The organism is Burkholderia aenigmatica (assembly GCF_902499175.1).
Taxonomy (GTDB): domain Bacteria; phylum Pseudomonadota; class Gammaproteobacteria; order Burkholderiales; family Burkholderiaceae; genus Burkholderia; species Burkholderia aenigmatica.
The window spans coordinates 1-114684 of the sequence record NZ_CABVQC010000016.1 but is presented as its reverse complement, the minus strand read 5'-3'; the positions used below and the strand labels follow the sequence as shown (position 1 = coordinate 114684).

Genomic DNA, 114684 nt, shown 5'->3' with positions numbered 1-114684 from the left:
CCGCACGAGGCTGCCCTCCCCGATCTCCTCCTCGATCATGTTCAGGTCGACCACCGCGAGCCCCGCGCCCTTGCGCGCCGCGCGGATCGCCTGTTCGAGCGTCGAAAACTCGATACCGTCGCCGATCCGCGCCGGCGGCACGCCCGCCTGCTCGCACCAGTCGGCCCACAGCGTCAGGCGCTTGCCTTCGTGCAGCACATGCAGCGACGGCAGCCGGCCGAGCAGCACGTCGAGCGCATCGCCGCGATAACGCGGCGCGCCGACGAGCGCATGCCGCTCCATCATCAGTAGTTCCGACTGCATCCCTGCCCTCGCCGCGCGCCCGAAGCGGATGTGGCAATGGCAATCGTCGGCCGGCTCCGTGCGGATCGACAGCTCGACGTCGGGCAGCGCCTCCGCGAGCGTGCCGAGCCGCGGCGAAAACCACTGCGTCGCGAACGTCGGCGGCAGCGACACCGTCAGCCGCCGCTTCGCACCCGGCCGTGTGGCAGCGATTTCGCCGACGCCACGCTCGATCGTGTCGAACGCCTGCCCGACGAACGGCAGCAACCGCTGACCGGCATCGGTCAGGCGCACGCCCTTGTGATCGCGCTCGAACAGCCGCGCGCCGAGCGCTTCCTCGAGCAGCCGGATCTGCCGGCTCACCGCCCCCTGCGTCACGCACAGCGAAACCGCCGCACGGTTGAAGCTCAGGTGACGCGCGGTCTCCTCGAAAAATCGCAGTGCGATCAACGATGGCAGGCGTCGCATGATGTGTGTCCCTTTCGTTCGTATCGTTCGTGTCGTTGCCGGCCGGCACCGCCGGCCCTCCTGCGGGCAGCCTTGTCGCAACAAGGCGCACCCACTGCCATGCCGTAAAACCCCGCGCCCTCCGTCGCCGCCATTCATCGTCCCCGCGCCCGCGGCCACCCGCCTACAATAAGCATCCCGCACCAAACACGACACCGCCCCGTGAGACGCAAGATGCCGGCGCTGAATGCGCTGAAAGCCTTCGAGATGGCCGGCCGCACCGGCAGCTTCACGCGCGCGGCCGAGCTGCTCAACGTGACGCAGAGCGCGGTGAGCCGCCAGGTTCGCCAGCTCGAGGGCCAGCTCGGCGAAACCCTGCTCGAGCGCCGCCATCACCAGCTCGAACTGACGGCGGCCGGCCGCGTGCTGCTGCGCGCGCTGCAGCAATCGTTCGACAAGATCGAGCTGACCGTGCGCAGCCTGCAGGAAAAAACCCACCTGAACCGCCTGCGCGCGAACGTGCCGCCCACCTTCGCCGCGCGCTGGCTGATGCCGCGCCTCGGCCGGCTGCGCGACGCGCATCCCGAATTCGAGCTGAGCCTCACGACCCGCATCCACGACAGCCTCGGCGAATCGCGCGTGCTCGACTGCGCGATCCGGTTCGGCGACGGCGAATGGGACGGCTTCGACAACGCACTGCTGATGCAGGAGCAGCATATCGCCGTCTGCGCGCCCGCGCTGTATGCGCGGCTGCGTCAGGACGGCGCGCCGATCGACCTGAACCGCTTCACGCTGCTGCACGTGCTCGCCACCGACGACCAGCGCTACCTGACCTGGCAGCACTGGCTGAAAGCGGCCGGCATCGCCGACGTCGACACGCGCGGCGGCTACGAATTCGACCTGCTCGACCATGCGATCCGCGCGGCGATCGACGGTCTCGGCATCACGATCGCCGACCGCCACATGGTCGCGCGCGAACTCGCGACCGGGCAACTGATGCAGGTGCTCAACGTGCACGTCGACGGCCACCAGTCGTACTGGTTCGTCACGCGGCCCGAGCAGACGAACCTGCCGCACATCGTCCAGTTCCGCGACTGGCTGCAGCAGGAAGTGTGGCTCGCGAAGCGCCATCTCGAACCGTCGTCGCCGCTGCCTCAGGTGCCGCTGACCTAGGGCGCGCCCCGACTCGGCCGCCCTCGACCGCCGGCCGCGGGCGACACCTTACCGGCTTCCATCCCCGTCCGCACTCGGACCAGTCGGAAAATACGACAGCCCGCCGCCCGCCCCGCCCCCGGCCCGCGCCGCCGCAGCCTTGCCGGACGGGCGATTCCGGCCGACCCACCGAGTAACGTGCGTTTTTCTCATGCCCGACGCGAAAATAAGTCGTTTGTCGTGCGCTAAACGCATGAACAGAATGGCCTCTATCCCGCGCCGCGCGTGTCGCCACTCGAAGCGATCCGCCAGCATTCATCGGAGGAGTCACTTCATGCGCACCGAACGCAATTACGTGAACGGCCGTTTCGTCGCCCCGGAAAGCGACACGTTCATCGTCGTCCACAATCCCGCCACCGAAGCGCCGTTCGCGCGCGTGCCGGCCGCGACGCCGGCCGACGCGCTCGCCGCCGTCGACGCCGCAGCCGCCGCGCAGAAGGCGTGGCGCAAGCTGCCGAGCGCCGAGCGCGCCGCGTACCTGCACCGCTTCGCCGACGCGCTGACCGCGCGTGCGCCGGACATCGGCACGGCGCTCGCGCAGGAATCCGGCAAGAGCGTCGAGGACGCGTCGAACGAAGCCGTCTACGCGGGCCAGATCACGCGCTACCACGCCGAGTGGGCACGCCGGATCGAGGGCGAGATCATCCCGAGCGACACGCCCGACGAGAACCTGTTCCTGCAGCGCGAGCCGATCGGCGTCGTCGCGTGCCTGATCCCGTTCAACTATCCCGTCTACACGCTGCTGCGCAAGGTCGCGCCCGCGCTGATCGCCGGCAACACCGTGGTCGTGCGGCCGAGCAACCACACGCCGGTGTCCGCGTTCGAGATCGCAAAGGCGGCCGACGACGCGGGGTTCCCGGCCGGCGTCATCAACATCCTGACGATGGACCACGCGACGGCCGAAGCGCTGTGCACGCATCCGGCAGTCGGGATGATCACGCTGACCGGCAGCGTGAACGCGGGCCGCAAGGTGCTCGACTACTGCAAGGCGAACATCGCGAAGCCGTCGCTCGAACTCGGCGGCAAGACACCCGCGATCATCGAGCCCGACGCCGACCTCGAACGCGCGGCTGCCGCACTCGTCGCGTCGAAGACGACGCACTGCGGCCAGCTCTGCACGGCGATCGAACGCGTGTACGTGCACGACAGCGTGCATGACCGCTTCGTCGCGCTGCTGAAGGAGAAGATGGCAGCCGTGCGCATCGGCGACCGTGCAGAAGATGCGACGCGGATGGGCCCGCTCGTCAGCGCATCGGCACGCGCGCACATCCACGGGATGGTCGAACGCGCGATCGCGGCCGGCGCGACACTCGAAACCGGTGGCGCGATTCCCGCCGGCCCCGGCTTCTTCTATCCGGCCACGCTGCTGACGAACTGCCGGCAAGACATGGAGATCGTGCGGGAGGAAACCTTCGGCCCGATCATGCCCGTGCTGCGCTACACGACGATCGACGAAGCGATCGCGCAGGCGAACGACCACCAGTTCGGCCTGTCGTCGGTGCTCTACACCGAGCGCTACCGCACCGCGATGACCGTCGCGAACGCGATCGAAGCCGGCGAGCTGTACGTGAATCGCACGCCGGCCGACCCGTACCAGGGCTTTCACGCGGGCTGGAAGCGCTCGGGCCTCGGCGGCGACGACGGCAAGCACGGGATGCTCGAATTCACGCAGACGCGCCTCGTCGTCATGAAGTACTGACGCCGCCACGCCGACGCCCCGTTTCCGGCGCGCGCCACGACACCACGCCGCGCGCGCCGCCCCTGATCCGATCGAACACATAAAAAATCTGCAGACCTCCGCATGACGGAAGTCTGATGGAGGAAGACATCATGCCGACCCAACCGTCGACGCACGCCGCGTCGCTCGCGTTGCAAGACGACGCACATGCGTCGCAAAGCTCGCGCACGCAACGCTACCTGCAGTTGCTGCTGCTCGTGATTGCCGCGGGCGCGATCTACCCGATGCTGTATCTGCGGCAGGTGTACCAGCCGACGATGCTGCAGTTCTTCCATATCGACGACGTACAGCTCGGCTACCTGTATTCGTCGCTCGGCACGATCTTCCTCATCAGCTACCTGCCGAGCGGCTGGCTCGCCGACCGCCTGTCGCCGCGCTGGTTGATCTGCTTCTCGCTGCTCGCGACGGGTGCGCTCGGGCTCGTCTATGCGACCGGGCCGTCGTTCGACATGCTCGTGCTGATCTTCGGCGGCTGGGGGCTGACCACCGGCCTCACGTTCTGGGCCGCCGTGATCAAGCGCGTGAACATGATCGCGGGCCCCGACGAACAGGGCCGCTTCTTCGGGCTGCTCGACGGCGGCCGCGGGCTCGTCGAGGCGCTGCTCGCGACGATCGCGATCACGCTGTTCGCGTACGTGACGCAGGCGCACGGCGGCACCGATGCAGCCGGCTTCAAGCTCGTCGTGCATCTGTACGCGTTCTTCTGCATCGCGCTCGGCGTGCTGCTCGCGCTGGTGAAAGATTCGTCGCGCACCGGCGATCGTGCGGCGGCCACGAAGCGCCGGCACGGTAGCGACCGCCGAGGCAACGTGCTGACCGACCTGAAGACACTCGCGTCGATCCCCGAGCTGTGGCTCGTCGCGGCAATCGTGTTCTGCGGTTACCAGGTGTTCTGGGCGACCTACAGCTTCTCCGCGTATCTGCACGAAGGCAATTTCGGGCTCAGTGCGACGGCGGCCGGCTTCATCACGACGCTCAAGCTGTGGATGCGCCCCGTCGGCGGCATCGGCGGCGGCTTCCTCGGTGATCGCGTATCGAAGGTGTCCGTGCTGTTCTGGGCGCTGGTGCTCGCCGCGCTGTCGCTCGTCGGGCTGATCGCGGCGCCCGCGCACAGCCCGCAGGCGATGCTCGTCGTGCTCGTGCTGTTCATCGGCATCCTCACCTACACGATCCGCGGCCTGTACTGGTCGCTGCTCGACGACTGCAAGGTACCGACGCATTGCGCGGGCCTCGCGATCGGCCTGATCTCGGTGCTCGGCTATTCGCCCGACGTGTTCGTGCCGCTGATCAACGGCTACGTGACGCAGACCTACCCGGGCGCGCACGGCTACCAGCTCTATTTCGGCTATATCGCGGCCATCGCGCTGTGCGGCGCGGGCGCCGCCGCGTTCCTCAAATTCCGCCTCAACCGCCTCCAGGAGTCCGCATGAAGATCGTTTCGCTCGAAACCCATATCGTCGCCGTGCCGCCGCCGCATGTCGGCGGGATGTACTGGATCTTCGTGAAGCTGAAGACCGACGACGGCATCGAAGGCGTCGGCGAGATCTACTCGGCGACGTTCGGCCCGAAGGCAATGGGCCCGATCATCGACGACGTGTTCGAACGCCATCTGCTGAACCGCGACCCGCATCACGTCGAACGGCTGTTCCGCCAGGCCTATTCGAGCGGCTTCACGCAGCGCCCGGATCTCACGATGATGGGCGTCGTCAGCGGCCTCGAAATGGCGTGCTGGGACATCATCGGCAAGGCTGCGGCCAAGCCCGTGTATGAACTGCTCGGCGGGAAGATCCACGAGCGGCTGCGCTCGTACACGTACCTGTACCCGAAGAACGCGAAGGGCGAATACGATTACGACGATCCCGATCTCGCCGCCGAATGCGCGGCCGAGAACGTGAAGCTCGGCTTCACCGCCGTCAAGTTCGACCCGGCCGGCCCGTACACGGCTTACTCGGGCCACCAGCTGTCGCTGGAAGTGCTCGACCGCTGCGAACTGTTCTGCCGCCGCGTACGCGAAGCCGTCGGCAGCAAGGCCGACCTGCTGTTCGGTACGCACGGGCAGATGGTGCCGTCGTCGGCGATCCGGCTCGCGAAGCGGCTCGAGAAGTACGACCCGCTGTGGTTCGAGGAGCCGGTTCCCCCCGGCCAGGAAGAAGCGATCGCGCAAGTCGCGAAGCACACGTCGATTCCGATCGCGACCGGCGAACGCCTGACGACCAAGTACGAATTCCACAAGCTGCTGCAAGCCGGCGGCGCATCGATCCTGCAACTGAACGTCGCGCGCGTGGGCGGCCTGCTCGAAGCGAAGAAGATCGCGACGCTCGCCGAAGTGCACTACGCGCAGATCGCGCCGCACCTGTACAACGGGCCGGTGGGCGCCGCCGCGAGCATCCAGCTCGCGACCTGCACGCCGAACTTCCTGATCCAGGAAAGCATCATGACATGGGGCGGTTTCCACGCGGAGGTCGTGAAGACGCCGATCCGCTGGGAAGACGGTTACATCATCCCGTCGAACGAGCCGGGCCTCGGCATCGAGCTCGACATGGACGTCGTGAAGCGCCACACGCCGTACACCGGCGAACGGCTGCACCTGCAGATGGGCGAACACCCCGTCGACGTGAAGGATCTCGCCCCCGCGAAGGGCTGAGCGCAAAGGACAGACATGAGCTACGACTACATCATCGTCGGCGCGGGCTCGGCCGGCTGCATCCTCGCGAACCGCCTGAGCGAATCGGGCCGGCATTCGGTGCTGCTGCTCGAAGCGGGCGAGCGCGACGCGTCGTTCTGGTTCAAGGTGCCGGTCGGCTTCACGAAGACCTACTACAACCGCCGCTACAACTGGATGTACTACAGCGAGCCCGAGGCGCAGCTCGCCGAGCGCAAGCTGTACTGCCCGCGCGGCAAGGTGGTTGGCGGGTCGGGCTCGATCAACGCGATGGTCTACGTGCGCGGCCAGCGCAGCGACTACGACGACTGGGCGAAGGCCGGCAATCCGGGCTGGGCGTACGACGACGTGCTGCCATACTTCCGCAAGCTCGAAACGCATGCGGCAGGCACGACCGATCCGCAGCATCACGGCGCGGCCGGGCCGATCCACATCACGTCGATGAAGGCCGACGTGCATCCGATCGTCCACGAGTTCCTGAAGGGCTGCAGTCAACTGAACCTGCCGCGCACCGACGATTTCAACGGCGCGCAATTCGAAGGCGCCGGCATCTACGACCTGAACACGAAGAACGGCGAACGCTGTTCGAGCAGCTTCGCGTACCTGCGGCCCGCGCTGGGCCGCTCGAACCTCACGCTGCGCTCGGGCGTGCTCGTGCGGCGCGTGACGTTCGAGGGTACACGTGCGACCGGCGTGGTCGTCGCGGGCGAGCAAGGCGACGAAACGCTCGTCGCCGCGCGCGAAGTGATTCTCGCGGCCGGCGCGGTCGATACGCCGAAGCTGCTGCAACTGTCGGGCGTCGGCGATCCGGCGCTGCTCGCGCGCCACCGCGTGCCGCTCGTGCATGCGCTGCCGGCCGTCGGCCGCAACCTGCAGGACCACCTGTGCGTGAGCTTCTACTTCAAGGCGAACCGGCCGACGCTGAACGACGAGATGGGTACGCTTATCGGCAAGATGAAGATCGGCTTGCGCTACCTGCTGACGAAGCGCGGCCCGCTCGCGATGAGCGTGAACCAGGCCGGCGGCTTCTTCCGCGGCACGGACGATACGCAGGAACCGAACATCCAGCTGTACTTCAACCCGCTGTCGTACCGGATCCCGAAGAGCGATCGCGCGAGCATCAAGCCCGAGCCGTATTCCGGTTTCCTGATCGCGTTCAACCCGTGCCGGCCGACGAGCCGCGGCACGATCGAGATCGCGTCGAACCGCGCGGAAGACGCCGCGAAGATCCACATCAACGCGCTGACCACACAGAAGGATCTCGACGAGGCCGTGCAGGGCAGCAAGGTGATCCGTGCGCTGATGCGCGCGCCCGCACTGAAATCGATGACCGTCGAGGAAATCTCGCCGGGGCCGCAGGTCGATTCAGACGAGGCGATGCTGCAGTATTTCCGCGAGCAGTCGGGTTCGATCTACCACCTGTGCGGCTCGTGCACGATGGGGCCCGACGCGGCGACGTCGGTGGTCGATGCATCGCTGCGCGTGCACGGGTTGCAAGCGCTGCGGATCGTCGATGCGTCGGTGTTCCCGAACATCACGTCGGGCAACATCAACGCGCCGACGATGATGCTCGCGGAGAAAGGTGCGGATCTGATTCTGGCGGATGCGTTGACGGCGGAGATGGCCGGCGTGCAATCGACGCAACGGGAGACGGTCGTACAGTGACGCGTTCCCGGCAGGTTCGACGGTCGCCACCGCCAATCATCAGCGGTTCGTGGCGTCCACGATCTGTCGGCACACGTTCACGATCAGGTCCCGCAGCCCGGCATGCACCGCGTCGCGCTCGAAGCAGGGAGTCTCGTCTGCGACCTGCTGGATCGTTCGGCCTTGTCGGCCGCCAGACGGCGCCTGCTCATCGTGCTCGCGGAGAAAAGCCATGCGCTCCGGCTTCAGGAAGGCGACGAGGCGGACCGGGAGAAGTCCGCGTTTCGGCTGATGCAGAGCTATCAGAAATGCAGGATGCCTGATAATTATAGAAGCGGGCGCTATCCGCGGTATGGGTCGATCGAGCCGTAGCCGCACCTGGCCACGGCCGACCGTCGGTCATAATGCGAGGATCATTCCGATCAGACGCGGCAGGCTCCCGTTCCGATGGCCACCCAGCAAACCACGAAAAAAGACATCAAGCGATGGCACGCGATTGCCTTCATGGCAATGGCCCTGGTGCCGATGTTGACGGCGTTCGTTACGCTGCCGCTGACGTGGCACTGCACGGTCGGCGACTGGCCCGGCGCAAGCCGTATCCGCATCGCGTCGGCCATTGCCTTTGCCCTGCTCGGGGTGCATATCACCCGCGATCTCAGAACGAAGCGTTCGATCAAGGAGCTGTTGATCGCCGTCGTCATGTTCGGCGGGCTCGGCATGATAAGCGGTTCACTCTCGCTCTTGCTGCTGGTCAGGGCAACTGCGCATTCGCCGCAGTCCTTCAACGCCGCGTTCGTGCCGGGCGCCCACCAGACGAAAGGCTGCGGGTACCGCATCACCTTCGCCGACCCCGGCCTCGGCTCACCTGCGCTCGTCTGCAATCGCGACCTCGACCTTCCCGACGGCGCGGTGTCGGGCGTCGTTCGGGTCAACGAGCTGGTCGGCCCTTTTGGCGTGCGACATCTCGACATGACCGTCGTCGAGTCGACCGTGACCGGCAGCGGCAAGTAATGCCGCTTCGCGCCGGTCCGGGCTCGCTGACCGTCGATGCCTCAGTGGGCCCCGACATCACGTCAGACAACGTCAACGCGCCGGCGATGACCGTCTCGAAGAAGGGCACTGACCTGATTCCGGCGAATGTGTTGCGGGGCGAGAGGGTCGTTCGGCGAGGTGCCCGGCATCGCGCACGCGCGTATCATCGTGCGCGTGCGCGGGCGCTCCCCGCCGGCCATCTCACGCCCGACGAGGTCACCGATGATCGTTACCGTTCACCTGTTCATTTCCAGCGGCCGATTCCGCTCGTTCGCAGAGATGCGCTCATTCATCGACGAGCGGTACACCGAGGACGGCGACGGTATTCCCTCCGCGTTCATGACGGAAGTCGGGCTGCGCGACTACGAGCCGGGATGCATCGAGGCCATTCATCGGGGCGATCCCGTTCCTGTCCAGCAATTGCTGCGCGGCGCTTCCTGGGAATCGGCATGGGTACATGCCGTTCCGGCCGACCTCGTCGCCGACAGTGCAATCGGCGTGTACTCGCCCAACGTCGTCACGACGCCGAAAAACGCTTCGCTCGACTACGTGGGCGCCTATGAATTCGATACGCGCACCGGCCCGGCGTCGGCCCGGCCCGCATGAACGAACAAGGGCGGCACCCTGTGCCGCCCTTGTTCGTTTCGCTTCCCGCCTCAATTCACACTCGACCGCTTCTCCACGAACCGCCGCACATAATCATCCGCCGGCCGAGACAGAATATCGTCCGGCGTCCCGACCTGCACGAGCGTACCGTCACGCAGAATCGCGATGCGATCACCGATCCGCAGCGCTTCGTCGAGATCGTGCGTGATGAACACGATCGTCTTCGACAGCGTCGCCTGCAGTTCGAGCAACTGATCCTGCATTTCGGTACGGATCAGCGGATCGAGCGCGGAGAACGCCTCGTCCATCAGCAGCACATCGGTATCGGCCGCCAGCGCGCGCGCCAGCCCGACGCGCTGACGCATCCCGCCCGACAGCTCGTCCGGATAATGATCGCCATAACCGTCGAGCCCGACCTTCGTCAGCCAGTTGCGCGCTGCCTCGGCCGCATCGTGCCGCTTCTCGCCGCGCGTGCGCAGCGCATACGCGGCGTTGTCGAGCACGGTCTGGTGCGGCAGCAATCCGAAGTTCTGGAACACCATGCTGACCTTGAAGCGGCGCAGTTCGCGCAGCCCGTGCGCGTCGAGCTTGATCACGTCGCTGCCGTCGATCACGATCTCGCCGGCCGTCGGCTCGATCAGCCGGTTGAAGTGCCGCACGAGCGTCGATTTACCGGAACCCGACAGCCCCATGATCACGAAGATCTCGCCCGACTCGATGCCGAGGCTCACGTCGTTGAGCCCGACGTTGCAGCCCGTTTCGGCCAGCACGTCGGCCTTGCGCTTGCCCGAGCGCAGCAGGTCGAGCACGCGCGCATGCGCCGCCTGCGGCCCGAACAGCTTGTACACGTGTTTGACGTCGATGGTCGCCATGTCTGTCTCCGTTCCTATGCACGCGACGATTGCGTCGCCTGATTCGAATCGACGCTCGCCGACTGCGCCTTGCGCGGCAGCCGGTACGGCACGCGCGACGCGCCCTTCTGCCGGCGCTGCTGCGCAAGCCGCCGCCGGGCGCGCCGTTCCTGGCCGAAGCCCTGGCTGATCCGGTCGATCACGATCGCGAGGATCACGATCGCAAGACCGGCCTGCGTGCCCTTGCCGACGTCGAGCGTCTGGATGCCCGCGAGCACGTCCTCGCCGAGCCCGCGCGAGCCGATCATCGACGCGATCACGACCATCGACAGCGCCATCATCGTCGTCTGGTTGATGCCGGCCATGATGCTCGGCCGCGCGAGCGGCAACTGCACGTTGACGAGCAGTTGCCAGCGCGTCGTGCCGAATGCGCGCGCGGCTTCCGTCACGTCCGGATCGACCTGGCGAATGCCGAGATCGGTCAGGCGGATCAGCGGCGGCAGCGCGTAGATGATCGTCGCGAGGATCGCGGGCACCTTGCCGAGCCCGAACAGCATCAGCACCGGGATCAGGTACACGAAGCTCGGCAGCGTCTGCATCACGTCGAGTACCGGCAGCAGCATCCGGCGCAGCCAGGCGCTGCGCGACGCGAGGATGCCGACCGGCACGCCGATCGCGACCGACAGCACCGTCGAGACGAGCATCAGCGCGAGCGTCTGCATCAGCTTGTCCCACAGGCCGAAGCAGCCGATCGCGTAGAGCAGCAGCATGAAGAGCACACCGAGGCCGATGCGGCGCGTCGCGTTCCACGCGATCGCGCCGACGACCAGCAGCACGAGCCACGGCGGCGCCACGCGCAGTGCGCCTTCGAGCGGCACGAGCAGGTAGCGCAGCACCAGCACGCTGAAGTGATGGAAGCCGTCGCCGTATTGCGCGACGAACGTCTCGAGCGCGCTGTTCACCCAGTCGGCGATCGACAGGTGCAGAAAGAAGCCGTTCATGTTGATTCTCCGTCGCGCCGCGAAGGCGCGTGACGGCGGCGGCGGGCGCTGGCCCGCCGCCGCGCGCAGGTTACGCGCCCTTCAGGCTGCCGGCGATCTTCTGCGCGACGTCGGCCGGCACCCACTGCTTCCACATGTCCTGGCGGGTCTTCAGGAACTGCGTGGCCATCGCCGCGCCGTCGATCTTCTTCGTCGTCATCTCGAGGATCGTCTGGTTCAGGAAGTCCATCGGAAAGCGCACCTTGCCGAATACGCCGACGAGATCGGGGTTCGCATCGGCGAACGGCTTCGACACGCCGACCGTCAGTCGCGACACCATGTACGACGACGCGCACTGGTGCGTGCTGCTCTCGTCGCGCAACGTCTTCCAGCATGCTTCGTTATAGGCCGGCATCTTCAGCGCGGTGAACTTGTATTTCGCCATCAGCGCGGCCGGGCCCCAGTAATAGAACACGATCGGTGCGCCGCGCTGGTACGCGGATGCGATCGCCGCATCGAGTGCCGCGCCCGTGCCCGGATGGAAATTCGTATACGACTGGTCGAGCTTCAGCACGCGCAGCAGGCGCGTGTTCACGCGCTCGCAGTCCCAGCCCGTCGGACAGTTCAGGAAGCGGCCCTTGTCCGGTTCCTCCTCGTCGGCGAACACCTGCTTGTACTTCGGCAGATCGTCGACCGACACGAGCCCCGGTGCGACCGGCTTGATGTTGCGCGCCGGATCGCCCTTCACCACGTAGTCGGGAACGAACCAGCCTTCCGTCGTGCCGCCCGGCAGCGTGTCGCCGATCAGCTTCACGGCGCCCGACGAGACGGCCTTCGCGGTGATCTCGCTGCGGCCCGTCCACTGCTCGGCCCAGATCTGCAGGTCGTTGCGCGCGAGCGCCGTTTCGGTGGCGGCCGTGCTGCCCGGCACGACGTCCGTCTTGCAGCCGTAGCCCTTCTCCATGATCTGCCGCAGCACCTCGGTCGCGAACGACCCGCTCTCCCACGTGATGCCCGCGAAATGGACCGTCTTGCCGTCGGCGCACGCGCCGCCGGCCGCGTGGGCCGCGGGCGCGGACAGGATCGCCGCGGCGGCGAGAAGGACCGTTTTCAGTCGTCGAATCTGCATGGTGGGTCGTCTCCAAATCGAATCTGTTGTTTGTGCGTCGCGGCATGCGCGGCGACCGGCGAATCGTGAATCCAGCCACGTCCGGTCAGTCTGCATGTTTCAGCCGCCAATATGTTTAGGGAAACGAGTAATTCCGATCATTGCAATCGGCGGCGCCAATCGATCCCCGGATGTGCTGTCAGGCACGCCGGACGGGCTTCCCGGCCGGATTCACGAGGCGGGACACGGCCCGGCGCGGGCGGCCTCGCGACCGTGTTCGGCCATTGTCCGGCCGGGGTTGAACGGCGGTGCCGCACTCACCGTTTCGGCTGTCGAAACGGCCTGTCGCGCCCCCATTGGCGAACCCGATCCCATCCATCGAAATTACTCGCTTTCGATTCCTTTTCGGCTTGGGAAGAATGCGCGGAGTCATCGGAGGAGACACGACCCGACGCTGCCGGTTGCCGCGCCGCCGCGCCTTGCGCGATCCGGCGCCGCGCACGCTGCGCCGGGTCGCCCCGGATGACGGGGCGCGCCTCGCCGGACGCGCTCACGACAACCGATACAAGCTGGATATCCCGGAGATCTCATCAATGAAAAAGACCCTGACGGCGCTCGCCGTAACGGCAACCTTCGCGGCCCCCGTGTTCGCGCAAAGCAGCGTCACGCTGTACGGCGTGATCGACGAAGGCCTGAACTACACGAACAACGTCGGCACCGGACACGTCTACGAAATGGCGAGCGGCTACGCGCAGGGCAGCCGCTGGGGCCTGAAGGGCAGCGAGGATCTTGGCGGCGGCATGAAGGCGATCTTCCAGCTCGAAAACGGCTTCGACGTGAACACCGGCCGGCTCAACCAGGGCGGCCGCATGTTCGGCCGCCAGGCGTACGTCGGCCTGAGCCAGACGCAGTACGGCACGCTGACGTTCGGCCGCCAGTACGACTCCGTGGTCGACTATCTCGCGCCAACCACGGCCAACGGCAACTGGGGCGGCTACCTGCTCGCGCACCCGTTCGACAACGACAACACCGACAACTCGTTCCGCCTCGACAACACGGTGAAGTACGCGAGCCCGAACTTCGGCGGCTTCACGTTCGGCGGCGCATACAGCTTCAGCAACAGCACGAACTTCTCGGACAACCGCGCGTACAGCTTCGGCGCGCAGTACCAGAACAACGGCCTGCTGATCGGCGCCGCGTACCTGCAGGCGAACCATCCGGGCGACGGCTCGGCCGGCGCGATCACCGCGAACGACGCGAGCTACATCGCCGAGCGCATGCGCGTGTTCGGCGCGGGCATCAACTACACGTTCGGGCCCGCGACGGTCGGCTTCGCGTACACGAACTCGAACTACAAGAACCCGACCGGCAACGGCTACCTCGGCAACCCGGGCGCGATCATCGCGCCTGGCGCGACGGTCAGCGCGATCAAGTACCAGAACTTCGAGGTGAACGGTTCGTATCAGATCACGCCGGCGTTCATGGTGGGCGCGCAGTACGTGCTGTCGCTCGAGAAGTACGACGCATCGACCGGCAATGCGAAGCCGAAGATCCACTCGGCCGGGCTGATGGCCGACTACAACCTGTCGAAGCGCACCGACGTGTACGTGCAGGCCGCGTACCAGCACATCGCCGGCGACAAGACGAACTCGATCCTCGACAACGCGTTCATCCCCGGTACCGACGCGCCGTCGTCGACGTCGAACCAGGTGGCCGTGCGCCTCGCGCTGCGCCACAAGTTCTGACGCAACCCGGTTCTCCGTTCTTCACGCGACACCCGCGCGGGTCTGCCCGAGGTGTCTTTGCCCGCCCGCAGGCGCAAGCCTGCCGGCGGGCTTTTTCATGGTTCCTCGCCAATTTTCGGCACGCGTGCGCGTCAGCGGCTACCGCGTCGAACCGGACACACGCGTTCGACGGCCTCACGAAAATCCCCGACAATCGTTGCCAGCCTTTCAAGTCCGCTGGGGCCCGTCTCGATCCCGCGCCCGGCCGATACGCGCGCAGCACGTGCGCTGCCCGTCCGGCAGCGCACGCCTCGCCGCGTTCGGGTCGATCGCCGATCAGCCGCAGGCGGCATGAAGCCCGTTCACGCTTGCACATTGCTCACAATAGTTTGCAATTTTGCGGCAAGCCGGTCGATATGATCTGCCTGTCACGATCGGATCGGTGTCGGCATAGGCAATCCTGCGGCCACGCGCCGCAAAGAGCCCAAACGGCTCGACGAACATAACGCATCGGGGGCGACGGCAATGGAGCGCAATGAAGACCAACAATCACACGGCGCCGCCGGCTTCTGGCGACGCACCGCCGCCTTTTCGATCGATTCGATTCTGCTCGGACTGATCGGGCTGGCAATCGCAATCCCGTTCTTCGATGCCCTTTCGACGATTGGCGAATGGGGAAGGCTGATCGGCTTCCTGATCGGTTCCCTTTACTTTGGCCTGCTTGAGGGCGGAAATCGGCACCAGTCGCTCGGCAAGCGGGTGATGAAGATCCGCGTTGCCGATAGCGCCGCCCCTGACGGATCCTCCGGTCCCGGGTACGTTCGCGCCTGGGCACGGTACGCGCTGATCGCCGTTCCGCTGATACTCGGCGGCATCGGCTTTATCGACCTGCCCGCGCTTCGCGATCCGGGCATGGAATGGCTCGCCACCGCGAACGGCGCGGTCGTGTTCTTCTGGTGCCTGGCATTGCTGTATCTGTTCGTTTTCAACAGGCCGAGCCGCCAGTCCGTACAGGATCTGCTCACCGCCAGCAGGGTCGTGCATGTCGCGGCCCCAGTCGACGATACCGCTCCGGTTGGCCGGAAGCACTGGGCGATCCTGGCCGTCCTTGGCCTGCTTATGTTCGCCGGCAGTCGTTTTGCGGCAACGCGGTTGATCGATGACGATCGCATGGCCGATATCCGTCAGATCCAGCGTGCAACGTCCACCGTTCCGGGCGTGATCCAGAGCGGCGTCTGGATCGGCACCATGCGGGTGGGCGGCCCGGCGGGCCAGACGCAGAAGGCGATCGCCACCATCACCGTGCTCACGAGCACGCCGACCCTGCTGAACAAGGCCGGGGCGACCGCTGTCGCGCACGCAGCGCTTTCCGCATCGGCCTGGCTGCGAAAGCAGGATCTCGTCAACGTGGTGAGCGTCCGCTCGGTCAATCTCGGCATTGCGACGTGGCGAAACCAGTTCTTCATGGGGCGCTCGCCTGCCGAATGGGCCACGATGGTCGGCACCGGGTCGACGTGACGAAGCAGGAATGAGCGACATCGGCATCGACCTGCCGCGCGGGTCTGCCCGAGGTGTCTTTGCCCGCCCGCAAGCGCAAGCCTGCCGGCGGGCTTTTTCATGCGCATCGTCACGCGTGGCCGGCCGGCGCCGCCGGAGCGGATGAAACCGCGCGATTGCCCCGTCAACCGTGACAGGTCAGCGAACGCTGATCCGTCGATACACTGTGAGCCTCCGCAACGGTCGCCATCCGTCTTTCTCGATGCCGGCCGTCGCCTTCATTGCGCACGGCCTGCACCCCTTCCCCCGCACCGCGCGCCTGCCGCACATCCCCGAGGAGTGTCACTTGAAACACTGGCGCCGCGCGCTGTTCACCTTCGCCACCGGCCTTCTGGCCGCCGCGACTTCCCAGGCCCACCCCGTCTGCACCGTCGTCGCCGACGCCGCCACCGGCCAGGTGCTCGTACAGCAAGGCGACTGCGCGACCCGCGTGACGCCGGCGTCGACGTTCAAGGTTGCCATCAGCCTGATGGGCTTCGATGCGGGCGTTTTGAAAGACGAGCACACACCGACGCTCGACTTCCACGCCGGCTACCCCGACTGGGGCGGCGAGCCGTGGCGCGAGCCGACCGATCCGGCGCGCTGGATGAAGCTGTCGGTGTTCTGGTACTCGCAGCAGGTCGCGCAGGCGCTCGGCCAGGCGCGCTTCCAGCAGTACACGAATGCATTCGGCTACGGTAACGCGGACGCCACCAGTCAGGCGGGCGAGCTGAACGGCGTGATGGGCGCATGGGTCAACGCATCGCTGCGCATCTCGCCGCTCGAACAGGTCGCCTTCATGCGCAAGATCACGAACCGGACGCTGCCCGTCAGCGCGCACGCGTACGACATGACCGAGCGCATCACGCTGATCGACACGCAACCCGGCGGGTGGATCGTGCACGGCAAGACGGGCACCGGGTCGCCGGGGCGCAAGTACGATGCGTCGCACGCGTATGGCTGGTTCGTCGGCTGGGCGGCCAAAGGGCCGCGCAAGCTCGTGTTCGCGTACCTGATGCAGGACGACAAGCGTCAGACGCCGAATGCCGGCCTGCGTGCACGCGATACGTTCCTGGCGACGCTGCCGGCCCTCGCCGAACCGGGCAGGCCGCAGTGACCACCGGGCCGCGCAACGCGCGGATCGACCTGCTGCGCGGCGTGTCGATCGTGCTCGTCCTGCTGCATCACTTCAACATCCCTTACTCGCTGCGCGACACGTCGCTCGCTCGCGCGTTCGGCTGGGATGCGGTGCATGCGGTGGCGCGCAACGGCAACTACGGCGTGACGATGTTCTTCGTGATCTCCGGCTACCTGATCACGTCGAATGCGCGGCGCCGCTGGGGCAGCCTCGGCGCGGTCGACGTGCGTTCATTCTATGTATCGCGCGTCGCGCGCATCGTCCCGTGCCTGCTCCTGCTGCTCGCACTCGTCAACGGCCTCGCGGCGGCCGGCGTGCCGATCTTCCAGAACCATGCGCCGGAGGGCATCGCCGTGTCGTTCTGGCTCGTGAATTTCGCGTCGCTGACGTTCTGGATGAACGTGCTGATCGGTGCCTACGGGTGGGTCAACTACGCGCTCGGCGTGCTGTGGTCGCTGTCGGTCGAAGAGGTGTTCTACCTGTCGTTCCCGCTGCTGTGCGTCGCGCTGCGCCGCGATGCACGGCTGGTCGCATTCTGGGTGATCATCGCCGCGCTCGGGCCCGTGTACCGCTTCACGCACGCCGGTGAAGAAGGCGGGTTCCTCTATGCGTACTTCGCGTCGTTCGACGGGATCGCGATCGGCTGCTGCACTGCGCTGCTGGCCGAACGCGCAAACTGGCAGCGGCTGGCCGCGCCGTTCGTGCAGTGGCCCGTCGCGACGGCGATGGCCGCGCTTTATCTGGCCTGGCCGATCGCGGAAAGCCACGTCGCCGGCGTCACCGCGATGGCGCTCGGCACGGCCGTGCTGCTGATCGGCGCACACGTCAACGGCGAGCGCGTGCAGGGCCGCCTGCTCGCGCCGTTGTGCCGGGCCGGCAAGTTGAGCTACGAGCTGTACCTGTTCCACCTGATCGTGCTCGGCGGATTGCGCACGTTCTGGCCGCCGTCGGCCACGCATGGCGACACGAAGCTGCTGTTGCTGACGGCGTATCTGGCGTTGTCGGCGGCGCTGAGCGCGGCGATCGGGCGCGGCTATGCGACACCGCTCGACCGCTTCATCAAGCGGGTCGCGTCGCGGCCTTCCGCGCGCGTGCCGGACGGCGCGCGCTTCTAGCCCGCATCGGCGATCGCTGCGGCGCCACGAGAAGAAAGAAAAAATCGGCCAGGGCCCGGCCGTATCGCTTGACGATACCGGCCGGCCTGACCGCAAGCCCCGCGTACAGATGGTCGAAATCGTCGATCAGTCGAGATAATCCGCGTATTCCTTGCGCGTATAGCTGGCGAGCGTCTGCCACGGCAACGTCTCCCGCCGCGCGGCCGGCGTCGGCGTGAGCGTCAGCTTGCGCACGACACGGCCGTCGGCGCTCCGGTACTCGACCGACAGCGGCGCCTGCCACTTCTCGCTCCACAGGATCCGGTTCACGCCGCGCGCGCCGGGTGTGTCGACCGCCTGCTCGTACCAGCGGGTGCCGGGCGCGTCGCCGCGCTTCGCCACCGCGAGCCGCTTCAACTGCGACGGCGGCGTGACGTAGTACGCGTTGTCCCACGAGCCGTCGAAGCCCGTGGTTTCGTACTCGGCCGGCGGCACGCTGACGACCGTCCGGTTCGCCGCATCCACATACTCGATGCGCGTCGTCTTGCCGTCGGACGTCACGTGCCGCGCGGCCGCCTGGAAGTTGAAGTGCTTGTGGCCGGCGTGCGCGGCGGCCGGCTGCACACCGGCGCGCGGTGGCGTCTCGCGTACACCGCCCGCGTCGTGGTCATGGTCGTGATCGTCGCCGTGCCCCCCTGCCGCCGCGACGGGCAGCACGCGTTCGACCCACACGTGCCCGTCGCGCCGCACCATCCGTTCGCGATACAGCGTCGTGCGCGTCACACCGTCGGCCGACACCGTGCGGCTCTCGTGCAGCAGCACGGCGTCGAAATCGGCCGCTGCAAGGGCCGGTAGCGCAACCCACCCGCAAGCGAGCGCGCAGAGAAGCTGACGTTTCATCGGGCGTTCCCGTTCCTCATGAGATCAACGGACTCAGAAACCGAACGCCGAGCGCACGAGACCGAACACCTTCGTGTTGTCGATCGTGCCCTTGAACGCCTTCGCGTCCGCGCCGTCGGCGAACAGCATCACGTCGCCGCCGCCGTGCGTCTCCGAGCCCGCGCTGCCCATCCGCACACCGACTTCCTGCAGATACGCCTCGTTCGTCGCCGTGGCCGAATCGACCGACGCGCGCACGTTCGGCCGGTTCGCGCCGTTGCCGAACACCAGCGTCGTGTAGGTGTTGCCGTCGGCGTCCTTGCTCGGCTGGCCGTCGCGATAGTTGCGGCTGATATCGAGAATCGGGTTGCCGCGCTTCGAATAGCCGTTGATCGTCATCGTGTGGTCGTGGTCGGCCGTCACGACGATCAGCGTGTTCGACAGGTCGACCTTCGACAGCGCGACGCGGATCGCTTCGTCGAATGCCACCGTGTCTTCGAGCGCGCGCTTCGCGTTGGTGCCGTGCAGCGCGTGATCGATCCGGCCGCCCTCGACCATCAGGAAGTAGCCGTTCGAATTCTTCGACAGCACGTCGATCGCCTTCGACGTCATCTCGGCGAGGCTCGGCTGCGACGGCCCTTCGCCCTTGCCGGCCACGCGGTCGAGTTCGTATTCGAGATGGCTCGTCGAACTGAACAGGCCGATCAGCTTGCCGTTGCCGGCCTGTGCGAGCTGATCCCTGGTCGCGACGACGGTGTAGCCCTTCGCCTTCATCTCGTTGAGCAGGTTGCGCCCGTCCGCGCGGCCGCGCTTGTTGGCCACCGGATCGAACGGCGTCCAGTGATTGCGGCCGCCGCCCATCAGCACGTCGACGCCGTCGCCGAGTGCCGCGTTGTAGCCCGCGCCGCCCGGTGCCGCCTGCGCGGCGATGTCGTACTGCGCATCGCGATGGCAGATGTGCGAATAGGTCGCGGCCGGCGTCGCGTGCGTGAGTTCGGTCGTCGTGATCGAGCCGACCGCCTTGCCGCGCGCCTTCGCCAGCTCCAGCAGCGTCGCAACCGGCTGGCCGTTGCCCGGCGCGCAGTTGTTGACGGTCTTGTTGCCGTTGGCGTCGTTGCCCGGCGCGACCGCGCGCGTGTCGGACGACATCGACAGCACTTCGTTGTTCATCTTCACGCCGGTCATGTACGCGGCCATCGACGGCGCGCTGTCGGTCGTCTGCGCGTCGTTCGAGAAGGTCTTGACGCGCGCGGTGCGGGCCAGCTTCTCCATCGTCAGTTGTCCCGACTCACCGACCTTGTAGATCCGGCTCGCCGTCACGGTCGTCGGCCCCATGCCGTCGCCGAGAAAGAAAATCACGTTCTTCGCCTGGCCGGCGGCTTGCGCCGCGCCGCATGCGAAACCCGCGACGGCCAGCGCCGCCGCGATGTACTTGATGGTCGACATCCTGTATTCCCCTGTACCCGTATGGTCGGCGCTCACAGCTGCACCGCGTTGCGCACCAGCTCGAAGACCTTGTTGTTCTCGATCACGCCGTGGAACGCATCCGCGCCGCGGCCGATCGCACCGAGAAACACATCGGTGCCGCCGTGCGTCTCGTTGCCCTTGTCCATCCGCACGACCGCCTCCTGGCGATAGTCGTCGGCGCCCGTCACCGCATCGGTGAGCGCGGTGCCCGCGCGGCTGCCCTGCACGCGGTTCTCGCCGTTGCCGAAGCCGATGATCGTGTACGGCGCGCCGTCCGCGTCCTTCGCGACCGTCCCCGTCTGGTAGTTGCGCAGCACGCCCAGCACGCCGGGCTTGCCTGCTTCGGTCTTGCCGGTGCGCGCCGCATAGCCGTTCAGCACCAGCGTATGGTCGTGGTCTGCGGTGACGACGATCAGCGTGTTCTTCAGGTCGGGATCGGTCTTGCGCACCTTGTCGATCGTGGCCTTGATCGCGTTGTCGAACGCCACCGTGTCCTGCAGCGCGCGCTTCGCATTGGTGTCGTGCAGCGCGTGGTCGATCCGGCCGCCCTCGACCATCAGGAAATAGCCGTTCGGGTTCTGCTGCAGCACGTCGAGCGCGCGCGTCGCCATGTCGCTGAGGCTCGGCTCCTTGGTCGCGCCGCGGTCGAGGTCGTAGCTCATGTGGCTCGACGAGAACAGGCCGACCAGCTTGCCGCTCTTCGTCGCATCGGCGGCCAGCAGGTCGTCGCGGTTCTGCGCGAACGCATAGCCCTTCGCCTTCAGCTCGTTGACCAGGTTGCGGCCGTCGGTGCGCTTGCCGCCACCATCCTTCGGCACGAAGAATTGCGTGCCGCCGCCGAGCACGACGTCGACGCCGTTGCCCAGTGCGCCGTTGTAGCCCGCGCCGCCCGGCACGAGCTGCGCGGCGATGTCGTTCTCGGCGTCGCGATGGCACACGTGCGCGTACGTCGCGGCCGGCGTCGCATGCGTGACACGCGTGGTCGTCACGACACCGGTGGCCAGCCCCTGCGCCTTCGCGATCTCGAGCAGCGTCGTCGCCGATTTGCCGTTGTTGGTGCCGCAGTTGCCGGTGAGGCTCGCGGTCGGCTCGATCGCCTTCGTGTCGGGCGACATCGAGATCACTTCGTTGTTGGTCTTGACGCCGGTCATGTATGCCGACATCGACGGTGCGCTGTCCGTCACCTGCGCATCGTTGGAGTAGGTCTTCACGAACGCGGTTTCGGGCAGCGAGTCGATCGTCAGCGCGCCGTCTTCACCGACCGCATAGATGCGCGCGGCCGTCATCGTCGTGATCCCCATGCCATCGCCGAGGAAAAAGATCACGTTGCGCGCGGCGAGCGGCGTCGTGGGGCCGGGCGCCGTGCTGGTCGGGTCGTCGTCGCTGCCGCATCCGGCCAGTGCAAAGGCGCTCGCACACAGCAGCGCCGCCATTTTGATTCGATTCATGTTGCCGGTTCTCCCCGCCGTTGATGCTTTCGAAATGAAAGGCGATGGTAGGAACCTGATGTGACGGCAATATGAATGCTAATTGGAAGGATTGGAAGGATTTATGAAAGGTGACGGCGAGGCGCCACGGTCGGGCGCCTCGCGTGCAGCGGCGTCATTCCGCATGTTCGGCTGTGACGTTGCGCACGGTCACGATGCGCGCAGGCGGAATGTTTGCCCAGACGATCCGGCTGCCACTGGCAACAAATGCCGAATCGCCCAGCGGATGACGGCCGGGCGGCCGCAGGTCGTACGTGAACTGAATCATCACGCCATCGGCCGACAGCACGCGATGGCACTGATCGATGATCGCCGTCACGTCCTGACGCGGCAGCGTGCGCAACGGCAGGCACGACACGATCGCGTCGACGCGCGCATCGGGCGGCAGCAGCCGCTCGAGCTGACGCGCGTCGCCCGACACGATCGAGATGCCCGGAAAGCGTCGCCGCAGATGCTGGACGAACGCCGGCGAACGCTCGACCACGACGAGGCGCCGTGGCGCGACGCCGCGTTCGAGCAAAGCCGCGGTGATCGCACCGGTGCCGCCGCCGAGCTCGACGACCAGCCCGTCGCCGTCCGGCACCGCGTCGGCCATCTCGCGTGCCAGCTGCCGCGAACTCGGGCACAACGCGCCCACCGAGGCCGGACGGCCAACCCACTCGCGCACGAACAGTGCCGAGACACGCCACGCGTTCGGCCACATCATGGGCAGCCCTTGAGCGGTTGCGCTGTCGGCCGCGACGTGCCGATGGCTTCGTTGAACAGGGCTACGGCGACACGGGGCTTTGGCATGCGCATCCTCCTGGACGAATCGGTCCGTCGCAGGAAGAGCGACGTTCAAATCGATTCTAGGAAACACAAACTTAAGACGACGTGAAGATTGTCCCTGATTCCGCTGATCAATTCGTGCCCGATCGTCCGCCGGATGCCGGATCAGCGATCGATACGCTGCTGGAAGTGCGCGGGATAGCGTTCGCCGACGATCCTGATCTGCTGCAGCGCGGTTTCGATCGCGGCGAGATCGTCGGCCGTCAGCACGACGGCGGCCGCGCCCACGTTCTCGTCGAGCCGGTGCAGCTTCGTCGTGCCCGGGATCGGCACGATCCACGGGTGGCGGGCCAGCAGCCAGGCGAGCGCGATCTGCGCGCGCGTCGCGCCCTTGTCGGTCGCGATCCGGCCGAGCAGATCGACGAGGCCCGCGTTCGCCTTGCGGTTTTCCTCGGAGAAACGCGGCACGACATTGCGGAAATCGTTCTCCGCGAACGTCGTATTCGCGTCGATCGCGCCGGTCAGGAAACCTTTACCGAGCGGACTGAACGGCACGAAGCCGATCCCGAGTTCCTCGAGCGTCGGCAGGATCCGCGCCTCCGGCTCGCGCCACCACAGCGAATACTCGCTTTGCAGCGCGGCGACCGGCTGCACCGCGTGCGCGCGGCGAATCGTCTGCTCACCGGCTTCCGACAGCCCGAAATGCGCGACCTTGCCTTCTTGGATCAGGTCCTTGACCGTGCCGGCCACGTCCTCGATCGGCACGTTCGGATCGACGCGATGCTGGTAGAACAGGTCGATACGATCGACCTTCAGCCGCTTCAACGCCGCATCGGCCACGTCGCGGATATGCGACGGCCGGCTGTCGACGCCCTTCATCGCCTGACCGTCCTCGAAACCGAACTTGGTGGCGATCACGACCTGGTCGCGAAACGGCGCGACCGCCTCGCCGACCAGTTCCTCGTTGATGAACGGGCCATACGCTTCCGCCGTATCGAAGAATGTCACGCCGCGCTCGAACGCGGCGCGGATCAGTGCGATGCCGCTCGCGGTGTCGGTGGCGGGGCCGTAGCCGTAACTCAATCCCATGCAGCCGAGCCCGATTGACGAGACTTCGAGGCCGCTCTTACCCAGCATGCGCTTTTGCATGACGTTCTCCTGCTGAAGATGAAAAGGATCGACGGGATGCCGAGGAAGCCAGTGTAGGTTGATGGATACTGCTCAACAATCGGCGTACCCTTTCATACGTTACTGAGGAAAATTCACAAATGCTCCGCACCGGTATCGGCGAACTGACGACCTTCATCACGATCGCGGAGCAGCGCAGCTTCAGCGGCGCGGCGCGCATCCTGGGCGTGTCACCGTCGGCGCTGAGCCATGCGGTGCGCCACCTCGAGGCGCGGCTCGGCGTGCGCCTCTTCAACCGCACCACGCGCTCCGTTGCGCTGACGGAGGCCGGCGAGCAGTTGCTGCTGCGCGTGCGGCCCGCGGTGGCCGATCTCGAAGATGCATTGAACGACGCGGCCACCGCCCGCAACCGCCCGTCCGGCCAGATCCGGATCAGCGCGTCGGAAGCGGCGGCGCGCCCGCTGATCCGGCATGTGCTGCCCGCGTTCGTCGCCCGCTATCCGGACATCCACGTCGAGTTCGTCACCGATTCGCGGCTGATCGACATCGTCGAGCACGGCTTCGACGCCGGCATCCGCGTTCATGAAGACGTACCGCGCGACATGATCGCGGTGAAATTCGGCGACACGATCCGCTTCGTCGCGGTGGCGTCGCCCGACTACCTGTCGCGGCACGCACCGCCGGCGCGCCCGCAGGATCTCGTGCAGCACCGGTGCATCCGCTACCGGTTCGAAAGCGGCGCGCTCTATCGATGGGATCTGATCCGCAAGGGCAAGCGGGTCAGCGTGGATGTCGACGGGCCGATGACGCTCGGCAACCAGGGGCTGATGATCGAGGCCGCGCTGGCCGGTATCGGCATCGCGTGGGTGACGCAGTCGCGCGTGGCCGATCACGTCGCCGCCGGGCGGCTCGTGCCGGTTCTGCCGGAATGGAGCCAGGATTTCGGCGCGCCATGCCTCTACTATCCGGCGAACCGGCATCCGCCGGCGGCGCTGCGGCTGTTCGTCGAGGCCGTGCGCGAGTGGGTGGCTACCGGGCGCGAAGCGGCACCGGACTGAGCGCAGCACGCGCACCGGAACATCCCCACAGCCGATGCCGCGCCACGCGGCACCTGCCCGCACGCTTAACGCGTGGCACGCATCAGGATATTCGCGAACGGCAAGCCCTCATCGTCCTCGTCGCGCCGCGAAATGTCCTCGAAGCCGAGCCGCGCGTAAAACGCATGGGCATCGCGATTATCGGCGTACACCTCGAGATCGAGCGTGCCCTTGAGCGCGAGCGCATGCTCGACCAGCGCGCGGCCGATCCCGTGGCCCTGCATCGACGGCGCGACGAACAATCCGCCGATCGTCCCGTCAAGCAGGCCGATGAAGCCGACCGGCTCGCCGGCACGACACGCGACCCAGGTTTCCGCGTTGGGGAGATAGATCGCTTCGATCAGCGTGCGCTGCTCGCGCAGCCGCGCCTCGCCGAGAAACGGATGTGCGAGCAGCGATGCGTCGAACCAGATGGCCGACAGCGTGTGCAGGTCGGATGCCTCGTAAGCGCGAATCTCGATTGCCATGTTTTCGTGTTGTTCAATTCGTCCTGCGGGGACGAACGCACCCCGCTGCGTTCGTCGATGCGGTACGCCGCGCACGCTGCCCAAAGCAGCGCTGCGCGGCGCCGTTTCACCGCAAGTTGGTTCTGGCGAGCTCGACGATCTCGTCGCCGCGCCCGCTGAGGATCGCACGCAGCATGAACAGGCTGAAGCCCTTCGCATGCGCGAGTTCGATCTTCGGCGGCATCGCGAGCTCGTACTTCGACGTGACGACGTCGACCACCGCCGGCCCGTCGTGCGCGAACGCCATGCGCAGCGCCTCTTCGACGTTCTCAGAATGCTCGACGCGCACGCTGAAGATGCCCGCGCCCTTCGCGATCGCCGCGAAATCGGTCGGACTCAGGTCGACGTTCGTATCGAGATAGCCGGCCGCCTTCAGTTCCATCGACACGAAGCCGAGCAGGCTGTTGTTGTACACGACGATCTTGATCGGCAGCTTGAGCTGCCGCGCGGTGAGCAGATCGCCGAGCAGCATCGACAGCCCGCCGTCGCCGGACAGCGACACCACCTGCCGCCCCGGATGCGCGCCCTGCGCACCGAGCGCCTGCGGCATCGCGTTCGCCATCGAGCCGTGATTGAACGAGCCGTGCAGTTGCCGCTTGCCGTTCATCGTCAGGTAGCGCGCGGCCCACAGCGTCGGCGTGCCGACGTCGGCCGTGAAGATCGCGTCTTCCGCCGCGACTTCGTCGACGATCTTCGTCAGATACTGCGGATGAATCGCGCGGCCCGGCGGCTCGGCCACCGCGAGATCGTCGAGCCCCTTGCGGGCGGCCGCGTAGTGCTTCAGCGCATTCTCGAGGAAGCGCCGCTGCGTCTTGCGCGTGAGGCGCGGCAACAGCGCCGCGATCGTTTCCTTCACGGTGCCGACGAGGCCGAGCGCGAGCGGCGCGCGATGGCCGAGTTGCGAGCCCTTCCAGTCGATCTGCGCGACCTTCGCGTTCGTCGGATAGAACGGCCGGTACGGAAAATCCGTGCCGAGCATCAGCAGCGTGTCGCACGATTCCATTGCGTGATAGCCGGAGCTGAAACCGATCAGCCCCGTCATCCCGACGTCGAACGGGTTGTCCCATTCGACGAACTGTTTGCCGCGCAGCGCATGTACGACCGGCGCGCCGAGCGTGTCGGCCAGCGCGACCACTTCGTCGTGCGCGCCTTGCGTGCCGCTGCCGCACAGCAGCGTGACCGCATCGGACGCATTGAGCAGCGCCGCGAGCCGGTCGAGATCGGCGTCGGCCGGCAGAATCGACGGCGGTGACGACTCGCTCCACGCAGGCAGCTCTTCCGGGCCGTCGCCGAGCGCGATATCGCCCGGCAGCACGATCACCGCGACGCCGCGCTCGTCGATCGCGGTGCGCATCGCCCGTGCGAGCACGCGCGGAAACTGCGACGCGTTCGTCACGAGTTCCGCGAAGTGGCTGCACTCGCGGAACAGTTCCTGCGGATGGGTTTCCTGGAAGTAGCCGAGGCCGATCTCGGTCGACGGAATGTGCGCGGCGATCGCGAGCACCGGCTGGTGATTGCGGTGGCAGTCGTACAACCCGTTGATCAGGTGCAGGTTGCCGGGGCCGCAGCTGCCCGCGCACACCGCGAGCCGCCCGGTCGACGCCGCGTCGGCGCCGGCCGCGAACGCGGCGCTTTCCTCGTGCCGCGTATGCATCCAGCGGATCGAGCCGATCTGGCTCAGGCTGAACGACAGGCCGTTCAGGCTGTCGCCCGTCACGCCCCAGATGCGCTCGACGCCCGCTGCCGCCAGCGTCTTCGCCAGGTATTCCGCCATCGTCTGTCTTGCCATGATGCCCTCATTCGTTGATTGACCGAGACATGCATGAACCGTCCGCGCATCCGCACGCGCCGCCGCCCGGACGAGCATACGCGCGTTGCCCGCTCGACGTCGTGGCCGTGCGAACGATCCGACTGACGTATGAGGGGCGTTCGCGCGATTCGTTCGATGCGAGGTGCACGGTGCGCGTACGTTCGCGCGTCATCGATTCGTCACCGCGGCGTCAGCCGATGGACAGCTCGACGGCCGGCGCGCTCAGCTCCAGTCGGACGCCGCTTCGTCCGGATCGACGAGCGTGAGCCCCGCCGCCGGCAGCGGCAGCGCGGTCTTGTAGCGCACCTGCTTCAGCGCGAAGCTCGACCGGATGTTCGACACGCCGGGAATCGTCGTGAGCCGCTCGATGATGAAACGTTCGAGCGTGCGCATGTCGGGCATCACGACGCGCAGCAGGTAATCGGCGTCGCCCGACATCAGGTAGCACTCCATCACCTCCGGCCGCTGCGAGATCGCTTCCTCGAAACGCTGCAGCGCATCCTCGACCTGCTTTTCCAGGCTGACCTGGATGAACACGTTGATCCGCAGCCCGAGCGGCTCGGGATCGAGCAGCGTGACCTGCTGCCGGAACAGCCCGAGCTTCTCCAGCGCGCGCACGCGGTTGAAGCACGGCGTGACCGACAGGTTCACCGCCTTCGCGAGTTCCGCGTTCGTGATCCGTGCGTTCTGCTGAAGCTGGTTCAGGATGCCGATGTCGATGCGGTCGAGCCGCCGCGGGTTCGCGCTCATGGTCGAAATATTCCAGAAGAGTGGCTGTAACCAGAATATTTACACTATCCAGACTGGAATTCACAATGAAATCAGACGCATATTTTGCGGATCGGCGGGTAGCATGATCCGACCGATTGCCACTGATTGCGCGCCGCCCCGACCCGGCGCGCGGGAGACCTGCGATGACGGACCTGTCGAACGGAATCGACGCCACGCGGCGCGCGGGCCTCGCGCACGCCGATGCCGACCCTGAAGAAACTGCCGAATGGCTGGAAGCGCTCGACGCGGTCGCCGCGCACGTCGGCAAGGATCGCGCGCAGTTCCTGCTCGACCGGCTCGGCGCCCATGCGCACATCCGCGGGCTTGCGGCGTCGCGTGGGGCCGTCACGCCGTACGTGAACACGATCGCCGCACACGAGCAGCCGCCGTATCCGGGCGATGCCGATCTCGAAGAGCGGCTGTCGGCCGCGCTGCGCTGGAATGCGCTCGCGATGGTCGTCCGCGCGAACCGCGCGTACGGCGAACTCGGCGGACACATCGCAAGCTATGCATCGGCGTCCGACCTGTTCGAAGTCGGCTTCAACCATTTCTTCCGCGCGGCAACGCGTGAAGGCAGCACGGGCGGCGACCTCGTCTACTTCCAGCCGCATTCGTCGCCGGGCGTCTACGCACGCGCGTATCTCGAAGGCTTCCTCGACGAGGAACACCTGAAGCACTACCGCCGCGAAATTGCCGGTCCCGGCCTGTGTTCGTATCCGCACCCGTGGCTGATGCCCGACTTCTGGCAGTTCCCGACCGGCTCGATGGGCATCGGCCCGATCAACGCGATCTACCAGGCGCGCTTCATGCGCTACCTGCAGCATCGCGGCCTCGCGAACACCGCGAACCGCACCGTGTGGGGTTTCTTCGGCGACGGCGAAATGGACGAGCCCGAATCGCTCGGCGCGCTGTCGCTCGCCGCACGCGAGGGCCTCGACAACCTCGTGTTCGTGATCAACTGCAACCTGCAGCGGCTCGACGGCCCGGTGCGCGGCAACGGCCGCGTGATCGACGAACTCGAAGCGCTGTTCGCCGGCGCCGGCTGGAACGTGATCAAGGTGTTGTGGGGTTCCGACTGGGATCCGCTGTTCGCGCGCGATCACGCGGGCGCACTTGCCCGTGCGTTCGCCGACACCGTCGACGGCCAGTTCCAGACCTTCTCCGCGAACGACGGCGCATACAACCGCGCACGCTTCTTCAGCCGCGACCCGGCGCTCGACGCGCTCGCCGCGCAGCTCACCGACGCGGAGATCGACCGCCTGCGCCGCGGCGGCCACGACGCGCGCAAGCTGCACGCCGCCTATGCACGTGCGCTCGCCCATCGCGGCCAGCCGACCGTGGTCCTCGCGAAGACGATGAAGGGTTACGGGATGGGCGCGGCCGGCCAGGGGCGGATGACGACCCACCAGCAGAAGAAGCTCGACGTCGACGACCTGAAAGCATTCCGCGACCGTTTCCGGCTGCCGCTGTCGGATCTCGACGTCGAGCAGCTCACGTTCTACAAACCGGCCGAAGACAGCCGCGAGATGCGTTACCTGCATGCTCGCCGGGCTGCCCTGGGCGGCTATCTGCCCAGAAGGCGGATGGCGGCATCGCAGGGGCTGACCGTCCCGCCGATGCCGGCCTGGGGTGCGTTCGCGCTGGACGCGGCGAATCGCGAGATGTCGACGACCATGGCGCTCGTGCGCATGCTGGCCGCGCTGCTGAAGGATCCGGCGCTCGGCCCGCGCGTCGTACCGATCGTCGCGGACGAAGCGCGCACGTTCGGGATGGCGAGCCTGTTCCGGCAGGTCGGCATCTACTCGCCGCTCGGGCAGCGCTACGAGCCCGAGGATCTCGGCTCGATGCTGTACTACCGCGAGGACACGCGCGGCCAGATTCTCGAGGAAGGGATTTCGGAAGCTGGCGCGGTATCGTCGTGGATCGCTGCCGCGACCGCGTACAGCGTGCACGACCTGCCGATGCTGCCGTTCTACATCTACTACTCGATGTTCGGCTTCCAGCGCATCGGCGACCTGATCTGGGCCGCCGCCGATCAGCGCTCGCGCGGCTTCCTCGTCGGCGCGACGTCGGGCCGCACGACGCTCGGCGGCGAGGGCCTGCAGCACCAGGACGGCAGCAGCCATCTCGCGGCTTCGACGATCCCGAACTGCCGCGCGTACGATCCGGCGTTCGCGTACGAAGTCGCAACGATCGTCGATGCAGGCATGCGCGAGATGGTCGAGCAGCAGCGCGACGTCTTCTATTACGTGACCGTCACGAACGAGAACTACGCGCAGCCGTCGATGCCCGACGACGATCCGGCCGCCCGGCGCGACGGCATCCTGAAGGGCATGCACCGGCTGCCGTCCTGTTCGAACGCAACGGCACGCGTGCAATTGCTCGGCGCGGGCGCGATCCTCGGCGAGGTACTCGCCGCGCAGCGGATGCTGACGGATGAATGGGGCATCGATGCAGACGTGTGGAGCGTAACGAGTTTCAGTGAACTGCAGCGCGACGGGATGGAGGCCGAGCGATTGTCACGACTTGGTGCAGTGGCGAACGAGCCGTATGTCACGCGGATGCTTGAATCGACGCAAGGCCCGGTGATCGCCGCGACCGACTACGTGCGCGCGGTGCCCGAGCTGATCCGCGCGTACGTGCCGCGCCGCTACGTGACGCTCGGCACCGACGGGTTCGGCCGCAGCGACACGCGTGAAGCACTGCGCACGTTCTTCGAAGTCGATCGCGCGAGTATCGTGCTCGCCGCGCTGAAGGCGCTGGCCGATGAAGGCGAGATCGATGCGGCAGTGGTCCAGGCGGCACGCGAGCGGCTCGGCAAGATTGCGCCATCGCCCGATGGTGCGGCGCCCTGGCAGCGCTGAGCGCACCCGCATTCGCCATCACGACACGCTGCCCCTTTCGGCAGCGCCATCCCTCCCTTTTCCGCCGGGTGTGCCGCCGTAACGCAGCGCACCCGGCCGGCCAAGCGTCACGCATGCCGCGCTACAGCGGCAACGCATGCGTCGACAGGATCTCCTTGAGCACCATGAACGAGCGAACCTGCCGCACACCGGGCAGGTAAAGCAGCTGCTCGGCATGCAGCCGGTTGAAGCTGTCGTTGTCGCGTGTGCGCACCAGCATGAAGTAGTCGAATTCGCCGGTCACGACGTGGCACTCGACGCACCCCGACACTTTCTGCGCGGCCTTCTCGAACGCGGCGAACGCTTCCGGCGTCGAGCGATCGAGCACGAAGCCGATCACGACCAGCATCCCGGCGCCGAGCGGCTTCGGGTCGAGCAACGCGACGATGCCGCGGATCAACCCCATTTCCTTCAGCCGCTCGACGCGCCGCAGGCAGGCGGGTGCGCTCAGCTTCACCTTCGCTGCGAGGCTCACGTTCGAGATCGACGCGTCCTGCTGTAGTTGCCGCAGGATCGCGCGGTCGATGCGATCGAGCACCGGTGCGGCATCGGCCGGCGTTGCGCTACCGCGATCTAATTTCATTGCGCCATCCTCCATTTCAGCGAACCGAAATTGTTTATTTCTCACTCATCTCGTCGATAACGTAGGTCACCGCAATTTATTTCGCAAGCCCATTTCTCGCGCTTCTGCCTATCATTTTTCTCATCGGAACACGGCCATCCGGCCGCGACCGATCGATCCGATTTCCCGCCCTGTCCACCGCTTTCCGGAGCCCGCCGATGAACCTGCAACGCTTCCCCCGTTATCCGCTGACGTTCGGCCCGACGCCCATCCAGCCGCTCAAGCGCCTGAGCGCGCATCTCGGCGGCAAGGTCGAGCTGTATGCGAAGCGCGAGGACTGCAACAGCGGCCTCGCATTCGGCGGCAACAAGACGCGCAAGCTCGAATATCTCGTTCCCGACGCGCTCGCGCAGGGGGCGGACACGCTCGTGTCGATCGGCGGCGTGCAGTCGAACCAGACGCGCCAGGTCGCGGCCGTCGCCGCGCATCTCGGGATGAAGTGCGTGCTCGTGCAGGAGCACTGGGTCAACTATGAAGATCCGGTGTACGACCGCGTCGGCAATATCCAGTTGTCGCGGATGATGGGCGCCGACGTGCGACTCGTATCCGACGGTTTCGACATCGGCATTCGGCGCAGCTGGGAAGACGCGATGGAAAGCGTGCGGCAGGCCGGCGGCAAGCCGTATCCGATTCCCGCCGGCTGTTCCGAGCATCCGCTCGGCGGCCTCGGGTTCGTCGGTTTCGCGGAGGAAGTGCGCGCGCAGGAAGCGCAGCTCGGGTTCAAGTTCGATTACATCGTGGTCTGCTCGGTCACCGGCAGCACGCAAGCGGGGATGGTCGTCGGCTTCGCGGCCGACGGACGCGCGGATCGCGTAATCGGGATCGATGCGTCGGCGAAGCCGGAACAAACTCGCGAACAGATCACGCGCATCGCGCGGCACACGGCCGAACTCGTCGGCCTCGGCCGCGATATCGCCGAGCAGGATGTCGTGCTCGACACGCGCTATGCGGGGCCCGAGTACGGGCTGCCGAACGACGGCACGCTGGACGCGATTCGGCTGTGCGCACGGCTGGAAGGCATGCTGACCGATCCCGTCTACGAAGGGAAATCGATGCACGGGATGATCGACAAGGTGCGGCTCGGCGAATTCGAACCGGGGTCGAAGGTGCTGTATGCGCATCTCGGGGGAGTGCCGGCGCTGAGCGCCTACGCGGAAATCTTCCGCAACGGGTGAGGTGCATCCCGTGTCGATCAGGCGCACGACTGCTTGCGTCATGAGATAGCGACGGCCCGAGCGGAGATTGTCCGCCTCGGGCCGCGATCGTTTTGAGATCTTGCGCAATCCGCTTCCCGCGCCGCCGCCCCCTCCTGCGCAACGCCTTGCGCTCCCTCGAGTCGTCCGAACGCCCCGTCGATCCTGATGCCTGCTCGCATCACCCCGCACGCCCCCTCAATAATGACAATGCGGGCCCATCTCAAATCATTCGTACTTGTACCAACTCATCAACTACCAATTTGGTAGAAGTTCTATTTAAATCAGTACCCCAGTTCCCGAAAATTGACCCCGTCGGTCCGATCGCAACATTTCGCAAACATTCACGCAATGCGAACGCGAATCCGGAAGCACCGGCGCAATGCGCGCTACCGACAGCAAGTCAAGCAGCGCCCCCGTCCATCGATTGCCCACTCCGCGCAATGAAGCCGCCTCCGGCATCCGCCGAATGCGACGTCTTGCGTGCGGGATCGCGGTGGCACCCGGCGCAGGGTCAAACAGAACGGTTGCAACAGGGTATATGGATATGTTTTTCGAAGCACGACGCGGGCATGCGTCGCGGCACCCCGTGGGGGCGCTCGCCAGAGCTTCCGACGTCGTGCTGATTTCGGCCGGCGCGCTTGTCGCAACGCTGGTTTTCCCCGCCTCCGAAAGCGGCGGCGCAGCGGAACTCGCGAACGTCACCTGTGCGGCAACGTTCGCACTGCTGCTGTTCCCTGCATTCCCCCTGTACCCCGCGCCGTGCGGCCGGTCGAAATACCGCGCCGCCGCGGTCACCGCCTTCGCATGGCTGCTTGCCCAGGCCTGCGCCACACTCGTGATGCTGGCCCTCCCTCCCGCACTGAACGTTTCGCCCTCCTGGCATTTGCTGTGGACAGCCGTGAGCGGCGTCGTACTCGTCGCGTCGCGACTGGTCGCGCGCACGACGCTCGACCGCATCGCGCGCACCCAGGACGGCGACCGCCTCGTCGCCATCGTCGGGGCGGGCACGCATCGCGACGCACTGCTCGACCGTATTGGCCGATTGCCCTCGGCCGGCTTTCGCGCGGCGGCAACCCTCGACTTCGGCGTCACGACGCGCGGCGACCGCGTCGATGCGCCGTCCTTCCGCTCGCTCGATGCCTTCGCACGACACGTCCGGGCGCACGCGATTCCCGAAATCTGGCTCGCATTGCCGATCGACGAGGCCCGCACCGTGATGGCCGTGCTCGATGCGTTCCGCGACGATCTCGTCAACATCCGGCTCGTGCCGGACGTCAGCAGGCTCGCGATGTTCGACGGTGAAATGATCGATCTCGTCGGCGCGCCCGCGATCAACCTCGTCGCGTCGCCGCTGTCGTCCCGCGCGCTGCTGCAGAAGGCCGTCTTCGACCGGCTGTTCGCGGCCGCCGTCCTGACCTGCACCGCCCCGCTGCTGCTCGTCATCGCGCTGACGATCCGGTTTTCGTCGAAGGGGCCGGCCCTGTTCCGGCAGCAGCGCAAGGGGGCCAACGGCAAGGCGTTCACGATCATCAAGTTCCGCACGATGCGGCTCCACGACGACCGCCACGTCGTGCGCCAGGCGACGCGCGACGATCCGCGCGTCACGCGGATCGGGGCCTTCCTGCGCCGCACCAGCCTCGACGAGATGCCGCAGTTCATCAACGTGCTGCGCGGCGAGATGTCCGTCGTCGGGCCGCGTCCGCATGCGCTCGAACACGACGACCTGTACCGGAAGATCGTCGACGGCTACATCCATCGCTATCGCGTCAAGCCGGGCATCACCGGCTGGGCGCAGATCAACGGCCTGCGCGGCGAGACCGATCGCGTCGAGAAGATGCAGCGCCGTGTCGAAGCCGATCTCTACTACCTGCGCAACTGGTCCTTCGCACTCGACATGCGCATCGTCATGGCCACCGTCCTGCGCGGCTGGACCCACAGCAACGCGTACTGACACGCACGCGGCACCTGCTTTCACGGTCGCCGCCACACGATAAGGATTGCAAATGAAAACCGCACTGAACGCGCGAAGCGGCGCCGCGCATCCGGCCGTCGCCCGCGGGCTGCTGACCGTGACGCTATGCATCGCGTTGTCGGCCTGCGCACTGGCGCCCGGCATGCGCATGAGCACGACGCCCGACCCGACCGGCAAGACGGCCACGGACGGCGCGCCGCCATTCCGGATGACGCGGATCGACGCCGGCCTGATTCGCCAGCTCGACGCGCAGGCCGCGCGCAGGCAGGACAGCCAGTCCGGGCGGCTGGCCGCACCGGCCGGCCCGTACCGGATCGGTGCCGGCGACGTGCTGCAGGTCACCGTCTGGGACCACCCCGAACTGGCCGCCGCGCAAGGCGCCGCGCCGCCGGGCCCGCCGCGCGCGGCCGACCCCGTCGCCGGTTTCGTCGTCGATCCGCACGGCAACCTGTCGTTTCCGTTCGCGGGCAACGTGCCGGTCGCCGGCCTGACCGCCGACGCGGCCCAGGCCCGGATTGCCGGCGCGCTGGCACGCGTCTATCGCAATCCACAGGTGACGCTGCGCGTCGCGTCGTTTCGCTCGCAGCAGGTCTACATCGATGGCGAGGTTCGCACGCCGGGCGCACAGCCCGTCAACGACGTGCCGATGACACTCTACGAAGCGCTCGGTCGCGCGGGGGGCCTGAGCCAGGCGGCCGACCAGAGCCGCATGACGCTCGTGCGCGACGGCGAAACCTATCCGCTCGACCTGAGCCGGATGATGCGTCACGGCTACAACCCGGCCGATGTCGTGCTCGCCGCCGGCGATCTGCTGCACGTGCCGGCTCGCAGCGACTACGGCGTGTACGTGATGGGCGAAGTCAACAAGCCGGCGCTCGCGGTGCCGCTGCGCGACGGTCGCCTCACGCTCTCCGATGCGCTGTCGCAAGCCGGCAGCATCAACGCCGGTACGGCCGACGCCGCCCAGATGTTCGTGATCCGCGGCTCCGGCACGGACAGCCCGCAGGTGTTCCATCTCGACGCGCGCTCGCCGGTGTCGATGGTGCTCGCCAACGAGTTCGAGCTGCAGCCGAAGGACGTCGTCTATGTCGACGGCAACGGTCTCGTGCGCTTCGGTCGCGTGCTCAGCCTGCTGCTGCCGGGCGTCAGTACCGGCGCGGCCGCCGCGCTCGCCGTCAAATGAGCCCCGTCGCCACCCTGCTCGTCGTGTGCATCGGCAACCTCTGCCGCAGCCCGATGGCCGAGGCGCTCTTTCGTGCGCGGCTGCCGGGCGTCGACGTGCAGTCGGCCGGCATCGGCGCGCGCGACGGTCAGCCGGCCGATCCGCACGCCGTTCAGCTGATGCGCGCGCACGGCCTCGACATCGCCGCGCATCGCGCGCGCCGCCTGCCGCCGGCGCTCGGGGCATCCGCCGATCTGATCCTGACGATGGACCTCGCGCAGAAACGATGGCTCGAGCAGCGTCTACCGGCGCTGCGCGGCCGCGTGTTCAGACTCGGGCTGCCCGATCTTGCGGCCGGCCTCCCGTCCGGCTTCGACGTACCCGACCCATATCTCGGCCCGCGCACGTCGTTCGAGCACAGCCTGCGGCTCATCGAGCGCGGCGTCGACGCGTGGTCCGCGCGCATCGCGGCGCTGCCTTCCCCCACCTCTCCGCTTTCCGGATCGAACCGATGACCTCCACACCTACTCATGAGCGTCCGCGCGACCGCGACGCAGAGCTCGATCTCGCCGGCGCGATCGACGTGCTCGTTTCCCGGCGCGGATTGATCGCCGTCGTGACCGCCGCCTGCGTCGGCGTCGGCGCGTTGTACGCATTCCTGGCGCATCGCCAATACCAGGCCGACATCATGGTGCAGGTCGAGGACAGCGGCGACACCTCCGCCGCCAGGAGCGCGCTCGGCGACGTGTCGTCGTTGTTCGACATCAAGTCGAGCGCGTCGGCCGAAGCGCAAATTCTCGCGTCGCGACTCGTCGTCACGCGTGCGGTCGACGAATTGCGCAGCTACATCGTCGTGCAGCCGAAGCGCTTCCCCGTCGTCGGAGAACTGGCATCGCGCTTCGAGCCGGGCATTGCGCGCCCCGGCGTGTTCGGTGTGGGCGGGTACGCGTGGGGGCGCGAGTCGGCCGAACTCACGCGTTTCGACGTGCCGAAGTCGTTCGAAGGCGATCGCTTCGAGTTGTCGATGCTCGACGCGGGCCGCTACCGGCTGGCCGGTGCCGCGCTGTCCGCGCCCGTGACCGGCACGATCGGCCGCCCGCAGGCATTCGACACGCCCGACGGCCCGATCGCGATCGACGTCGCGCACATCGATGCCCTTCCGGGCACGCGCTTCACGCTCGTGCGCGAATCGCGCGCCGAAACGATCGACGCGCTGCGTCGCGGCCTCGACGTCCAGGAAAAGATCAAGCAGTCCGGCGTGATCGTCGCGACGCTGCGCGGGACCGATCCGCAGCACGTGCAGGCACAGCTGCAGGCAGTCGCGAACCATTACATCCGCCAGCATATCGAGCGCAAGTCCGCCGATGCCGCGCAGTCGCTGTCATTCCTGAACGCGCAGTTGCCGGTGCTCAAGAAGCAGCTTCAGGAAGCCGAGCAGCGCTATACCGACTTGCGCAACGCAAACGGCACGCTCGATCTCGACGCCGAAGCCAGACTGCTCCTGCAGCAATCGGCCGACACGGCGGTACGCCGGCTCGAATTGCAGCAAAAACGCGACGAGATGGCGTCGCGCTTCGCATCGGGCCATCCCGACATGATCGCGCTCGATGCACAGATCGCCACGCTCATGCGCGAACAGCAGGCGTTCGAACACCGCGTGCGCAGCCTGCCCGACCTGCAGCAGGAAACCGTGCGGCTGATGCTCGACGTGAAGGTCGATACCGACCTCTATACGGCGCTGCTCGCCAATGCGCAGCAGCTCGAACTGGTCAGGGCCGGCAAGACCGGCAGCGTGCGGATCGTCGACATGCCGATCGTGCCGGAGAATGCCGTCCGTCCGAACCGGCCCGTCGTGATCGCCGCGGCCGCACTGGTCGGCCTCGTGCTCGGCGTCGCGCTGGCGTTCGTCCGCGACTACCTGTTCGGCGGCGTGCGCGATGCCGACGAGATCGAGCGGCATCTCGGCATCGACGTCTACGCAACCGTTCCCGATTCGGCCGGCCAGCGGCGCGTCGCAAGGCGCATCGCACAACGCCTGCCCGCGCCGCACCTGTTGAGCGCGCTCGATCCGCACGACCCCGCGGTCGAAAGCCTGCGCAGCCTGCACACCGCGCTGCGCTTCGCGATGCAGGGCGCGCGCAACAACGTACTGCTGATGACGGGGCCCGTGCCTGGTGCGGGCAAGTCGTTCGTCGCGGCGAATTTCGCGGCGCTGCTGGCCGCTGGCGGCGAGCGCGTGCTGCTCGTCGACGGCGATCTCCGCAAGGGTTATCTGCACGAATCGCTGGGCGTCCCGCGCGAATCGGGGTTCGCCGAACTGCTGTCCGGCGACGTGACTCCGGCGAACGCGATCCACCGCAACGTGCTCCCGAATCTCGATTTCATCGCGACCGGCACGCTGCCCGAGCATCCGGCGCAATGGCTCGACGACGATCGCGTCGCCGCGCTGCTCGACGCGCTGTCGGCGCGTTACGACCGCGTCGTGATCGACGCGGCGCCGATTCTTGCCGTCAGCGACGCAGTCACGCTCGGCCGGCACGCGGGTACCGTACTGCTCGCCGCCCGCGCGGCCTCGACGCGCATCGCCGAACTCGGCGAAGCCGCGCGGCGTCTCGCGCATAACGGCGTCGCGGCCGGCGGCGTCGTGCTCAACGCCGTCGATCCGCGCACGGGCCGCTACGGTTCGCGCTACGGCGCGTATCGCTACGCGCAGTACCGCTATGCACCGTCGCGCAACAGCGCCGCAGGGCCCAGCCGGCGCGTGCTGCAAGCCGTCGTTTCCCTGTTCCGGCGCGGAGGTGGGCGATGAGCGACATTCACCGCCTCGATCGCGCGGCCGGCGGCGAAGCCGATCGCGTACCGACCGCGTTTGCCGCCGAACCCCGCGCGCCCGGCGCGCAGCCCCTGCGCATCGCGCTCGTCGCGGAAGCAGCGGGCGGCGGCGTGGCCGTCCATCTCGCCGACCTGATCGACGGGCTGAGCGCGGCCGGCGGCGTCGAGCTGCATCTGATCGTGCCCGACGGCCCGCGCTTCGACGGCGGGATCATCGACGAGCGCATGCTGTCCCGGTGTGCGAGCGTGCATCGCGTGCCGATGCATCGGGCCGTAGGTTGGCGCGACGCGCTGGCCGTCGCCAGCGTCTATCGCTGCCTGCTGCGCATCCGGCCGGATATCGTGCACAGCCACAGTTCGAAAGCCGGCGCGATCGCGCGCCTGTGCATCGGGCCTTGGCGACAGGTCTATACGCCGCACGCCGTCTACACGCTCAACCCGTCGCTGACCGTCGCCCAGCGCCGTTTCTACGGCACGATCGAACGGCTGCTCGGCCGGCTGTGCACGCACCGGATCATCGCCGTATCGCATGACGAGGCGCGCCATCTTCGCGACGGGCTCGGCATTCCCGCTCACCGCGTGAGGACAGTCGTCAACGGCGTCGCGCCGCCCGATACGCTGCCGCGACTCGACGCACGCCGGGCGCTCGGCCTGCGGAATGACGCAATCGTCGTCGGCTTCGTCGGGCGCTTCGACCACCAGAAGGGCATCGACCGGCTCGTGCGGATCGCGCGCGGCGTCTACCGCCGGTGCGGCCTCGACGTGCAGTTCATCGCAATCGGCCCGGGCGATTTCGACGCGGCAGCCGGCGGCGAAGCCGACTACCTGCCGCCCAACCTTCACGTCGCGGGCGCCGTCGATCGCGCGAGCCGCTACTTCTCCGCATTCGACCTGTTCGTGCTGCCGAGCCGCTACGAGGGGTTTCCTTACGTATGCCTCGAGGCGATGGCCGCCCGCGTGCCGATCGTCGCGTCGCGGGTCGCCGGTGCGGCCGAGCTGATCGATGCCTACGGCATCGGCGTCGTCGTGCCGAACGAGGACGACACGACGTCGTTCGCGCACACCGTCGTCGCACTCGCGGAAGACGCGGCGCGACGCGATCGCATGCGTACGAACTGCGCGGCGGCGCTCGCCCCGTTCTCGGCCGCGACGATGGTCCGGCACACGCTCGATCTCTATCGCGCACTCGTCGCACAAGGAAAGCCAGCATGACCTCATCCCCTCATATCGCACTGCTGCACGCATACAGCACGCGCAACTCGGGCGACGGCCTGCTCGTCGACCTGTCCGTCGGACTGTTGCGCGAAGCGTTCGGCGACGCGGCCCGCGTGTCGATCGTCGCCGCCGACCCTGCATCGTTCCCCGCCTACGACGACGTGCGCGCGGCGCCCGTGCTCGCCGACCGCGGCTGGCGCCGGCTGACCGCCGCGGCCGGCGCCGTGCTGCACGTTGGTGCCGGCAGTCGGTCGCGGCCGCTCGGCGAACTCCTCGACGAAGTCGATCTGGTCGTCGGCGTCGGCGGCGGCTATCTGCGTGCACGCACTGCCGTCGAGGCGCTCAAGCTGCAAGCCGGTCATCTGCTGCAGATGCGCGCCGCCCGTGCGTCCGGCAAGCCCGCCGTCTACCTGCCGCAAAGCATCGGCCCGGTATTGTCGATGCGCCCCGTCGACATGCACCTGCAGGCGCTGCTCGCGTCGTTCGACACCGTGTTCGTGCGCGACGACCGCTCTGCGGCCTGCCTCGCCGCGTATCCGAACGTACGGCGCGCGCCCGATCTCGCGGTGCTCGATTTCGCACATCGTCACGACGCAATCCTGCCGCGCGCCGCGCACACCGACAGCCCGATACGCCACGTCGCGTTCGTGTTGCGCCGCGCGCCCGCGTGGAGCGCGGCGCGACGGAACCGGTATGACGCATCGATCGCGCGCCTCGTCGAACAGGTTCGCCAATCGTGCCGCGTCAGCTTCGCGGTCCAGAGCACGGGGCGCGGCAACGACGATCTCGCCTACTACCACGGCCTCGGCATCCGGGACGCCCTCGTGCCGTTCAAGACGCTGCTCGAGCACGACCGGCCCGACGCGACGATCTCGGTCCGCCTGCACGGCGCGCTCGAATCGATCCTGCACGGTGTGCCGGCCTTCCACGTCAGCTACGAACGCAAGGGGTTCGGCGCATATGCGGATCTCGGGCTCGACGACTGGGTCGTCAACGGCGCCGACTTCGATCCGTCCCGCGTGACCGGGACGCTCCTCGGCCCCGGCGCGACGAAGGCGTTCTGGTCCGCCGCATGCTCCGGCCTCGCGCCGATCCGCGCGGCGCGCGCCCGCGTGATCGACGCACTGCGCGCCGCCCTTCACGCCGACCGGACCGCCCGATGCTGACACGCCTCCTGCTCCGGTTCGCCGCGCTCGGCCTGAAGTTCGCGCTCACCGTCGTCATCGCGCGCACCCTCGGCTTCGACGCGGTCGCCGCCTACGGGCTCGCGGTCGCCGCATCCGTGATTGCATCGAAAGCACTCGGTCTCGGCTTTGGCCCGGAACTGAACCGCAGACTGAGCGAAACCAATCCGCTGACCGCGATCGACGATGCCCGCGCGTTGAGCATCGGCTACGGTGCGCTGTATCTGCTGATGGCAGCGTCGTTCGCCCTCGTCGCGACAAACGACTCCATCGTCGCGCGGCTCGACCGGTTCGCGCTGTCGGTGCCGCTCGCGTGGTGCGTGCTCCTCGTCGCGCTGTCCGAGCATGCCGCGTTCGAAGTCAACGGCTGGCTGTTCTCGCTGCACCGGCCACGCGCCGGCTCGGTCCTGCTGTTCGTGCGCACCGGCGTCTGGTCCGGCCTTGCCTGTGCCGGCCTGCTCGCAGGCGTATTGCACTCGATCGAAGCCGTGCTCGCGCTGTGGATCGCGACCAACGCGGCCGTCGTCGCCGTCGGGTGGCGAAAGATCCGCGCGTTCGCGCAACGCGTGCGCGGCCTCGGACTGCCCGCCCCCACGCCCCACCCGCGGCGCATGTGGACCGTCTGGCGGCGCGGCCTGCCGTTCTACGCGGCGGCCGTGATCCTGGCGTCGCTGCAGTACGCCGAGCGCTTCATCGCCGGCGGCCGCATCGGCGCGGACGCGCTCGGCCAATACGTATTCGCGTGGTCGATCGCGAATGCCGTCCAGACGGTCGCATTCGCGACGGTAGCCGTCACCGCCGGCCCGCGTCTCGTGCGCACGCTCGCCGACACACCCGACGCGTTCCTGCGCCGCACGTGGCAGGCGATCGCGGCAAGCGCCGCCGTGACGCTGCTCGTGTCGACAGGCATCGTCGCCGCGCATCGCACGCTGTTCGCCGTCGCGCACGAGCCGGTCGAGACGGGTCATGTCGCGCTGCTCGCGGTGCTGCTCGGGTCGTTCGTGCTGCGTGCGGCCGCGGACGTTCTCTGGAGCGCCGCGATCGCGCTGCGGGCCGGCGGCGTCGTGCTGACGGCGATTGCCGGGCTCGCTCTGCTTTACGTGCCGGTTGCCCTGCACCTGATCAGCGCATCGGGTGCGGAAGGCGCTGCGCTCGCGCACCTGGCGGCCAGCATCGCGATCGCCACCGTGCTCGCGCTGATCGTCGCGCGGCGTGCCGGCGATCGACGCACCACGCCCGCGCTGAAGGAGCCGTCACATGCTGGATAACCTGCTACACACGGGCCCGCGGCTCAGCAAGGGGGTGACGCGCGCCATCGCCGCACTGGCCGTGCTCGCGTACTGGATCGTCTATGCGAAATCCGGTGCGTTCCTGCCGGAATTCGTGTTTCGCGACGCGGAAAAAATCCAGAGCCAGATCGGCGGCGCGAGCACCTACGAGGGCACGTCGTTCGACGCGGTGGCCCGCTTCTACGCCGCGCTCGGCACGACCGGCACGCACCTGTTCGTGGCCGCCGTCGGCACGCTGTGTATCTGGCGCACGCTCGGCCACGGCAAACGCGCAGGTTCACTGGCGGCATGCCTGGTACTGCTTGCGCCCTGCGTGTTCTTCAACCTGTTCGTCGCGAGCAAGGACACGATCGTCGTGCTGATGTCGATCGCGCTGACCGCTGTCGCGCAACGCCGCTCGACCGGCACAACGCTCGCCGCGGCCATCGTGCTGTACGGCGGCTACGCGATGCTCGTGCGCGACTATTTCGCGCTGATCGTCGCACTGGCGGTCGCCGCGCTGCTGTTTCGGCGCGCATCGTGGCGCGGCAGGACGCTGCTGGCACTTGCCGTGCCGGTCGCGCTGTTCCTGTTGCCGAACGACGCGTATTACCTGCTGCAACATCCGCGCGATATGGCCGCCGACTATCTCGCTCACGGTTCGCCGTTCGGTGCGCGCACGAGCTTCCGCAATCCGTTTCCGCCGGATTCGTTCATCGCCTTCTGCGCGAACTACGCATACGGCGTGCTGCGCCTGAACCTCCCGGTGCTCTTCATGCCCGGCGTGAAGGAACTCGCGATGCAGGCGTTCGTGTGGATCGCACTCGCCGCCGTATGGCGCCGCGCGCGCGGCGACGCGCTTCCCGCCACCGACCTGCTCGCCTGTCTCGTCATCGGCCACGTCGCCGTGTCGATGCTGTTCGAGCCCGATCTCGGCAGCTATACGCGTCACCTGTCGAGCGTCGCGCTGTTCTGCGCGATGCAGTTCGACGCTCGCGCGCCGCGCCGCGCGCCCCCATGCGGCACGTCGGCGCCCCTCTCCGGCTTACCGCGCCCGTCATCACTTTCCCGTTTCCGTCCATGAACATGCTCGATCGGCCAAGCGCCTTCTTTCCGAATATCCAGTGCGCGCGCGCCTGCGCGGCGCTCGCGGTCGTCGCCTATCACATGAACGTGTTGCCGTTCGGGCAGGCCGGTGTCGACGTGTTCTTCGTGATCAGCGGTTTCATCATGTCGCAGGTCGCACCGCGCGAAGGCCGCGCGTTCCTCCGCAAGCGGCTGATCCGGATCGTGCCGCTGTACTGGCTGACGACGCTCGGCGTGTACGCGATCGCGACATGGCGGCCGCAGTGGCTCAATTCGACGACCGCTCGCGTCGACTATCTCGCGCAATCGCTGCTGTTCGTTCCGTACGTGAAGGAGAATGGTCAGTGGGGGCCGCTGAACCTGAACGGCTGGACGCTCGAATACGAAATGCTGTTCTACGTCGTCGTCGCGCTCGCGCTCTTGCTGGTGCGCGGCCGCCATGCGACCGCGTTCGCGGCGCTGCTGCTCGCACTGTTCTGCACGTACGTCGCCGTTCATGGCGCACCCGGCACCGTAGCCAATCATCTCGGGCAGCCGATCGTGCTCGAGTTCGGTCTCGGCGTACTCGCCCATCGCGCGCTCGCGGCGGGCATCGCCGGCCGCGTCACGCCGCGCACGTGGATCGGGCTCGTAGCCGCAAGCACGGCGGCGATCGCCCTGCTCGAGCCCCTCTACGGCATACCGGCCGGGTTCGTCCGCGTCGCGGGGTGGGGCATACCGGCCTGTGTGCTGATCGTTGCACTCGTCGCACTCGACCTGAACGGCCGATCGGTCACCAACGCGCTTGTCGCGGCGCTCGGCGCGGCCAGCTATTCGATCTATCTGCTTCATCCGTACGTCATCGGCGTCGCGACCCGAATCGCGGGCGTGCGCGCCGGTCTCGACACATCGCTCGGCATTGCCGCGACGATCGTCATCGTCACGGCTGTCTGCGCATCAGGCTACGCCTGTCACGTGTGGCTCGAAAAACCACTGCTGTCGCTGTTGAATCGGCGCGGCAAGCTGCGCCGGAGTCGACCGATGCCATCCTGAACGTCATCGAGCGACGCCACACCGGTTCGTGAAGTGAGCGCATGCGTGCACGCGCGAAGTACGTCATGTACGTATCGGGACCAAAATCATGCAAGACAAGCTGTTTCCCCCCCCGCGCTCGTACTTGTTCCATATCCACGCCTGAATCCCTTTCGTAACATCCCCGGCAGTACAAACGAACCGGCAACCACGCATCAGACCGGTCAAAATTTTCTGTCCGGGGTGGAGTATTCATATCATTCGTTGCATGCAGGCGCCAGTAATCGTCGGCATGCGTTCAGGAGCACTGTCGGCAACTCACGCGGCACCGCCGTCTCGCCGCGCTACGCACACCGGCATCCATGCGTTGCCGGCCATGCCTCGCCGATTCCTGTGGATCACGGCCGCCCTGCTGCTCCCCGGCTTCGCCCATTCTCAGGTACCGAACGCCGGACAATCGATGCGCGACATCGAAGCGGTCCGTCCGTCGCTACCCGACGCCGCACGCCCGAATCTCGTCATCTCACCAACTGAGACCGAACCCGGCGCGAACGACGACGCCGGCTCGCGCGTGACAATCCGTGCATTCGCGATCGAGGGCAACGCGGCCATCTCCACACAGCGCCTCGATGCGTCGCTCGCCGACCTCGTCGGCCGCGATCTCACCTTCGCCGAATTCCGGCGAGCCGCCGAGCGGATCACCGCCTGCTATCGCGAGCACGGCTTTGTCCTCGCTCGCGCCTATCTGCCGCCGCAGGACATCGAGCACGGTGTCGTCCGCATTACCGTCGTCGAAGGACGCTACGAACAAATCGAACTGCGCAACCGCTCCCGCGTGCTAGACCGGGCCTTGCTCCAACCGCTCGCCGGGCTTCATCCGGGCGACATCGTGCACGGCGGGCGTCTCGAACGCAGCCTCATGCTGCTGAACGAAACGCCCGGCGTCGACGCAAAAGGCATGCTGCGTCCAGGCAACGAGTCCGGCACGACGGATCTCGTCATCGACGCCGAACCCGGCCGGCTCGCCAACGGGTCCGTCGAATTCGACAACTTCGGCGATCCGCTCACCGGCCGCTATCGCGCGACCGGTAGCCTTGACGTCAACGCCCCGCTGCGGCTCGGCGATCGATTTTCGCTGCGCGGACTGACGAGCAACACGAACCAGCACTACTACCGCGCCGCCTATCAGCTGCCAGTCGGCCCCGCGTCGACGCGCGTCGGCATCGCCTACTCGGACATGAGCTTCCGGCTCGGCGGCAGCATGAAGGATCTCGACTATCGCGGCGGCGCCGACGTCCGCTCCGTCTTCGTCACGCAACCGCTGCTGCGCAACCGCCGGAACACGCTCGACGCACAACTCGCGTACGAGAACAAGCATCTGCGCGATATCTACGGCGCCTTCGATGTCGTCAGCGACAAGACCGTCGGCGTCTGGACGCTCGGCCTGACCGGCAACAGCCAGGACTACTTCGGCGGCGGTGGCCGCAGCGGCTTCTCGGCATCCATCGGCATCGGCCGCCTGCACGGCAACGATCCGCTCGGCATGAACGATTTCACCCACGCCCAGGGCCGCTTCGCCAAGCTGAACGTCAGCGCGTTGCGCCTGCAGGCGCTCGGTGCGCGTTGGCAGCTCTATACGCAGTTCAGCGCGCAACTTTCGTCGCGCAATCTCGACGCATCGGAAAAATTCAGCCTCGGCGGGCCATACAGCGTGCGCGCTTACGCACTCGGCGCAGGCAGCGGCGACCAGGGCTGGCAGGCCAGTGCCGAGCTGCGCTATCTCGCCGCGTCTCGCGTGCAGATCAACGCGTTCGCCGATACAGGCCGCGTGCAACTCAACAAGCAATCGTGGTCGCGAGATCGCAATGCCCTGCAGTTGTCCGCGTTCGGTATCAGCGCGAGCTGGTTCGGCGACCGCCATCAGGTCAGCGCGACCGCCGCGCTGCCCATCGGACATGCCGACCCGGTCGCATCGGCTACGCGCTCGCCGAGCGTCTGGTTGCAAGCCGCCCGGTATTTCTGAGCGGTGCAGGACGAGCGGCCCGGCCCGATCAGGGTCCTGGCCGCGCGTACCGCGGGCGACCTGGCCGCCCGCCTCGCCGGAAGCGATCGAGTCCGAGCGCTTCCGGCTTATCCGCTTCATTAGGTATACATATCAAAATGAAGCGATCACCTTGTACTCAACCAGAGGGTAACGACCCATGAACAAGACCTATGCATTGGTCTGGAATCAGACTCAAGGTTGCTGGAGCGCCGTCGGGGAAACCGCGCGCCGGCACGGCAAGCCGGGAAGCGGCAAACGCCTCGCCGCAGCGGCCATCTCGCTGCTTGGCCTGGCCGCCATGCCCGCGTTCGCGCTGCCTACCGGGGAAACGCTCGTATCGGGCAAGGCCGACATCCTTCGCGACGCCGACAGCAAGTCCATGACTGTCAACCAGCACTCCGACAAGCTCATCACCAACTGGAACGACTTCAGCATCGCCGGCGGCGAGCGCGTGTCCTTTCATCAGCCCGGCAGCCAGTCGATCGCACTCAACCGCGTCATCGGCAGCAACGGCAGCCGGATCAACGGCCAGCTCGACGCGAACGGCAAGGTATTTCTCGTAAACCCGAACGGCGTGCTGTTCGGCTCCGGCGCACAGATCAGCGTCGGTGGGCTCGTCGCGTCGACGCAGAACGTCACCAACGAGGATTTCCTCGCCGGCCGCTATCGTTTCGCGGGCAATTCGACGCAATCGATCGTCAACGACGGCCGCATCACGGCCGCTGACGGCGGCAGCGTCGCGCTGCTCGGCGCGCGCGTGTCGAACAACGGCGTGATCCAGGCGAAGATGGGCCGCGTCGCGCTCGGCGCCGGCAACGCATTCAACGTGAACTTCGACGGCAACGGCCTGCTCAACCTGCAGGTCGAAGCGGGCGCGGTCGACGCTCAGGCCAGCAATGGCGGCCTGCTGAAGGCCGACGGCGGCGAAGTGCTGATGACAGCCCGCGCGGCCGGCGATCTGCTGGGCGCGGTCGTCAACAACACGGGCACGATCGAAGCGAAAGGGCTCGCGAACCGCGGCGGCAAGATCACGCTCGACGGCGGTACGGTCAAGGTCGCTGGCAAGCTCGACACCAGCGCGGCGCAAGCCGGTGCGCCGACCGGCGAGATCGTCACGCGCGGCGAGCGTGTCGACGTGGCAGCCGGCGTACAGGTCGACACGCGCACCGGCGACGCAGCCGGCACGTGGACGATCGAGGCGGGCAACGCGGGCGTGAACGGCAGCGCCGGCGGCGATCGTTCGCTCGATGCCGGCACCCTGTCGCGCACCCTCGGCACGACCAACGTCGCGCTGACGAACACGCGCGGCAACCTCACCATCGGCGGCCCGGTGTCGTGGACGTCCGATCGTGCGCTCGCGCTGACGTCGCAGAAGGGCAAGGTCGAGTTGCAGCAGGCGCTGATCGCGGCCGGCGAGAACGCCAGCGTCGTGGTCAACGCGGCGGACGCGATCCGCGTCGACCAGGCGGTGAAACTCACCGGCCGCAACGCACACCTCGAACTCAACTCGAAGAACGGCCATACACTCGCGAACGGCGCCGCCGTGACTTTGTCCGGCGAAAACGCGTCGTTCCGTTCGAACGGCGACGACTACAAGGTACTGCACACCATCGCCGATCTGCGCAACGTTGACGCGAACCTCAGGGGCCGCTACGTGATGGGCAACGCGATCGACGGCGCGAACGTGCGCTTCCGCAGCCTTGCCGGCGGCGGCGCGTTCTCCGGCACGTTCGACGGCCTCGGCAACACGATCAGTCGCCTGATCATCTCGAACCCGGGCCAGACCGCCGTCGGCCTGTCCGAACAGAACGCGGGCCGCATCGCGAACCTCAACCTGCTGAACATCGCGACGACCGCGAACGGCCTGCCGTACGGCTCGCCGACATTCGTCGGCACGCTGGCCGGCATGAACACCGGCGTGATCTCGAACGTGAAGGCCAGTAACGTCGTCGTCACGACGCAGGGGCGCACGATCGTCGGCGGGCTCGTCGGCGCGAACTACGGCATGATCGACCATGCGCAGGTATCGGGACGCATCGACGGCGATCGCGATGCCCTGTCGATCGGCGGTCTGGCCGGCGAAAACCGTTCGCTGCAGGCATTGCCGGTGGCGACGATCCGCGACAGCCACACCGACGTGCGCGTGACCGCCGCGCTCGACGGGGCGACGGGCGGCCTCGTCGGCACGAACACCGGCCTCATCGAAACGTCGTCAAGCGCGGGCAGCGTCGTCGGCACGGGCGACAAGTCGATGGTCGGCGGCTTGATCGGGGTTAACGAACGTGGCGGCGTCGTCAGGAATTCCGCATCGTCCGCAATCGTTACCGCTCGCCAGAACGCCGTCGCCGGCGGCCTGGTCGGCGCCAACGCCGGCACCATCCTGGCGTCGCGCGCCGACGGCAAGGTCACGGTCGGCGATCGCGGCATCGCAGGCGGCTTCGTCGGCGTGAATTCGGGCGAGATTGAAACGTCTGCCGCGAACGGCGACGTCGTCGCGACGGCCTCTGGCAGGGTCGGCGGTTTCGCCGGCTCGAGCCTCGGCCGCATCAAGGACTCGCAGGCAAACGGCAACGTGACGACCGGCAACTCGACCTGGGCCGCGGGTGGCTTCGCCGGCTACAACGAAGGCGACATCGACGCATCGACGGCCAACGGCAGCGTCATCGCCGGTACGGACAGCACGGCGGGCGGCTTCGTCGGCCGCAACGACGCGGCGGGCCGAATCCATGCATCGAGCGCTCACGGCAACGTCAAGGCCGCGGGCAAATCGACGATCGGCGGCTTCGCGGGCACGAACGACGGCTTCGTCGAGACGTCGCTGGCCGCGGGCAACGCAACCGGCGAGCACGCAAGCACGGTCGGCGGTTTTGCCGGGATCAATACGGGCGCCATCGCGACATCCGATGCATCCGGCGACGCGATCGCAGGCAACGCAAGCTCGGCAGGCGGCTTCGCCGGCGTCAATACCGGCCGCGTCGAATCGTCCAGCGCGTCCGGCAGCGTGACCGCCGGCGCCTCGAGCGCGGCCGGCGGGCTCGTCGGGGTCAACCGGGGCATGGTCCGGACGACGAAGGCAGTCGGCAACGTCATGGCCGGGCTGGCCAGTACCGCCGGCGGCCTGATCGGTCGAAACGCAGGCACCGTGCTCGAATCCCGCGCCGAGGGTGCCGTCAAAGCCGGCGACATGTCGACTGCGGGCGGCCTGATCGGCGTCAACGAATCCGGCCGTATCGCGCTGTCGCATGCATCCGGCGATGTCGAGGCTGGCACACAAAGCTATCTCGGCGGGCTCGTCGGCAGCCTCATCGGCCAGATCGACCAGTCGCACGCGACCGGCTCGGCGAAGGGTGGAGACTTCAGCTACGTCGGCGGCCTCGTCGGCAGCAACGGTGGCGTCGTCACGGCGGCGTCGTCGAGCGGCACGGTTTCCGGCGGCCGGTATGCACGACTCGGCGGTCTCGCAGGCGGCAACTTCGGCTTCATCGAGGGCTCGTCGACCAGCAGCCATATCGACGTCAAGGCGGGCTACAACCAGTTCCACGGTCCGCTGGTCGGTCTCAACTACGGATACGTGGCGCCCTGAGCGCCACCCGCATGGCGTTGGGTGTCATGGGCTCGAACCGATGCCCGAACGCCATGACGCGTCGCAAGCAGGATGAGCACGCGTAACCGGCAGCCTCCGGGCTGCCGGCCCATAGACCGGCCGACCGGGAATACCGGGCGAGCCGGTCTTTTGGATTTTCAGTGCGGACAGCAAGATGACACGCGAATTCGGTTCACGGGGAACACCGATCCGGACAATCCGGTAACGGTGGCAACGGCCTGCCTGTTACGTCATGCATCCGCCCCGCATCTGCTTCGCTTTCCGGCAAACGGATTTAGTACTTATCCCATTTCAATCTTCTCTGCGCCAATGGACAATTGTCGACCTGCTCGAGCAGACCACGCTAGTGTCCAATAAGCACCGGCTCCAGATCCAGTGCTTGTCTCGACCGACAGCCCCGGGAAAAATCCGGTGCTTCCAATTTCGCCGATACAAGGCAGTAAAAAAATTAAATATGCGATATTTCTATCAGTACTGCTACCAATTCATGCGCTTGCCGCATGCACAGCCAACACGAAAGACGGACGGGATTACTTCATGGTCACCGTTCGCGGGTTCACCCCCCCGCCTTTCAGCCCCGGCGACATCCCGATCGGCGGGATCATCTATCAAGCAGAGGGATCAGGGCTGACCTTCACCAATGCGTCTGACCCGTGGGGTCCCAAATCGACCTGCTCCACCAGCACCTATACGTACATCACCGGCGTTGGGGTACCTGATGCCAGCAAGGTTTATCCAACTTCCGTGCCGAACGTCGGATTGCGAGTCGTATCGCCCACCGGGCAAGTGGCACCGTTCGTCGAACAGGGGACGAACGATCTGGTCAAGCCTTGGAACATATACTATGCACCCACGATCCAGCTGATCAAAACCGGAAACGTGACGGAAAGCGGCGTATTGAGTGGTGCCTATGCGCACTACCGGGCAAACAACGGCTCGGGTCAGGTGCTGGTGGAATATCGCTTCGCCAAACCCGTCCTCGTCACCCCCAAGGTTCCGAGCTGCACGGTCAGGACCCCACGCATCCAGGTACCGATGGGTGAGACGATGCTTCGACCGTTTTCACCGGCATCGGCTCGACAGCGCCGTCCCGATCGTTCGGGATCGACGTATCCTGCTCGGGTGGCGATACGGGAACGTCTGCCAAGGTGTATGTCACGCTGACCGACGCAACGAATCCCGGGAATACGTCGAAGACGCTGTCGCTCTCGAAGGACTCGACCGCCGGCGGAGTGGGCCTTCAGATCTTGAAGGATGACGAAGTACTTGGATACGGTCCCGAATCTGCCGCCATCGGCAACACCAATCAATGGCTGGGCGGAAGCGTCGCGCAAGGCGCCGCGGGCATGACCATCCCGCTCCGGGCCCGCTATGTGCAAACCAGCCCGCGCATTACGTCGGGAACGGCGAACGCGATCGCAAACTTCACGATGAGTTATCAGTGAAATCGCTGTCATCTGCGCATCGCGCAGGTGACAACTTTCTTGATTACCGAGTGACCCGAAACGTCAAGCGCAACGGATGAGCCGGAGACCAGGGTGTCCACCGCGTCACACTCGAGCCCGGTTCAGGCAGTGATCGAAGCGGGCCAGCCCGAGGGCCGTCAAACCCGTCAGGCTGGCGCGTTCCCATGTCGGCTCGTGCTACTGGTAGCTCATGGTGAACGTCGCGGCCGCATCGGCCAATCCTCCCTTCAGCGGGCCGGTCGCTCTCAGATAGCGCGCTTTCAACGGAATGGACACGCTGGTATTGCCGTACTGCCCGACGAACCACTGATTGGGATTGCCAGACGCGGGGGAATCCGGCCCGAAGCTGACAACGGTATCGTCCGCTCGACGGATTTCCACCCCGACTCCAGTCGCGGCATTGGAACCAGACGAGGCCAGTGTCAGCAGGCCGCTGCGGTTGCCCGGCCTCGCGGCATCGGTCAGCGTGATAAACATCCTGGTCGATGTCCCCGCCGTCCCGTTCGAGCATTCCAGATTGATCGAGAACGACTGGTAGTCGGACGCACCACCTGTGTCGAGCGCCTTGGTCGAAACCGAGCCCAGCGGCACGCCAATCACCTTGTTCTGTACCGTACAGCTCGGCACGGAAGGAACAATCGGCAAACCGCCCGTCAAGAAAACACGGCGCACCACAGATCTGTGGTCGGGGTAGTATGTTTGTCCGATCTCGCCGGACAGGGACCCTGCGGCCGTGATCGGACCAGTCTTGACAAGCTCGATGCTAAAGTTGCTCGAACTCGACAAAGGCCCCCCCTTGGAAGGCATATAGTCTTGGTTCGGCCACCATTGGTCTGGATTGATCCCCCCCTTTATGCGATAACCGACGCCTGCTACGGAAGTCGGATAGGTATGGTAGTTCGCGTTATAGGCACCGACACCTTGATATAGCCGATTCCCGATAGGGAGGTCGATGCCGTTGGCATCTGGGCAGTAAGAGACGCCGCCCGCGCCACTTGCTGTTCCCTTGCCACTGTACAAGACGGTGCCGTCCGGCACTTCGGGATCGAAAGCAGCGGGCTTGAACGCAGGAAACTCGACCGTCTGATACGGAATCTTTCGACCGGTGTAATCCTCCTTGACATAGCACTCCGCAAAAGCCGATACAGGAATCGTCGTCACGACGGCGACAACACACATAACAAGTAATTTCATAAACACCTCCGGTACGTAGCCTGCAGGACGGACCGCACGACGCAATCTCGTTGCACACATTCGCTTCTGGCACGGAATAGCTTCCGACGCCCATTCGCTCATTGCCTTGCGCGCCACGCATCCATTTGCGCATATGACAGGCATGGGCCCACGTTATCGCTTTGCCACGCGATCAATCCGACGCGCGGCTCGTGGAACCAGCGGTTCCGCCACCTCGTATGGCGATCATCGACCTGCCATCTTGCAACTCATCGCCACGCGCTCATAGGCAACGGCCTTCTTCCGCTCCGGCAACGCATAGCCGCCTTCGCACGATCCCTCGCTCCAGCGAATCGACAGACGCCCCTGTTCCTTGGTGCCGAACACGAGCACGCGCGATTCGTTGTCGACCATGCCGAGCACCTTGTCGTTCTCGTCATAGGCGGTCGCACCGAACGGCACCTTGCCGCCGTCATTCATCGTCACGTCGAACTGGACCCGGCGGCCCGTCTCCGCCGCGAAGCGCGCCTTGACGATCGCGCCGCGCGTCGGCACCACCGACTTCGCGTTGTCGGTCAGATCCGTGTCGAAGCCGAGGCTTTCGGTATCGATGTTCAGCCAGTTGTAGCGATACGGCTGCGCATACGGCAGGATCGCGTAGCCGTTGCGGTCGGTGCTGATGCTCGACGACGACGAGAAGCGCGCGCCGCGTACCCCCTCCACTTCGGCGATCGCGAAGGTCTCGCCCACCGTTTGACCCAACGTGATGCCGCCGCTGTGCGCGACGATCGAGCCCGCTGCGCCGACGTCCAGATGCTTGCCGTGGCCGGACTGGTTGTAGTTCGACGTCAGCTTGGCCATCGGCGTATCCCAGCCCAGACCCACGCCACCCGATCCGCCAGAATCCTTGCGGTAATCACCCTGCACCGAATAGTTGACGGTGTTGGAATCGTTCAGGAACCCGTTCACGCCTGCCTGCACGCTGACATCGCCATTCGTCGAGGCCACCGTGTTCGCGAACGCACGATGCGAACGCGCGCCGATGCCGATCGGGATGCTGACCGATGCGGAGAACTGCGTATCAGTGCGCCCGAACGCGCCGGTATCCCGTGTGTGTGCGACCGAGACGCTGTAACTGAGATTCTTCAGCGCGCCGCTGTAACCGAGCTGGATATTGCGGCTCGAGCCGCCGCGGTTCCAGTAGCTCGTGTCGCCAACGCTCGCATAGAGCGCCCCGCTCCCGCCCAGCGACTGGTTGATGTTCAGGTCGACGCGGCTCTTCTGGCGGCGATAGCCGCCGCCCCACTGGCGGTCGAGATCGTCGACGTGCTGGCTGAACGTGCGATAGCCGTCGGTCGAATAGCGATAACCGACCATCGTGAAGGTCGTGTCGGTGGCCGACAGCGTTTTTGAATACAGGAAACGGAAACTCTGCCCGCTGGACTTGCGGCCCGGCGTGTTCGACTGGCTGTGCGTGACGTCGAACGAGACCCCGCCGAATGGCGAGTTGTAGCCGACACCCAGTGCGATCGCCGCATAGCGCTCGGCCCCGATGAAGCCGCCGTAGCCGGTGAGATTATCGGACACCCCGTAGACCAGCGATCCTTGAGCGAACTTGGGGCGCGACTGGCCGAAGCCGCGATACTGCCCGGCCGAGAATGCATAGCGCATCGTGCCGCGGCGAATCATGACGGGCAGATACGAATACGACTGCCGGAAAATACGCACGCTTCCGTCGGACTCGATGATTTTGATCTCGAGGTCGCCGTTCGAACCGCTCGGGTAGATGTCGCGGAACTCGAATGCGCCGGGCGTCACGGACGCCGAGTAAATCACGTAGCCGTTCTGGCGAACTTCGACCACCGCGTTGCTTTGCGCGATGCCGCGCACGACCGGTGCATAGCCGACGTCGTTGTCCGGCAGCATCCCCGTATCGGAGCTGACCTGCACGCCGAGGAAACGCACGCTGTCGAAGATCTCGCTGGACGAATACACCTCACCCGCGGCGAGTCGCCCCTTGATGCCTTTCAGGTCGCGCTCGACATAGCTGCGGTTGACGCTGAAATTCGACGGTGAACCGCGTCGCCACGATAGCGAGGATTCGTTGCGCAGCCGCCACGCACCAATGTTCACGCCGTTGCGCAGCCCGAGATACCCGTAGTCGCTGCGATAGCCGGAATCCGTATTGTGACTGAAGTTCGCCTGATAGTTCGAATAGGCCGCGACGATGCCTTCGTCCCAGAGCGACGGATCGACAAAGCCGCGTGTTTGCCCCGGGGCATAGATCTGCGGGATGCTGATGTCGAGCGTCAGCGCACCGACATCGAAACTCGAAGACGCGCCTTCGACCCACTCGTCGAGATTGACGATCGCATTGTCGTCAAGGCCCGCGTCCAGCTTGTGCTCGCGCTCGAGACGCTTCAGGTTCACGCCGAGCGACTTGAGCAGGCCATATGTGATCACCGGCCGCACCTCGCCGGATGCACCCGCCTTGAATACGATCGACTCGCGTTTCGCACGCCGCTGGTTCAGCGATACGTCGACGTCGTAGACACCGGGCGCGACCGAACTGCCGCGCTCGAAGTAAGTCAGCTCGACAGGCCCTTCTCCTTTCTTGAGGAACTGATCGTTGAACTCTGCCGCTTGACTGACGGCGGGTGCAATGACGGCGCCGAGCGCCATCAGACAAGACGCGCGCTGGCAAGCCTCTGCGATTTTCTTGACAGTTGTGTTCATGTCTTGATTGCGTACCCCTCTCACTCAGCCGAGTCAGCAGAAATGCGCACCTCTCCTATTTAATTAGTACAACGTATTTATTTGTCGCGAACAATCCGGATGGCCGACGGATTCTCGGCGCGCTATTTCGACATATCGGACTCTGTGTTGACCGTTGCGCCGAAATCGTTGATCGAGCTGAATTCGACCTTGGCGCTCACTGGCTGTGCGTGCCCGGTGAAATCCTTGACCGCGAGCCGCTTCACGGATTTGGGTGCAATCATTTCGGCGACGACCGGATAGGTGTTTGCACCGGCTTTGAGACTGGCTCGGCCCAGCGAAACGAAATAAGGTGTGTCGTTGACGACGTCCAGCGCCGGCTTTCCGCCATCGCCGCTCCAGCGCCACTTCAACTGGGCGGGCGCCTCGTCGACCTTGCCAGGCAGATCGGCAGGTCGATAGAAAAGTTTGATGCGTTGTCGCACGGCAATCTGCAGCGAGTTGTCGCCCTTTGCCCGTTGCGGAATCTCCTGCACGCTCAGCCAGAACACCGACTCACGGTCGGCCGGCAGCCCATCTCCTGCATAGAAAATCCGGAGGATCTGCTGCTTGTCGCCACCGAGCCTGCTCAGCGACGGCGTGATCGCAAACGGCAAATCGCCCTTCTTGTCGCCGTCGTATTCGAGCCACGACTGGATCATCACATCGTCTTTCGACTGATTCTTGACGACCATGGACGCTTCCTTGCTCGTCGCCGAATAGACGACGCGCGTGCCTGACAGCGAAATACCGGCGTGCGACGGCGTGGACATAGACAACATCGAGCTGGCCGCGACCAGCCCGGCAATGAGAGATTTCTTCATATCGGATTTGACTCTGGAGGCGGCGATGAAATGGCGTGCGCGCCATTTCATCGCTCGATGGGGGATTTACTCGTACGACAGCGTGAACGGCAGCGTGCCGTCGGCCGTACCGGCTTCGACCTTGTCGCCGTTCGCGACATAACCGGCACGCATGTCCAGTGCCGCGGTGTAGACCGGCGCCTCGTCCGTGCCGCCCTTGACCAGCGGTGCGCTGATCGTCTCGTTGGCCGCCAGGTTCAGCAACGTGTTGCTGCTGTCGTAGATGCCGATGCCGACGCCCTTCGCGGTGCCCGAGACCTGCAGCAGTTTGTTGTTCTTGCCGTCGACGCCCGAGCCGGACCGCGGGTCGAACTTCATCTTGACCAGCGTCAGATCGGTTGCGGTGTTGCCGCAATCGAGATTCAGGCTGATCGACGTGCCGCCCGCGATGCCGTGCCCGGCCGTACCGCCGATCGAGTCCGAGCTGACCGTGCCGAGGTTGACGGCGATGTCCTGCTTGCCCTTTTCACCGGTCACGTTCGTGCCGGCGCCGCCCGTGATCGAGCACGACGCCGCGGTGATGTTGCCGGTGAAATTGATCGTGCCGTCGGCCGCCATGGCCGAACCTGCTGCGAACATGCCTGCGACTGCTGCCAGGGCGAGAATCTTCTTGTTGAAAGTCGTCATTGTTTTCTCCAGTTTGAACAAGATTTAAAACTCCTTACAGAGCAAGACGAATATTGCCAATTCGTCGGAATTCTGTGTCTAGTTCACGACCGATATTCGACTTTCAAACAATAGTACTAGTACGAATTCATGCTTATTTCACAATCAATCGCTTCAATGTTAAATGGATTTTTCAATCGTGTCCGCTGCAACTCCGACGACCTACATCGCCATCGCAAGACAATCTGCTGGATCACGCCCATCGGCCTGTCGCGCTGCCGCCAGCGGCGACGACGGAGTTTGCTTCGGTCGCCTCCGGTTCGTTGCTGGCTGCCTAAAGTGGAACGGACAATCACGGACATGTCTGCTGGTGTGTCGAGTCAAGATCTCGTCTGAATGGTCGATTTTTAAAATTTCAAAAAATCAGACAAGAAATTTTCATTAATTACCCGAACCAACAAAAACAACCAGATTATCATTAACCATGATTAATATCCCCGTGGAATTATCTACGTCACTCGAAATATCAAGACGCTTTATTTATCAACCCAAACCCGACCAGGGTTGCCGGCGTGGGTGTACGGATCGGCGCGAACGCAGAAAACCGCGTTAACGGGTGGGCTGATTACGTGTATGACTACGGCAGCGCGAGCAACCTCTCGTTTCTACCTGCCTTTATATTCGTGCTCGAATTGGCCAAGACAGGCCCGATCATGAGCCGGTCGCCCCCCGTCTCTTTCAGCCGCGACTCGAGCGCAACCGGCAACCCGAACCAGTGGTTCGTCACGGAAGCGGGCGACAAGGGCGTCAATATTCCGCTCACCGCGCACTACATCCGGACCGGCAACATGAAAGCGGGCGCCGCGGATACCGTCGCCACGTTCACGATGAGCTATCAGTGACGCGATGCGCGCCGGACCTTGCGGCCACGCGGCACCGGTCGGCCGGTGCACGCCCGGCCCGCGCCGGGTATCGCCTCAGCGCTCGAGGGCCTGTGCGATCTCGCTCCGGAAGGCAAGCCAGTGCGCCTTGAGCGCCTCGATTCCGCCCCCGCCGACAACACGTTCCATTGCGGCGCATGCGTCTCGCGCCGCCGTATCTCCGGCCAGCGCGAATCCGCCGCGCATCGAATGCAGTTCGTCCCTGACCGGATCGACCATGCCGCTCGACAACGCCTGATCGATCACCGCCAGCGAGTGCTGCGTCGCCGTTCGCAGCGCGTCGCTCATCTCCTCCGTCATCACCGGCGTGGCGCTTGCCGCGGCCGGATTCAATCCCGCCGCCGGCTCGCGTTTGCCATGCCGCCTCAGCACGGCGTCGAGCGCGTCGATCGACAGCGGCTTGAGCACGACCTCCACCGCACCAGCCTGCGTGCAGCGGCGGTAATCCTCCTCGGTGGCGTGGGCCGTCATCGCGATCACCGGCACGCGCGCCCCCTGCTCGCGCAGAAAGTTCGCCAGCGCGAAGCCGTCGAGCTCCGGCATGCCGAGATCGGTCAGCACGACGTCGAACGGGTGCGCGAAGTACGCGCGCATCGCCTCGACGCCGTTCGTGACGATGGTCGCGTCGTAGTGCAGCGCATCGAGCTGATCCCGCAGCAATGCGCGGCTCGCCGGATGATCTTCCGCGACCAGCACGCGCAATGGCGATTCGTCCTCGTGCGACGACACCGGCGCGACCGGCGCCTCGGCGGCCGGTTCGTCGAACGCCGCCCGCCAGTCGGCAGGCGCGGCGGGCAGCGGCAGCACAGCCGTGATCGTCGTGCCGTCGCCGGGCCGGCTGTCGACCGTCAGATCGCCGTGCATCAGCCGGGCAATCCGGCGGCACAGCGGCAATCCCAGCCCGGTGCCGCCGAAGCGGCGGTAGATCGACGCGTCCGCCTGGATGTAGACGTCGAACAGCGTCGGCAGGCTGTCGGCAGCAATGCCGATCCCCGTATCGCGCACCGCGATCTCGACGCCGTGCACCAGCCCCGCATCGATGCTCACGCCACCGCGCTCCGTAAACTTGATTGCGTTGCTGACGAGGTTCGACACGATCTGGCGCAGCCGGGTCGGATCGCCGACGTAGCCGTCGGCCAGCTCAGGCGAGATCCGGCAATCGAGCGTCAGATGCTTCGCGTCGGCGAGTGGACGGAAGATCTCCGCGACCTCGCGCAGCACCGCACGCAGATCGAACGGCACGGCCTCGAGCACCATCTGGTTCGATTCGGCTTTCGACAGGTCGAGCACGTCGTTGATCACGCGCAGCAGCGCATCCGACGACGACATCACCGTCTGCAAACGCCGCCGCTCGTCGGCCGGCAATGCCGCGCGCGCCATCAATTCGAGATTGCCGACGATCGCGTTCAGCGGCGTACGAATCTCGTGGCTCATCGTCGCGAGGAAGGTCGACTTCGCCTTGTTCGCATCGTCCGCGGCTTCCCGCGCCTCACGCAGCTTGTGCTCGACCTGCTTGCGCGCGGTGATGTCGGTGAGCGTGCAGAGCAGCACGTCGACGCCGCGAAAACGTGCACGGACGATATGCGCAGCAAGATAGGCCGTGCCGCCGCCGACGAGGTCGACCGACAACTCGTGCGTGACGACACGTCGTGTCCGGCCTCCGGCGATACTGCCCTGGTAAGCCTGCCAGATACGCTTGCCGAGCGACGGCACCGTTCCAGCCTCGCCATATGACTGGGCGGCGTCATTGCGCACCATCGTGTCGCCATTGGCCAGCGACAGCAGCATGAGCCCGGCCGGTGCCGTGCGGATCAGCGTACGGTTGAGCGCCTCGCTCTCGATCAAGCGGATCGCGCGACGGTTGGCGGGGCGCAGCGCACGCCGGTCGAACGTAACGATCGAGATCCATAGCAGTGAAATAGCCAGCAGTGCGGTGGCGATCGTCAGGCCCGCTCGTATCGCGACGGCGCCCATGACGCTGCGCCACGAGAAGGTCGCCATCAGCACCAGATCGGAATTCGGCAAGCGGTCGCTGATGACGAAACGGGAGCCGACGCGATGCACGAACACCCGCTCGCGTTGCGGATCGTTCGCATGGTCGAGCGCTCGTGAAATCATGTCGCTGCTGCGCTGTGCGCCAGCCAGAAGTTGTGCGCGCGTATCGATCAGCGCATAGTCCTCATCGTCTGAAATCGGCGCAAGGATGCTATCGACCTGGGAACGAACGGTGACGACGCTCCAGGCAAACGGTTGCCCGTCGGCGTCATACAGCCGGCGGACGAACCGCATGATCGGATGCCCGAGCAGCGGATCGAAACGCCGTTCGATCACGACCGCGTCGTTGTGCGGGAGGGCTGCATCGGACGGCATCAGCTGCCGTGCCAGCGCCTTCACCTGGGATCCATCCGGCAACGCGGCAGCCTGCGTGGCGGCCCCAACGCCGCCCACGGACACAAAATTGCCGTCGATACCGATCAGGTAAATGTTGAACCCCGGGAGAACCGGGGTCACCTTGGGTGCCACTTCCAACTGCGGCATGATCAGGCCGAGATAGCGCGAATACCTGCTCGCCCGATAGTCCTGCGTGATGTCGGCCAGTCCGACCAGCGCGATCTGGCTCGATCGACGCCAGATTATCCTGCCGCGACCCTCCGTGAATTCACGCAGCACGTCTCGCGACGCCTGCTTGTCGAACCTCCAGAGGTTCATCGCGTTGTTCGCCTGTTGCCCCGACAGCAGGTACGTCGCCTGCAGCTCGGCAGATAGCCGCACCTCACGCCGCAGAAACGCCCCCGAAGTCTGCGTGAAATAATCGAGCACTTCGAGCCGCACGACGAGCGCCGCGCACACGAGGATAAACGCCGTGATCGCCGCGCCGCTGCCGTACAGCAATGCGTGCTGCTGGCGCCGCACGCGCCCCGGATCGAATGGCCTGCGGCCCGCCGCAGCGGCATGCGCAAGCAGCGCTTTCAGTTTCGTGGGCATGCTTGTTCTTGAAGTCTCTCCCCGGCGCGCGCCGCGATCGCCCGACTAGGCATCGGCCCCGGGCAATTCGGGCAACTGCCCCTCGCTCGCATAGCGGATCAGGTCGGCATCGCGGACGATGCCGAGCTTCTTCATCGCGCTCGACTTCTGCGAACTGATCGTCTGCTTGCTGCGATGAAGCTGGACCGCGATCTCGCCGACCGTCAGGCCGGCCCCGTATAACCGCACGACTTCGATCTCGCGCGCCGTCAGCGCACGCGTGTTCGACGACGACTTGGTTTCCTCCAGCAACTGCTTGACGAACGGCGACAGGTAATTCGCGCCGACGTAGGCCGCGTGAACCGCGCCCACCAGATGCGACATCGCATCGGATTTACTGAGGATGCACCCGACGCCCTGCCGCTGAATCGCATGCAGCACGCTCGGGTTGTCGATCATCGTGATCGTCACGAGATGAATCGCGGGATAGCGGCGCTGCAGAAACGACAACAACGCCAGACCGTCGCCATACTTGCCGCCCGGCATCACGTAATCGACGACGAGCACGTCGCTCTGCTGCTCGTCGAGCATCGCCACGAGGTCAGTCGAATTCGAAACGGTGCCGAGCAGCTTGATCGTGCTGCTGCCCGTGAGCGTCTGCGACATCCCGAGTGCAGACGAAGGGTGATCGTCCGCCACAATCACACGCACAAAAAATTCATCCATCTCTATTCTTCTCCCGATACACGCGGTCCGACGTGCCATGTTGTGCGACGCGCCGGGATTCGAATCGATCTCGCAACGCGGTCGCGTTGCCACGTTCAGCGAACCGGGCGACGCGCAGCGCAATTTTAAGATAATAGGCGGGTTCTGCGGCGCTGAGATACAGGTGGATGCGGGTGCCTGCGCCGGCGTGCGCCCGCCGACGTCCGACACCACCGCCGTCTCACCGCCTGCCTGGCCGGGTACGGGATGGCGGCCGCTGGCCCCTGCAGCGATCCACCGGCCACGGCCCCCTGATCGACGGCGCGCCCGGCGCCATCGATCCGTTTCGCGAGGCGGCCGGTGCAGCCGCCGAACCTAACGTTTGACCACTGATTTGTCCGGTTCGCTCGATCCATCATCCGTCGCATGCTGCCACTCGGTGATGGCTCGCCGCTTCTGCGACGGCGACATCATCATGAATTCGTTCAGCTTCGTGAGGAAATCCCGTCTGGATTTCTCCGGCAGCGTCGCAAATCCAAGCAGCAGCCCGAACACCTTTCCCATATAGCGCACGGCCTTACCCTTCCTTCTTCAGTCGAAATCACGCGGCACCTGTTCGATGCGGCGTGCCTGCCTTCCCTGTTTGACGCCGGTGGTCTACGCCACCGTGACGTCGCGTTCCTGTTATCTTCCCGGTGAATGTGACACTGTCGCCGCCATACCCCGCGAGGCCGGCCGCTCGTCCGCCGCACCGACAGGAAAATCGATGCCGTGCCGCCGCGCGATGCGTGCCAGACAACGACGCAGGTCGGCCAGCGTCACCGGTTTGGTCAACATGCATTCGATGTCCAATGCCGCATAGCGTCGCGCGTCATCGGGCGCCAGATGCGACACCACGACAATCATGTCGCACGACACCGCGCGTGCATGGACGGCTTCCGCCAGTTCGCCGGCCCGCATGTCGGGCAGATCGGCACCGAGCAGCAGCACGTCCCACGCGCCGCTCGCAAGCATATCGAGCGCCGCGCCACCGGATGACACGCATCGGATCGCACAGCCGAGCACGTCCAGCTGCTCGCGGAAAATCGACCCGTTGACCGATGCATCGTCTGCGACCAGCACGCGCAGCACACGCGTGGCGGACGCCGACACCGCTGACTGGCGGGTATCGGCCACGTCGACCCGTGCGCGCCGCGATTCGGCCTTCATGACACGCGCCTGCTCGATCGCCGTGTGCAGCCCGTTCAGCGAATAGCTCGACACGCGGACCGTACGGCCCGCAATGGCCGGCATCAGCGGGCCGTCCGGTGTCGCCAGCACGACGGGCGTACCACCGCCGAGGCTGTCGAGCTCCTCGCGCCGCCATTGGTCGGATTCGCCGAACAGCACGATCGCATAAGCACGCGCGAGGCATCCGGCTGCAATCCCGATCGGGCTCGGATGCATCGTGACGTCGAAGCCCCATGCGCGCAGATGCGGAAAGGCAAACGTACGCCACGCATCCTCCGGCGACACGACGATCAGCGTGCGCCCGGCACCGCCTCCGGCGGCGACCGGAAATCTCGGCGCAATGCCCATACCCAGCGGCAGGCGAACGGTAAACAGGCTGCCGACGCCCGGTGCACTATCGACCGAAATCGTCCCGCCCATCGCCGTGACCAGTCGATCGCACAATGCAAGGCCGAGCCCCGTGCCGCCGTAGCGCCGCGTGATCGATGCGTCGACCTGCGAGAACGGCTTGAACAGCCGGACCTGGTGCAGGCGGTTGATCCCGATGCCCGTGTCCTCGATGCCGATCGATAGTTCAGGCGCACCGCGCGCATTCCGCCCGACCGACACGCGTGCGACGATACGCCCGTCGCTCGTGAACTTGATTGCATTGCTCAACAGGTTGCCGACCACCTGCGCGAGCCGCGTCGGATCGCCACGCATCCGCTGCGCGCTGCCCGCATCGATATCGGCGAGCAGCGGCAACCCTTTCGCCTTTGCCACGGGCGCGAACCCGGCCAGCTCGCGCTCGATCACGGCGATCACGTCGAACTCGATCGACTCGACCGACATCGCACCGGCTTCGATCTTCGAGAAATCGAGGATGTCGCTGACGATCGCGAGCAGCCCCTCGGCCGACGCGCGCAGCGTGTGCACGCGACTTTGCTGTGATGCATCGAGCGCCGTGCGTTCGAGCAGCTCGAGATTGCCGAGGATCACGTTCAGCGGCGTACGGATCTCGTGGCTCGTCGCGGCGAGAAACGACGACTTGGCCGCATTCGCCGAATCGGCCGCGCGTACGGCCTCCTCGAGCTGATGCACGAGCCGGCGCTGTGCAGTCGTGTCGGCGAACACCGCGATCAGCACGTCCTCGCCCTGATATCGCGCGCTGTGCGCGATGATCTCCAGATGCAGCGGCGCATTGTCCGGTGCATCGACCACGAGCTCGGTCACCATCGTCCGGCCGGCTCCGCCGTTTGCGACGAACGCGTCGTACATCTCGAGTACCTGCGCGGACAACGCATGGTGGTCGCCGCCGTGCGGCAGCAGCATGTGCGTCAGCACATCGCTCGCGAGCATCACGCGCCGGTCGGACAGCGACACGAGGCCGATGCCGACCGGCGCCATCGCGATCACGCTGCGGCACAGTGCCTCGCTGTCGAACACGCGGGCCGAACGCGCGTAAACCGGCACGAGCACGCGCCGGTGGAATCGCACCAGCAGCACCCACATCACGACGATCGCGACGAGCGTCGATGCCGCGAGCGCGCCGGCCTGCACGCCGATGCCGGCCGCCACATCGGCCCACGACAGCGCATAGGCGATCGTCCAGCCGGTTGTCGCGAGCCGGCTGCGGAACACGATCGTGCCGTCACGAAAGAGCGTCTCGCCGGCTGCCTCGCGGCCGTGTGCGACGTCGAGCCTCGACAGGCGCTCGGCTACCGCATTCGTGCGCTCAACGTCGGGATCGATCGCAATGAGCCGGTTATCCGCCGACGTGATGAAGAACACGCCGGCCGGGCCGCGCCCGGGCAGCCACGACAGCAGGTATTCCGGTGCGTATTCGGTGACGAGCACCGCGAACGGCTCACCGCCGGTGCGCGCCTCGGCGGCGATCCGGATGCGCGCCTGCCCCGTCACCGGGTTGATGTACGGCGGCAGCCAGCGGACATGCGGCCGCCCATCGTCCGGTGACGGTGACGGGCCGTCGAAATCGACGTGCAGCGCCTCGAGCACGCGCGCGCGCGCGTCGGCCGACGCAAGGGCGGGATTGTCGCGCGACAGATGCGGCACGAAGCCGAACACCCCCGTGCGCGTGCTGTAGTGGTAGCCCTCCAGCGTGCGCCCGCGATTGATCGAGCTCGCCGCGCAGATGCGCGACAGCAGGAACGACAGTGCGAGATAGCGCGCGACCTCGCCGCGCTGCGCCGTTTGCCCCGGCACGCCAACCACGAGCGACGGATACGGCGTGATCGCGAGCTGCTGGCCGTTGTCGAAGAAGCGGTTCACGACATCGGCCGGCGCTTCGCCGAGCTCGCGCCAGATCAGCTGCGTGTTCGCCACGCCGTTGCGGAACGACGTCTCGCTCACCTGGATCTCGTCGACGGTTTCCTCTACGCCGTTCAGGAAGGTGCGCCGCTCGCCGTCCAGGTAGCCGTAGACGATCGACATGATCCCGAGCGCGCAGGCGATCAGGATCAGGATCGTGACGACCACGCCGCCACCGAACATCGAGATGCTCTGGTAGCGACGGATGGATTGAAGCGTGCTGTATGGCATGGCCTGACGTGGCGCCGCCCTCCGGTGCGGGCCTGCGGCCAACGCCTTGCCGGAGCGGACGTCACGATGGAAACATTCGGGATAGTGGTGTCCCGATCATGCCAAACGAAACTGCGGAAATCAGTCGCGCATTATCCTTTTAGTACATGTACTACTCGATTGAATATGTCTTTTGAACTTGACCGAGATTTTGAGCCCGGAACCGCATCGGCGGGTGCATCGGATCGAACCATGCGCATCGTTGATCCATGGTGCGTGCACGGGTAAACGAAATGCCGCCGGCAAGCCGGCGGCGAATGGTGCGCCCACGGGTGACGAGGCACACCTGAGGCACTCGATACGGTCAACGCGCGTCGTTCGGCACGCGCTCGGCCCGATACTTGTCGCGATGCCGGCGAAGCCTCCCGCTCAGTTCTGCGTGAGCGGATTCAGTGTCGTGCACAGGAAGCCCGTGCAGTTCTTCGGCGTGAAATAGAACGATGCCATCGCGAGCGGCGGCGTCGTGCCGAGCGCGATATCGCTCAGGTATGCGGCGCCCTGCGCGCCGAACGTGTTCGACTGCTGGACGAAGTTCGCGCCGGTCGACTGGATCGCGGCCGACTGGTACGTGAAGGTCGGCGATTGCGTCTGATCCTTCACGTAGACCCACGAGATCGTCGAACCGAACAGCATCCCGCCCTTCGCGCGATAGCCCTTCGCCCCTTCGCTGTTGGCCTGCGCGATAAAGTCGCTGACGGTCGACGTCGGCGCCAGCGCGTCGTATGTGTAGGTCGCACTCGATGCGTTGTTCTTCATGTACACGTTCGCCTGCACGGCCCCCACCGCCATCGGGCCGAGGAACCAGTAGCCCGACTGGCCCTGGCCGTTCGCCTGCGTGAGGAACGCGTTGGCATCGGCCGGCAGGCCGGTCGTCGTGTACGTGTAGGTCGCCGACGAACCGCCGTCCTTGCGATAGAGATCGCCGTACGTGAGCGGCCCTTCGTAGCGGTAGCCGCTCGCCCCTTGCGCGTTGGCCGCGTTGACGAAGGACGTCATGTCGGCCGGCGCCGTCTGCAGCTGGTACGTGTAGGTCTGCGCGGTGCCGTCGTTCACGAAGATCGACTGCGATCCGCCGTTGGTCGCGCTGTAGTAGAAGTCGCCCAGATAACGATAGCCCTTCGCGCCTTCGTTGTTGACCAGCGTCAGGAAGCTCGCCCGATCCGCCGCAACAGGCTGCGCATCGTAGCGCCACGTCAGCGTGCTGCCGCCCGAACCACCCGAACCGCCATTGCCGCCGCTTCCCGTCCCGCCCGAACCCGTGCCGCCGGTTCCACCGCTGCCGCCGTTGTTGCTCGTGCCCGATCCACCGCCGGACGGCGCGGGCGAGGAATCGTCGCCGCCGCAAGCGGTCAGCGCCAGACAGGTCAGTGCGATCAATGCAACGGCTTTCATCGGGGTCACCTCAATGCAAAAAGGACGAACGAAGCCGGTACGCGCGGATCACCCCGCGCGCACGGACGGACACGAATCAGGAATCGGCCGGCGGCGCACCGCCGGCCCGGGCGCGTCAGTTGACCTGGAGCTGGCCGCCTCGGCCAAGGCCGCCCTTGACGTCCTGCGCCTTGTAGCTGCGCAGCGCGACGACCATCTTGTTGTACGCGTCGATGAACGCGACGACCGTCGCCTTGCCTTCCGGCGTCGCCGAGAAGCCGCTGAGCGCACCGCCCACGCCACCACCGAAGCCGCCCAGCGCCGCGCCGTAGTTGGTCGCCGTCGAGCTGCCTTCCGACGCCGCGATCTGCACGGCCGAGCGCACGTCGAACAGCGTCAGCGTGACGACCGACGCCTTCGTCTGAAGATGGCCGGCCACCGCCGCCACCGCGCTGTTGCCGATCAGCCCGCCGATCATGCTGCCGATGCCGCCGACCGGCGAATCGTTGATGACGATCTGCGGTTCCATGTAGTAGTCGGCCGCGACCCGCTGGCCCTTCTGCTGCTTCGAGCCCGTGCGGTACTCGCCCGAGTTGCGCTGCAGCTGCGTGATGCGCGACAGGCGCGCGTCGCTCTTCTGGTTGCCGATCGACGTGATCACGAAGCAGTTCGACTGCTGGACCGCCAGGCGCAGCAGCGGGTCGATCGTCGTCATCTTGGTCGCGCTGCCGAACGGGCCCCACCAGTCGGCGTTGCGGCCGTCGTCGACGGCGATCGTGCCGAGCGGCGACGCGCAGCGCTGCAGCCCCGAATCGGCGCCGGCGCTCGCGCCGCCTGCCGCCGCGCCGGTCACGCCGGCGTTCTGTCCGCCCGCATTGACGATGCCGCCGCAGCCGGCCACGGACGCGCACAGCGCTGCAACCAGCGCACCTTGAGTGAGACGATGGGAAAGGATGGTCTTCATGTCGTTGTCGATCGATAGAGTCGTTGTTCGGCTTATGTGTTCGTGCGAACTTCGATAAGCCCCCCGGCTGGCGCGCGATGGTGGTCTCCCCGCGGCTGCCCCCGTTGCTTCAGGCCCGGTCAGTAGTACCAGTACGTCTGCTGCCAGACGCCGTAGTACGGATAGCCCGAGTACCAGTAGCCGTAATAGCGGTCACGCCATTCCGTGCGCCATTTCCAGTCTTCTTCGTCTTCCTTCTTGGCCTGGCGGGCGAGCTCGAGCAGCTTCTTCGATTCCTTGTCGCCGCGGCCGGCCGCGATCGACAGCCACTTCTCCGCTTCGCGCGCATCGGAGCCCATTTCCTCGAGGCCGAACAGGTAGAAACTGCCGAGCGCCTTCTGCGCCTGCAGGTCGCCGCGCTCGGCGGCCTCGCGCATCCACTTGAGTGCCTGGTAGCTGTCCTGGCGCACGCCGTCGCCGCGGAAATAACGCAGGCCGAGGTCGTAGGCAGCCTTCGGCTGGGTCTTCGCGGTCTGCTTCAACGCAGCGATGCGCGGATCTTCACGGTCTTCCGAATCGCCCCTTTTTTGATAGGACACCTGATCTTTAGGACGGTCAGAACAACCTGTGTCGTCGCAGATCCGTACCGTGTTGCTGGTGATGGACGGATCCTGCGCGCACGCGGCCAGTAGCAACAGCAGCCCCGGTGCGAGTAAACGGCGGTACATTGTTACCTTCCTCATGTTTTATTGGCGCCGCAATTCTTCGCGCTATCCCCCCCGCGAGCGCGCACCCGGTGGCGCGCGGCGCAGCGGATACAATCCGCCAACGCCGACACGCACGCCTAGGCTCTCTCAGGTTCTCGCTTCGAATCGCTCAGTCACTGCTTCATTGTTGTCGCTTTTCGCTGATCCGACTGTTGCCGGCATCGATCTCCAAACATGACGCGACAAACAATAGTGACGTGGTGAGCAATAATAATGAAGAAAAAAGGCATGTCAAGGTGATTCGCGTTTTCAAAGTTTGCGTGTCACGTCAGTTTTGATATGCTCTCCCTCGCCAAAACCCCCTGGAGACCCCATCGAGATGTCCAACAGCGAGCAGGCCAACGTCGATCTCATCACCGCCAACAAGGTGCGCGACCTACTGAACCGGAACGGCATCCCGCAGCGAAGTCACAACACGACGATCGCGAATGTGCTCGGCCTCAGCTTCTCGGTCGTCACGCGCAAGATGAAAGGCCTGATCCCGTGGAACCTGTCGCAGTTGCAGGACATCGCGACGCACTTCGGCGTGCCGCCCGCGATCCTGCTCGACGACAAGGGCACGCAGCCGGCCGGCCCCGAGATGATCGACGCGACGCTCGTGATCGAGTCGCGGCGCTTCCGCTGCCGCGCCGCGATCTCGACCAAGGCCAGCAGCCAGAGCGAAACGGATTTCGTCGCGCTGCAGTGGCAGGGCGAATGGCTCATCACCGAGCGTCAGCACGCGCGCGAGGGCCGTACGTATCCGGTCGACGTCATCGAGCTGCGCTCGACCCAGCCGAACGTGTATGCGGCGCGGATCGCCGTGGTCGACGATTCGCAGGACGTCGCCGAAACGGTGTGTGAATATTTCATCGAAAAAGGCGTGAACGCGATTCCGTACTTCGACGGCGCGACGTTCCGCAAGGCACTGGAGGTCGAGGATTTCGACGGCTACATCCTCGACTGGATGCTTGGCGACCAGACGGCCGCCGAACTCGTGCGCGGCATCCGCTCGAGCGAGAACAGCGGCGCGCCGATCTTCCTGCTGACCGGCAAGATCTCGACCGGCGAAGCCAGCGAGGACGAGATCGCGCACATCGTGTCGCACTACAACGCGCGCTGCGAGGAAAAACCGGTGCGCCTGCCGATCCTGTTCGCCGAAGTGGCGCGCGAACTGAAGATCACGCTACCGGCCGTGGCCGCCGCGAACTGAGGCCACAGCGCCACACCACTCCCGTACGACCGAGGGCAAGACATGCGAATTTCGACCATCTGGACCAAGAGCCTGCTGACGGCCTGCCTGCTCGGCATGGCCGCCGCGACCTGGGCCGCTTCGTCCTTTACGTTCACCGTCGACGGCAAGATCGACAAGCACAACCAGCAGGGCAAGACGGCGTACGTGTTTTCCGAGCAGGCGCTGATGGCGCTGCCGCAGCATACGATCGTCACGTCGACCAGCTGGACGCCGAAGGCGACCTTCACCGGCCCGCGCCTGTCCGACATCCTGAAGACCGTTGGCGCGCACGGCACGCAAATCGAGTTCCGCTGCATCGACGAGTACACGTTCACGATTCCGGTGTCCGACGCCGATCGCTACGGCGTGATCCTCGCGCGGACGATGAACGGCAAGGTGCTCGGCAACGACAACTACGGCCCGCTGTGGATCATGTACCCGCGCGACCAGTATCCCGACGAACTGAAGACGCCGCTCGGCGAAGCCAAGTTCGCGTGGCAGATCATCGGCCTGACGGTGAAATGAAACGCCGGCGATGGAAAAATAGAAAAATCATCCTGGTCCTCGGCTCGCTGTGGATCATGGGGTTCGCCGCGTGGGCGTTCCTGCTGTGGGACCTCCTCGCCACCTCGGTCAACGAGGGCGTGCTCGAAGGGCCGCGCGAAGGCGTGTTCTGGACCGCCGCGCAATACCGGAACGTCTATACGCGGTTCGACCGGCAACTGATCCTCTACGCGACGCGCGCGGACGACGACTTCGATCACGTGCAGATGCAGCTCGACAGCCTGTCGGTGTCGTTCGGCTTTCTGCAGCGGCCGTCGGAAGTGTCCGAATACTGGCTGCGGATCCCGCGCGCGCGCAACGAGATCGACACGCTCGGCGAATTCATGACGCGCCTGAAGCGCGATGTGCCGTTGCTGCGCGACTCGCCGAAGCACGCGCAGCAGGTGCTCGACGAAGTCAATGCGTACTGGCCGAAGGTCAACGGCCTCGCGAACTATTTCCGCGCGATCGAGATGGCGCAGCGCGACTTCACGTTCCATCAGCTGAAGGAAAAGCAGCGCGCGATCCTGATCCTCGGCATCGTGCTCGGCGTGATCCTGTGCGCGCTGTTCCTGCTGCTGTTCTATACGATGCGCACGCGCGACGACCTGCTTGAACGGCAGGACGCGGCGCTCGACGCCGAACGCAAGGCGTCCGACCGCGCGTTCGAAATGATCGAGGCGAAAAACGCGTTCCTCGGGATGGTCAGCCATGAGTTGCGCACGCCGCTGCAGGCGATCTGCGGATCCATCGAGATCCTGCTCGCCCGCCCGCAATCGGACGCGAACCTGAAGACGATCCGGCGGCTGCAGAATTCCGCGTCGTCGCTCGAAGCGCTCGTCAAGGACCTGACCGACTACATCAAGCTGCGCTCGACGAAGCGCCTCGCCGAACGGGAAACCGTCGGCATCGCGTCGCTGCTCGCCGAGGTGCTCGACCCGCTGCGCGAGAAGATCGCGGCCAAGCGGATCGCGATCGTGCAGCAAGTCGAGCCGCACGACCTCGCGATCCGTTCCGATCGCAAGCTGCTGCGCCAGGTACTGTCGAACCTGATCGAGAACTCGGTCAAGTACACGCTCGGCGGATCGATCGACGTGTCGATCACGCTCGCCGACGCGCCGGCCGGCCAGCAGTTGAAGATCGCCGTGCGCGACACGGGCGCCGGCATCGCGAAACAGCACCTGTCGAAGATCTTCGAGCCGTTCTATCGCGCGAACGACGCGGTCGGGCTGCATGTGGACGGGATCGGCATGGGGCTCGCCGTCGTGCGCGAAATCGTGACGACGCTGCGCGGACATGTGGACGTACGCAGCACGGTGGGCGAAGGCAGCGAGTTCGTCGTGACGCTGCCGGCCGAAGTGCCCGGCAGCGACACCGCCGGCAACGCGGCCGGCGACGCACCCGCGCTGCCGCACGCGGCCGCGCACCGCGACCGGCGCGCGCTGGTGGTCGACGACGACGACAACGCACGCGAAACGCTCGGCGCGATGCTGTCGGCGCTCGGCATCGACGCCGATCTGTGCGGCACCGGGCAGGAAGGCGTCGCGTGCTTCGGTGCAAGCCGCTACGACATCGTCGTGCTCGATCTCGAACTGCCGGACTTGAGCGGCTTCGAGGTCGCGCGGCGCATGCGTGCGGTCGCGGTACCCGATGACGACGGCCGGCATCCGGCGATTCTCGGCGTCAGTGCGTATGAATCGGCCGCGTTGCGCGAGAACCAGCAGGTATTCGACGCATTCCTGCCGAAGCCCGTCCACCTGCGCGAACTCGGCGCGCTCGTCGAGAAGCTGCTCGCCTGAGCCGGCGCCCGGCGATGCGCCGCGTGCGCCCGCTTACTCGCCGATCAGATGCAGCACGATATCGCGCCGGTGCGGCGCGCGGCGATGTTCGAACAGGTAAATCCCCTGCCACGTGCCGAGCACCATGCGCCCGTGCTCGACCGGGATCGACAGCTGCACCTGCGTGAGCGCCGTGCGCAGGTGCGCCGGCATGTCGTCGGTGCCTTCGGTGTCGTGCTCGTAGCGCGTGGCGTCCTCGGGCGCGAGCGTCGCGAAGTAGCGTTCGAGATCGCGCTGCACCGACGGATCCGCATTCTCCTGGATCAGCAGCGACGCCGACGTATGACGGCAGAACACGGTGAGCAGGCCCGTACTGATGGCCTGCTGGTCGACGAACGCACGCACCTGCGACGTGAACTCAACGAGGCCGCTGCCGTGCGTGTCGATGCCGATGTGCGTGATCGCCTGTTGCATCGCCGTGACCTCAGGCCAGCGCGGCGAAGCCGTCGGCTTCGATCTGCTTTGCGTCGGCCGGGCGCACGACGCGCGCGACTTCGACACCGTCGCGCAGGAACACCAGCGTCGGCCACAGCTTCACGCCGAACGAGCGGCCGAGCGGGCGGCCCGGGCCATCCTCGATCTTCAGGTGGCGCACGGCGGGATGCACGGAGAACGACGCCACGATCGCCGGCTGCGCGCCCGCGCAGATCCCGCACCAGTTCGCGCCGAATTCGATGACGGTTGCGCCGCCCAGTGCGTCGACTTCCGCGCGCGTCGGCGCGTTGGCGGTGTAGCGTTGCTCGGTATCCATCAGGCCCTCGTGTGCGTTGGCGGAACAGGACCGCGCGCGCCCGTGCGGTGCGGCGGACGCGGCCTGCAATCTCCCACTGTAGCGGAAAAGCGCGCGCGATGCCGGCGGGTTCGGGCCGGCGCACACGCGGCCTTCACGCCCCTTCCGGAATGACACGACAAGATTCGGAGCGCCGCGCCGCCGCGACAGGATCAGCATGCGGACTGATCCCTCGACGAAGGCGCCGACATGAACGCTCCGCATCGCGTCACCGAACCGAACATCCTCTATTTCGGCACGCCCGTCGTGCTGGTCAGCACACTGAACGAGGACGGCACCGCCAATCTCGCACCGATCTCGTCCGCGTTCTGGCTCGGCTGGCGCGGTGTGATCGGCATCGGCGCCGGTTCGCAGACCACGCGCAACCTGCTGCGCACCGGCGAATGCGTGCTGAACCTGCCGTCGTCGGCGCAGGCGCACGCGGTCGACCGGATCGCGCGCACGACCGGCACGTATCCGGTACCCGAAAGGAAGCTCACAAGGGGCTACGTGTACGAACCCGACAAGTTCGGCACGGCCGGGCTCACCGAAGCGGCCTCGCAAACCGTCGCGCCGCCGCGTGCGCTCGAATGCCCGGTGCACATGGAAGCGGTCGTCGCGGCCACGCACGGGATCGGTGAAGAAGCGCCCGACGTGCGCGGCAGCATCCGCGTGTTCGAGCTGCGCATCCAGCGCGTGCACGTGCATCCCGACCTGCTGATGGACGGTCATGCGGACCGCATCGATCCCGACAAGTGGTCGCCGCTGATCATGAGTTTCCAGAAGTTCTACGGACTCACGCCGCATCAGGTGCACGCATCGCGGCTCGCCGAGATTCCCGAGCGCGCGTATCGCAGCCCCGACATCGAGCGCTCGCGCGAGGCGGGCGTGCCGGCCGGTGCGCAGAGGCCGATCGGATAAGATACGGCCGGCCATGCTCATTGGCCCATGACCGAACCGACGGAGTGTTTTCAGTGATTCAACCGACCCCAGTATTCAAGGACAACCTCGCGCAATTGCCGGCCATCGACGGCGTCGCACGCATCGATCTCGTCGGCGCGAACGGCGACGTGGTCGCGACCATCGAGAACCAGCCGGGCAAGCAAGGCTCGCTCGCGGTGTACCACTACCTGAAGCAGGCATTCGGCACGCTCGACGCGAAAGCCGCCGAGCACGGCCTCGCGGTGTTCGCCGAACATACGGCCGATGCACGCAACCGCCCGGGCGCGCATCCGAACGTCGATCGCCTGCTGGCGATCGTCGCAGGCGGCGAAGCGCTGCGAATCGACGTCGTCGCGAAGGGCTGAATCGCCCGTGACATGCAGGCACGCCACCGGCAGACACGCCGGGGCGGCCTGCGTTTGCGCCGACCATCAATGCAACCGCGAAGCGGCGCGCGATACGCCGCAGCGGCCCCGGCGACTTGCATCGGCGTAGCATCCAGCGATCGCGCGCCCGTTCGCCCCTATCGCTCAAGCGAGGCCACACATGACGACGTTCCGGTTTCAATGTGCGCAATGCGACGAATGGCATGAGGGTGAGCCGAGCGTCGGATTCCAGTTCCCGGACTACCTGCTGGACATTCCCGAACCGGAACGCGCGGCGCGGGCGACGTGGGACGAAGACCTGTGCGTCGTCGACCACCAGTACTTCTTCGTGCGCGCGTGCCTCGAGGTGCCCATCATCGGCGCTGACGAACCGTTTCTGTGGGGGCTCTGGGTCTCGCTCAGCGAGCGCAGTTTCGACGACTACCTGGAGAATCAGGAAGCCGGCAACGCAAGCGGCCCGTACTTCAGCTGGCTCGCGAATCGCCTGCCCGGCTATCCGCCGCTCGACGGCCTGAAGTCGCGCACGCATCCGCAATTGGATGGCCAGCGGCCGCTCGTCGAACTCGATACGACCGATCATCCGCTGTCGCTCGACTTCCACAACGGGATGTCGGCCGAACGCGCGCAAGCGCTCTTCGAGAAAGTGCTGCATCCGGACGGATCGACGCACTGACTTCGCCGGGTGGCACACCGCGTGCCGCCGGCCCGCGCGCGCGGCCGTGACACACGGCCGTGACACGCGTCCGAAAACCCGCGATCATCGCGCCCGTCCCTCTTTCCCCGGAGACCGCCAGCGTGTCCCGTTTCGTTGCCTTGCCGTTTGCCCGCCGTCTTGCGTCGATCGTTTCGATCGCGGCCGTTGCGTGTACCGCGCTCGGCGGCACGGCATCGGCCGATCCGCTGCGGACGGCCTCCGATCTCGCCGGTGCGTCGCTGGTGCCGCTCGGCGTGCTGCCGCACTCACCGGAGAACGGCTCGCTCGACCCGTTCTGCACGCAATATCGCGCGAAGACGACCACCACGGCCGGCCGCGAAGTCGCGACGCGCGGCTGGATCGTGACGTCCGAGGCGCCGCTCGGCCGCTACACGGTCGTCACGTTCGCGAGCGGATTCGGTGCCGGCACGAGCGCGATCTGTTTCGCGCGTCACGCCAACCTCGGCGTGTTCGACGGCACGACGCTCGTCGCGCTCGGCTACACGGCGCGCAAGGTCGGCTGGCAACTCGGTACGGCCGATCGGCTGGAAAGCGGCGCGTTGCTGATCTGGGGCGGCGACGGCCCCGCGCCGCCCGTCGGCGAACTGCACGAAGAGAACGGCGGCCTGCGCCTGACCCGGGTAGCGGCTGAAAGCACTTACTGCCAAGGCCGCGCCGTCGTGCCCAACGTGTACGGCAAGCCGCTCGACACGGCACGCCGGATCCTGATCGCGCACGGCTGGCAACCGCTGCGCCCGCGCGAGAAACCGGACCCGGCGGATGGCGCGGCGACGCTCGCCCGGCACGGCATCATCGAAGCCGAAGCGTGTTCGGGCACCGGCATGGGATATTGCGCGCTGCGCTACCGGAGCACGGCCGGCGTGCTCGGCGTAACGACGGCCGGCGGCGAGCCGGACAAGCCGGCGGAGAACACCGTGATCGACTATCAGGTGGCCTGCCGCAAGCCTTGAGCGGGGCGGCGATCGCCCAAGCAAGGCGCTGCATCAGCGTATGCCGTAGATCCGGCACCGGGCACTCGCCGCGTGCCAAAGGCAGCGCACGCGTGTTGGCGATCGGCCTCGACGGCCCAATAAATGGTCGTCCGCTCGTTCGATTGACCTGCTTCACGCCCGCTCTTAAACTGGCATCCCTTTTGCGCTGCATCCACAAAGGGCCCCCCATGATCGATCTCTCCACGCTCGCGCTGTTCTCCGGCGCGTGTCTTGCACTGACCGCCACGCCTGGCCCCGACATGCTGCTGATCGCGTCCCGCAGCGTGAGCCAGGGACGGCGCGCCGGCTTCGCAACACTCGCAGGCATCCAGGCCGGCACTTACTGTCACGCGCTGGCGGCCGCGCTCGGGCTGTCGCAGCTCTTCGTCGCGGTGCCGCTCGCGTATGACGCCGTGCGCTTCGCGGGTGCCGCCTATCTGCTGTATCTCGCGTGGAAGACGTTCCGTTCGGATGCGACCGCGCGGTCGCCTGTCGCCTCGCAGAGTCGCCACTCGACCGCGACGATCTTCCGCCAGGGGCTGACGACGAACCTGCTGAACCCGAAGATGGCGCTGTTCGTGCTCGCGCTGTTTCCGCAGTTCGTGCGGCCCGAACACGGTTCGATCGCCGTGCAGATTCTCGTGCTCGCGACAGTGCTCAACCTGATCGGGCTCGTCGTGAACGGCGCGATCATTCTGTCCGCGAGCCGGCTGAGCCAGCGGATCGGCGCGCGACGCCGCCCGTCGAAGCTGCCGCAGTACCTGCTCGGCTCGGTGTTCGTGGGGCTGGCGGCGCGGCTGGCGGTGGCGGGGCGCAACTGAGGACACGCATCACCTGCTCGTCACGCATGAAACCTCGCGCGGCCCGGTGACACACGCGGTCATCAGTCGCCGCGATCGGTAGCCGGCTCGCGCGTATCCACCACCACCCGCAACGCCCCGCTATCGAGCAAACTCGCCGGCGTCACCGTGCGGCGGCGCCACGGAATCCGGCCGAAATACCAGATCTTCCAGAAGCCGAGCGGATGATCGGGATTCCGGCGCAGCAGCATGTCGAAGGTCTCGACGTCGCCGAGCGCGATCCGCGTCGCATCGCGCACGACTTCGCGCACGAACCGCGAGCAGAACTGCCGGCGCGACGCGAGATTGAACCCCGTGTCGTAGACCACGCCGATCCGGCGCATCGCAGCCTCCACGAGCCGGCGCCGCTGCGCGTCATCGAGTGGCTGCTTCAGCCGCGCGATCACGCACGCGCCGCGATCGGAGCGCGCAAGAAACCGCGACATCGTCGTGACGCGCGAGAGCGGAAACGTACTCTCCGCGATCAGCGGCTCGCCGCCGCGCTCGCCGACCACGATCCCGACGTGATTCGTCCACGAGCGCGTCGCGCTCGCCACTTCGAGAAACGGCCGCACGGTCACGCGGATGAACACGATGTCGCCGATCTCCGGCTCGGCCGGCAACGGCATGTGATGCGGATCGTGAGATTCAACGGAGAAGAAACGCCGCCGGCCCGCTTCGGGCGAGCGGATCATGAGCGGCTGGCAGCCGGTATCGACAACCATACGGACCTCGCGCGAGTGGAGATGGCGCGAGCATGTCAGCAGCAGCCGCGCGCAGCACCTGCTTCTTGCGCGAGGGTGGGGATCCGCACCGCCGGGTGGCGGATTTCGATACCGATGCGCAGCCGCCGCGCTGCCCTCAGCGCGTCGCGCCCAGCGCCACGCGCAGCTGCTCCATCAACTGCGTGTAGTGCAGCAACACGTCGTCCTTCGGCACGACATTCGCGGTCGCGAAACGGTCGGACCACGCCGGTTTCCACTCATACGAGCCGTGCACGCTGCGATCGCCGTCGGGCGCCTGGATCAGCGAGCGGATCCGCGCATCGCGGCCCGGGCCCGTATGCATGTCGAACAGCGCGTGGATGTACGTGTGATACGCGTCGTACACGTCGTCGTCGAACAGGTAGCGGTAGATGTGGAACGTGCGGTCGAGGTCGCGCTTCGCGCGGATCACGTCGTCCGGCGAGATGTCCTTCCAGTAGCCGATCCACGTGTAGAAGCACAGCAGCGCATTGAGCTGCGGCGCGACCGCGTCGTACAGCGCGAGCCGCTTTTCGATCAATCGCTGGTTGGTCCACTGCACGAGTTCGAGCCGCTTCAGCCGGCGCGCGACGAGCCAGCCAAGACACGCGACCGACAACGGCGTCAGCACGCCCAGCACGAGCTTGACGATTTCCAGCGAGTTCCACGGATTGTTGATTGGCTGCATGAATGGCCCGACAAGAAGAAACGCATCGGCACATGACCCGGCGCGCAGCGCCGCCCGCCCGATCGCGGCGGCATTGACCGTTAGTTGCTTGCGCATCGAACGTCGCGTGACGACACCGGCGACCGGTTCGAAGCGGCGTGATTCGTCAGTCTATCGGACGATTGTCACCGAGCCGTGACCGCTCGTCGACCCGTCCGTCTCGTAGCCGCGCCCCCGCGTCACGCTAGGTCGGCAGCGCCGACGTGAGCTTGACCTTCTGCATCGGAATGTCGGTCTTCACGCTCAGCACGCCCGGAATGCGCGTGAGGTATTCCATCTGGAAGCGCCGGTAGTCGTCGATGTCGGCCGCGACGACGCGCAGCAGGAAATCGCAATCGCCGGCCATCAGGTGGCATTCGACGACTTCCGGCATCTGCTGGACAGCTTCGGCGAAGCGGTTCACCGATTCCGCGTCCTGCCCCTTCAGCCACACACGCGTGAAGATCGTCAGCCCCTTGCCGACTTTCGCGGGATTCAGCACGGCCACGTATTTCTCGATCACGCCGGCTTCCTCGAGGAGCCGCACGCGCCGCAGGCACGGCGACGGCGACAGCCCGACCTCGTGCGCGAGTTCCACGTTCTGCATGCGGCCGTCGCGCTGGAGCGCGCTCAGGATCCGGCGATCGATGGCGTCAAGTTTCATTGGCATTCAATTCCAAAAAAATCGTGTATCACGCGTTCAATGCCAAATTCTGAGAAAAATCTGGCGACAACGCAACCCGATTCGAGTCAAAAAAGCAGACAATTCCTCCCCCGAAGGAGGAGTAATGAGCAGTAGCGTTTCAACGTCGTCAGGGCTTCGCGACAAGCCCGCTTATATCGCCGAGATGGGTCGCGGTTTGCGCGCGGCGCTGCCCGTCATGCTGGGTTTCGTGCCGTTCGCGCTCGTGCTGGGCGCGCAGGCCGCGCAGAAAGGGCTGAGCCTGTTCGAAGTGCCGATGATGACCGGCATGAACTTCGGCGGCGGCTCCGAATTCGCGGCGATCCATCTGTGGACGTCGCCGCCGCACATCGCGCTGATCGTCGCGATGTCGTTCCTCGTGAATTCGCGCCACATCCTGATGGGCGCCGCATTCGAGCCGTATATCCGCCGCCTGCCGCGCCGCCGCGCGTTGTTCGCGCTGTTCTTCATGTGCGACGAAAGCTGGGCGATGTCGCTCGCCGACGCCCGGGCGCGCTCGGCCACGCACATCAGCGTGCCCTATTACGCGGGCATCTGCATGGGGCTCTACCTGACGTGGATCTCGATGACCACGCTCGGCGCGGCGGTCGGCCCGACGATCGGCAACGTCGAGCAGTACGGCTTCGACATGGCGTTCACGGCCGTGTTCCTGGTGCTGCTGCGCGGGATGTGGAAAGGGATGCGCGCGAGCCGCCCGTGGTTCGTGAGCCTCGTCGTCGCAGCGGCCACGCACCTGGCCGTACCCGGCGCGTGGTACGTCGCGGCCGGCGCCTGCGCAGGGCTGATCGCCGCGCTGCTGTGGGAGCCGCGCGATGCCTGAGCTTCCGGATTTCAGCACCGTCGCGACGATCGTGCTGATGGCGTCGACGACGTATCTGTCGCGCATCCTCGGCTACGTGCTGCTGCGCAACCGCACGCTGAGCCCGCGGATGGCGTCGGTGATGGAGAATGTGCCGGGCTGCGTGCTGATCTCGGTGATCGCGCCGGCGTTCGTGTCGACGCGCCCGGCCGACCTGCTCGCGCTGGCCATGACGCTGATCGCGGCGACGCGCCTGTCGATCCTGCCGACCGTCATCGTCGGCGTCGTGTCGGCCGGCCTGTTGCGGCACCTGCTCGGCTGAGCGGTTCCGACCCGCCGCGCACGCGGCACGGCCACCAACGAACGGGCGCGCAATGCGCCCGTTTTCACTTCCGCGCCGAGCGCGCGACACGACGATCCTCACGCGGGAATGCTAGCCTTGTGGCTTGCGCCACGCTGCACTTCCGTCTCATCACTCATCTCCACGAGGATCGTCCCGATGCAAGAAACCCGCCCGCTGTTCGACCGTGTCCTGCTCACCAACGACGACGGATTCGACGCCCCCGGCCTTGACGTGCTCGAACAGGTCGCCACGCAACTGGCACGCGAAGTGTGGATCGTCGCGCCGGCGGAAGACCAGAGCGGCACGTCGCATTCGCTGAGCCTGCATGACCCGCTGCGCGTGCATCGCAAGGGCGAACGCCGCTTCGCGGTGCGCGGCACGCCCGGCGATTGCGTCGCGATCGCGATCAGCCACCTGATGAAGGATGCACGGCCTGACATCGTGCTGTCCGGCGTGAATCGCGGCGGGAACCTCGGCACCGAAACGGTGTTTTCCGGCACGGTCGGCGCCGCGATGACGAGCATGCTGGTCGGCGTGCCGGCCATCGCGCTGAGCCAGGCCTTCACCGATCGCAACGCCGTACCGTGGGACACGGCACGCACGCATGCGCCGGACGTCATTCGACGGCTCGTGGCCGCCGGCTGGGACAGCGACGCGTGCCTGAACGTGAATTTCCCGCCGCGGCCCGCCGACGAGGTGCGAGGGCTGAAGGTGACGAACCAGGGCGCCGGCACGCTGCAGGGCGTCGAGATCGTATCGGGGCGCGACCCGCGCGACTTCGAGTATCACTGGCTGAAACTCACCCGCGCGCCGCGCGACGACGATGCGGATTCGGAAACGGTCGCGCTCTCCGAAGGGTATGTCGCCGTCACGCCGCTGAAATTCGAGCGCACGCACGATCAGGCACTCGCGCAACTGCGATCGCGTCTCGGCTGATCGCGTCGTTCGGCAAGCCAGCGGTCGCGGTAGTCGCGCGCATGACACCTGCGCGCGGGTGCGCGGCCGCTTCACTGCATCACTGCATTACCGCTTCACCGCTTCACCGCTTCACCGCTTTATTGAATCGCGGCATCACGTCAAGTTCATTCCCGCGTCGAGCATCACGATCTCGCCCGTCACGTAGTCGGATGCGACGAGCATCGCGACCGTCTGCGCGATGTCGTCCGGCGTCGCCGCACGGCGCATCGGCGCGCGCTCGCGCCAGAGCTGCTGCGCGTCCGTCCAGTCGGCCGTGAGCGGCGTATCGACGAGCCCGGGCGCAACCGCATTGACGCGAATCGCCGGCGCGAGCGTTTTCGCGAGCAGCCGCGTCGTGTGATTGAGCGCAGCCTTCGCCGCCGCATACGGAATCGACGCACCCTTCGGCCGCACGCCCGCATGCGAGCTGACGTTCACCACGCACCCGGCCCGCCCGTGCGACGCCGCCTCGCGCAGCGCGGCCTCCGCCTCGGCGACGAGCCGGAACGGTGCGATCACGTTGATCTCGTGCATCTCGCGCCATACGTCAGGGGTTGCCGCCGCGAGATCGTCATGCGGAATCACGCGGCTGACACCCGCGTTGTTGACGAGCACGTCGAGCCGCCCGTGCACGGCAACGGCTTCGCGGATCAACCGCACACGCTCGGCATCGTCCGCGAGATCGGCCTGCACGTAGGCCGCGCCAAGTTCGCGCGCCATCGCGCGCCCCACGTCGGCCGAGCTGCGCGAATGCAGGATCACCGCGTAGCCGTCCGCCGCCAGGCGGCGCGCGATCGCCGCGCCGATCCCCGACGTCGATCCGGTGACGAGCGCGGCCGGCCGATGCACGCGCGACGCGCGCGGCTCGGCGACGGTTTCGGTTTCAGGTTCCGTTTCGGGAATCGGGGCAGACATCGGCGGAAGCGGCGCGTCCATATCGGGGGAACCCTGTCAGTGGCGTTCCCGCATCATAAGCGCGACGACGCCCCCGGATACGAACGTGACGACGGCCACCACCAGGATCGCGGCAGAGAAGCCGAAGCGGTCGGCCATCAGGCCGGCCGACAGCGCGCCGATCGCATAGCCGAGATCGCGCCAGAACCGGTACACGCTCAGCGAACGCGCGCGCCAGCCGGGTTCGGATGCGTCGGACACGGCCGCGATCAGGCTCGGATAGACCATCGCCGTGCCGAGACCGAGCAGCACGCTCGCCACGAACCACCAGCGAAACTGCCCCGTCAGCGCGGTCAGTGCGAGCGCGGCCGCCTGCACCCACATCCCGGCGACGATCAGCCCCTTTCGCCCCCACCGGTCGCTCAGCGGCCCGGTGACGATCTGGCAGCTGCCCCACACGACCGGATAGACGGCCTTCAGGATACCGATCCGCTCGATGCCGAGCCCGAGCGTCGTGAAGAACAGCGGGAAGATGCCCCAGCTCATCCCGTCGTTGAGGTTGTTGATCATGCCGGCCTGCGACGCCGCGAACAGGTTGCGGTTGCGGAACGACGTCAGCATGAAGACTTCGCGGAACGACAGCGCGGACGCACCGGCCGGCCCGCCGCTTTCCAGGCGCACGTGCTCGCGCGTGTCGCGCACGACGAGGATCGACAGCAGCAGGCCCGCGATCGCATAGAACACGCCGAGATAGATCGGCGTCGGCCGCAGCCCGTATCGGCTCGCGAGATAGCCGGTCGCGAACGCGGTCGCGCCCACCGCGAAATAGCCGGCGAATTCGTTCAGGCCGACCGCAAGGCCGCGGCTCTTCGGGCCGACGAGGTCGACCTTCATGATGACCGTCATCGACCACGCGAACCCCTGGCTCAGCCCGAGCAGCACGTTCGCGGCAATCACCCATTCCCAGTTCGGCGCCGCGATGATCATGAACGGCACGGGCAGGCCGAGCAGCCAGCCGGCGATCAGCACGCGCTTGCGGCCCCAGGTGTCGGCGAGCTGGCCCGACACGAGGTTTGCGAACGCCTTGACCAGTCCGAAGCTGACGATGAACGACGTGATCAGCGCGGTCGACTCGAGATGAAACTGCTCGGCGCCGATCAGCGGCACGACGGTGCGCTCGATCCCGACCATCCCGCCGACGAACGCATTGACCAGCACGAGCAGCGAGAACTGCCGCCAGTTCTCGCGCAGGCCGAGCGCCACTGCGCGCCCGCCGCGCGCCATCGCCAGGTTTGCCATCGCATCAACCCTCTGCCGCCTCGCGCCCCGCGTTGACCGCGCGCAATCGCGCAGCGGCCGGCGGGGCGGGCGGCACGTCGGTCAGCATGAAGCGGACGAACGCGTCTTCGTCGCCGATGCGTAAGGCCGCGTTGTAGCGCCGCTCGAATCCGATCGTCGACACAGGCTTGCCGCTGAGCCCGCGACCGCACACGGATCCCGCGAACGCGCCGGGCAGCACTTCGACGTGATCGGGCAGCGCGGCGAGCCGCCGGACGCTGCGGAACAGGTCGCGCGCGCCCGTTTCGGCGCTGACGGCCAGCTCGGTGCGGCCGACGTCGCCGACCATCAGCGTGTGGCCCGTCAGCACGAACCACGGTTCGTCGGCGCGCGTGCGATCCGTCACCAGCAGGCTGATGTGCTCGGGCGTGTGGCCGGGCGTATGCAGCACGTCGACGATCACATTGCCGAGCGCGAGGCGATCGCCCTCCTCGACGCCGTCGAACGGCACGGCGACGTCGGCCCGCGCGGACAGCACGTAGGACGCGCCGGCCGCGTCGGCCAGCGCCCGGCCGGTCGACCGGTGGTTCGCATGCACGTGGGTGTCGATCACGTACGCGATCCTCATGCCGACGGCCTCGGCCGCGCGCAGGTAGTCGGCCGGATCGGCGACCGGATCGACCACCGCGGCGGTCGCCTTGCCGCCGCAGCCGAACAGGTATGAAATGCCCCCCGTATCGGGATGCAGGAATGGTCTGAGGATCATCGGATTGCCTCCGTCCCGCGAATGCGGTAACATTCAATCAATTTGATGAATGATTGATCAAGGAGAGGCCACGTGTCAAGCACGGGACCCAAGCAAGCGATTTATGCGAGCCTCGCCGAGGTCGCGCAGGCGCTCGGCCATCCGAACCGGCTCGAATTGCTGGAGCACCTCGCGCAGCGCGAACGGTCGGTCGAGGAACTGACGGCGCTATCGGGAATGACGTTCGCGAACACGTCGCGGCACCTGCAGATCCTGCGGCGCGCGCGCCTCGTCGATACCGAGCGGCGCGGCAAGCACATCGTGTATCGCCTCGCCGGCGACAGCGAGGTCGTCGTGCTGATGAAGGCGCTCGGCCGTGTGGGCGAGCGCAACGTCGCCGAGGTCGACAAGGTGATGGGCGACTACTTCCACGCGCGCGATGCGCTGGAGCCCGTGTCGCGCGACGAACTGACCGCGCGGCTCGCGGACGGCCTCGTCACGCTGCTGGACGTGCGGCCGCACGACGAATTCACGGAAGGCCACCTGCCGGGTGCACTGAACATCCCGTTGTCCGAGCTCGACGCGCGCGTGAGCGAATTGCCGGCCGGGACGGAGATCGTCGCCTACTGCCGTGGCCCGTATTGCGTTTTTGCGGTCGAGGCCGTCGCCGCGTTGCGCGCGCGCGGCTTCCACGCCGCACGGCTGGAAGACGGATTTCCGGAGTGGAAGGCGGCCGGCCTCGCGGTCGAGACCGGCGCCGCTGGATGAAGGAACATGGCCCGCGTCGAAGCGGGCCGTTTGCCGATTACTTGCCGGCCAGCGCCAGCGACGGCGCGAGCGCGCTGTTCGGATCCTGCCCGTTCCACTGGCTGACCCACGCGTCGTTCGGTGCCGAGCCCATCACGAAGTCGAGCGTGCCGCCGGCCTTCATCTCGTCGTACGTGATGTACGGCCGATGCAGCGGCGTGCCGTTCAGGCTGACCGACTGGACATAGCGATTCACCGATGACGGCGCGCCGCCGCCGGCCGTATGGGCGGTCACCTTGAAACGCCGCGTCGCGCCGAACTTCAGGCCCTTTCCGTCCCCGCCTCCCGATGCAACCGGAATGTCGATCGTCGCTTCCTCGAACAGCGGCGTGCCGAGGTAGAACACGCCGCCCACCGGGTTCAGCGAATAGATGCCGAGCGCGGACAACACGTACCACGCGGACAACTGCCCGCAATCGTCGTTGCCGGGAATCGCCGAATCGCGCACGCGGCGCGGGTCGGCCAGCGCGGCCTTCAGGCTGTCGCCGCTCAAGAGCGCGCGATCGCCGGCCGTCAGCGTCAGCGAGTACATGTCGTCCATCACGGTGCGCACGCGATCCTGCGTCTTCGACGGCATGCCCGCGACGTCGTACAGGTACGGCAGGTGGTTCGCCGGCTCGTTCCCCGCGAAGAACTGGCCGCTGCGGCCGTCATCGGGTCGACGCTGTGCAGCGCCGACTGCCTGGTTGCACCACCGTTCCCGTTCCGATCGCCCTGGTCGCCCTGGCCGCCCTGGTCGCCCTGGTCGTTCTGGTTGCCCTGCGCGTTCGACATCTGCGCGAGCACGCTCGCATCCGTCGAACCCTGATCGCCCCCGCAACCCGACAACACGGCAAGGCACCCGATACCCACCACATGACGTAGCTTCATCCGTTCGTCCCGCCCTCTCTTTGCGTCGATCCTGTTGGCAAGAACCGCTCGTTGATCTCCCTGACCGTTACGGTGCGCTGGCCGCCTGCGGGAACGACGGCATCGCGGATGCGTCGGTGCCCCACGTCGTGGCGCTCGCGTCGGACGTCATCGCGTACGACAGCTTCCCGCCCTTCGCGATCTGCCCGAACGGCAGCCATGCGGTCGCGTAAGGTGCGCCGTTCAGCTTCAGCGACTTCACATAGAACGACGCGCCGTCGCCCGAGCCTGCGCCCGGCGCGACGATGTGCAGCAGGCGGTAGCTGCCGTCCTTCTGCCCGACGCGCACCGCGATCTTCTCGAACTGCGGGCTCGACAGCGCAACGCCGCTCACGCCCGGCACGACCGGATAAAGACCGAGCACGGCCCAAACGTACCAGCCGGAAATCGCGCCGAGATCGTCGTTGCCCGGCAGCCCGGCCGCGCCGGTGCCGAACTCGTTCGCGAGCGACGCGTGCAGCACGCGCTGCGTATGCGACGGCGCGCCGGCCCATGCATAAACCCACGGCACGGCCATCGTCACTTCGTTGCCGACGTAGAAATACGGCTGCACGGTGCCGATGTTCAGGTGCGTGAAGAACGTATCGAGCCGCTTGACGACCGGTGCGGCACCGCCAGCCTGCGCGACCACGCCGGCGAGGTCGTGCGGCACGTACCACGTGTATTGCTCCGAGTTGCCTTCCATGAAGCCCGTGCCGTCGGTGACCCACGCGCCGGCCGACGTCTTCGGCTGGATCGCCCCCTGGTCGAACAGGTTTTGCCAGTTGCCGCTCGACTTCAGCAGCGTGCCGGCCGTCGCCGTATCGCCGAGTGCCGTCGCGAAGCGCGACACCGCAAAATCGCGCACCGCATATTCGAGCGTATTCGACGCGGTCTGGTTGTCGCCCGAGCCCGACGACGGCACGTAGCCGAGCCGATCGTAGTCCGCGCGGCTGCCCATCACCGGCGTGCCGGCGCACGCGGCGCCCGGCGCCGTGCTGCGCTTCATGATCGACAGCGCGGCCTGCGTGTCGAAGTTCGTCGCGCCGAACGCATGCGCGTTCGCGACGATGATCGAGCCCGCGTCGCCCGGCATCACGGCCGTCTCGGTATTGAAGTACGCCCAGCGCGGGAACGCGCCGCACGCTTTCGCATCGAGCACGAGCGACTGCACGATGTCGCTGGTCCGCACCGGATCGAGCAGCGCCTGCAACTGGATGAACGAGCGGTCGATGTCCCAGCCGGAGAAGTTCGCGTACATCGTGCGGCCCTTGTCGACCTGGCGCGTCGGCGCGGCCGATGCGCCGTTCGACGCGTAGAAGTCCGGATACTGGCCGTTCACGTCGTTGAACACGTTCGGGTGCAGCGACGCGTGATACAGCGCGGTGTAGAACTTCGTCTTGTCGGCATCGCTGCCACCCGTGACCTGGATCGCGTTCAGACGCGCGTTCCATGCGGCGCTCGCCGCGCTGCGCACCTTGTCGAAGCGCCAGTTCCGGCTGCCTTGCGCATCGGTTTCAGGATTCTCCGCGCGCAGGTTCGCCTTCGCATTCGCTTCGCTGACGAACGAAATGCCGAGCTTCATCATCACGTCGGGATGCTTGCTGTCGACATTGAACGTCACGTTCACCGGACTGTTGCTCGACAGCGCCGGCTTCGCCGCGAACGGCTGGCTGAATTCCGCGTAGTAGTAGACGGGCACCGCATGCCCGGCCCAGCAGAATCCGCCGCCCGCGATCGTGCCAGACAACGCGCGGTCGCCGACCTGGCTGATCGTGTCGCTCGTGGTGCCCTGTGCACGGTTGTTCAGCACCGTCGGATCGATCGCGATCGTCGCCTGCTGCCCCTGCGCGAGTGCCGGATACGTGAAGCGCGCGAAGCCGGTGCGCACCGTCGTCGTCAGCTCGGCCTTGATGCCGTTACCGAGCGTGACGCCGTAATAGCCGGCCTGTGCGGTTTCGTTCGCGTGAGTGAAGCTGGCCGGCGTACCGGCGTCGCCGGGCGCAAGCTGCGGCATCACGTTCAGGTAGCCGCCGTTCGCCCAGCAGCCGGTGCCGCTCAGGTGCAAGATGCTGAACGCATTGATCGACGTGTCGCCGTACCAGTAGCCGCCGGAGAAACCGGAGCCGTCGCCCTTGCTGCTGTCGTATTGGGCGGTCGGTGTCATCGGGCTCCATTGCATCATCCCGAACGGCACCGTCGGCCCCGGGAACGTGCCGCCGCCGAGGCCCGAGCCGACCGGGTCGGCCGGCTGGTCGGTCGCGTAGTCAGTGCCAATCAACGGATTGACGTACTGCGCGACGCGGATGTCGGCGTTTTTCCTTGCCGCTTCGTTGCCGTTACTGTTGTCGTTCTCGTTACCGTTTTCGTTGCCGCCGTTGCCGTTTTCATTGCCTTGCGACTGCGCGGACGCCGACAGGTTTGCAGCGGCCGCCGACGGCGAATCACCATCGCCACCGCATGAAGACAAGACAACGCACAGCGCCAGCAGCGCCGTTCCCAACCCCCAGTTCCTGGACATCGCCCGTCTCCGTATCGTTCTTGAATCACGATGTTGATTCGAACTACTGAGCTTTAAATCAGGATGCTTTTTGATGAATTCCGCTTGCCCGGCCGATCGGTCGAAAATCCCTGGTGCGGGTAGTTATTTCCGTATTCGCGCACCTGGAAAAGGATGCGCCGGCATGTCGAAATGCCGGCACCCAGGAACGGACAATGCGCACAAGCGTGCCCAAATAAACGTGATTTCTCTACCCCGTATTTTTACGAATTTTTATTTTGTTTATCTAAACAAGAGGCTATTGATTCGGTTTTTATGCGGAATGGGGCATTGAATGCACGATTGGCCATCAAGGCTGCTTCGGCAGATCGACATAATCCTCGAGCTCGCCCGCGACATAGAGCCGCTTGCCGACTCGCGGGTATTCGCAGACGTCGTGTTCGAGCCGCTGCCCGCCGACGAGCAGTTCCAGCGGCGTATCGCCGGTGTTCTGCACCGTATGTGCTTCACCGCCGCGCGGAAAGCCCAGAAAATCGCCGGGCCCGATTTCATCGGTGCGTTCGCCGATCGTGACCGCGCCCGTACCGGACAGCACGTACACGAACTCTTCTTCGTACAGGTGACGGTGATACTCGGCCGATTCGTGACCGGGCATCAGCGTGAGCAGGTGAACACCGAATTGCGTCAGGCCGGTCAGGTCGCTGAGTTGTCGCTTGAGACGAACGGCATTGGGATTCAGCGAATGCACCGCGCGCGTCGGCTCCATCTTCGCGATATCGGCGGCCTTCAGCAGTTCACGGGGGGAATGGGTCGACATGGGGGTTCTCTCGTTGGCATCATGCTTCGATTGAGCGAGCCACCCAGGCCGGCACGGCGCGCGTGCCGGCCATTGTCCGATATTTTCCTGCGGGCAAGGGGCGGGGTTCGATGGAAAAACGACAGGCGGTCCATCCTCATCCGCACACACCGCCCCGTTGCCCGCCCATCCCCTCTGCTTCGCGCGGACACGCGAGCGCAACTAGCGCGCAAATTTCTCCTGCGTCGCGCTGCCGTAGACGGCGTAAAGCGAGCCCGCCAGCATCGCGAGGATCAGGCCGACGCTGATCGCGACGCGATAGACGCTGGTGATCTCGACGTAGTGCTGCAGGTCCGGCATGCCGATCTGAAGATAGATCCACCCGACCAGCGGCACGAGCGCATAGAAACTCGGCAGCGCCAGCACGCAGAGAATGGCGAACAGACTCCACTCCTTGACGAGCGCGTGGCGTTCACGCATTACGCCCCACAGCAGCAGCACCGCGAAGAACAGTTCGAACGCCCCGTTCATCTGGAACGGTGTCCCGCCGGACGACGTGATCGCGGTCGGGCCGCCCAGCAATTGCCCCCAGTACAGCAACACGGCGCCGTTTGCGGCAGTCAGCACGCCGGTCGCCATCGCGAGCCGCATCGTCCGCGCCGGCTGCGCCTTCCCGATGAACGCGGCGCGCAGCAGGAACGGCGCGAGCGCACACACGCCGATCGCACTGACGGCATAGAGCCAGCGAGAACCGGGCGCAGCCCGCAGCACGCTACCCTGGAACGCGGCCAGTCCGGCCGGAATCCAGTCCTTGCCGGCCCGGAATTGGTCGAGGCCAGGCGTCACCAGGTAGTGATCGACGACAGCGGCCAGCGCGGCGATGCTCAACACCGACAGCACCGCGACGCCCACGTTGGCGACGGCCTCCGTCAACGCGGCCGGGAACACCGGGCCGGCGCGGCCCGTGGCCGGGCGAGACTTCTGGAACCAGCGATTCATGCACAGCAGCAGGTAGCCGAAGAGCATGCATTGCGCGATCAGCACGGCGACCGCCGAGAAATTGGACGTGTTCTGGTTGACGTCCGGATAGACCATCGCGGCCCAGATCCAGTCGATACGCGTAAACGGCGCCGTGAGCAGGAAGCCGTAGTTGATCGCCATATACGCCTGATGCTGGGCGATCTCGCGGCGGATCAGGTGATGGATCGACATCCACAGCGAGGCCGTGACGCCCAGCGCGAGAAACCAGAGGCCGGTCGCGAACGTCAGCGTGTCGTACATCATCGCGACCGGCGTACGCACCATGTAGGTCATCGCGCCGATCATCGCGATCTGCGACGACACCATGTAGACCACGCCAGCCGTGCGATGCCAGCGCGGATAGTTGCGGCGCAGCGCCGGCCAGAACTGCAGTGCGCCCAGCAGCATGCACGTGCCGCCCATGATGTTGTGCAGCGACAGGATGACGATGTTGGCCTTCGGCATCTGTGCGTAATAGAGCACGGTGTCGTAGAAGCCGTTCTCGCCGAACATGAGCCGTGCCGACGTCAGCCTGGCCGCGATCCAGATGAACGGATCGTCGGTGCCGAACACCTGCCCCCAGCCGGGATCGCCGCCGGCGACCGACATCGCGCGGAGCTGTTCGCGCGCATGCAGGAGCGCGTCGCCCGATACCGCGCCGAAATTCGCCTGCCCGGTCGCAATGGCCGTCAGCGCGTAGAGCACGGTGACGATGGCAAACGCCACGAACACCACGATGGCCCACGTGCGCAAACGGCCGCCCGGCACGTCGCCAGCACGCGCCGCGATGGCAGAAGCCTTCGCCGCCGGGTGCCCGATGTCATTCGATCCTGCCATCCCGTCTCTCCCTGATCGTGCGTCGTTATCGATGGACTCAAAGCCACGCCATGCCCTGCCGCACCGCGTCGTGCGCATGCTCGGTCAGCGGGTCGCCGTGCGCGAGCGCCACGCGTTCGAACGGCCATTCCAGCAGCCGGTCGATGCATGCGCGGGCCACGCGCCGGTCGCGATAGACCACGCGCAGCAACGGATGCCAGCCGACCTGCCCGAGCACGCCGCCCAGGCGCAGGTAGTGCCGCGTCAGCCAATGCGGCGACGCGTGAAAGTTCTCGACGAGATCGCAGGCGATCAGCGTGCGGCTGGCCGGGTGATAGAACACCGTCTCGCCCAGCAGGCAGCCTTCGATCGTCAGCAGTTCGAAGTCGTTGCCCCATTCCGGATGCGGCACCTCCGTCAGCACCGCGTCGAAGCGCAGATCCTTGCGCTTGCGCTGCAGCGCCGCCGGGCCGTGCAGCAACGCGCGCGGATACGCGGCGACGGCGCCGGCCGCATAGAGGTGATGAAACAGGTTCGGGCAGACGATGTGGCCGACCTCGCCGAGCGCATCGACTGCCGCGCGCAACCCGGCATCCAGCGGCACCGGCGAATGCAGCAGCAGCCGGCCCGACGACAGCCGGACGACGGTCATGCGCGTACCGACATGCAGCCCCATGAAAGAATGAGGGACTGATGCAGTCCAGATATCCTTCGTCAACGAATCAAGGGCGGGCATCGCCAGAACCGACAATGTTTGAGTTGCAAACATTGTCGAACGTGACATTGAACACTGTCAAATGAGTAGAAACCCCGGGAATCAGAAAGCGGGCTACCACCACGGCAACCTGCGGCAGGCCGTGCTGGATCTGGCCTTTGCCGCGCTCGAGCATGCGAACGGGCGGGAGATGAGCGTGCGCCATCTGGCCACGCAGCTGGGTGTGTCGGATTCGGCCGTCTATCGCCACTTCGTCAACAAGGATGCGCTGCTGGTCGCGCTGGTGGTCGACGGCTTCCGGCGCCTGACGCAAGTGCAGATCGACGCGTTCGCCGCGGAAATTTCACGCGGCGCGTCGGCGCGCGACGCGTTTCGGGCCGGCGGGTTGGCCCACGTGAAGTTCGCGCACGCGCATGCCGAGTTGTTCCGGCTCATGTACGGCGGCTTTGCGGTCCAGCACCGGGACGATGCCGAACTCGTCCAGGCCCGGCGCGAGAACAGCGAGGTAACGACGCAAGCGATCCGGAGGATGGTCGGATCCACCATCGACGAGCAGCAGATCCGCGCGTTCAGCGTCGGCGTGCGCAGCTTCGTGCATGGCTTCGCCATGCTGTGGATCGACGGTCACCTGGAAGGTGGCGAGGCCGAGATCGAGGCACTGGCGGAAGCCGCGTTCGAATTCTCGATGCACGCGTTTCCCGACTCGGTGCGCTGACGATGCGGCGGATGCGGTGCTTGCGGGGAACGCGGCGCGCGTGAGTGAGTGAACCTCTTCGAACCCACCGTGGAATAAGGCTCTCCGGGCAGTGTGTCGGTCAAAACCGCCATACCGATTGATGCAGCACGTGCCAGTGTTGCACGGGCGAGCACAGAAGCCCGTGATGGCACGCCTGGTGAGGGAGTATCCGCCACCTCAAGGGCCGCGCTCCAGGTCGAAGACGGACTCCCCGAAATCACCTTGTCGCCATGGCTCGTCGGGTCGCGTCGCCAACCACAATCTGCGCTCGTCCATGCAAGCTCGCTCGTTGCATCGATCTCTCCTCCCGGTCAATGTGCGTCACCGGCCATCGCCGAGAAGTCCGGTGCCTCGAACGGCGGAGCCTGATACGTCATGTCGATCGAGTAGCCCTGAGCCTTCAGTTCAGCCTCGCGCTTCGATCGTTCTTTCACTGCCGGCCTCAGTTCATCGGACAGATATTTCTTCCAGTTCCTTCGACGCTCAATGCTGTCCGAAAAATAGGGGCTGTAATTATCGGATGCAGTACTGACTTGAAGATCCGACAAATAATATCCCATACCATCAGCCCCGGATGACAGATATGAAACCGACAACGTTAAAAATATACCATCCGCATAAAAACACCACCTCGGCTCAACAGCGATCAAACTCTTCCACTCCGCTATGCTTGGCGTATAGGTTGAATCTATCGAATAAAGAACACCAGAATTTGTTAATGCGTAAGTCATGGCCTCCTTTCCAACCAGGCGAGGCTCCGAGGTCTCTATGTATCGCACCCACCCCGCAGATCGCAATCTATCAAGCAGGCCAGCTATCTTATCTCGAGCCTCTTCATATGAGATGAGTCGCGATGAAGATGGATTAAAACTGATATCCCAATTATCAACCCCATCCTCCGGACTATCCTTATCCCCTAGACCTGTCACGATCAAGGCATTGTCGAGATCGAAAGAATGTTTTTCTTGCACATATTTTACCAACCCAAGCTTATGCCGATCATCCCAATGAGCCGCATATGCATACACACCAGATGGGTGATTCACCAAGGAAAATCCCTGAGCCGTGGCATCTGACCTACCCTCGGCTCCGAACTTGATCGTGACGACTCGACTCGACATCTTCTCATTCTTTTTGTATTGATTACTCAGTAGCGCGAGAAACGCAACGCACAGAGCGATCATCACAAAATACAACCAGCGCAATTTACTCGACTTCATTGAATCCCACCTTAGTTTGTCCTTCTCGTCGAGATCGAACTCTTCAAGGAACATCCGCGCATAGCTTGAGGCAACTCACCGAGCTCTCGCACCGCAGTGCCTGGAGACGAAGTTGGCATCCCCAGGCTCAATTTTCGTCTCGAAATGGTGTGCGAACTGAATCGATAGTCAGGTGTTCCATCTTTCAGGATGGGTGTGCGCGTATCCAACTGAGCCATCGCATATGGCTGAGCGAGCGACCAGATGAATTTGCAATCACAGTGCGTCCCGATACATGTATTGCTTGTCGGATCGGGGGGGCCTTCTGCCAGAGTATCCCGCTCTAGCCAGAGTTGAAGTTCTCAGCTACGACATGCTGCGTCCCTTGCAGATGGGTGATCGGCGGCAAAAAATGAATAGCAGGCTGCGTACTTACTGGTCTGCCGCCAGCATTCGAGAGATCATCTGGCGTTGTTGGTTAAGCGGGGCGAGCTGGAGCGCCTTCTTGCCCGCCTTGTCAAAGTCGCCATTCAGGGCGTTTGCGGCCATTCTTTCGAGGGCCTCAACATTCCCTTTTCAGAGGCCCATCAGGTTCGCGAGCCAGGTGTTCTGCGAGACCTTCGAAGCGCCGCCGCCGCACCGCCGCCGCTCAGCGCACGTGCACGCCGCGCAGTTGCGTCAGCAAGGCCACGAGACGATCGATGTGCGCGTCTTCGGTACGCCACGACGACACGCTGATCCGGAACGCCGGCCGCCCTTGCCACACCGTCGCGCCGAACCATACTTCGCCCGACGCCTGCGCGGCCTCGCGGATCGCAGCCGTTTCATCGTCGGTGCCGGCGCGCATGAGCACCTGGTTCAGCACGACACGGTTCAGCACGTCGTAGCCGGCGGCACGCAGGCCGTCCGCGACCCGCGCCGCCTGCGCGCAATGCCGCTCGACCATCGTGGCCACGCCGGCACGGCCGAGCGAACGCAGCGCGGCCCACACGGGAATGCCGCGCGCACGCCGCGAGAATTCGAGGTTCAGGTTCTTCTGCGCGTCCTGCGCGCCGCTCAGGTAGACGGCGTCGCTGTTCATCGCCGTGGCGAGCGCGTCCGCGTCGCGGCAGATCACCATCGCGCCGTCGTACGGCGTGTTGAGCCACTTGTGGCCATCGGTCGTCCAGCTGTCCGCGCCGTCGATGCCGTCCGTCAGCGCGCGCTTCGACGATGCGCGGGCCCACAGGCCGAACGCGCCGTCGACGTGCACCCACGCGCCGGCCGCCTTCGCGGGCGGAATCAGCGTCGCAAATGGATCGAACTCGCCGGTATTCACTTCACCGGCCTGCACACAGAGGATCGTCATGTCGTCGAGCGGCGGCAGCTCTGCCGGGTCGATGCGGCCGTGCGCGTCGACCGGCGCGACGATGACGCGCTTCATCCCGAAACCCAGCACGCGCAGCGCCTTCTTCACCGTGATGTGGGCAAGCTCGGAGATCACGACCTTCACTTCGGGCGCGCCGATCAGGCCGTCCTCGTCGACGTCCCAGCCCTTGCGCGCGAGCAGCGCGCGCCGCGCGGCCACCAGCGCGACGAGCGTGCAGGCCGTCGCACTCGTGCCGAAGCCGACCGCGCTGTCTTCGGGCAGCCCGAGCACGTCGACGACCCAGCGCGCGGCCTGGCGCTCGATCGTCGCCGCGACCGGTGAATTCGCATACGACGACGCGCACTGGTCCCACGCCAGCATCAGCCGCTCGGCCGCCGCCGCGGCCGGCAGCGCGGCGCCGATCACGAAGCCGAAGTAGTTCGGGCCGTTCGACGCGACGGTCGCGGGCGTACCGCGTTCGTCGAGCAGGCGCAGCACGTCGTCGGCCGGGCGCCCCGTATCGGGCAGCGGCTCGTCGAACGCCGCAAGGCCGGCCAATGCGGCCGCATCGGGAAACGCGCGCCGCTCGTTCGTCGCGGCCAGATACGCGTGCGCGCGCCGGTCGGCGTCGGTCAGCAATGCAAGTTCGTCCATGTCGGTTGCCTCGGTAGGAGTCAGAGTTGCGAGAGATCGTGGCCGAGCTGCTGCAGCGCGCCGTCGATCCGCTTGTAGTACGTGAACTTGCCGACGCGGGTCGCCTGCACGAGCCCGGCATCCGCGAGGATGCGCATATGGCGCGTGGTCGTGGCCGGCGCGATGCCGAGCTTCTCGGTGATGTACGTGCAGCACACGCCGAGTTCGTCGACATCGCCGTGCGGCTGCGGCGGGAAATGCTTGCGCGGCTGCTTGAGCCAGCGCATCACGGCCAGGCGGCTTTCGTTGGCCAGTGCGCTGATGCGGGTGACGTCGTTCATGAGAATGCGGAGCTCGATTAACGTTTCGAATATTAGCTAAATGACGAAATGTGATCAACCGGGTCGGACGATGCGCTAAAGTGCCCGCTCTTCGTCGAACAACAAGATCATTCATTCCACCGGGGCCATTCATGATCGATCGAAAGCCGCAGCCTGCGCGCGTCGTCGCAGCGCTGACCGTCTCCCTGTTGCTGGGCGCATGTGCGACCACTTCGACGATCAAGCCGCGCCCCGTCGTCGGCCCGGCCTACCCGTTCATGCAGTTCGACGCGCAACGCACGTTGCTGGCCGAAGCCGTCGCGTACACGGGCCCGGCGGCCCGCTGGCGCTTCGTCGACAGCGCACGGCATACGTCGACCGCCTTCCCGTCCGGGGCGGGGATCCAATACATGACGTTCCGCAGCGACAATCCCGACACGATCGTCATTTATGCGGGACAGAATGCAGTCGCACGATGCACATCCGGCGTCGCCAAGGGCCAGGCGTGCCCGCGCCTCTACATCTGGCTCTCGACCGACGGCGGGCAGCACTTCCTGCGCCGCGAAATCGACCTGCCCGCGCTCGCTCACTCCATCTCCAACAACTCCGGCAGGCACGGTGGCACGCCGCCGTTTCCGGTACCCGCGATGGTCGTCGAGCGCGGCATCCTGTATGTCGCGGCGGGCGGGGATGCAAAGCCGCTCGTGCGCGTCAACGGGTGGCCCGGCGGCATGACCGTCCTGTCGACGGGCGAAGCCGTCGAGCACACGACACCGCTCGGGCGCGCCTACACGTGGCCCGAAGGGATCGAGGTGCGGCGGCCCATCGACAAGATCGGCCCGCTGAAACGCGGGCCCGTCTATCTGTTCGCGGTCGCGCTGCCGGCCGCGACGCAAGCGCCGCCCGACGAACCGGCGACGGGCGATGCATCAGTCGCCGATGCGCCCGTCTGCGCCTATCGCCGGATGCGCAAGACGTCGAGCCTGCTGCCGAACCTGACGGCCGTTCCGCTCGTCGGCAGCCGGCTCGAACAGGCGCCCGCGCTTCCCGACTTCGCGATGCCGGCCCCGATGCCATACGGCCAAAACGACCTGTACCAGGCGAGCATCAGCGAAACCCGCCGCGGCGAGTTGCTCGACAAGTGGCGCAATGTCTATCCCGAGTGGGTCGCCGCCCAGCCGCCGGTCAGGAAGTTCACCCCTCGCGCGATGCTGGAGCTGAGCGCGGCCGAGATCGACTGCGGTCCCGACTACCCGTCGAAGTGGGACTGACGTCGATCCGCGTTCACGCCGCGAGCGCCTGCGCCAACCTGTCGATCAGCGCGCGCACGCGCCTTGGCTGCACGGCGTTGCCCGGATAGACGATCTGCAAATCGACGTCACCCGGCGAGAACGCGCGCAGGACTTCGACGAGCGCGCCGGACGTCAGATCCTGCTCGACGTCGACCAACGACTTCAGCGCAATGCCCTGCCCCGCGATGCACCACGCACGCACGAGCGCACCGTCGTTGGCCACGCGCCGGCCGCGCACCGTCACGCGCTTCGATTCGCCATCGATGCTGAACGGCCATTCCGCATACAGGTCCGGCCCGAAACGCATCACGATGCAGTCGTGAGACGCGAGATCGTCCGGATGCTGCGGCGTGCCGTGCGCCGCGAGATACACGGGCGACGCGCACACCACGCGCCGCGCGCGGCCGAGCGAACGGCTGCGCAGCGAACTGTCGGCCAGCACTCCGCGGCGGATCGCGAAATCGAGCCCCTGCCCGACGACATCGACGTAACCGTCGCCGAGATGCAGATCGACCGTCACGCCCGGATGCTCGGCCAAGAACCCGTCGACGACCGGCACCACGCGCTCGCGGCCGAGATCGGCCGGCGCGCTCAGGCGCACCGGCCCCGACAGGGTCTGCACGCCGAGCCGCACGCGGCTTTCCAGTTCGTCGGCCTCGGCCAGCAGGCGCCGCGCGCCGTCGACGAGCGTGCGACCTTCGTCGGTCAGGCTGATCGCGCGCGTCGTGCGCGTGAGCAGCGCCGCGCCGTAGTGGCGCTCGAGCGCCGTCAGACGCTCGGACACGGTGGCCGGCGACAGCCCGACCTCACGGCCCGCCGCGGCCAGCCCGCCCTTCTCCACGATGCGCAGGAACAGCGCGAGATTGTCGAGCAGCATTATTCGCCTCTTCCGAACGATATTTTCGAAGTCTGCCCAATTATCCGAAATATCCGCAAGCGATAGAGTGTGGCAACACCGGCTTCGCAGCCGCCACCCGGCACTTCGATCACCCAAAGGAAACCCGCCATGGAATACCGCACCCTCGGCCGCTCCGGCCTCAAGGTTCCCGTCCTGAGCTTCGGCGCCGGCACGTTCGGCGGCACCGGCCCGCTGTTCAGCGCATGGGGCAACACGGGCGTCGACGAAGCGCGCCGCCTGATCGACATCTGCCTCGAAGCGGGCGTGAACCTGTTCGACACGGCCGACGTGTATTCGGACGGCGAATCCGAGCGCGTGCTCGGTGCCGCGCTCAAGGGACGTCGCGACCAGGTGCTGATCTCGACGAAGACCGGCCTGCCGACCGGCGACGGCCCGAACGACGCGGGCACGTCGCGCGCGCGGCTGGTCCGCGCGGTCGACGCCGCACTGCGCCGCCTCGACACCGACTACATCGACCTGCTGCAACTCCACGCGTTCGATGCGGGCACGCCGGTCGAGGAAGTGATGTCGACGCTCGACGATCTCGTGCGCGCGGGCAAGCTGCGCTACATCGGCGTGTCGAACTTCGCCGGGTGGCAGATCATGAAGTCGCTGGCAGTGGCCGATCAGCATGGCTGGTCGCGTTACGTGGCGAACCAGGTCTACTACTCGCTCGTCGGTCGCGACTACGAGTGGGACCTGATGCCGCTCGGCGCCGACCAGGGGCTCGGCGCGCTCGTCTGGAGCCCGCTCGGCTGGGGCCGGCTCACCGGCAAGATCCGGCGCAATGCGCCGCTGCCCGAAGGCAGCCGCCTGCATGAAACGGCCAGCTATGGGCCGCCGGTCGACGACGCGCGCCTGTACGACGTGGTCGACGCGCTCGACGCGATCGCCGAGGAAACCGGCAAGACCGTGCCGCAGATCGCGCTGAACTGGCTGCTGCAACGCCCGACCGTGTCGTCGGTGATCATCGGCGCGCGCAACGAGGAGCAACTGCGGCAGAACCTCGGCGCGGTCGGCTGGGCGCTGACCGATGCGCAGGTTGCGAAGCTCGACGCGGCAAGCGCGGTGGAAGCGCCTTACCCGTACTTCCCGTATCGCCGGCAGCAGGCGTTCGCGCAACTCAATCCGCCGCTGCGCGGGTAACGGCGACGGCCGGCAAAACCTGCGGACGCGATCGTGCGGCCCTACGCCGACACGCGCGCGTCGCCGAGCCGCACGACCTTGTCGGCCGGCCCGATGACCGAGCGCCGGTGCGTGATCGCGACGACCGTGACGTCGCGGGCCAGCAGGCGCACGTGCTCCATGATGTCGCGCTCGGTGGCTTCGTCGAGTGCGGAACTCGCTTCGTCGAGAAACAGCACGGTCGGATCGCCGTACAGCGCGCGGGCGATCGCGATGCGCTGGCGCTCGCCGCCGGACAGCTTCAACCCGCGCTCGCCCACCGTGGTGCGGAAGCCGTCCGGCAAACGCTCGATGAACGTCAGGATCGTCGCCTTCGCGGCCGCTTCGTGCAGACGCCGCGTGTCGCGCGGCCGGCCGAGCAGGATGTTGTCTTCCAGGCTTTCGTTCAGCAGCACGACATCCTGCGGCACAACGGCGACCGCGCCGTACCAGTCGGCGCGATCGATGGCCGCGAGATCGACGCCGTTGACCAGAATGCGCCCGCCGGTCGGCTCGATCGACTTCAGCGCGAGCTTGAAGACAGTGGATTTCCCCGCGCCGGTCTCACCGACGAGAAACGTGATCGCCCCGCGTTCGGCGACGAAGTCGATGTCGGTCACGCCGCGGCCGTTGTCGTACGCATAGGCGACGCGGTCGAACACGATGCGCCCGTCCTGCGGCACGAACGCCGACGCGTGCGACACCTGCCGCTCCTCGGGCGCCGTCCACAGCGCCGCGAACGGCACGAGCGCCGCGCGGGAGCGCGCGCACTCGTCGACCGCGCGCGCGATCATTTCGAACGGCAGGTTCAACTGCAGCAGCAACGTGTTGAACAGCACGATATCGCCGATCGACAACTCACCTGCCGCATGGCGCGGCAGCAGCAGCCAGAACGTCACCGAGAACTGGATCGCGAGGCCGAGACCCAGCAGCGCGAGATAGCCGACGTGCTGCAGCACATACGCGCGCCAGCTGTCGCGCTCGACGCGCGCTTTCTCCGAGAAACGTTCGCTCATCCAGCGATGGCTGCCGAAATGCCGGAGCGTCTCCATCGCGTTGATCGCGCCGCCGACGAAACGCGCATTCTCCTGCCCGGCCTCGATCGCGCGGTCGAGGAACGCGCGCGAGCGCCGCGCGGCAACGATCGCGATCGTCACTGCGACCGCGCCATAGGCGGCGGTGATGGCCACGACCTCGAGATTGATCAGCGCGCCGAGCGTGACGAGCGTCAGCACGATCTGCAGCGTACCGGGGATCAGATCCATCAGCCCCAGTTGCACGAGCACCGACAGCGCCCGGCTGCCACGCTCGTTCGCGTTCTGGATTTCCGCGGGATTGTGTTCGACGAAGAACGCCGTGGTCTTCTTCAGGATGCGCTCGAAAAAGCGCGTGCTGGTGATGAAGCCCAGATTCTCCGAGCTCATGAACGCCAGGTACTGCACCACGCGTTGCAACGCGCTGGAGACGCCCAGCAGCACCGCGTAGAGCACGAAGCCCGGGATCAGCGCGTGGAGCACGCCGCGGTGCGACAACGCGTCGATCAGGCGCGAGAACAGATAGGGCGCGGCGACCGCGCTCGCGCTCGACAGAACGACCACCGCCACGACCGTCAGCAACATCAGGCGATCGGCCTTCCAGTAAGCCCGCAGGACCTCGGTGATCGGATGCGACGCACGGGTTTCGTTCATGACGGGATGAACCGGGCACGGCGCAGCCCGGATGGCAGCGATGGGCGAAAAAGTCTAACAGAATGAAAGGAATGCCGTGGCGACGTTCGGGCGGCGTGGCGGTGGCGGCGCGCGGCCGGTCGTGGCACCAGAAAGCGCCGGTGTCATGGGCCTACCCGCCGCGCGTCGAACTGCCTATCGTGGATGCCTCCGTCGTTTCCGGCCCGGCCGGTAACGCGCCCACCCCTCCTCATCGAAAGGTTCACGAACATGAACGCTGCCGAAGCCGGCCTGACCGTACGCGCGGTCCGGGAAGACGACTACGACCACTGGCTGCCGCTTTGGGACGGCTACAACCGCTTCTACGGCCGCTTCGACGATACCGCGCTACCGCTGGCCGTCACGCAGCGCACCTGGTCGCGCTTCTTCGACGGTTACGAACCCGTGCATGCGCTCGTCGCCGAGCGCGACGGCCGGCTCGTCGGGCTCGTGCATTTCCTCTATCACCGCAGCACGACGCACATCGGGCCGACGTGCTACCTGCAGGACCTGTTCACGCTCGACAGCGAGCGCGGCAAGGGCGTCGGCCGCGCGCTGATCGAAGCCGTGTACGACGCCGCGCGCGCGCACTGCGCCGAACGCGTGTACTGGCAGACGCACGAGACGAATCACACGGCTATGCGGCTCTATGACACCCTCGCGGCAAAACCGGGCGCCGTGCTCTACCGGAAGGAGCTGTCGCGCTGAGCCGAACGGCGAAACGTGGGCAAGCGCCCTCTCACGGATGGCCCCGCCTGATGGAATGCCGCGATCCCTTCCGGGAACACGCGCATCGGCAAACCTGGTCGCTCCCGGGATACAAGATCATCCTTTCGATCGATTTTTGTGTCCTCGGGGCGACCGATTCAACCCACCGGCCGCGCCTTGATCCACAGAAACAGCGGAACGCGCGCCCACTGCTTCAACTGGTCCGTATCCGCGTGATCGGGCGGCGGCTCGCGCAGCGATACGATCGCGAAGCCGGCCGCTTCCAGCGCTTCCATGTACGCCTGCAACGGCAGCGACCAGCCCGCGAAGTGCATCGACAGCCCGTCGCGCGCTTCCACGCCATCGAAGTGCTCGCGCCCGAAATAGCTGCCCTTCAACACGAACGGCGCATCGGGTTGCGGCCCCGCGAAGCCGCCGCGATCGCGGAACGGATGCACGAGCGAGATGAACAGCGTCCCGCCCGGCTTCAGCACGCGACGCGCCTCGTTCAACGCGCGCTGCATGTCGTCGAGATCCATCAGCACGTTGTACGCCATCACGAGATCGAAGCTGGCTGAATCGAACGGCAGCGACGCCGCATCGGCCAGTTCGTAACGATGCGCGGAATCCGCGTGACGCGCGGCGTCGAGCATCGCGGGCACCACGTCGGTCGCGGTCACGTCGTAGCCGAGCGCCTTCAGCTCGCGGCTCACGCGACCTTCGCCGCAGCCGATCTCCAGCGCGCGGCCGGTGTCGCGGCCGATATAGGCCGCGAGCCCCGCGCGGTATTTCCAGAACGCATCGTGCCCCGGCTTGCCGGCCCAGCCGATCCATTGGTCGGCGACCTGCGTCCAGTGTTCGGTGATGGCTCTCGTGTCGGTCATGTGCGCTCCCGCCCGGTGTACGTCGTTGGTTCAGGATGCGCATGGTAAGCCGAAGCGACGGAACGCGTGAGCGGGGGGGCCGCGCAGCCGGTTTCCGTTTCCGGCGTTGACGTTCTACAGTGACATAAAACAATCCGCGCCGCCGCGCATCGCCGCCGCCCGACGATGCGCCCCCGATTCCGAGGACATCCCATGCCGAGCATCCTGGCCGCGCCCGCCAATCTCCCCCCGAGCCCCGTCGCGGCGGAAACGCGCATGGTGCACGACGTCGCGACGCTGAAGCCGTCCGACTACCGTGCGGCGGACGGCGCGTCGTGGGTCATCTCCACCCTCACGCCCGCCGCGGACAGCGGCACGAACGTGACCGGCACGACCTACTTCGACACCGCGAAAGGCCGGACCGTCGCGGTGCCCGACGCGCGACGCCGCTATGCGAATCGCGGCACGTGGCAGGTCGTCGCGAGCTCGAGCCCTTCCGTGCCCGCCACCGGCCGCTACGACTGGCTGACGCTCGCCTGGCTGCCGATCAACCGGCGGCCGCTGCCGCAAACACCCGAGCACCTGTATTCGCCGTTCATTCGCGGCGGCACGATCGTGTATCGATGGAATCCGGCGGCGGAAGGCGGCGAGCAGTTCGGCAACGTGCGGATGATCTTTCCGGAATGGACGCAGCAGGTGGCCGAGGCGCTGCGGGCTGCGCCGGCAACAATGCCCGACGGTGCGCCGGCCGCGCCGCCTGCGCTCGATCGGCTGAAGGACGACCGGAATCCGATGACGGCCGTGCTCGACTTCGGCGATGCACTGCGCGACGAACCGGTTGAACGGATCGTCGCACGGCTGCCTGAGCTGCTGCAGATGAAGGACCTGCATGAGCTGTCGTCGATCGTGTTCCTGTGCCTAGCGTCATCACGCGCCGAAGACCGGCCGCGGCTCGCCGAAACGATCAACGGGGCGATAGCCTCGACCAGCGACAGCGCGCGCCTGCTCGCGATCGCGTACGGCGCATTCGCGGCCGGGCGATCGCGGCCCTATCCGTTCAACGACGCGGCGCAAACGGCACGCATCAACGACGTGTTCGGTGCGTTGAAACAGCGGACGGCGGCGCTCGGCGTGCCGGTTGCGGAAGGGTCGCCGTGGTATGAGTTCTTTACCGCGTATCGGCTCGGCGGGGCGACGGCGACCAAGAGCCCGTAACGAGGCCTTCCGGTTCATCGCATACCCGCACGAAACAACGCCCTCCTGACGATGCGGGCGGGCGCGAACATCGAAGCCGCCGGACTCCCTCTGACGCATGCGAGTCACGAAGGGAACCCGCGTGCATCAGGCCGTGTCGAAACGCCGCTCGACCATTGACGGCTTCATCGTCATCGGCCGATGATCGTTGTGCCCCCGCCCGATCACGCCACCTCTTTCCTGTTCATGTTAAGCATCGGTCCCTTCTCGATCCGCGTCGTCGCGGTGGCCGTCGCCGCGCTGCTCGCGTGGCTCGTCGCCCGTTTCATCCAGCGCCGCCCGCCGGACGGACATCACAAGACCGCATCGAGCCTGATCCTCGATGCGTTGCTGCTCGGCCTGCTCGCCGCGCGCATCGGCTACGTCGCGCAATGGTGGCGCGACTACGCGGCCGCGCCGCGCTCGATCGTCGCGCTCGGCGACGGCGGCTTCGACTGGCGCATCGGCCTCGCGGCCGCGATCGTGTTCGCAGGCTGGCGCCTGCGCCGCCTGCCCGCGCTGCGTCGCCCGGTGATGGCCGGCATGCTCGCGGGCCTCGCCGCATGGGGCATCGCGCAGGGCACGCTCGCCACGTTGCAGCACAGCGCGCCACCGCTTGCCGCATTGCAGCTCGAAGCGCTCGACGCCACGCCGGTGCCGGTGCAACGCTTCGCGGGCAAGCCTGTCGTCGTGAATCTTTGGGCCACGTGGTGCCCGCCGTGCCAGCGCGAAATGCCGATCCTCGCGCAAGCGCAGCAGGATCATCCGGGGATGACGGTGCTGATGGTCAACCAGGGCGAAGACGCGCAAACGGTGCGCGCGTTCCTCGAACAGAAAGGACTGCGGTTCGATCACGTACTGCTCGATCGCACGCTGCACGCGATGAAGGCCTACGGTTCGCGCGGGCTGCCGACGACGCTCTTCTTCGATGCCAAAGGCAATCTCGTCGAATCGCACATGGGCGAGATCACCGCTGCGCGGCTGAAGGATGCCGTGGCGGACCGCTTCGGCCAGTAACGCGCGTCTCGTCCAAAGAACCGCGGCAACCGCTTCGTCACGTCCGCGCTTCGACCGCGGCCAGCCGGGCCGGGAGATGTTCCCGCAGCGCATCGACGGCAGCCCGGACTTTCAGTGGAAGATGCAGCGTGTAGGGCCATACCGCCTGGATCGGAAAGATCACGCCCGGCCGATCCGGCAGCAACTCCCGTAACGCGCCGCCGCGCAACGCGTCGCGCACCAGCCAGTACGGTAGCCACACGACGCAAATGACATCCTCGTCCGACGTGCGGCCGGCGAATCGAAGCATTCGACCGACACGCTTTCTGACATATCGGCCATGACGTAACGATGCAGCCCGCCGGCGCGATCGCCGGGAAATCGTTGCGCAGCAAGCATGCAGGACATCGGCGCGACCGCCGGTGCCGACCATGACGCGCCAGACCCGCACCTGACAGCGATCGATCTCGGCTAGAGTGGTTGCACGTTTTCGCGTGGAATACCCGGTTGTTTCGTCATGCAGATCATATGACGGGATACCAATCCATAGCCGCCGCGTAAACGAGCGCGGCCCGCAGGTGTTAGTGCACCTGCGGGCCGCTGACCACAACCCACTCATCATGGGAGTCAGTCATGGCTGACGCGAATCATAACGCACCGGTTAGTTTTCACGATTGTTTCGTGCCCTCTCGAATGTCTCTTCAGACTCGCCGCATCGTCCCGCACCTCAGGCTCAGCGACATGGCACCGCCGGTCCTCCATCTATGGATGAAGCTGTCCGGCCGCTGGATCGAAGCAGCGGGTTTCGAACCCGAGCAGCACTTGCAGATCGAGGTCGCGCACAAGCGGCTGGTGATCACGCCGATCGAAGAGGGGCACTGCGACGATGTCGGACAGGATGCCGATCGCGCGACAAGACAACCACGGCCACAGTTTTCGGTGATCACGGGAGAGGCGGAATGAACTACAACGACTCGCGCCAACGCGCCTACCCGTTGCCGGATGACTTCGGCCTCGATGATGCAGGCGCACTCTCGGCCAAGTCTGCGCTCGTACTGAAACTCAATGCGCTGATCGTCTCGCGCGGCCTGAGCGAAGACGAGGCTGCGGCGCTCTCGGAGATGGCCCGGCCGGTCGTCACGCCCGAGCAACGCGAAAGGCTTCGGAACGTTTCGCTGGAACTGCTGATGCAGACGCTGGCGTCATTGGGCCAGCATGTGGAAATCGTGGTGCGGCCTGCGAGGCCGCCGCGTTCGGCAGGCATCACGGTGTCGGTCTGACAGTCGGCAGAATGGCCGGGAGGGAGTCTGTGTGGCGGCCGGGTCCGGCCGCCACCGAATGCCCGTCACAGGCGAGCCGGCGCAAAGTGCCGGCTCGCCGCGATCACCCTCTATACACCGACACCGTACTCATGAACGGCCGCGGGTTCCGACGACGCCCCGGAACTGACGATCAGGGCTGCGAAAACACCATCACACGCCCTTGCACACGCTGGAGCTTGAGCCAGCCCATGTCGGCAGTGAAACGCAATTGCTGCAACGGGAAGTCGAACTGTGCCTCCCCGGCGGCGCTCACAACCGCCTTGGCGATCCAGCGGATCAGCGCCTTCCCTTCTTCGGTCGTCACGCTGCCATTCTGCACACCGTAAAAATAGCGATTCCCGGCATTGACCTCGTTCTGCAACTGCATCCAGTGCCCCGGCAATCCCTGCAGGGTTCTGAACAGGTCGGCGACCCGTTGCGTCGTGAGGCCGCGCGCCCACAGCGCGCCGTTCGCAGCCGGCCGCGCCAGGTTGTGGCGGTCCGCTGCCTGGGCCTGCTCCTTGATCTGTCCTCTCAGGGAATCATCCTTCGACATGCCACGCTCCTCATGGTGATCAGCGCGGGAGAACAGCCTCGCGCGCCGCATGCACGATACGCGCATTGCAGGAATTCGGCGCCTGTCAGCAATGTCAGGCTTCAACATCGGGCGTCTGTCCCCATCACGCTTTCTTCTTCCCCTTCAACACGAACGCCGCCGCCGTACACGCTGCCATCGCGACACCCGCGATCAGGAACGTGTCACTGTACGCCATCAGCAGCGCCTCGCGCATCACGCGCTGGTTGACGAGCGCGAGTGCCAGCTCGTGCACGCCGCCGGTCGACGAACCCGGCAACGCATCGGCACGCGGCACGTGCACGCGCGACAACAGCCGCGCCAGCATCGCCATGCGTTCCTGAAAGGCTGCCGAGAACGGCGAAACGGCCTCGCCAATCCGCATCGCGTGCAGTTTCTGCCGCTCGACGACGATCTGGCTCGCCACCGCGATGCCGATCGCGCCGCCGACGTTGCGCACCATGTTGAACACGCCGGACGCCGAGCCGAGCTGCGCCTTCTCGATCCCGTCGACGGCCATCACCGACAGTGCGATCACGACGAGCGACTGCCCGATCCCGCGCACGACGAGCGACGGCACGATCACGTTCGACGCGGCGTCGGCAGTCAGGTGGATGTTCATCAGGCAGCCGGCCGCGACGAGCACGAAGCCGAGCACGATCGTCGCGCGCGGGCTCGTGCGGCGCATCAGCGGCGGCGTCAGGAACGACATCACGAACTGCACGATCCCGTACGGGATCATCGCGAGGCCGATGTCGCGCGCGCTGTAGCCGTGCAGCTCGGCGAAGTAGTTCGGCACGAGAAACACGACGCCGAACACCACCGCGCCGAACAGGAACTGCATCAGGCTCGCGATCCCGAAGTTGTAGCGGCCGAGCAACCTCAGGTTGATGAACGGCTCCTTGCGCCGCAGCTCGATCGCGACGAACGCGACGAGCCCCGCCACCGCGACGATCGACAGCTCGACGATCAGGTCGGACGCGAACCAGTCCTTGCGACCGCCCTCTTCCAGCACGATCTGCAGCGCACTCAGGCCGAGCGCCATCGTCGCGATCCCGAACCAGTCGGCCTGGCGCAGCTTCGACAGTTGCACGGGCACCGGGCGGATCGCCCACGCGATTGCCACGATCAGCGCGATCGCGGGCGGAATCTGCAGATAGAAGATCCAGCGCCATGAATACATGTCGGTGAGCCAGCCGCCAAGCGATGGCCCGGCCGCCTGCGCGACGTTGTTCGCGACCGCGAACAGCGCCATGCCGAACGGATGCTTCGACGGCGGCAGCTCGGTGACGATCAGCTGGAACGACAGCGGAATCAGCACGCCGCCGAATGCGCCCTGCAGTGCGCGCGCGACGATCATCGACGAGATGGTCGGCGCGACCGAGCACGCGATCGAGAACGCCAAAAACCCCGTTGCGCCGACGAGCAGCACGCGGCGCGCCGAGAACACCTGCACGAGCCAGCCGGTGAGGGGAATCACGACGATCTCGGCGACGAGATAGGCGGTCGAGATCCACGAGCCTTCCTCGAAGCTCGCGCCCAGCGAACCACGGATGTCGGGCAACGACGCGTTCGTCACGTGCACGTTCATCCCCGCCATGAAGCAGCCGAACACGCCGCCGAGCACCGCGACCCACGCGCGCAGCGAGACGGTTTCGTCGTGCGTGGCCTGCGTAGCCTGCCCGGTTGCGGCCGTCACGATCCGGCTCCCGGTACGCCGCGCGTGTCGACACGCGCGATCACCGACATGCCGGGCCGCAGCACGAGGCCCGACGGCGGCGCATCGAGGCGGATCTTCACGGGCACGCGCTGCACGATCTTCGTGAAGTTACCGGTCGCGTTGTCGGGCGGCAGCAGCGCGAATTCGGCCCCCGAGCCCGGTGCGAGCCCCAGCACGCGGCCGTGCAGCGTGCGGCCCGCGTAGGTATCGACATCGATCTCGACCGGCTGCCCGTCGCGCATCGCGCCAAGCTGCGTCTCCTTGAAGTTCGCGACGACGTACACATCGCGCAGCGGCACGACCGCGAGCAACGGCATCCCAACCTCGATGTACTGCCCTGCGCGCACCGCCCGCTGGCCGATCGTGCCGTCGCGGGTCGCACGGATCACCGTGTGTTCGAGATCGAGTTGCGCCAGCGCGAGCTTCGCGCGGGACGCCGCGAGTCGCGCACGCGCCTGCTCGATCGCGGCCGTACTCTGCGCGCGGCGCCGGCGCAGCACCGTCTGCTGGTCGTCCTGCGCGCGCACGGCCGCGCTCGCACGGGCCAGTTCCGCGCGCGCCTTCAGCGCATCGGCATGCGCCTGTTCCCAGCGCTGCCCGCTGGCAGCCGATTCGGCGAGCAACTGCTTGTAGCGCACCGCATCGGCATCGCGCCGCGCGGCTTCGGCGTGCGCGGCGGCCGCATCGGCCTGCGCCTGCTCGATCACGCTGCGTTGCTGGCCGACCTGCGCGTCGAGCGTCGCGGCCGCGGCTTCCTCGGCCTGCAGCGTCGCATCGGCCGCGGCGACGGCTGCCTGCGCATCGTCGAGCCTCGCACGGTAGTCGCGATCGTCGAGCGTGACGAGCACGTCGCCGCGCTTCACGGGCTGGTTGTCGTCGACGGCCACGCGTGCGACATAGCCGGCCACGCGCGGGCTGACGGTCACGATGTCGGCGCGCACGTACGCGTCGTCGGTGTGCTCGATGAAGCGGCCGACCGTCCACCAGCGCCAGCCGAAACCGACAAGCGCGATGACGATGATGAAGGCGCCGGCGGCGATCCAGTGGCGCCGCGCGAAACGGGCGGATTTCTCGGGTACGGCTGTGGTGCTCATGATCGGAATCGGAATGGTTGAGTGCGTGCGGATTCACGAACGGCCGGCTAGGGCTGCCAGCCGCCCCCCAGTGCCTTGAAGACGGCGACCTGATCGAGTGCGACCTGCTGCGTCGAGGTGGCCAGTGCCGCGTCGACCGCGACGAGGCTGCGCTGCGCGTCGAGCACGCCGAGAAAATCCAGCGCACCCGCGTCGTAGTTCAGTTCGGCGAGCCGGTAGGCGCGTGCGTGCTCGGCGCGCGCGGTTTCGAGCGCGGCCTTGTGGCGCCACTCGGCGCCATAGCGGGCGAGCGCCTGCTCGGTTTCCTTCAGCGCGCGCAGCACCTGCGCATCGAACGACGCGCGCGCGGCGGCATCGTCCGCGCGGGCCTGCGCGAGTTGCGCGCGGCTCGCCGCGAGATTCGGAAAACGCCACGTAATCAGCGGCCCGACGCCCCACGCGATCGCATACTTGTCGCCAAGCGACGATGGATCGCCGGTGGTCGACAGCCAGTTCACCGACCCGCCGAGTACGATCGACGGATACAGCTCGGCCGTCGCGGCACCGATCCGCGCGTTCGACGCGGCGAGCCGGCGCTCGCTTTCGCGCAGGTCGGGCCGGCGCCGGAGCAGCGCGGCGCCGTCGCCGACCGGAAACGGCCGCGCCAGCGCCGGCGTCGCGTGGCAGCGCGCGGCCGCGTCGGGAATCGCGCCGGGCGCATGACCGGTCAGCACGGCCAGCTCATACAACGCGGCGCGGCGCGCGCCCGCGAGCGCCGGCAGTTCGGCGCGCGTATCGTCGGCAAATGCACGCGAGCGCGCGACTTCGAGATCGGACACGAGACCGTGCGCACGCTGGTGGGCGGTCAGCGACGCGAGGCGGTCGGCGATCGCGACCGAGCGCTCGGCCACGTCGATCCGCTCGCCGTACGCGCACGCCTGCGCATAGGCGGCCGTCGTTTCGGCGGCCACCGCGACGCGCATCGCATCCGACGCCGCCTGCACGGCCTCCGAATCGGCGCGCGCGGCATCGACGAGATGACCGACGCGCCCCCAAAGATCGACTTCCCACGACACCGCGAACGACGGCGCGAACCCCCAGCGCGTACGCGCATCGGTGCCCTTCGCACTCGCGACGATCTGGTCGGGCGCGTGCTTGCCGTAGTCGACGCCAAAGCCGGCTGTCGTCTCGGGCAACTGCGCGGCCCCCGCTTCGTCGAGCACGGCCCGCGCACGCGCGACCCGTGCCGCGGCTACCGCGAGATCGCGGTTCTGCGCGAGCGCTTCGCGCACGAGTGCGTCGAGCGCCGGATCGTCGAACAGTTGCCACCAGCGATCGGGCAACGCACCGCCGGATGCAACGGGTGCATCGCTCGCCGCGTCGAACGGCGCCGTGCGCGCCGCATCGGCCGCAGGCGGACGGTACGGATCGCCGACCGAGCAGGCGGCAAGCGTCGCGGCGCTCAGCAGCGCGGCAGCAACAGACAAACGGAAGGAAACCGGAGGAGATAACGAGGCGTGCATCGTGCAATGGCAGTCGAACAAACGATGGGCCTATGGTAATTTCGACCCATTCGGTCGATCTCGCGCGCAAAGCGCATTCGTCGTCGAGAAAAGGACACGTGGATCAATTTTTCAGTGCGCTCGAGCACAAGGACAAGCACAAGCAGATCGCCGTCGTCGCGTCCGACGCGGCGGCCGGCATCGCGTATCCGCCGCATTCGCACCGGCATGGCCAGCTGATTCACGCGATTTCCGGCGTGATGCTCGTGCATGCGGATGCCGGCAGCTGGGTCGTGCCGACGGGGCGCGCGGTCTGGGTGCCGGGCGGCACCCAGCACGAAATCCGAATGGCCGGCGACGTGCAGATGCGCACGGTATTCGTCGCGCACGAAGTGCGGCCGAGCCTGCCGCGCGAATGCCGCGTGATCGAGGTCGGCACGTTGCTGCGCGAACTGATCGTGACCGCGTGCGAACTGCCGGCCGATTACGACCTCGCGCATCGCGCGGGCCGCGTGCTCGCGCTGATCCTCGACGAAATCGAGATCGCGCCGCTGCTGTCGCTGCATGTGCCGATGCCGCGCCATCCGGCGCTCGCCGCGCTGTGCACGCGGCTCATCAATGACCCGTCGTCGGTCGTCACCCTGCAGTCGTGGGCGCGCGACGCGCACATGAACGAGCGCACGCTCGCGCGCACCTTCAAGCGTGAAACGGGCATGACGCACGGTGCGTGGTGCCGCCATGCGCGCCTGCTGCTGAGCCTGCCGCGCCTGGCCGCCGGCACGCCGATCCTCGAACTCGCGCTCGAACACGGCTACGACAGCCCCAGCGCGTTCGCGGCGATGTTCCGCAAGGCACTCGGCGTGCCGCCGAGCGAATACTTCTCGCGACGCTGAACCGCCCTGTCCGTTTCGCGACGATCGTTCGCTGACGTGCGCGCGCGGCACGGCAGGCCGCTCGCTACAGTAGCGGCATCGCACGACACCGGCGCCACGCGCCCGCCCCGACGATGGATCTCATTCAAAGCATGCAGGTTTTCGTCACGCTCGCCGACGCGGGGACCTTCACCGAAACCGGCAAGCGGCTCAACCTCACGACCGCGTATGTCAGCCGCACGATCGCGTCGCTCGAAGCGCATCTCGGCATCCGGTTGATGAACCGCACGACGCGCTCGATGTGCCTGACCGAAGCCGGCGAACGCTATCTCGCGCGCGCACGCGACATCACGCTCGCCGTCGATGCGAGCGAACGCGAAGCACGCGGCGCGCGGCTGCATCCGCACGGCCGGCTGCGCGCGCACTGCAGCGCCAGCATCGCGAATCGTTTCGTGATTCCGCTCGTCGCGCGCTTCCAGGCGCGCTATCCGGACGTCAGCGTCGACCTGACGCTCGCGCCGCAGGTGCCGGACCTGATCCGCGACAGCTACGACGTCGCGGTGATTGCGATGCCGAGCCTGCCGAGTTCCGATCAGGTCGCGATCGACGTCGGGCGGATCGGCAGCGTGCTGTGCGCGTCGCCCGCGTATGTCGCGCGGCACGGGATGCCGGATACGCCGCGCGCGCTCGCGCGGCATCGCTGCCTGCAACTGGTCGCGCCGGCCTACCCGGCGCGCGAATGGACGCTGACGTGCGGTGCGGCTTCGGAAACGGTCGCGTTCGAGCCGACGATGACGGCCGACGTCGCGGCATCGCTCGAGATCGCGGTTCGGGAAGGGGCGGGCATCGGCCTGCTGCCAGAGTTCGTCGCGGACGACGGGCTGCGTTCAGGCGCGCTGGTGCGCGTGCTGCGCGATTACCGCGCGGAGGACGTGGGCGTGTTTCTGGTGTATCCGTCGCGCCGGCATCTCGACGCGAAGACGCGCGCGTGGGTGGATTTCATGAAGGCGGAACTGTGCGCGGCGCTCGACGGGCCGCGCGGAGGCAACCGCCCGGACAACGACGCGACCGCGCCGGACATCGCCGACGCGGCCGCCGATGCCCCGCTTACGCGACAGCCTTCACCGCGGGCTGCGCGGCAAAAAACGTCGCCTGCGCCGCTTCGTCCGCGCGCGCATACGCACGGTTGATACCGCTGATCACCGCGCGGATCGACGCGGTCGTCAGGTTCGCGTCGATGCCGACGCCGAACGCACTGCCGCGCACGCCCGTGCCGGCCAGCTCGGCGATCGCAATCGCCTTCGCATCGGCACCCTGCGACAACGCGCGCTCCTCGTAGTGCTGGATCCGCAGCGGCGTGCGCAACGCGTGCATCAGCGCATCGAGCGGGCCGTTGCCTTCACCGCGCAGCACGCGGCGCTCGCCGTGCACGTCGGCGGTCAGCACGATCGACTCGCGGCCGTCGCGCTCGGTCAATTCATGGCCGACATAACGCAGCGGCGTATCGCCTTCCACGTATTCCTGCTGGAACAGCGACCAGATCTGCGCGCTCGTCACCTCGAGCCCGCTGTCGTCGGTCAGGCGCTGCACGGCCGCACTGAAGTCGACCTGCAGGCGGCGCGGCAGCGCGACGCCATAGCTCTGTTCGAGCAGGTACGCGATACCGCCCTTGCCCGACTGGCTGTTCACGCGAATGATCGAGTCGTACGTGCGGCCGACGTCGCTCGGATCGATCGGCAGATACGGCATTTCCCACACGGCATCGGGGCGCTGCACCGCAAAGCCCTTCTTGATCGCGTCCTGGTGCGAGCCGGAGAATGCGGTGAACACCAGATCGCCGACATACGGATGGCGCGGATGGATCGGCAACTGCGTGCATTCCTCGGCCGTGCGCGCGACTTCGTTGATCTGCGAGAAATCGAGGCCCGGATCGACGCCCTGCGAGTACAGGTTCAGCGCGAGCGTGACGAGATCGACGTTACCGGTGCGTTCGCCGTTGCCGAACAGGCAGCCCTCGATCCGGTCCGCACCGGCCATCACCGCGAGCTCGGCCGCCGCGACCGCGGTGCCGCGGTCGTTGTGCGGATGCACGGACACGATCAGCGCATCGCGGCGCGCGAGGTTGCGGTGCATCCATTCGATCTGGTCCGCGTAGAAGTTCGGTGTGCCGACTTCGACGGTGGCCGGCAGGTTCACGATCGCCTTGTGCTCCGGCGTCGGCTGCCACACGTCGAACACCGCGTCGCAGACTTCCTTCGCGAAATCGAGCTCGGTCGCCGTGAAGGTCTCCGGGCTGTATTGCAGCGTGAAATGCGTATCGGTCGCGGCGTCGGCGCAGCGCTTGATCGTGCGCGCGGCGTTCACCGCGAGCGCCTTCACGCCGTCGCGGTCGAGGCCGAACACGATCTTGCGGAATTCCGGCGCGGTCGCGTTGTACAGGTGCACGATCGCGCGCTTCGCGCCGCGCAGCGATTCGAAGGTGCGCTCGATCAGGTCGTCGCGCGCCTGCGTGAGCACCTCGATCGTCACGTCGTCGGGAATGTGGCCGCCTTCGATCAGCTCGCGCACGAAGTTGAAATCGGTCTCGGACGCCGACGGGAATGCGACCTCGATCTCCTTGAAACCGATCGCAACCAGCATCTTGAACATCCGCATCTTGCGCGCGGCGTCCATCGGCTCGAACAGCGACTGGTTGCCGTCGCGCAGGTCGGTGCTCATCCAGATCGGCGCTTGCGTGATCGTGCGCGTCGGCCACATGCGGTTCGGCAGGTTGACGGGCGTGAACGGTCGGTACTTCGTCGCGGGGTTCTTCAGCATCATGATGTTCGGTCCTCGGTCGGTTTGTCGGGAAACCGCGGCGCGGCGGCCATCGGCCGTGGCGGCCAGCTGCGCGCGCAGCGGTAAAAACGGTAGAAAACGGCACAACGGCTAAGCGGTACGGCGAACGACAGCCTTGGCGGTTGAGCGACCGGGACGGAGCGGAGCGATTCGGAAGAAGGACGAACTCAGGCGCCGGTCGACAACCGGGGCCAGGTCGGTGATGCGGGGGAAATCTGGCGCTTCAGGAAAGAAGCAGATGGAAAGCGCGCAGCCGCAGACCCAGCCCGGAGAAACGGGCTAGTGTAGCGTTCGATTCTTGATTGAACGTAAATGAATCGCCTGCCTCCAACGTCTACTTTGGTTTGCATTGGAGC

99 protein-coding genes and 1 pseudogene (1 of these 100 only partly in view) are annotated in these 114684 nt (G+C 66.4%); 50 read left to right on the top strand and 50 right to left on the bottom strand.

Going from position 1 to position 114684, the window contains the following annotated elements; genetic code table 11:
* Nucleotides 1–750, bottom strand: partial view of a LysR substrate-binding domain-containing protein gene (locus BDO18943_RS14145; RefSeq protein ID WP_175022785.1) — the 5' portion only. It extends 126 nt beyond the left edge of the window; 750 of the gene's 876 nt are visible here — the first part of the coding sequence; its start codon is at nucleotides 748–750; the stop codon falls past the left edge of the window.
* 213 nt (nucleotides 751–963) lie between these two features.
* Between BDO18943_RS14145 and BDO18943_RS14140 the strand changes: the two genes are divergently transcribed.
* From BDO18943_RS14140 to BDO18943_RS14120, 5 genes are all read left to right on the top strand, one after another.
* A complete protein-coding gene (locus BDO18943_RS14140; RefSeq protein ID WP_034200504.1) occupies nucleotides 964–1902 on the top strand; it encodes a LysR substrate-binding domain-containing protein in 939 nt (312 codons plus the stop codon).
* Between the two features lie 313 nt (nucleotides 1903–2215).
* Complete coding sequence (gene aldA / locus BDO18943_RS14135) at nucleotides 2216–3640, top strand: aldehyde dehydrogenase (protein WP_175022784.1); 1425 nt, start codon at nucleotides 2216–2218, stop codon at nucleotides 3638–3640.
* Nucleotides 3641–3771: 131 nt separating this feature from the next.
* Entirely contained in the window at nucleotides 3772–5109 is a 1338-nt protein-coding gene (locus tag BDO18943_RS14130) for an MFS transporter (RefSeq protein ID WP_235996027.1), read from the top strand.
* On the top strand, nucleotides 5106–6323 hold the full coding sequence (locus BDO18943_RS14125) for a mandelate racemase/muconate lactonizing enzyme family protein (RefSeq protein ID WP_175022782.1): 1218 nt from the start codon (nucleotides 5106–5108) through the stop codon (nucleotides 6321–6323). The genes BDO18943_RS14130 and BDO18943_RS14125 overlap by 4 nt, the downstream gene beginning before the upstream one ends.
* Nucleotides 6324–6338: 15 nt before the next feature.
* Nucleotides 6339–8006, top strand: coding sequence for a GMC family oxidoreductase (locus tag BDO18943_RS14120; RefSeq protein ID WP_175022781.1), 1668 nt, complete (start codon nucleotides 6339–6341; stop codon nucleotides 8004–8006).
* Nucleotides 8007–8045: 39 nt separating this feature from the next.
* Here BDO18943_RS14120 and BDO18943_RS14115 read toward each other — a convergent pair whose 3' ends face one another.
* A complete protein-coding gene (locus BDO18943_RS14115) occupies nucleotides 8046–8219 on the bottom strand; it encodes a hypothetical protein (RefSeq protein ID WP_175022780.1) in 174 nt (57 codons plus the stop codon).
* A 213-nt stretch (nucleotides 8220–8432) separates the two neighbouring features.
* On the opposite strand from BDO18943_RS14115, the gene BDO18943_RS14110 reads away from it, so the two are divergent.
* Nucleotides 8433–8996 carry a hypothetical protein gene (locus BDO18943_RS14110; RefSeq protein ID WP_175022779.1) on the top strand — a complete coding sequence of 188 codons (564 nt, stop codon included), beginning with the start codon at nucleotides 8433–8435 and terminating at the stop codon, nucleotides 8994–8996.
* 243 nt (nucleotides 8997–9239) lie between these two features.
* Nucleotides 9240–9623 (top strand): immunity 22 family protein, encoded by a 384-nt coding sequence (locus BDO18943_RS14105; RefSeq protein ID WP_175022778.1) that lies wholly within the window; start codon nucleotides 9240–9242, stop codon nucleotides 9621–9623.
* A 50-nt stretch (nucleotides 9624–9673) separates the two neighbouring features.
* Here the strand turns inward: BDO18943_RS14105 and BDO18943_RS14100 are convergent, their stop codons facing one another.
* From BDO18943_RS14100 to BDO18943_RS14090, 3 genes are all read right to left on the bottom strand, one after another.
* A complete protein-coding gene (locus BDO18943_RS14100; protein ID WP_053077708.1) occupies nucleotides 9674–10495 on the bottom strand; it encodes a quaternary amine ABC transporter ATP-binding protein in 822 nt (273 codons plus the stop codon).
* Between the two features lie 14 nt (nucleotides 10496–10509).
* Nucleotides 10510–11475, bottom strand: coding sequence for an ABC transporter permease (locus BDO18943_RS14095; RefSeq protein WP_175022777.1), 966 nt, complete (start codon nucleotides 11473–11475; stop codon nucleotides 10510–10512).
* Nucleotides 11476–11545: 70 nt separating this feature from the next.
* A complete protein-coding gene (locus tag BDO18943_RS14090) occupies nucleotides 11546–12583 on the bottom strand; it encodes an ABC transporter substrate-binding protein (RefSeq protein ID WP_011356435.1) in 1038 nt (345 codons plus the stop codon).
* Between the two features lie 572 nt (nucleotides 12584–13155).
* Here BDO18943_RS14090 and BDO18943_RS14085 point away from each other — a divergent pair.
* The 4 genes from BDO18943_RS14085 to BDO18943_RS14070 all read left to right on the top strand — a co-directional run bounded on the left by BDO18943_RS14085 (nucleotide 13156) and on the right by BDO18943_RS14070 (nucleotide 18075).
* The gene (locus BDO18943_RS14085) at nucleotides 13156–14307 is read left to right on the top strand and encodes a porin (RefSeq protein ID WP_175022776.1); all 1152 of its coding nucleotides are present in this window, start codon (nucleotides 13156–13158) and stop codon (nucleotides 14305–14307) included.
* Nucleotides 14308–14811: 504 nt separating this feature from the next.
* On the top strand, nucleotides 14812–15804 hold the full coding sequence (locus BDO18943_RS14080) for an RDD family protein (protein ID WP_175022775.1): 993 nt from the start codon (nucleotides 14812–14814) through the stop codon (nucleotides 15802–15804).
* Nucleotides 15805–16129: 325 nt separating this feature from the next.
* Nucleotides 16130–16939, top strand: a complete 810-nt coding sequence (gene blaOXA / locus BDO18943_RS14075) for an OXA-1043 family class D beta-lactamase (RefSeq protein ID WP_175022774.1) — start codon at nucleotides 16130–16132, stop codon at nucleotides 16937–16939.
* A complete protein-coding gene (locus tag BDO18943_RS14070; RefSeq protein ID WP_175022773.1) occupies nucleotides 16936–18075 on the top strand; it encodes an acyltransferase family protein in 1140 nt (379 codons plus the stop codon). The genes blaOXA and BDO18943_RS14070 overlap by 4 nt, the downstream gene beginning before the upstream one ends.
* 126 nt (nucleotides 18076–18201) lie before the next feature.
* Here BDO18943_RS14070 and BDO18943_RS14065 read toward each other — a convergent pair whose 3' ends face one another.
* From BDO18943_RS14065 to BDO18943_RS14045, 5 genes are all read right to left on the bottom strand, one after another.
* A complete protein-coding gene (locus BDO18943_RS14065) occupies nucleotides 18202–18954 on the bottom strand; it encodes a hypothetical protein (protein WP_175022772.1) in 753 nt (250 codons plus the stop codon).
* A 33-nt stretch (nucleotides 18955–18987) separates the two neighbouring features.
* Nucleotides 18988–20379, bottom strand: a complete 1392-nt coding sequence (locus tag BDO18943_RS14060) for an alkaline phosphatase (RefSeq protein ID WP_175022771.1) — start codon at nucleotides 20377–20379, stop codon at nucleotides 18988–18990.
* Between the two features lie 32 nt (nucleotides 20380–20411).
* Nucleotides 20412–21848, bottom strand: a complete 1437-nt coding sequence (locus BDO18943_RS14055; RefSeq protein WP_175022770.1) for an alkaline phosphatase — start codon at nucleotides 21846–21848, stop codon at nucleotides 20412–20414.
* 154 nt (nucleotides 21849–22002) lie between these two features.
* Entirely contained in the window at nucleotides 22003–22593 is a 591-nt protein-coding gene (locus tag BDO18943_RS14050; RefSeq protein ID WP_043178798.1) for a class I SAM-dependent methyltransferase, read from the bottom strand.
* A 227-nt stretch (nucleotides 22594–22820) separates the two neighbouring features.
* On the bottom strand, nucleotides 22821–23804 hold the full coding sequence (locus tag BDO18943_RS14045) for an aldo/keto reductase (protein WP_175022769.1): 984 nt from the start codon (nucleotides 23802–23804) through the stop codon (nucleotides 22821–22823).
* A gap of 119 nt (nucleotides 23805–23923) precedes the next feature.
* Between BDO18943_RS14045 and BDO18943_RS14040 the strand changes: the two genes are divergently transcribed.
* Nucleotides 23924–24841, top strand: a complete 918-nt coding sequence (locus BDO18943_RS14040) for a LysR family transcriptional regulator (RefSeq protein WP_175022768.1) — start codon at nucleotides 23924–23926, stop codon at nucleotides 24839–24841.
* A gap of 65 nt (nucleotides 24842–24906) precedes the next feature.
* On the opposite strand, the gene BDO18943_RS14035 is transcribed toward BDO18943_RS14040, so the two are convergent.
* The 3 genes from BDO18943_RS14035 to BDO18943_RS14025 all read right to left on the bottom strand — a co-directional run bounded on the left by BDO18943_RS14035 (nucleotide 24907) and on the right by BDO18943_RS14025 (nucleotide 27946).
* On the bottom strand, nucleotides 24907–25347 hold the full coding sequence (locus BDO18943_RS14035; protein ID WP_175022767.1) for a GNAT family N-acetyltransferase: 441 nt from the start codon (nucleotides 25345–25347) through the stop codon (nucleotides 24907–24909).
* Nucleotides 25348–25453: 106 nt separating this feature from the next.
* Entirely contained in the window at nucleotides 25454–27175 is a 1722-nt protein-coding gene (gene poxB / locus BDO18943_RS14030; protein WP_175022766.1) for a ubiquinone-dependent pyruvate dehydrogenase, read from the bottom strand.
* A gap of 243 nt (nucleotides 27176–27418) precedes the next feature.
* Entirely contained in the window at nucleotides 27419–27946 is a 528-nt protein-coding gene (locus tag BDO18943_RS14025) for an Lrp/AsnC family transcriptional regulator (protein WP_175022765.1), read from the bottom strand.
* Between the two features lie 164 nt (nucleotides 27947–28110).
* On the opposite strand from BDO18943_RS14025, the gene mdeB reads away from it, so the two are divergent.
* Nucleotides 28111–30831, top strand: coding sequence for an alpha-ketoglutarate dehydrogenase (gene mdeB, locus BDO18943_RS14020; protein ID WP_175022764.1), 2721 nt, complete (start codon nucleotides 28111–28113; stop codon nucleotides 30829–30831).
* Nucleotides 30832–30952: 121 nt separating this feature from the next.
* Here the strand turns inward: mdeB and BDO18943_RS14015 are convergent, their stop codons facing one another.
* Nucleotides 30953–31453, bottom strand: coding sequence for an Lrp/AsnC family transcriptional regulator (locus BDO18943_RS14015; protein ID WP_175022763.1), 501 nt, complete (start codon nucleotides 31451–31453; stop codon nucleotides 30953–30955).
* 197 nt (nucleotides 31454–31650) lie between these two features.
* Between BDO18943_RS14015 and BDO18943_RS14010 the strand changes: the two genes are divergently transcribed.
* From BDO18943_RS14010 to BDO18943_RS42640, 14 genes are all read left to right on the top strand, one after another.
* A complete protein-coding gene (locus tag BDO18943_RS14010; RefSeq protein ID WP_175022762.1) occupies nucleotides 31651–32667 on the top strand; it encodes a 1-aminocyclopropane-1-carboxylate deaminase in 1017 nt (338 codons plus the stop codon).
* A gap of 559 nt (nucleotides 32668–33226) precedes the next feature.
* Nucleotides 33227–34639, top strand: a complete 1413-nt coding sequence (locus tag BDO18943_RS14005) for an undecaprenyl-phosphate glucose phosphotransferase (RefSeq protein ID WP_175022761.1) — start codon at nucleotides 33227–33229, stop codon at nucleotides 34637–34639.
* Between the two features lie 52 nt (nucleotides 34640–34691).
* Entirely contained in the window at nucleotides 34692–35843 is a 1152-nt protein-coding gene (locus BDO18943_RS14000) for a polysaccharide biosynthesis/export family protein (RefSeq protein WP_175022760.1), read from the top strand.
* Complete coding sequence (locus tag BDO18943_RS13995; protein ID WP_175022759.1) at nucleotides 35840–36337, top strand: low molecular weight protein-tyrosine-phosphatase; 498 nt, start codon at nucleotides 35840–35842, stop codon at nucleotides 36335–36337. Before BDO18943_RS14000 ends, BDO18943_RS13995 begins: the two co-directional genes overlap by 4 nt.
* Nucleotides 36334–38631, top strand: coding sequence for a polysaccharide biosynthesis tyrosine autokinase (locus BDO18943_RS13990; RefSeq protein ID WP_175022758.1), 2298 nt, complete (start codon nucleotides 36334–36336; stop codon nucleotides 38629–38631). Before BDO18943_RS13995 ends, BDO18943_RS13990 begins: the two co-directional genes overlap by 4 nt.
* Complete coding sequence (locus BDO18943_RS13985; protein WP_175022757.1) at nucleotides 38628–39866, top strand: glycosyltransferase family 4 protein; 1239 nt, start codon at nucleotides 38628–38630, stop codon at nucleotides 39864–39866. Before BDO18943_RS13990 ends, BDO18943_RS13985 begins: the two co-directional genes overlap by 4 nt.
* A complete protein-coding gene (locus BDO18943_RS13980; protein WP_175022756.1) occupies nucleotides 39863–41035 on the top strand; it encodes a polysaccharide pyruvyl transferase family protein in 1173 nt (390 codons plus the stop codon). The genes BDO18943_RS13985 and BDO18943_RS13980 overlap by 4 nt, the downstream gene beginning before the upstream one ends.
* The gene (locus tag BDO18943_RS13975) at nucleotides 41029–42321 is read left to right on the top strand and encodes a lipopolysaccharide biosynthesis protein (RefSeq protein WP_175022755.1); all 1293 of its coding nucleotides are present in this window, start codon (nucleotides 41029–41031) and stop codon (nucleotides 42319–42321) included. Before BDO18943_RS13980 ends, BDO18943_RS13975 begins: the two co-directional genes overlap by 7 nt.
* Complete coding sequence (locus tag BDO18943_RS13970) at nucleotides 42311–43405, top strand: hypothetical protein (protein WP_235996025.1); 1095 nt, start codon at nucleotides 42311–42313, stop codon at nucleotides 43403–43405. Before BDO18943_RS13975 ends, BDO18943_RS13970 begins: the two co-directional genes overlap by 11 nt.
* Nucleotides 43402–44439: an acyltransferase family protein gene (locus BDO18943_RS13965; protein ID WP_175022754.1), complete on the top strand. Its 1038-nt coding sequence runs from the start codon at nucleotides 43402–43404 to the stop codon at nucleotides 44437–44439. Before BDO18943_RS13970 ends, BDO18943_RS13965 begins: the two co-directional genes overlap by 4 nt.
* 439 nt (nucleotides 44440–44878) lie before the next feature.
* Nucleotides 44879–46441, top strand: a complete 1563-nt coding sequence (locus BDO18943_RS13960; protein ID WP_175022753.1) for a ShlB/FhaC/HecB family hemolysin secretion/activation protein — start codon at nucleotides 44879–44881, stop codon at nucleotides 46439–46441.
* A 178-nt stretch (nucleotides 46442–46619) separates the two neighbouring features.
* A complete protein-coding gene (locus tag BDO18943_RS13955) occupies nucleotides 46620–50045 on the top strand; it encodes a two-partner secretion domain-containing protein (protein WP_175022752.1) in 3426 nt (1141 codons plus the stop codon).
* Nucleotides 50046–50441: 396 nt separating this feature from the next.
* Nucleotides 50442–51230 carry a hypothetical protein gene (locus tag BDO18943_RS42645; protein WP_235996023.1) on the top strand — a complete coding sequence of 263 codons (789 nt, stop codon included), beginning with the start codon at nucleotides 50442–50444 and terminating at the stop codon, nucleotides 51228–51230.
* Nucleotides 51137–51511, top strand: coding sequence for a fimbrial protein (locus BDO18943_RS42640; protein WP_321533534.1), 375 nt, complete (start codon nucleotides 51137–51139; stop codon nucleotides 51509–51511). The genes BDO18943_RS42645 and BDO18943_RS42640 overlap by 94 nt, the downstream gene beginning before the upstream one ends.
* Before the next feature lie 198 nt (nucleotides 51512–51709).
* Here the strand turns inward: BDO18943_RS42640 and BDO18943_RS42635 are convergent, their stop codons facing one another.
* The 4 genes from BDO18943_RS42635 to BDO18943_RS13930 all read right to left on the bottom strand — a co-directional run bounded on the left by BDO18943_RS42635 (nucleotide 51710) and on the right by BDO18943_RS13930 (nucleotide 56949).
* Entirely contained in the window at nucleotides 51710–52726 is a 1017-nt protein-coding gene (locus BDO18943_RS42635; protein WP_235996022.1) for a fimbrial protein, read from the bottom strand.
* Nucleotides 52727–52951: 225 nt separating this feature from the next.
* On the bottom strand, nucleotides 52952–55441 hold the full coding sequence (locus tag BDO18943_RS13940; protein WP_205187809.1) for a fimbria/pilus outer membrane usher protein: 2490 nt from the start codon (nucleotides 55439–55441) through the stop codon (nucleotides 52952–52954).
* Nucleotides 55442–55563: 122 nt separating this feature from the next.
* A complete protein-coding gene (locus BDO18943_RS13935) occupies nucleotides 55564–56334 on the bottom strand; it encodes a fimbrial biogenesis chaperone (RefSeq protein ID WP_235996020.1) in 771 nt (256 codons plus the stop codon).
* Between the two features lie 15 nt (nucleotides 56335–56349).
* The gene (locus BDO18943_RS13930; protein ID WP_175022751.1) at nucleotides 56350–56949 is read right to left on the bottom strand and encodes a fimbrial protein; all 600 of its coding nucleotides are present in this window, start codon (nucleotides 56947–56949) and stop codon (nucleotides 56350–56352) included.
* Between the two features lie 551 nt (nucleotides 56950–57500).
* Between BDO18943_RS13930 and BDO18943_RS13925 the strand changes: the two genes are divergently transcribed.
* Nucleotides 57501–57830 carry a hypothetical protein gene (locus tag BDO18943_RS13925; RefSeq protein WP_175022750.1) on the top strand — a complete coding sequence of 110 codons (330 nt, stop codon included), beginning with the start codon at nucleotides 57501–57503 and terminating at the stop codon, nucleotides 57828–57830.
* 75 nt (nucleotides 57831–57905) lie between these two features.
* Here the strand turns inward: BDO18943_RS13925 and BDO18943_RS13920 are convergent, their stop codons facing one another.
* The 7 genes from BDO18943_RS13920 to BDO18943_RS13890 all read right to left on the bottom strand — a co-directional run bounded on the left by BDO18943_RS13920 (nucleotide 57906) and on the right by BDO18943_RS13890 (nucleotide 68387).
* On the bottom strand, nucleotides 57906–60854 hold the full coding sequence (locus BDO18943_RS13920; protein WP_175022749.1) for a hybrid sensor histidine kinase/response regulator: 2949 nt from the start codon (nucleotides 60852–60854) through the stop codon (nucleotides 57906–57908).
* 45 nt (nucleotides 60855–60899) lie between these two features.
* A complete protein-coding gene (locus tag BDO18943_RS13915; protein WP_175022748.1) occupies nucleotides 60900–61559 on the bottom strand; it encodes a response regulator in 660 nt (219 codons plus the stop codon).
* 354 nt (nucleotides 61560–61913) lie between these two features.
* Complete coding sequence (locus BDO18943_RS13910; RefSeq protein WP_175022747.1) at nucleotides 61914–62102, bottom strand: hypothetical protein; 189 nt, start codon at nucleotides 62100–62102, stop codon at nucleotides 61914–61916.
* Between the two features lie 120 nt (nucleotides 62103–62222).
* Nucleotides 62223–65306, bottom strand: coding sequence for an ATP-binding protein (locus BDO18943_RS13905; RefSeq protein ID WP_175022746.1), 3084 nt, complete (start codon nucleotides 65304–65306; stop codon nucleotides 62223–62225).
* Between the two features lie 408 nt (nucleotides 65307–65714).
* A complete protein-coding gene (locus BDO18943_RS13900; RefSeq protein ID WP_175022745.1) occupies nucleotides 65715–66737 on the bottom strand; it encodes a hypothetical protein in 1023 nt (340 codons plus the stop codon).
* Between the two features lie 115 nt (nucleotides 66738–66852).
* Nucleotides 66853–67680 (bottom strand): hypothetical protein, encoded by an 828-nt coding sequence (locus tag BDO18943_RS13895; protein WP_175022744.1) that lies wholly within the window; start codon nucleotides 67678–67680, stop codon nucleotides 66853–66855.
* Between the two features lie 119 nt (nucleotides 67681–67799).
* Nucleotides 67800–68387: a tetratricopeptide repeat protein gene (locus BDO18943_RS13890; RefSeq protein WP_175022743.1), complete on the bottom strand. Its 588-nt coding sequence runs from the start codon at nucleotides 68385–68387 to the stop codon at nucleotides 67800–67802.
* Nucleotides 68388–68745: 358 nt separating this feature from the next.
* On the opposite strand from BDO18943_RS13890, the gene BDO18943_RS13885 reads away from it, so the two are divergent.
* From BDO18943_RS13885 to atsR, 3 genes are read left to right on the top strand one after another with little or no spacing between them, the layout of a single operon-like run.
* A complete protein-coding gene (locus tag BDO18943_RS13885) occupies nucleotides 68746–69618 on the top strand; it encodes a response regulator (protein ID WP_175022742.1) in 873 nt (290 codons plus the stop codon).
* 42 nt (nucleotides 69619–69660) lie between these two features.
* Nucleotides 69661–70164 (top strand): molybdopterin-dependent oxidoreductase, encoded by a 504-nt coding sequence (locus tag BDO18943_RS13880; protein ID WP_175002420.1) that lies wholly within the window; start codon nucleotides 69661–69663, stop codon nucleotides 70162–70164.
* A complete protein-coding gene (gene atsR, locus BDO18943_RS13875) occupies nucleotides 70161–71981 on the top strand; it encodes a hybrid sensor histidine kinase/response regulator AtsR (protein WP_175022741.1) in 1821 nt (606 codons plus the stop codon). Before BDO18943_RS13880 ends, atsR begins: the two co-directional genes overlap by 4 nt.
* A gap of 33 nt (nucleotides 71982–72014) precedes the next feature.
* Here the strand turns inward: atsR and BDO18943_RS13870 are convergent, their stop codons facing one another.
* A complete protein-coding gene (locus tag BDO18943_RS13870) occupies nucleotides 72015–72434 on the bottom strand; it encodes a secondary thiamine-phosphate synthase enzyme YjbQ (RefSeq protein ID WP_175022740.1) in 420 nt (139 codons plus the stop codon).
* A 10-nt stretch (nucleotides 72435–72444) separates the two neighbouring features.
* The gene (locus tag BDO18943_RS13865) at nucleotides 72445–72771 is read right to left on the bottom strand and encodes a thioredoxin family protein (RefSeq protein WP_175002417.1); all 327 of its coding nucleotides are present in this window, start codon (nucleotides 72769–72771) and stop codon (nucleotides 72445–72447) included.
* 228 nt (nucleotides 72772–72999) lie between these two features.
* On the opposite strand from BDO18943_RS13865, the gene BDO18943_RS13860 reads away from it, so the two are divergent.
* The 5 genes from BDO18943_RS13860 to BDO18943_RS13840 all read left to right on the top strand — a co-directional run bounded on the left by BDO18943_RS13860 (nucleotide 73000) and on the right by BDO18943_RS13840 (nucleotide 76624).
* Nucleotides 73000–73710: a flavin reductase family protein gene (locus BDO18943_RS13860; protein WP_175022739.1), complete on the top strand. Its 711-nt coding sequence runs from the start codon at nucleotides 73000–73002 to the stop codon at nucleotides 73708–73710.
* A gap of 53 nt (nucleotides 73711–73763) precedes the next feature.
* Complete coding sequence (locus tag BDO18943_RS13855; protein ID WP_043178853.1) at nucleotides 73764–74096, top strand: DUF2322 family protein; 333 nt, start codon at nucleotides 73764–73766, stop codon at nucleotides 74094–74096.
* A 181-nt stretch (nucleotides 74097–74277) separates the two neighbouring features.
* Complete coding sequence (locus BDO18943_RS13850; RefSeq protein WP_175022738.1) at nucleotides 74278–74790, top strand: DUF2199 domain-containing protein; 513 nt, start codon at nucleotides 74278–74280, stop codon at nucleotides 74788–74790.
* A gap of 122 nt (nucleotides 74791–74912) precedes the next feature.
* A complete protein-coding gene (locus BDO18943_RS13845; RefSeq protein ID WP_175022737.1) occupies nucleotides 74913–75782 on the top strand; it encodes a PASTA domain-containing protein in 870 nt (289 codons plus the stop codon).
* A 209-nt stretch (nucleotides 75783–75991) separates the two neighbouring features.
* A complete protein-coding gene (locus BDO18943_RS13840) occupies nucleotides 75992–76624 on the top strand; it encodes a LysE family translocator (RefSeq protein ID WP_175022736.1) in 633 nt (210 codons plus the stop codon).
* Nucleotides 76625–76686: 62 nt separating this feature from the next.
* Here the strand turns inward: BDO18943_RS13840 and BDO18943_RS13835 are convergent, their stop codons facing one another.
* From BDO18943_RS13835 to BDO18943_RS13825, 3 genes are all read right to left on the bottom strand, one after another.
* A complete protein-coding gene (locus BDO18943_RS13835) occupies nucleotides 76687–77367 on the bottom strand; it encodes a YebB family permuted papain-like enzyme (protein ID WP_175022735.1) in 681 nt (226 codons plus the stop codon).
* 136 nt (nucleotides 77368–77503) lie between these two features.
* Nucleotides 77504–78073, bottom strand: a complete 570-nt coding sequence (locus BDO18943_RS13830) for a hypothetical protein (RefSeq protein WP_175022807.1) — start codon at nucleotides 78071–78073, stop codon at nucleotides 77504–77506.
* Nucleotides 78074–78296: 223 nt separating this feature from the next.
* A complete protein-coding gene (locus BDO18943_RS13825) occupies nucleotides 78297–78755 on the bottom strand; it encodes an Lrp/AsnC family transcriptional regulator (RefSeq protein ID WP_006486309.1) in 459 nt (152 codons plus the stop codon).
* A gap of 124 nt (nucleotides 78756–78879) precedes the next feature.
* Between BDO18943_RS13825 and BDO18943_RS13820 the strand changes: the two genes are divergently transcribed.
* From BDO18943_RS13820 to surE, 3 genes are all read left to right on the top strand, one after another.
* Nucleotides 78880–79614 (top strand): AzlC family ABC transporter permease, encoded by a 735-nt coding sequence (locus BDO18943_RS13820; protein ID WP_175022734.1) that lies wholly within the window; start codon nucleotides 78880–78882, stop codon nucleotides 79612–79614.
* Complete coding sequence (locus tag BDO18943_RS13815) at nucleotides 79607–79915, top strand: AzlD family protein (RefSeq protein WP_175022733.1); 309 nt, start codon at nucleotides 79607–79609, stop codon at nucleotides 79913–79915. The genes BDO18943_RS13820 and BDO18943_RS13815 overlap by 8 nt, the downstream gene beginning before the upstream one ends.
* Nucleotides 79916–80092: 177 nt before the next feature.
* Nucleotides 80093–80872 carry a 5'/3'-nucleotidase SurE gene (gene surE / locus BDO18943_RS13810; protein WP_175022732.1) on the top strand — a complete coding sequence of 260 codons (780 nt, stop codon included), beginning with the start codon at nucleotides 80093–80095 and terminating at the stop codon, nucleotides 80870–80872.
* Nucleotides 80873–81007: 135 nt separating this feature from the next.
* Here the strand turns inward: surE and BDO18943_RS13805 are convergent, their stop codons facing one another.
* Genes BDO18943_RS13805 through BDO18943_RS13795 form a run of 3 tightly spaced genes read right to left on the bottom strand, consistent with a single transcriptional unit; the run spans nucleotide 81008 to nucleotide 83831 of the window.
* On the bottom strand, nucleotides 81008–81829 hold the full coding sequence (locus BDO18943_RS13805; RefSeq protein ID WP_175022731.1) for an SDR family NAD(P)-dependent oxidoreductase: 822 nt from the start codon (nucleotides 81827–81829) through the stop codon (nucleotides 81008–81010).
* Between the two features lie 15 nt (nucleotides 81830–81844).
* The gene (locus tag BDO18943_RS13800) at nucleotides 81845–83071 is read right to left on the bottom strand and encodes an MFS transporter (protein ID WP_175022806.1); all 1227 of its coding nucleotides are present in this window, start codon (nucleotides 83069–83071) and stop codon (nucleotides 81845–81847) included.
* A gap of 19 nt (nucleotides 83072–83090) precedes the next feature.
* Nucleotides 83091–83831: an MBL fold metallo-hydrolase gene (locus tag BDO18943_RS13795; protein WP_175022730.1), complete on the bottom strand. Its 741-nt coding sequence runs from the start codon at nucleotides 83829–83831 to the stop codon at nucleotides 83091–83093.
* 72 nt (nucleotides 83832–83903) lie between these two features.
* On the opposite strand from BDO18943_RS13795, the gene BDO18943_RS13790 reads away from it, so the two are divergent.
* The gene (locus BDO18943_RS13790) at nucleotides 83904–84578 is read left to right on the top strand and encodes an ArsR/SmtB family transcription factor (RefSeq protein ID WP_175022729.1); all 675 of its coding nucleotides are present in this window, start codon (nucleotides 83904–83906) and stop codon (nucleotides 84576–84578) included.
* 37 nt (nucleotides 84579–84615) lie between these two features.
* On the opposite strand, the pseudogene BDO18943_RS13785 reads toward BDO18943_RS13790, so the two are convergent.
* From BDO18943_RS13785 to BDO18943_RS13765, 5 genes and pseudogenes are all read right to left on the bottom strand, one after another.
* A pseudogene (locus tag BDO18943_RS13785) lies at nucleotides 84616–85266 on the bottom strand (glycoside hydrolase domain-containing protein); the annotation flags it as partial.
* A 288-nt stretch (nucleotides 85267–85554) separates the two neighbouring features.
* Entirely contained in the window at nucleotides 85555–88026 is a 2472-nt protein-coding gene (locus BDO18943_RS13780; protein WP_175022728.1) for a GH92 family glycosyl hydrolase, read from the bottom strand.
* Nucleotides 88027–88354: 328 nt separating this feature from the next.
* Entirely contained in the window at nucleotides 88355–88822 is a 468-nt protein-coding gene (locus BDO18943_RS13775; protein WP_175022727.1) for a cupin domain-containing protein, read from the bottom strand.
* 201 nt (nucleotides 88823–89023) lie between these two features.
* Nucleotides 89024–90658 carry a DUF2306 domain-containing protein gene (locus tag BDO18943_RS13770; protein WP_175022726.1) on the bottom strand — a complete coding sequence of 545 codons (1635 nt, stop codon included), beginning with the start codon at nucleotides 90656–90658 and terminating at the stop codon, nucleotides 89024–89026.
* A gap of 37 nt (nucleotides 90659–90695) precedes the next feature.
* Nucleotides 90696–91373 (bottom strand): DUF4336 domain-containing protein, encoded by a 678-nt coding sequence (locus tag BDO18943_RS13765; RefSeq protein WP_175022725.1) that lies wholly within the window; start codon nucleotides 91371–91373, stop codon nucleotides 90696–90698.
* A gap of 61 nt (nucleotides 91374–91434) precedes the next feature.
* On the opposite strand from BDO18943_RS13765, the gene BDO18943_RS13760 reads away from it, so the two are divergent.
* On the top strand, nucleotides 91435–92067 hold the full coding sequence (locus BDO18943_RS13760) for a TetR/AcrR family transcriptional regulator (protein ID WP_175022724.1): 633 nt from the start codon (nucleotides 91435–91437) through the stop codon (nucleotides 92065–92067).
* 332 nt (nucleotides 92068–92399) lie between these two features.
* Here BDO18943_RS13760 and BDO18943_RS13755 read toward each other — a convergent pair whose 3' ends face one another.
* From BDO18943_RS13755 to BDO18943_RS13745, 3 genes are all read right to left on the bottom strand, one after another.
* A complete protein-coding gene (locus tag BDO18943_RS13755; protein WP_175022723.1) occupies nucleotides 92400–93362 on the bottom strand; it encodes a hypothetical protein in 963 nt (320 codons plus the stop codon).
* Between the two features lie 574 nt (nucleotides 93363–93936).
* Nucleotides 93937–95289, bottom strand: a complete 1353-nt coding sequence (locus BDO18943_RS13750; RefSeq protein ID WP_175022722.1) for a pyridoxal phosphate-dependent decarboxylase family protein — start codon at nucleotides 95287–95289, stop codon at nucleotides 93937–93939.
* Nucleotides 95290–95309: 20 nt separating this feature from the next.
* Complete coding sequence (locus BDO18943_RS13745) at nucleotides 95310–95609, bottom strand: ArsR/SmtB family transcription factor (RefSeq protein ID WP_175022721.1); 300 nt, start codon at nucleotides 95607–95609, stop codon at nucleotides 95310–95312.
* A gap of 131 nt (nucleotides 95610–95740) precedes the next feature.
* On the opposite strand from BDO18943_RS13745, the gene BDO18943_RS13740 reads away from it, so the two are divergent.
* A complete protein-coding gene (locus tag BDO18943_RS13740) occupies nucleotides 95741–96859 on the top strand; it encodes a hypothetical protein (RefSeq protein WP_175022720.1) in 1119 nt (372 codons plus the stop codon).
* 13 nt (nucleotides 96860–96872) lie between these two features.
* Here BDO18943_RS13740 and BDO18943_RS13735 read toward each other — a convergent pair whose 3' ends face one another.
* Nucleotides 96873–97757, bottom strand: a complete 885-nt coding sequence (locus tag BDO18943_RS13735) for a LysR family transcriptional regulator (RefSeq protein WP_175022719.1) — start codon at nucleotides 97755–97757, stop codon at nucleotides 96873–96875.
* Nucleotides 97758–97886: 129 nt separating this feature from the next.
* Between BDO18943_RS13735 and BDO18943_RS13730 the strand changes: the two genes are divergently transcribed.
* Entirely contained in the window at nucleotides 97887–98924 is a 1038-nt protein-coding gene (locus BDO18943_RS13730) for an aldo/keto reductase (protein ID WP_175022718.1), read from the top strand.
* Between the two features lie 41 nt (nucleotides 98925–98965).
* Here BDO18943_RS13730 and BDO18943_RS13725 read toward each other — a convergent pair whose 3' ends face one another.
* Nucleotides 98966–100630, bottom strand: a complete 1665-nt coding sequence (locus BDO18943_RS13725) for an ABC transporter ATP-binding protein (protein ID WP_175022717.1) — start codon at nucleotides 100628–100630, stop codon at nucleotides 98966–98968.
* 249 nt (nucleotides 100631–100879) lie between these two features.
* Between BDO18943_RS13725 and BDO18943_RS13720 the strand changes: the two genes are divergently transcribed.
* Nucleotides 100880–101356, top strand: a complete 477-nt coding sequence (locus BDO18943_RS13720; RefSeq protein ID WP_175022716.1) for a GNAT family N-acetyltransferase — start codon at nucleotides 100880–100882, stop codon at nucleotides 101354–101356.
* Nucleotides 101357–101514: 158 nt separating this feature from the next.
* Here the strand turns inward: BDO18943_RS13720 and BDO18943_RS13715 are convergent, their stop codons facing one another.
* A complete protein-coding gene (locus BDO18943_RS13715; protein ID WP_175022715.1) occupies nucleotides 101515–102240 on the bottom strand; it encodes a class I SAM-dependent methyltransferase in 726 nt (241 codons plus the stop codon).
* Nucleotides 102241–102432: 192 nt separating this feature from the next.
* On the opposite strand from BDO18943_RS13715, the gene BDO18943_RS13710 reads away from it, so the two are divergent.
* Together BDO18943_RS13710 and BDO18943_RS13705 are read left to right on the top strand one after the other, a co-directional pair.
* Nucleotides 102433–103434: a hypothetical protein gene (locus BDO18943_RS13710; RefSeq protein ID WP_175022714.1), complete on the top strand. Its 1002-nt coding sequence runs from the start codon at nucleotides 102433–102435 to the stop codon at nucleotides 103432–103434.
* Between the two features lie 225 nt (nucleotides 103435–103659).
* A complete protein-coding gene (locus BDO18943_RS13705; RefSeq protein ID WP_175022805.1) occupies nucleotides 103660–104469 on the top strand; it encodes a TlpA family protein disulfide reductase in 810 nt (269 codons plus the stop codon).
* 37 nt (nucleotides 104470–104506) lie between these two features.
* Here the strand turns inward: BDO18943_RS13705 and BDO18943_RS13700 are convergent, their stop codons facing one another.
* Entirely contained in the window at nucleotides 104507–104758 is a 252-nt protein-coding gene (locus BDO18943_RS13700; protein WP_235996015.1) for a LysR substrate-binding domain-containing protein, read from the bottom strand.
* Between the two features lie 323 nt (nucleotides 104759–105081).
* On the opposite strand from BDO18943_RS13700, the gene BDO18943_RS13695 reads away from it, so the two are divergent.
* Both BDO18943_RS13695 and BDO18943_RS13690 read left to right on the top strand, forming a co-directional pair.
* A complete protein-coding gene (locus BDO18943_RS13695) occupies nucleotides 105082–105411 on the top strand; it encodes a SymE family type I addiction module toxin (protein ID WP_175022713.1) in 330 nt (109 codons plus the stop codon).
* Nucleotides 105408–105728 carry a helix-turn-helix domain-containing protein gene (locus BDO18943_RS13690; RefSeq protein WP_175022712.1) on the top strand — a complete coding sequence of 107 codons (321 nt, stop codon included), beginning with the start codon at nucleotides 105408–105410 and terminating at the stop codon, nucleotides 105726–105728. Before BDO18943_RS13695 ends, BDO18943_RS13690 begins: the two co-directional genes overlap by 4 nt.
* A gap of 172 nt (nucleotides 105729–105900) precedes the next feature.
* On the opposite strand, the gene BDO18943_RS13685 is transcribed toward BDO18943_RS13690, so the two are convergent.
* The 4 genes from BDO18943_RS13685 to BDO18943_RS13670 form a co-directional block, all read right to left on the bottom strand.
* Nucleotides 105901–106305, bottom strand: a complete 405-nt coding sequence (locus BDO18943_RS13685) for a hypothetical protein (protein WP_043179268.1) — start codon at nucleotides 106303–106305, stop codon at nucleotides 105901–105903.
* Nucleotides 106306–106429: 124 nt separating this feature from the next.
* Entirely contained in the window at nucleotides 106430–108022 is a 1593-nt protein-coding gene (locus BDO18943_RS13680; protein WP_175022711.1) for a DHA2 family efflux MFS transporter permease subunit, read from the bottom strand.
* Nucleotides 108019–109137 carry an HlyD family secretion protein gene (locus tag BDO18943_RS13675; protein ID WP_175022710.1) on the bottom strand — a complete coding sequence of 373 codons (1119 nt, stop codon included), beginning with the start codon at nucleotides 109135–109137 and terminating at the stop codon, nucleotides 108019–108021. The genes BDO18943_RS13680 and BDO18943_RS13675 overlap by 4 nt, the downstream gene beginning before the upstream one ends.
* A 47-nt stretch (nucleotides 109138–109184) precedes the next feature.
* Nucleotides 109185–110603 carry an efflux transporter outer membrane subunit gene (locus BDO18943_RS13670; RefSeq protein WP_235996013.1) on the bottom strand — a complete coding sequence of 473 codons (1419 nt, stop codon included), beginning with the start codon at nucleotides 110601–110603 and terminating at the stop codon, nucleotides 109185–109187.
* 134 nt (nucleotides 110604–110737) lie between these two features.
* On the opposite strand from BDO18943_RS13670, the gene BDO18943_RS13665 reads away from it, so the two are divergent.
* Nucleotides 110738–111511 (top strand): AraC family transcriptional regulator, encoded by a 774-nt coding sequence (locus tag BDO18943_RS13665; protein ID WP_080741444.1) that lies wholly within the window; start codon nucleotides 110738–110740, stop codon nucleotides 111509–111511.
* A 113-nt stretch (nucleotides 111512–111624) separates the two neighbouring features.
* Nucleotides 111625–112680, top strand: a complete 1056-nt coding sequence (locus tag BDO18943_RS13660; RefSeq protein WP_175022708.1) for a LysR family transcriptional regulator — start codon at nucleotides 111625–111627, stop codon at nucleotides 112678–112680.
* Here the strand turns inward: BDO18943_RS13660 and leuA are convergent.
* A complete protein-coding gene (leuA, locus tag BDO18943_RS13655; RefSeq protein ID WP_175022804.1) occupies nucleotides 112598–114307 on the bottom strand; it encodes a 2-isopropylmalate synthase in 1710 nt (569 codons plus the stop codon). The two genes, BDO18943_RS13660 and leuA, sit on opposite strands and share 83 nt — an antisense overlap.
* Nucleotides 114308–114684 lie beyond the last annotated feature (377 nt).

What these genes read in the sequence shown, in the direction of transcription:
- BDO18943_RS14140 (WP_034200504.1), top strand. Translation starts at nt 964, where the DNA reads ATGCCGGCGCTGAATGCGCTGAAAGCCTTCGAGATGGCCGGCCGCACC.
- aldA (WP_175022784.1), top strand. Translation starts at nt 2,216, where the DNA reads ATGCGCACCGAACGCAATTACGTGAACGGCCGTTTCGTCGCCCCGGAA.
- BDO18943_RS14130 (WP_235996027.1), top strand. Translation starts at nt 3,772, where the DNA reads ATGCCGACCCAACCGTCGACGCACGCCGCGTCGCTCGCGTTGCAAGAC.
- BDO18943_RS14125 (WP_175022782.1), top strand. Translation starts at nt 5,106, where the DNA reads ATGAAGATCGTTTCGCTCGAAACCCATATCGTCGCCGTGCCGCCGCCG.
- BDO18943_RS14120 (WP_175022781.1), top strand. Translation starts at nt 6,339, where the DNA reads ATGAGCTACGACTACATCATCGTCGGCGCGGGCTCGGCCGGCTGCATC.
- BDO18943_RS14115 (WP_175022780.1), bottom strand. Translation starts at nt 8,219, where the DNA reads ATGGCTTTTCTCCGCGAGCACGATGAGCAGGCGCCGTCTGGCGGCCGA.
- BDO18943_RS14110 (WP_175022779.1), top strand. Translation starts at nt 8,433, where the DNA reads ATGGCCACCCAGCAAACCACGAAAAAAGACATCAAGCGATGGCACGCG.
- BDO18943_RS14105 (WP_175022778.1), top strand. Translation starts at nt 9,240, where the DNA reads ATGATCGTTACCGTTCACCTGTTCATTTCCAGCGGCCGATTCCGCTCG.
- BDO18943_RS14100 (WP_053077708.1), bottom strand. Translation starts at nt 10,495, where the DNA reads ATGGCGACCATCGACGTCAAACACGTGTACAAGCTGTTCGGGCCGCAG.
- BDO18943_RS14095 (WP_175022777.1), bottom strand. Translation starts at nt 11,475, where the DNA reads ATGAACGGCTTCTTTCTGCACCTGTCGATCGCCGACTGGGTGAACAGC.
- BDO18943_RS14090 (WP_011356435.1), bottom strand. Translation starts at nt 12,583, where the DNA reads ATGCAGATTCGACGACTGAAAACGGTCCTTCTCGCCGCCGCGGCGATC.
- BDO18943_RS14085 (WP_175022776.1), top strand. Translation starts at nt 13,156, where the DNA reads ATGAAAAAGACCCTGACGGCGCTCGCCGTAACGGCAACCTTCGCGGCC.
- BDO18943_RS14080 (WP_175022775.1), top strand. Translation starts at nt 14,812, where the DNA reads ATGGAGCGCAATGAAGACCAACAATCACACGGCGCCGCCGGCTTCTGG.
- BDO18943_RS14065 (WP_175022772.1), bottom strand. Translation starts at nt 18,954, where the DNA reads ATGAAACGTCAGCTTCTCTGCGCGCTCGCTTGCGGGTGGGTTGCGCTA.
- BDO18943_RS14060 (WP_175022771.1), bottom strand. Translation starts at nt 20,379, where the DNA reads ATGTCGACCATCAAGTACATCGCGGCGGCGCTGGCCGTCGCGGGTTTC.
- BDO18943_RS14055 (WP_175022770.1), bottom strand. Translation starts at nt 21,848, where the DNA reads ATGAATCGAATCAAAATGGCGGCGCTGCTGTGTGCGAGCGCCTTTGCA.
- BDO18943_RS14050 (WP_043178798.1), bottom strand. Translation starts at nt 22,593, where the DNA reads ATGATGTGGCCGAACGCGTGGCGTGTCTCGGCACTGTTCGTGCGCGAG.
- BDO18943_RS14045 (WP_175022769.1), bottom strand. Translation starts at nt 23,804, where the DNA reads ATGCAAAAGCGCATGCTGGGTAAGAGCGGCCTCGAAGTCTCGTCAATC.
- BDO18943_RS14040 (WP_175022768.1), top strand. Translation starts at nt 23,924, where the DNA reads ATGCTCCGCACCGGTATCGGCGAACTGACGACCTTCATCACGATCGCG.
- BDO18943_RS14035 (WP_175022767.1), bottom strand. Translation starts at nt 25,347, where the DNA reads ATGGCAATCGAGATTCGCGCTTACGAGGCATCCGACCTGCACACGCTG.
- poxB (WP_175022766.1), bottom strand. Translation starts at nt 27,175, where the DNA reads ATGGCAAGACAGACGATGGCGGAATACCTGGCGAAGACGCTGGCGGCA.
- BDO18943_RS14025 (WP_175022765.1), bottom strand. Translation starts at nt 27,946, where the DNA reads ATGAGCGCGAACCCGCGGCGGCTCGACCGCATCGACATCGGCATCCTG.
- mdeB (WP_175022764.1), top strand. Translation starts at nt 28,111, where the DNA reads ATGACGGACCTGTCGAACGGAATCGACGCCACGCGGCGCGCGGGCCTC.
- BDO18943_RS14015 (WP_175022763.1), bottom strand. Translation starts at nt 31,453, where the DNA reads ATGAAATTAGATCGCGGTAGCGCAACGCCGGCCGATGCCGCACCGGTG.
- BDO18943_RS14010 (WP_175022762.1), top strand. Translation starts at nt 31,651, where the DNA reads ATGAACCTGCAACGCTTCCCCCGTTATCCGCTGACGTTCGGCCCGACG.
- BDO18943_RS14005 (WP_175022761.1), top strand. Translation starts at nt 33,227, where the DNA reads ATGGATATGTTTTTCGAAGCACGACGCGGGCATGCGTCGCGGCACCCC.
- BDO18943_RS14000 (WP_175022760.1), top strand. Translation starts at nt 34,692, where the DNA reads ATGAAAACCGCACTGAACGCGCGAAGCGGCGCCGCGCATCCGGCCGTC.
- BDO18943_RS13995 (WP_175022759.1), top strand. Translation starts at nt 35,840, where the DNA reads ATGAGCCCCGTCGCCACCCTGCTCGTCGTGTGCATCGGCAACCTCTGC.
- BDO18943_RS13990 (WP_175022758.1), top strand. Translation starts at nt 36,334, where the DNA reads ATGACCTCCACACCTACTCATGAGCGTCCGCGCGACCGCGACGCAGAG.
- BDO18943_RS13985 (WP_175022757.1), top strand. Translation starts at nt 38,628, where the DNA reads ATGAGCGACATTCACCGCCTCGATCGCGCGGCCGGCGGCGAAGCCGAT.
- BDO18943_RS13980 (WP_175022756.1), top strand. Translation starts at nt 39,863, where the DNA reads ATGACCTCATCCCCTCATATCGCACTGCTGCACGCATACAGCACGCGC.
- BDO18943_RS13975 (WP_175022755.1), top strand. Translation starts at nt 41,029, where the DNA reads ATGCTGACACGCCTCCTGCTCCGGTTCGCCGCGCTCGGCCTGAAGTTC.
- BDO18943_RS13970 (WP_235996025.1), top strand. Translation starts at nt 42,311, where the DNA reads ATGCTGGATAACCTGCTACACACGGGCCCGCGGCTCAGCAAGGGGGTG.
- BDO18943_RS13965 (WP_175022754.1), top strand. Translation starts at nt 43,402, where the DNA reads ATGAACATGCTCGATCGGCCAAGCGCCTTCTTTCCGAATATCCAGTGC.
- BDO18943_RS13960 (WP_175022753.1), top strand. Translation starts at nt 44,879, where the DNA reads ATGCGCGACATCGAAGCGGTCCGTCCGTCGCTACCCGACGCCGCACGC.
- BDO18943_RS13955 (WP_175022752.1), top strand. Translation starts at nt 46,620, where the DNA reads ATGAACAAGACCTATGCATTGGTCTGGAATCAGACTCAAGGTTGCTGG.
- BDO18943_RS42635 (WP_235996022.1), bottom strand. Translation starts at nt 52,726, where the DNA reads ATGAAATTACTTGTTATGTGTGTTGTCGCCGTCGTGACGACGATTCCT.
- BDO18943_RS13940 (WP_205187809.1), bottom strand. Translation starts at nt 55,441, where the DNA reads ATGAACACAACTGTCAAGAAAATCGCAGAGGCTTGCCAGCGCGCGTCT.
- BDO18943_RS13935 (WP_235996020.1), bottom strand. Translation starts at nt 56,334, where the DNA reads ATGAAATGGCGCGCACGCCATTTCATCGCCGCCTCCAGAGTCAAATCC.
- BDO18943_RS13930 (WP_175022751.1), bottom strand. Translation starts at nt 56,949, where the DNA reads ATGACGACTTTCAACAAGAAGATTCTCGCCCTGGCAGCAGTCGCAGGC.
- BDO18943_RS13920 (WP_175022749.1), bottom strand. Translation starts at nt 60,854, where the DNA reads ATGCCCACGAAACTGAAAGCGCTGCTTGCGCATGCCGCTGCGGCGGGC.
- BDO18943_RS13915 (WP_175022748.1), bottom strand. Translation starts at nt 61,559, where the DNA reads ATGGATGAATTTTTTGTGCGTGTGATTGTGGCGGACGATCACCCTTCG.
- BDO18943_RS13910 (WP_175022747.1), bottom strand. Translation starts at nt 62,102, where the DNA reads ATGGGAAAGGTGTTCGGGCTGCTGCTTGGATTTGCGACGCTGCCGGAG.
- BDO18943_RS13905 (WP_175022746.1), bottom strand. Translation starts at nt 65,306, where the DNA reads ATGCCATACAGCACGCTTCAATCCATCCGTCGCTACCAGAGCATCTCG.
- BDO18943_RS13900 (WP_175022745.1), bottom strand. Translation starts at nt 66,737, where the DNA reads ATGAAAGCCGTTGCATTGATCGCACTGACCTGTCTGGCGCTGACCGCT.
- BDO18943_RS13895 (WP_175022744.1), bottom strand. Translation starts at nt 67,680, where the DNA reads ATGAAGACCATCCTTTCCCATCGTCTCACTCAAGGTGCGCTGGTTGCA.
- BDO18943_RS13890 (WP_175022743.1), bottom strand. Translation starts at nt 68,387, where the DNA reads ATGTACCGCCGTTTACTCGCACCGGGGCTGCTGTTGCTACTGGCCGCG.
- BDO18943_RS13885 (WP_175022742.1), top strand. Translation starts at nt 68,746, where the DNA reads ATGTCCAACAGCGAGCAGGCCAACGTCGATCTCATCACCGCCAACAAG.
- BDO18943_RS13880 (WP_175002420.1), top strand. Translation starts at nt 69,661, where the DNA reads ATGCGAATTTCGACCATCTGGACCAAGAGCCTGCTGACGGCCTGCCTG.
- atsR (WP_175022741.1), top strand. Translation starts at nt 70,161, where the DNA reads ATGAAACGCCGGCGATGGAAAAATAGAAAAATCATCCTGGTCCTCGGC.
- BDO18943_RS13870 (WP_175022740.1), bottom strand. Translation starts at nt 72,434, where the DNA reads ATGCAACAGGCGATCACGCACATCGGCATCGACACGCACGGCAGCGGC.
- BDO18943_RS13865 (WP_175002417.1), bottom strand. Translation starts at nt 72,771, where the DNA reads ATGGATACCGAGCAACGCTACACCGCCAACGCGCCGACGCGCGCGGAA.
- BDO18943_RS13860 (WP_175022739.1), top strand. Translation starts at nt 73,000, where the DNA reads ATGAACGCTCCGCATCGCGTCACCGAACCGAACATCCTCTATTTCGGC.
- BDO18943_RS13850 (WP_175022738.1), top strand. Translation starts at nt 74,278, where the DNA reads ATGACGACGTTCCGGTTTCAATGTGCGCAATGCGACGAATGGCATGAG.
- BDO18943_RS13840 (WP_175022736.1), top strand. Translation starts at nt 75,992, where the DNA reads ATGATCGATCTCTCCACGCTCGCGCTGTTCTCCGGCGCGTGTCTTGCA.
- BDO18943_RS13835 (WP_175022735.1), bottom strand. Translation starts at nt 77,367, where the DNA reads ATGGTTGTCGATACCGGCTGCCAGCCGCTCATGATCCGCTCGCCCGAA.
- BDO18943_RS13830 (WP_175022807.1), bottom strand. Translation starts at nt 78,073, where the DNA reads ATGCAGCCAATCAACAATCCGTGGAACTCGCTGGAAATCGTCAAGCTC.
- BDO18943_RS13825 (WP_006486309.1), bottom strand. Translation starts at nt 78,755, where the DNA reads ATGAAACTTGACGCCATCGATCGCCGGATCCTGAGCGCGCTCCAGCGC.
- BDO18943_RS13820 (WP_175022734.1), top strand. Translation starts at nt 78,880, where the DNA reads ATGAGCAGTAGCGTTTCAACGTCGTCAGGGCTTCGCGACAAGCCCGCT.
- BDO18943_RS13815 (WP_175022733.1), top strand. Translation starts at nt 79,607, where the DNA reads ATGCCTGAGCTTCCGGATTTCAGCACCGTCGCGACGATCGTGCTGATG.
- surE (WP_175022732.1), top strand. Translation starts at nt 80,093, where the DNA reads ATGCAAGAAACCCGCCCGCTGTTCGACCGTGTCCTGCTCACCAACGAC.
- BDO18943_RS13805 (WP_175022731.1), bottom strand. Translation starts at nt 81,829, where the DNA reads ATGGACGCGCCGCTTCCGCCGATGTCTGCCCCGATTCCCGAAACGGAA.
- BDO18943_RS13800 (WP_175022806.1), bottom strand. Translation starts at nt 83,071, where the DNA reads ATGGCGCGCGGCGGGCGCGCAGTGGCGCTCGGCCTGCGCGAGAACTGG.
- BDO18943_RS13795 (WP_175022730.1), bottom strand. Translation starts at nt 83,831, where the DNA reads ATGATCCTCAGACCATTCCTGCATCCCGATACGGGGGGCATTTCATAC.
- BDO18943_RS13780 (WP_175022728.1), bottom strand. Translation starts at nt 88,026, where the DNA reads ATGTCCAGGAACTGGGGGTTGGGAACGGCGCTGCTGGCGCTGTGCGTT.
- BDO18943_RS13775 (WP_175022727.1), bottom strand. Translation starts at nt 88,822, where the DNA reads ATGTCGACCCATTCCCCCCGTGAACTGCTGAAGGCCGCCGATATCGCG.
- BDO18943_RS13770 (WP_175022726.1), bottom strand. Translation starts at nt 90,658, where the DNA reads ATGGCAGGATCGAATGACATCGGGCACCCGGCGGCGAAGGCTTCTGCC.
- BDO18943_RS13765 (WP_175022725.1), bottom strand. Translation starts at nt 91,373, where the DNA reads ATGCCCGCCCTTGATTCGTTGACGAAGGATATCTGGACTGCATCAGTC.
- BDO18943_RS13760 (WP_175022724.1), top strand. Translation starts at nt 91,435, where the DNA reads ATGAGTAGAAACCCCGGGAATCAGAAAGCGGGCTACCACCACGGCAAC.
- BDO18943_RS13755 (WP_175022723.1), bottom strand. Translation starts at nt 93,362, where the DNA reads ATGTTCCTTGAAGAGTTCGATCTCGACGAGAAGGACAAACTAAGGTGG.
- BDO18943_RS13750 (WP_175022722.1), bottom strand. Translation starts at nt 95,289, where the DNA reads ATGGACGAACTTGCATTGCTGACCGACGCCGACCGGCGCGCGCACGCG.
- BDO18943_RS13745 (WP_175022721.1), bottom strand. Translation starts at nt 95,609, where the DNA reads ATGAACGACGTCACCCGCATCAGCGCACTGGCCAACGAAAGCCGCCTG.
- BDO18943_RS13740 (WP_175022720.1), top strand. Translation starts at nt 95,741, where the DNA reads ATGATCGATCGAAAGCCGCAGCCTGCGCGCGTCGTCGCAGCGCTGACC.
- BDO18943_RS13735 (WP_175022719.1), bottom strand. Translation starts at nt 97,757, where the DNA reads ATGCTGCTCGACAATCTCGCGCTGTTCCTGCGCATCGTGGAGAAGGGC.
- BDO18943_RS13730 (WP_175022718.1), top strand. Translation starts at nt 97,887, where the DNA reads ATGGAATACCGCACCCTCGGCCGCTCCGGCCTCAAGGTTCCCGTCCTG.
- BDO18943_RS13725 (WP_175022717.1), bottom strand. Translation starts at nt 100,630, where the DNA reads ATGAACGAAACCCGTGCGTCGCATCCGATCACCGAGGTCCTGCGGGCT.
- BDO18943_RS13720 (WP_175022716.1), top strand. Translation starts at nt 100,880, where the DNA reads ATGAACGCTGCCGAAGCCGGCCTGACCGTACGCGCGGTCCGGGAAGAC.
- BDO18943_RS13715 (WP_175022715.1), bottom strand. Translation starts at nt 102,240, where the DNA reads ATGACCGACACGAGAGCCATCACCGAACACTGGACGCAGGTCGCCGAC.
- BDO18943_RS13710 (WP_175022714.1), top strand. Translation starts at nt 102,433, where the DNA reads ATGCCGAGCATCCTGGCCGCGCCCGCCAATCTCCCCCCGAGCCCCGTC.
- BDO18943_RS13705 (WP_175022805.1), top strand. Translation starts at nt 103,660, where the DNA reads ATGTTAAGCATCGGTCCCTTCTCGATCCGCGTCGTCGCGGTGGCCGTC.
- BDO18943_RS13700 (WP_235996015.1), bottom strand. Translation starts at nt 104,758, where the DNA reads ATGCTTCGATTCGCCGGCCGCACGTCGGACGAGGATGTCATTTGCGTC.
- BDO18943_RS13695 (WP_175022713.1), top strand. Translation starts at nt 105,082, where the DNA reads ATGGCTGACGCGAATCATAACGCACCGGTTAGTTTTCACGATTGTTTC.
- BDO18943_RS13690 (WP_175022712.1), top strand. Translation starts at nt 105,408, where the DNA reads ATGAACTACAACGACTCGCGCCAACGCGCCTACCCGTTGCCGGATGAC.
- BDO18943_RS13685 (WP_043179268.1), bottom strand. Translation starts at nt 106,305, where the DNA reads ATGTCGAAGGATGATTCCCTGAGAGGACAGATCAAGGAGCAGGCCCAG.
- BDO18943_RS13675 (WP_175022710.1), bottom strand. Translation starts at nt 109,137, where the DNA reads ATGAGCACCACAGCCGTACCCGAGAAATCCGCCCGTTTCGCGCGGCGC.
- BDO18943_RS13660 (WP_175022708.1), top strand. Translation starts at nt 111,625, where the DNA reads ATGGATCTCATTCAAAGCATGCAGGTTTTCGTCACGCTCGCCGACGCG.
- leuA (WP_175022804.1), bottom strand. Translation starts at nt 114,307, where the DNA reads ATGCTGAAGAACCCCGCGACGAAGTACCGACCGTTCACGCCCGTCAAC.